Below are 111,080 nucleotides of genomic sequence, written 5' to 3'. Positions count from 1 at the left end.
AGGCCTGCGGAACGGTGCCGTCGTAGAGACCGTACAACCCACCCTTGCCGCCCTGCATGACAGGGTCCAGCGCCGCGAAAATACCCTGGGTGTAAGTGGAGAAGTCTTCCTCGGCTGCCTCGGCAGCCTTCCGCCACTGCGACTTCAGTGAAGCCCAGCTTCTGTCGGCGTCGGTGATCGGCACGAGCCGCATCTCGAGGTCCCCCCGCCGATTTACACACGGCCGGATGCAACCCTAGCTATATACCCTCAAGATTTTGATAACGCGGGAACTTGGCGCCAACGGCGTTTGCGCGCCAACGGACGTCTACAGAGCGCGTTCAGGCGCCAGCGGACTGTAGTCCGGCTGCAGCTGCGGCCACGATCGACGCCACGACCTGCTTCCAGGTCTTCGACGACTGCGGGCGATGAGACGAGGCTTTGAAGCGCATGGTCTTGTCCGGTTTGGCCGCACATATTGCTGCGCAGCCGAGCGTCCTCAGGGACGACACCCGGAAAATCGTGCCTTGCGCGGGGGAAGTCGATCCCCCGGCAAAAATAGCAATACCCGCGCTGCTCTCGTGCCGGACGGCGGTTGGCTTGTTCTCTGCCGGCAATGAACGGCAGTGAATTATTCTCGCTGCCTCAACCTATCGCGGGAGCTTGCTCCTGCACTGCCGCCGGCTCCTGGCAAACATCGACCCAGCTGGCCCCGGTCAGTTCGGCCATCCGTGCCGGGGACATCCGCACCGAACTGTTGATCGAGCCCGCCGCCGGCCACACCTCGGCGAATTCCTTCAGCGACACGTCGCAGTAGACTTGTAATGGCGTTGCTAGGCCGAACGGGCAGACGCCGCCGACCGGATGGCCGGTGAGGGCAACGACCTCGTCGGCCCCCAGCATGCGGGGCTTGCCGCCAAGTGCATCGCGTGCCTTCTTATTGTCGAGCCGCGCTGTACCCTTGGTCACCACCAGCACCACCCGGTCGCCGACCCGCACCGACAGCGTCTTGGCGATTTGGCCGGGTTCGACGCCCAATGCCTCGGCGGCGAGAAGGACCGTGGCCGAGCTTTTGTCGGTGACGGTGACGGATAATTCGGGGGCGTTGGCGGTGAGAAAGGCGCGGACGGACTCAAGGCTCATGATGCGGTCTCGGTGACATACCGCCACGCCCTCTCACATGTCGCCGACAAAGTGAAGTCAGATCCGTGCATTGGGGAACTGGGACGGCGCGGCCGCGCCATTCCCTCACGCCGGTTTTGACCTTATACGGGCTCTTGTCTGGCTGACCGTGCCGGGCGATGTTCTGGAGCCTACCTCTCGATGCTGCCGGCCTATGTGATCCATGCCAAGTCGTTGCCCGAGCGCACGGAGCATATCCAGCGCGAGCTCGACCGTGCGGGCATCAAGTTCGAGTGGGTGCTGGATTTCGATGCCGACGAGATCACCTCCGATGTCGATCGGGCTTATTTCGCCGAAGGCGCCGACCTCACGCTGCGACAAAAATCCTGCGCGCTGAAACATGTGGTCGCCATGCAGCGCATCCGCGAGCGCGGCCAGGATCTGGCGCTGATCTTCGAGGATGACGCATTGCTGGTGCCGGATTTCTGCGACCAGTTGAAGCGGGTGCTCGACGAAGCCGAAAAGTGGCCGCGGCCGCGAATTCTGCATCTTGGCGCTGCGACCAATTTTTACACCCCGGCGTCGGAGTTGCGCCCGGGCCAGATCGTCTATCCCGGCAATCGCGTGCGCAATATGGAAGCCTATGTGCTGGGCGCGCCGGAGGCTTCGGCGCGACTTGACTGGATCGCGCGGCATCCCATGCACGAGCCTATCGACATCGCCTTTAACACCGGCGATCCTGCCATGGGCATCCCGTTCCTGTGGCCGGAACCGCCGCTGGCCGAGCAAGGCTCGCTTAATGGCGTGTTCAAGAGCTCGCTTGATCGCAAAGGGCATGCGCAATTGCAGCTGCGCATACAGTTTGCCGTGCAGAAGTTTAGGCGGCGTTATTTGAAGCGGTGGCTGAAGCTGAAGTAGTTGGCGGCTTTCGGCCGGTCATTCCGGATGGAGCATTGCGTACCAACGCGCCGAGCAATCCCACTGCCAGACAGTACAGCATGCCCTGCGTCACCGCCGAGATGTGGCTGTTGAATAAAGAGCCAATCACGTTCTGCAACACGACGGCCTGGCCGAGGATGCTTGCATAATCGCGCGCGAGAAAAAGCCGTGCATGCGCGATCCACATGGCCCATAGCAGCAGCCCGCCGATCAGGCCGACCTGCAGCACGGTATGAAGCGTTTGATTGTGCGGATCTGGCGTGGCCTGGCCATAGGGCGACGGCTTCGTCGCCTCCATGCTCTGATACAGCGGCTTGATGCTCCCCGTGCCGTGACCGGCGATGGGCGAGGCCTTCACGAAGCCGACTGCCTTGCTCCAGAAATCCAGCCGCGATGCGGTCGAGATTGTTTCGCCGCCTGCGGTCTGGCCGCTATTGGCGTTGATGTCCGAGTTGATCTCTGCAATCCGGCGCTGCGCTTGTGGCGAGGTCAGCAGTGCGATGCCGATCACGATCATGGCTGCGACCGCGACCATGGCGGAGCGTCGCCAGCCGCCGGCGTGGATGACGAATAAACCGAGTAATGCGGCGGCCATGATTGCGCCGGTCTTCGACACATAGATCAGGAAAATGTCGGCAAAGAACAGAAGCGCGAGCACGATCATCGCGATGGCGCGGCGGGTGTCCTGGACCCAGATGCGCATCGCGCCGATCGCCAGAGCGAAGGCACAAAGTGCGAAGCAGCCGGATTGAACCGCGTTGTCCTTGAAGGGCACGCCGGGCGCCTTGAACCAGCCCCACGGTCCCGTGGGCCACAGGAACGCAGCCCATGACAGGGCGAGAAGACAAATACAGGCGGCAAGAAAGCCATAAGCGATTTGTAACGCTTGTTTCGGCGTAAATGCCGTTGCCATCACCAATGGAATCAACAGCAGCTTGGCGTAGGGACCAACCCATCTGATCGCGCCGCTGAGCGGCTGCATCGACCAGAGCACGCCGACCAGGATCAGTGCGAACAGCGCGACCGGCAGATAGGCCGCCGGCTTCCGCAACGCGGCGATGAAACGATCGCGGTCGAGTGTCAGCAGCGCGAGCACTGCAAAGATCGACACCGCGATAGCCTGACCGCTGGTTGAGAACGGCAGCGAGAAGCCGGTGGCAATGGCAGCGATCTGCCGGGCATCCGCAAGTTTGCGCGGCAGATCGTTGTTCGTCATATGCCCAGGAGTTTCCGTGCGTTGTTCTTCAGGACCTTCGGACGCACCTCGTCGCGAATGTCGAGCTTGGCGAAATCGGCCATCCAGCGATCCGGCATGATCACCGGCCAGTCGGAGCCGAACAGCATCTTATCCTGCAGGATCGAATTGATGTAGCGCACCAGGATCGGCGGGAAGTATTTCGGCGACCAGCCGGACAGGTCGATATACACGTTGGGCTTGTGGGTCGCGACCGACAGCGCCTCTTCCTGCCAGGGGAAGGAGGGATGCGCCAGAATGATCTTCATGTCGGGAAAGTCGACCGCAACGTCGTCCATATACATCGGGTTGGAATATTTCAGCCGCATCCCCATGCCGCCTGGCATGCCGGAGCCGACGCCTGTCTGGCCGGTGTGGAACAGCGCGATAGCGCCGCCTTCCTGGATCGCCTCATAGAGCGGATAGGCCATGCGGTCGTTGGCGTAGAAGCCCTGCATGGTCGGATGGAACTTGAAACCCTTCACACCGTATTCGGAGATCAGCTTGCGTGCCTCGCGCACGCCGAGCTTGCCCTTGTGCGGATCGATCGACGCGAACGGGATCAGCACGTCGGCGTTCTCTTTGGCGATCTCCAGCATCTCGTAGTTGTTATAGCGGCGGAAACCGGTCTCGCGCTCGGCGTCGACCGGGAAAATCACCGCGGCAATCTTCTTGTCGCGGTAATAGGCGGCTGTTTCCTGCACTGTCGGCGGATGCTTGTGCGGCGACTTGAAATACTCGGCCATGCGGGCCTGGAAATCATCATAGCCGTCGTCGGCGTGACAGCCGCATGGCTCTTCCGCATGGGTGTGGATGTCGATGGCGACAAGGTCGTCCGGATTGAGCAATTTCATGTCCCGCGTCTCCCGCACTTTCATCATTATCGTTGGCGGTTGCTCTAGCAAACCGGCCTGCTGAATGAAAGGCAGCGGAACGCTGCCGACCTAGCCGGTGGAGAAGGACTGTGTCCGGATATCCTGCGCGGTGCGGCGGAGCGGGATCAGGTATTTCTCCTTTGCCGTCGCCTCGTCCATTGTGCCCGAGATCGCATTCACGCTGATCGCCGCGACGACCCGGCCGCCGTGGTCGCGGACGGGGACAGCGATGCCGCAGATGGCTGGATCGAGTTCACCATCGACCCAGCCATAGCCTTTGGCTTCGACGCGTTCGAGCTCGCGTTCCAGCAGCACGGGATCGGTGATGGTGCGTGGGGTGATATGTTTGAATTCGGTGGTGGCGAGATAGTGCGCGCGCTGGTCCGGTGGGAGGGCCGCCAGCAGGACGCGGCCGAGCGACACCACGTGGGCGGGTAAGCGGCTGCCGACGGCGAGATTGGCCGAGAGAATGCGCTGCGCCGGCAATCGCAGCGCATAGACGATCTCGGTCTCGTCCAGCACGGCCAGCGAGCAGGATTCGCCGATTTCGTTGCGCAGGTCTTCCAAAGCGCGTTGCGCATAGCCCCAGTAAGGCAGTGCATTGAGGTAGGACAGGCCAAGCCCCAGCGCCCGCGGGCGTAGGCTGAAATAACGGCCATCGGCTTCGCAATATTTCATCACGATCAGCGTTGCCAGCATCCGGCGCGCCGTCGCGCGGCTGAGGCCCGCGATCGCGGCGACTTCCGAAAGCGTGTGCCGGCCCGGTGGGCGACCCAGCGCTTCGACGGCCGCAAAACCACGGGCGATTGCCCGAACGAAACCGTCACTGTCTTTGGCCATGCACTATCCTACCGGTTCGGACTTGTCAGTCCCGGGAAACCGCGCCTATAGTTGTTCGTAAGGCGGCCATAAAGTTCGCCTGGTGAACGTTAGTGGAGAAGGCGCTATGGCGCAAGCGGAAGTTTTTGAAACCGATTTCTGGAAGGACGCGAACCTGCGCAAGGTCTGGGACGAGATCGTCCCGGGCGAGCCACGCAAGACGCTGCCTTATGTCCTGACGAGGGAGGCGATCCAGCTTTATTGCCGCTCGGTCGGCGAGAACCACCCATTGTATTTCGACGAGGCTTACGCGAAGGCGTCGCCCTATGGCGGTCTGATCGCGCCGCCATCGATCCACATCCTGTTGATGTTCTCCTGCACGCCGGCCGACGACTGGATGCGCACACCTGGCACCGTCAATGCTGGCCAGTCCTGGAGCTACAACATCCCGGCACGGCCCGGAGACACCATCACCCTGCAGGCCCGCGCGCTCGACAAGTTCATCAAGCGCGAGCGACTGTTCGTGGTCCACGACAACGTGTTCTTCAACCAGCGCGGCGACGTCATCTGTTCTGGCCGCGGCCAGACCATCCGCCCGATGTGAGTGTGGCAAGGAGATCAATCATGACAACCAGCTTTGACAAACTCTCCACCGGCGACACCATCGACGGTCCGAGCTTCGCAGTGTCGCGCGAGTCGATCCGGCTCTTCTGCGACGGATCGCTCGACTACAATCCGCTGCATCTCGACGACAACTACATGAAGAACTCGTTCGGCAAGACCAATTTCGGCGGCATCATCATGCATGGCATGAATAATTTCGGGCTGATCACCCGCATGTTGACCGACTGGGCCTATCCCGCAGGTGCAATCCATCGCCGTCTCGAAACGCGCTGGGTCAAGCCGGTGAAGCCTGGCGACACGATCCAGCCGGTTGGCATCATCAAGGCCAAGCAGACCACCGAGAAGTCGCGCTGGGTGTTGATCGACGTGCTGGTGAAGAACCAGAACGACGAGAAGGTCGCTGTTGGCGAGGCGATGGTTGAATTTCCGCTGACTGCCTAGTGGCTCAATGCAACGGCGTGCGGCATAGTCCGCACGCCGTATAAAAACAGGCAAGGGATCGAAATGAAGAAGCTCACAAGGCTCGCCCTGTCGTGTCTGGCGATGACTGTTGTCATGTTGTCAGGCGCGCTGGCGCAGAATTTTCCAGTCAGTCAGATCAAGATCATCGTGCCGTTTCCAGCGGGGGGCACGACGGACATCCTCGCACGGTTTGTCGCGCAATATCTCGGCGAGAAGCTCGGCGTCACCACGATCGTCGAGAACCGGCCCGGCGCATCGGGCACGATCGGTTCGGAAGTTGTCGTGAAGTCGCCCGCCGATGGCAGCGTGTTGTTGGTCACGGCCACGCACCACGTGATCAATCCGAGTCTACGCAAGAGTCTGCCTTACGAGACACAGAAGGACTTCTCGCCGATCGCCCTGATCGCGACGGCGCCAAATGCGCTTGTTGTGACCAGGGACTTTCCGGCGAAGTCGGTCGCCGAGTTGATCGAGTTGGCGAAGAAGCAGCCCGGCAAGCTGTCCTTCGGATCGGCCGGCGTCGGCGGCGCCAATCATCTGTCGGGCGAATTGTTCAAGCAGATGGCTGGAATCAATATCGAACACATCCCTTACAAGGGCGCCGCGCCGGCGATGAACGACCTGATCGGCGGCCATATTCCGATCATGTTCGATACGTTGCCGACTGTTCTGCCTGCTGCCGAGGCGGGCAACATCCGTGTGCTCGCGGTCACCAGTCTCACCCGAGCGGCCTCGCTCCCCAATGCCCCGACCCTCGATGAGGTCGGCGTAAAGGGGTTCGAGGCGACCGCCTGGTTCGGCATGTATATGCCGCAGGCCAATGGCAGCCCGGCCTATACGAAGCTGGTCGCGGCCATGAAGGAGATCCTGGCGGCACCCGCGACCCGCGAGAAATTCGCCACCCAGGGCGTCGAGCCGGGCAAGCTGACGGGAGCTGAATTCACGGCTTTCGTCGATTCGGAGATCAAGAAGTGGGGCGCAGTGGTGAAAACCGCGAATGTTCCGCAAGAGTGATCCGCACGTGTTTGAAGGGTCCGGTGACTGTTCCCGGACCCTCAAGCCACCAAAATACCTGCAAATGTCGATCTGGTGGTCGTCAGATGCCCGGATCGGATTGACAGTCCGGCGCCCGATGGCTTAGAAACCGCGGGTCCCGGGCGACTTGGTCGCCAGCGGGTTCAAGCTCATTTTCGCTGATTTCGGCCTGCTGCGCACGGCCTTTGACGTCAGTATCGCAAGCTATCAGGATTGACCGATGAAAGTCCGTAACTCGTTGAAATCGCTGCGTGGTCGTCACCGCGACAACCGCCTGGTCCGCCGCAAGGGCCGCGTCTACGTGATCAACAAGACCCAGCGCCGTTTCAAGGCTCGCCAGGGTTGAGTTGCTGCGGCTGGCATTGTGCCGGCTGGCCTCACGACATCACAGGTGTTTGACGCGCTGCTGCTTTGCAGCGCGTTTTTTCGTGTCTAGACTTGCAGCATGGCATTGAGAATCCCGGCCGCAGGTTTTGGAATTCTGCTGAGCGCATTTCTGGGCGCAGCACCCGTCTATGCGCAGGTGCGAGATCCGCAGGTCGTGACCCCGGATGCGCCGAAGAAGATTCCCGAGCCACCCGCTAAACTGCCGAAGGTCAATGCCGACAAGACGCGCGGCCTCGATTTCCTGTTTGGTGCGCTGAAAGCGGCGCCGGACGAAGCCAGCGCCAAACACGTCGAAGGCCGGATCTGGGCCCTGTGGTCGCAGACCACGAGCGACACGACCGCGCTGCTGATGACCCGCGCCAAGACGGCGCTCGACGCCAAGCAGGTCGATCTGTCGCTGCAGTTGTTGAGCGCGGTGGTGAAGCTGCGCCCCGATTACGTCGAGGGCTGGAATCGGCGCGCGACGCTGTATTACCTGCAGAACGATTACACCCGGTCGCTGCAGGATATCGAGCAAGTGCTGATACGCGAACCCCGGCATTTCGGTGCTCTGGCAGGGCTCGGCATGATCATGCAAGAGCTGGGCGACGAAAAGCGTGCGCTTGATGCGTTCCGCAAGGCGCTTGCGGTCAATCCGCATCTCGAAAAGGTGCCGGAGCTGGTCAAGACCCTGACCGAAAAGGTCGAAGGCCGCGATATCTGAAATTCCTTGAAGGTCGGGGCGCTCGCGGGACATCGCGGGAACATCGCCCTGCTTTGATGCATCCCTGCTGCCCGCGATGGAAAAACAAGACATCGTCGCCGGGGAATCAAACTTCTGACACAGGAAACGGGCGAAAAGGGCGTTTTCCGAGCCACAGGAAGGGACACCTTTTGGCGCCGAAGTCATTTCCGCTATTCGCTTTGCTATGTGTGTTGATGGCCGCACCGATGGCTGCTGTGACCAGCCCTGCACTGGCGCAGAAAGCCGATGCGCCGCCGGCGCCTGCGGTTTCGACGCTGTCCCCCGATCAGGCCAAGGCTGCGCTCGACACATTGCAGGACGACGTCAAGCGCAAGGAGATGATCGATACGCTGCGCGCGATCGCCGCGGCGACACCCGCATCGCCGGAGAAGAAGCCTGCCATTCCGCTCGACGCCGACAGTCTTGGCGCGCAATTGCTGGTGACGATTTCCGATCAGCTCGGCGATATTACACGCGAGGTCTCGACAGCCGTGCAATCGGTCACGCGCTTTCCGGCCCTATGGTACTGGCTGCAGCGCAGCGCCAACGATCCCGCCACCTATCATCTCCTGTTCGACATCGCCTGGAAGCTTGTTGTCGTATTCGGCGGTGCGCTGGCAGCGGAATGGCTCATGGTCTGGCTGCTGCGCAAGCCGCAGGCAGTGCTCGAGGCGCGCATTCCTTTCGTCGCCCGTGCGCCGTCCTCGCTCATCGAACGTGCCGATCCACCGTCGTCCACGGCCGACTTCACCGAGGCGCCCGATCTCAACAAACGGCGGCGTAGCCTGACCCGGGCGTGGCAATCGCTGCTGCGGCTTCCCTATGTGGTCGGGCGTCTTCTCCTCGAATTGTTTCCGATTTTCGTCTTTACCGGCACAGTATCGCTGCTGCTCGGCACCCAGATCGGCGATGCCGGGATCACGCGCCTCGCGATCCTTGCGATCGTAAACAGCTATGTGGTGGCGCGCGCCATCATCTGCGCGATGCGCGCGTTGTTCGGGCCGCTCGCGCTGTTCAGGGTGAAGGAGGAGACCGCAGCCTATCTCGAAATCTGGACGCGTCGCATCGTCGGCGTCGGCGCCACCGGCATCGCAATCGCCAATGTCGCCCTGATGATGGGCCTCTATCGCTCGGCGCATTTTGCGCTGATCAAGCTCGTGATGCTGGTCGTGCATCTGTTTGTCGTCGTCATCGTCCTGCAGTGCCGGAAGCCCGTTGCCGATGCACTCCGCGCGCCGATCGGTGCTACGGGTTTCCTGAGCGCGATGCGCAATCGCCTCGCCAGTCTCTGGCATGTGCTGGCGATCGTCGTCGTGATGGCGGCTTGGACCATCTGGGCGCTCAATATCCAGAACGGTTATTCATTGCTGCTGCGATACATCGTCGGCACGGTCATTGTCGCGCTGGTGGCCAGGCTCGTCTCGATGATTGCGCTGAGCCTCATCGATCGCGGTTTCCGCATCAAACCGGAAATCCTGCAGCGCTTTCCGGGTCTTGAGACGCGTGCCAATCGTTATCTGCCACTGTTGCGCAAGGTCGTCGCAACGATCATCGCCGTGATCGGCCTCGTTGCCTTGCTGGAAGTGTGGGGCGTCAATGCCGTTGTCTGGTTCTATGGTGGCCAGATTGGCAGTCGGGTCGTCTCGGCTGTCATCACCGTCGGCATCGCTGCCATTGTCGCTGCGGTTGTGTGGGAAGGTAGCAATGCGCTGATGGAGCGGCAGCTTGCGGCGCTGACGCGCGATGCTCATTTCGCTCGCGCGGCGCGTCTGCGCACGTTCCAGCCGATGCTGCGCACGACATTACTCGGTGTAATCATCGCGGTGGTTGCGCTCACCGCGCTGAGCGAGATCGGTGTCAATGTTGCGCCGCTGCTCGCTGGTGCCGGCATCCTCGGCATTGCCATCGGCTTCGGTTCGCAGAAGCTGGTGCAGGACGTGATTACCGGCTTGTTTCTGCTGCTGGAAAGCACCGTGCAGGTTGGAGATAACGTTACGGTGTCGGGTCTCTCGGGCGTCGTCGAGAACGTCTCGATCCGTACCATCCGGCTACGTGCCGGCGATGGTTCGGTTCATATCATTCCCTTCAGCGCGGTGACCACCATCACCAATGCCAGCCGCGGTGCAGGCAACGCGGCCGTCAGCGTCAGCGTCGCTTACAAGGAAGATACCGACCGCGCTGGCCAATTGCTGAAGGACATCGTCGAGCAGATGCGCAATGAGGCAGCTTTCAAGCCGCTGATCCGCAGCGATCTCGAATTGTGGGGCGTCGACAAGGTCGATGGTTCGATGGCGACGATCGTCGGTCAAATCCGGTGTACCGATTCCGGCCGCTGGGCGGTGCAGCGCGAATTCAATCGCCGCATGAAAATCCGCTTCCAGGAAGAAGGTATCGAGATCGCGTCACCCGGACAGACCGTCCTGATGCAGTTGCCTCCGCCGACCACTGAAGCTGCAGAGGACAATGACGCAGATATCGAGCAGAGCAAGTCAGCGCAGCGCCGCGCCGGCTAGTCATTATCGCTGTCTTTCGACGATGCGGCAGCTCCGGATTAACCAAAGTTGCGACTACGTGGGGCGCAGTGGCACGAGTTCAAGACGCGCGCACGTTCCACCATTCCACAATGTCCGAAAGTGGAAGACAAAGACGATCCAGAATAGGTACGTCCGTCGATTTAGTGCAGAACGTTATTGCCGGGCCGGATAGCACCGAACTGGGGTGAAGCGGCATAGAGTTGCTGCAATTCCGCTTCCAGTTGCTCGTTGACCATCAGCAAAGCCTTGAGCGCGCCGCGCAAGTCGCCATTGCAGGTAGAAATGATTTCGTCGATCACAGCATCGGTTGGGCGGGCCGTCATGGAACTGTCTCCGGTTCAGATCATGGCGTCAGTCCGCCGCCTGATCGTGGCGATAACCGGGCGGGAACGAATGCGTTCCTGTGGATAGCGTGGACAGTCCTTGCAGGCCGCTCGTCGCGATCACCGTGGCAAAGCCGCCAAACGCCCCCCATATCCACAACATTGTTTCCCGCCACGGGCCTTTCCTCAGTGAGAAAATTTGTGATTGTGCTGCTCGCGCTTCTCGTCGTTCCCATCGTTGTGTCGGCAGCCAGATACTGGATGGGTGATCGCTCGGTAGATTGGCAGAGCGCGGATCGTTCCAGCGCCGGCCTGTTGCCACCGCCCGCCGCGCATCCCGAGGCGCTGGTACGCGTCTTTGCGGCGCGGACGGTGCGCTGGCGCGGTATTTTTGCGGTCCATAGCTGGATCGTATTCAAGGAAAAGGGCGCGTTGCGTTATACCCGCTACGATTATACGGCGTGGGGCGAGCCGATCCGCCTGAATGGTTTTGCCGCTGACGGCCGCTGGTTCGGCGATGTGCCGAGCGCCATCGCATCCGCCGATGGTGACGCGGCCACGGCGATGATCCCGAAGATTCAGGCGGCGATCGCTGGCTATTCCTGGCGCTCCTACGGCGACTATCGGGCCTGGCCGGGGCCGAACTCCAACACATTCGTCGCGGCCGTTCTGGCCGCCGTGCCGGAATTGCGGGTGGCATTGCCGCCCACCGCCATCGGCAAGGATTTTCCCTATGCCGGCAATGCCTTTGGCTGGACACCCTCCGGGACCGGCGTGCGCGCCACGCTGGGCGGCTATCTCGGTGTCACCGCAGGCTGGGTCGAAGGGGTCGAGCTCAATCTGCTCGGTGCCGTATTCGGCCTCGACATCCGCCGGCCCGCGATCAAACTGCCGGGCATTGGTCGTCTTGGCGTCAGTGCGTAAATGGCGCGCGGCGCGAAACCCTCAGGGTACCGTCGCGTAGCTGAACCGTGCACAAAATTCCCCGGATATCGGCGATGATATCAGTCACTGTGGTGGCCGTGCTATGCGTGCTGGCAGTGGCCACCCAGGTCGGCGTGCTGGTATTCGAGCGTAAATATCCGCCAACGGGTGAGCTTGTCGACGTCACGGATGGCCGTCTGCATGTGGTGCAGATCGGACCGCGCGATGCATCCGGCCCGCCGATTGTCTTCATCCACGGCGCCACGTCGAATATGGAAACCATGCGGCTGCCGCTCGGCAATATGCTGGCAGAAAAACACCGCGTTATCCTGATCGACCGTCCCGGCTTTGGCTGGAGCACGCGTGACGATTTGTCGAACTCTTCTCCGGCGATGCAGGCGAGGATGATCGACGAAGCGCTTGAAAAACTCGGCGTCGATCAGGCGATCGTTGTGGTGCATTCGCTTGCCGGCGCACTCGGCGCGCTGATGGCGCTAGACTATCCGCAGCGTTTCGCAGGACTGGTCATGCTGGCGGGTGTCACTCATCCCTGGCCCGGTGGCGTTGGCATCTATAACGAGGTCGTCACCACTCCGGTGATCGGCAAGCTGCTGGCCTATACGATTACGCTGCCGCTTGGCTATTTCCTGACGGATATGGGCGGACGCGCAGTGTTTGCGCCGCAGCCGATGCCGGAAGGCTATATCGCGCAGACCGCGACGCAACTTGTACTGCGGCCGCGCAACTTCCTCGCCAATGCCTGGGATCTGGTAACGTTGAAATCTGCCGTCATGGCGCAGGCATCGCGCTATGCCGATATCAAAGCTCCGACCGTCGTGATCGCAGGCTCTGCCGACACCATCGTATCGCCGGAGATTCATTCGCGTCATTTCGCGAAAACCGTGCCGGGCGCCAAACTAATCGTGCTGCCGAACGTTGGTCATATGGTGCAAAACGCTGCACCTGATCTTATCATGGGGGAGATCGAGGGCATGATCTCGGCCGCTGACACAAAACCGAAGGCCGCCTTGCGCTAACCTCCCGTTCGATCGACTTCAAACCAAATTGAGGAGAATTGCATGACCACGACTTTCGGTTCGGCCAAATGGCAGGGTGGCATCAAGGACGGCAAGGGATCGATTTCCACCAAGAGCGGCGCGCTCGCCGACTATCCCTACGGTTTCGCCAGCCGCTTCGAAGGCAAGCCGGGCTCCAATCCTGAAGAGCTGATCGGCGCCGCCCATGCCGCCTGCTTCACAATGGCGCTGTCTCTGATCCTTGGCGAAGCCGGTTTCAAGGCTGACAATATGGAGACGAAGGCCGACGTGACGCTGGAGAAGCAGGGTGATGGCTTCGCCATTACCAAAGTGCACCTCACGCTCTCGGCCTCTATTCCCGGCGCCGACAAGGCGAAGTTCGACGAACTCACCGCCATGGCAAAGGCCGGCTGCCCGGTGTCGAAGGTGCTGAACGCAGAAATCACGCTCGACGCGACACTGGTGTAGTTCTCAGGGTCTTGGCACCTGCCGCGCACTCCCTCGCCCCGCTCTTGCGGGGAGAGGTGGGGTGAGGGGCTCTTCGATCGGTGAGTGAAGTGCGTATGGTGGGCTTTGTGCGATGCCCCTCACCCGCCGCTAGACGCGGCGACCTCTCCCCGCAAAGCTGTTCAGTCCGGACAGATCGCTGACAGGTGTTCGGAGACATAGTTGACACATTCAGATTGGCTGGAGTCCTCCTTTTCAGGAGGTTTCCATGCCATGGCGCGAGGTGTCGGCAATGGATCAACGGCGGGAGTTTGCCCTTTTGGCAATGCAGGAGGGCGTCAATCGGCGAGAACTGTGTCGGCGGTTCGGGATCAGCCCGCAGACCGGCTACAAATGGCTGGCGCGGGTCGAGGCCGGCGATGCGGAACTGGCCGATCGGTCGCGGCGACCGCTTGTCAGCCCACGACGCAGCAATATGGCAATCGAGACGCTGGTGCTTGCGGTGCGCGATGCCCATCCGGCCTGGGGCGCGCGCAAGATTGCGTACTGCCTGCAGCGTGACGGGATGACACCGCCGGCGATCTCCACCGTGCATGAGATCCTGCACCGCAACGGCCGCATTATCCTGCCGCCGGGCGGCGCAACACAGCCGCTGCAGCGCTTCGAGAAGGAGGCGCCCAACCAGCTATGGCAGATGGATTTCAAAGGGCGCATGCCGCTGGCCAACAACGCAGCATGCCATCCGCTCACCGTAATCGACGACCACTCGCGCTATGCACTTTGCATCCAGGCCTGCGCAAACGAACAGAGTGCAACCGTGCAGCAGCGGCTGATACAGACTTTCCGGCGCTATGGTCTGCCGGACGCGTTCTTCGTCGACAACGGCTCGCCTTGGGGCGACAGCGGCGGCTCGCGCTGGACTGCCCTGCGGGTCTGGTTGCTCAAGCTTGGCGTCGACACGATCTATGCAAGGCCGTTCCACCCGCAAAGCCGCGGCAAGAACGAACGCTTCCACCGTTCCCTCAAGGCCGAAGTATTCGCGGCACGCCGGTTCCGCGACTTTGCCGAACTACAGCGCGCTTTCGATACATGGCGCACCGTCTACAATCTGCAACGCCCCCACGAAGCACTCGGCATGGACGTTCCCGCTACCCGTTACAAACCCAGCACGCGGCCGATGCCCGACAAAATCGTCGAGGTCGAATATGCCAGCAATGACATCGTGCGCCGCGTCTCAGTCAATCCGCGCATCGACTTCAAGGGCCGGCGATGGCGCGTACCAAAAGCCTTTCGCGGCGAACGGCTGGCAATCCGCCCCTTGGACAGCGACGGCCACTACGGGATTTTCTTCGGCAGCCGGAAAGTCGCAGAAATCGACTTGACTGGCACAAAAAGTGTCAGTGATGTCTCCGAACAGGTGTCAACCATGTCTCCCGACTGAACAAAAGCGCGGGGAGAGGTTAAGCAAGTGAACTACATATCCGCGTCGTTTGGCCCGACATAAGCGATGCGGACCATGTTGGTCGCACCTGGTGTGCCGAGCGGTACGCCAGCCACGATGATAATGCGCTGGCCGGCTTTGGCGAAGCCGTCACGGAAGGCGATGCGTCCGGCGCGATCGACCATGTCGTCGAGGTCCTTCGCATCCTCCGCCACCACACAGTGTACGCCCCACACGACCGACAGCTTGCGACCGGCGGCGAGGTTCGGCGTGATCGCTACCACTGGCGGTTTCGGCCGTTCACGAGCGACGCGGACGGCGGTGGATCCTGAGCTGGTCCAGCAAATGATCGCAGATAGATCCAGCGTTTCGGCGATCTGTCGTGCGGCGTCCGCAATGGCGTCACCGGCGGTCGGCTCGGGCTCGGGGCGCTGGGCCATCAGTACGGTGCGATAGGTCGGATCGCGCTCTACTTCCTCGCCGATGCGGTTCATCGTCGAGACGGCTTCGACCGGGAATTTGCCGGCGGCGGATTCGGCCGACAGCATAACGGCATCTGCGCCTTCATAGATGGCCGTCGCGACGTCGGAGACTTCGGCGCGGGTCGGTATCGGGCTCTGGATCATCGACTCCAGCATCTGCGTGGCGACGACGACGGGTTTGCCGGCGCGGCGCGCCATGCGCGTCATGCGCTTTTGTAGACTTGGTACCCGTTCCAGCGGCAGTTCGACGCCGAGATCGCCGCGCGCCACCATCAGCGCGTCGGACGCTTCCAGAATGGAATCGAGACGGTCGATCGCCTGCGGCTTCTCGATCTTCGACATGATGGATGCGCGGCCGCGCACCAGCCGCTTGGCTTCATGCACGTCCTCGGCGCGCTGCACGAAGGACAGGGCTATCCAGTCGATGCCGGTCTGGAGTGCGGCTTCCAGATCCAGGCGGTCCTTCGGCGTCATGGCCGACACCGGCAGGTCGGTATCGGGCAGGCTGACGCCCTTGCGGTCGGAGATGCGGCCGCCGACCACCACGCGCGTCACCGCGCGGTCGTTCGATGTCTCCTCGGCAATCAGCCGCAGCTTGCCGTCGTCGATCAGCAGCGCATGGCCCGGGCGAAGTGCAGCGAGAATTTCCGGATGTGGCAGGTGCACGCGGGTGGCGTCGCCGGGGGCAGGATCGGAATCCAGCACGAAGCTCTCGCCGTTCTTGAGCTGCACACCGCCTTCGGCAAAGGCGCCGACGCGCAGCTTCGGGCCCTGCAGATCGACCAGAATGCCGATCGGGCGGCCGTAGCTGCTCTCGACATTGCGGATGGTCTTCACCAGCTCGCGCATCTTGTCATGCGGCGTGTGGCTCATATTGATGCGGAACACGTCGGCACCAGCCTCGAACAGCTTGCGGATCATCGCGCTGTCCGAGGAGGCGGGGCCGAGCGTGGCCAGAATCTTGATGCGGCGTTGACGTCTCATTGTTTGCCTCCCGGCGGTACTGATGGCGGCAGGGTCGTTGACCCGCCCGGGGGCGCGCCACCTGGCGTGTTGGGCAGACCGGGGAAGCCCGCGCCGGGTGCGCCCGGAGGCGGTCCGGTCGGCCCCGGAATGCCCGGCAGCTTCGGCGGTTGTTCGTTGGTCTCGGTCAGTTGCACCGTCCAGGCGCGCTGTTCGCCGGTGTCGACCTCGAAGAAGCCGGTCCGGTCAAAGCCGCGTGCGAGGCAGTTTTCGGTGCCCTTGATGGTGAATTCCTTGTCGCGGGAGCACATGAAGGCCTGACCCGACCACTCACCACCCCGGTCGTAATCGAGTGCGTAGATATAATAATACCGCGCAACCAGGGTTCCGCGCAGCAAGGTTTCGCAGGCTCGCGATGAGACGTTCCACCAGCCCTCGGTGGTCCAGCCTTCGGCATCCTTGTAGCCCAGCGCGATCCCGACCCGGCTCGAGGTGTTGTTGCACAGCCGGAAATCAGCCGCCGCGGGGCTCGCCCACAGGCACGACAGGGCCAGCGCCAGCACCGGCAACAGGCCGGCGAGGGGGACGCGTCGAAAGGGGCGGGAATGGGAATCTCTTGCGGTCATGCGGCGAAGCTATCTCAATTCGTTGACGATTTCGCTTGACCCGGCGGGCCTGTCAACGGGCGCGGAACCAATTCTGTCCCGCCAGGCGGTTTGCGTTGTGATATGGCAAAATCTGTGACAGCGCCCATGTTACATGAAGACGACAGGCCGGTATCGGGTGCAACAGCGAGACCATTCATGGCGATTGACGACAAGATCCAGACCGAACTTGAGGCCGCCGCCTTTCGCCGGCTGGTTGACCATTTGCGCGGTCGCACCGATGTGCAGAATATCGACCTGATGAATCTGGCCGGCTTCTGTCGGAACTGCCTGTCAAACTGGCTGAAGGACGCTGCCGACGCCAAGGGCGTGGCGATGACCAAGGATGAGAGCCGCGAAGCGATTTACGGCATGCCTTACGAGACCTGGAAATCGCTGCATCAGGCCGAGGCCAAACCCGAACAAATTGAGGCCATGAAGAAAGTGCACAGCGGGCACTGACGATTTCTTGTCTTTTTGAGGCATGAAATCAAAGCTGTGGGGGCGCTGTGGATGACCGCGAAGGCGCCTTGACGCAAGGCGCCTTGGTCTTGAGTGTCATTTCCTTAAGATTAATGCGCGCATAACGCTGCGCACTAAACCCACCCCATATCCGCTTAAAGCAACATCAGTTCACCAGGAGTTTTCGATGGCCACCTCTGCTGCGTCCGTGCTGGACGATCAGGCGACACATTCTTTCGCCAAGGATCAGCTCAAGGCTATCGTCGAGCGTATCGAGCGCCTTGAAGAAGAAAAGAAGACGATCTCCGACGACATCAAGGACGTCTATGGCGAAGCCAAGGGCAACGGCTACGACGTGAAGGCGCTGCGCACCATCATCCGCATGCGCAAGCAGGACGCCAACGAGCGCGCCGAGCAGGAGACGATCCTCGAGACCTATCTGCAGGCCTTGGGAATGCTGTAAGGCGTCGAGCCGCGTTTCATCAACTGCCCCCCAAGCGGGAAGCAGTCATCAGTGGCGTTCCACGTCCATCGAGACTGCCGCGTGCCGGCTCACCTGCTTTCGCAGGTGGCGCCTGTTGCAGGTGGTACATGCATCATTAGCTCCGCGAACGTGCTCCATGCTTGCGCATGAGCGGCGCTCGCGCCTCGATACCATGGTGCCGTGGCCATCACGACGTTCGAGATGGCCATCCAGGCATTGTTGTGCCGCATTCACAGCGGATCGCGGATCAGCGGCGAGGTTGAACAGTGGATGCCGCCGCCGCCAAGTGCGACCTTGTCGTAGGGGACGACGCGCGTGGTAATGCCTGCTTCGGCGAATTTGTCCATGGTTCGCGGTGAAATCCCTTCGGGCGCGATCACGTGTCCAGGGCGCACGGCGAGACAATTGATGACCCAGTTCTGATCGTCCGGGCATACTTCGATCTGGCGGATCTTCAACTCCTTCAGCTTCTCCAGGAACCAGAACGGCAGCAGCGTCGGATTCAGGAACGCGGTGTCGCGGTCGATCATCACGAACATGCCGTCGATATGCAGACGGTAGCCGGTGAGATGAACGCGCAGGAGTTCGATGCCCTGCGCGCGCAGCACGTCCTCAAGTTGGCGCGCACCTTCCTCATCGACGCGGCTCGACAGTCCGACCACGGCGACCTTTGGCGTGATAAAGGCGAAGCTGCCGCCTTCGAGCAGCCCGGTCCCGGAGATTGTGCGCAGGATCGGCATGCCCAGATTGGCGAGGGTGCGGGTCACCGGCAATTCCTCGCCGCGGCGGATTGGAGGGCCGAGGCGCGTGACGATGGCGCCGCCATCGACGGCGATGACGCTGTCGCGCGTGTAGACGGTCTTCATCTTGCCCGGCGCGCACCTGTCGACATAGACGACCTCGACACCTTCGTCGCGCAGGGCGGCGGCGAGCGCGTCATGCTGTGCTTGCAGCGCGGTGAGATCGGGGACCGTATCGCCGCGCCAATACCAGCCCTGCGCCGGATCGCCAAACGCGCCGATGTCGGGAAGCCGCTTGGCGGGGTCGACGATATTCAACTCCGGACCCGGCCGATGCATCAGCACCATGCGTAGCCGGCCAACATCGTTATTGCAGCCCCAGCGGCGGCCCCACACGCCGACCTGCTGCGACTCCGCCTCGAAGGCTGGCTCGGCCTGCGATGCGAAGGTCTTGATGAGCATATTGTAGCGATATTCAGGTTCGGAGATGATCGACATGGATGGTCTCTTTGAAGCGGGATGTTGAAGAGGAGGGGCGTTGCGCGGCTGAATGCAGATGTCACGGTGCAGCGGTGGGAATGGTCCATTCTTCGCCGCGTACGGTGCTGACATATTCGGGCCAGCGGTAATGCACGGGTGGTGCAAATTCGCGCGGTAGCAGAGGTGCGACCCATCGCGAGCCGCCGATCCCGCCGCCGGTGCGTTCGCGAAATTCGGCCTGCGCCTTGTCTAGCGACACGCCATCGGTGAGTAGGTCGAGAATGGTGGTTGCTATCACCTTGCTGGCGGTGAGCCACATGGGATCGATGCAGACGGGCACGCCGCCCATCGCGTGGCGGGTCCAGTCGGGATAGCGATAGCCGGGGTCCGGCGCGCGCAGCGTCGGACGTCCCACATAGAGCCGTACGGTCGGCGCGTGCCACGTGTAGTCCACATAATCGTCGGCGGCGAGATTGGTCTGCCAGGATGGCAGTTGTTCGCGGAAGGCCTTCTCGCCATCCCATGGTGCGGTCAGATGCTGGATCTCCGGTGCGAACGGATCTTCCATCGGCGCCACGCCAAGACTCGTTTGAATCTCGCGGCCGAACGCGCGCGCTTCATCGCTCCATTGCGGTGCGCCGATCGCCTCGAAATTGCGCCAGGTCACCTCGGCCATGGCGTGATTGGGAAGGCCAGCCCTGGTGCGGGTAATCCAGCTCCCCGTGACCTTGCAGTGAGTCATTGCCGCACAATGTTCCGCGTTGCGATCGAGCACTTCGAAGACGCGCCGGCACATATCAAGGGTCGGCGCGCGCAACGAATACTGAATTTGACCAAGGCCGGGTGCGAGATTATCCGCGGCGGCCTGCCCGGCATGCAGGATGAACTCGTTCAGGCTCCAGCTGCCGTGATGCGGCAGCATCGCTTCCTTCATGTATTTGCTGGACGTGTACATCAGGCACACGGCATCGATTGCGCCGGGCGCGCGGGCTGCCGAATGGCTATGCGCCACGCCGGCGATGGCGCCTGCGTTCTGCCAGGTTTCTGGAGAATTGCATTCGAACGTGTAGATCCGGCTCCAATACGGTGCGCTGTGGGTATCCCAGAAACAACTATTGGCAAGGCGGGGAAATGAATGCGGATGAAAGCTGATCGCCGCGTCGAGATCGTCGTAATAGCCTTTCGCAGCATGGATCGGCTTGGAGCCGCACATCTTCTCCGCGGGCTCGCCGAAAAATTTCAGCCGCCCCTTGATGCCGCGCGTTTGCATCACGTGCTTGGCGGCCAGAAAGCCGGCGAAGGAGCCGAGGCCGAGCGCGGAATGCGGATCAGTGTGCCCGGCCGCATGACGGCTCACTCCCTCGCGCGGCTGGCGCCGCGGTACCGGCGCCTGCGATGTGCCAGGGATCGCATCATATTCGGCATAGCCGCCGATCGTCGGGCCGTCGCCGTTCGACCACTCCGCGACGAAGGCGGTGGGCATGTCGCCCGAGCCCGTCTCGACCGCGAAGCCTTCCGCCTTCAGTCGCTCGACGTACCATGCTGCCGATTTGTATTCGCGCCACGACGGTTCGTGGAAATTCCAGATCGTCATATGATCCTGCGACAGGCGCGCGGCATGGTCGTCGACCCAGTCGATCGCCAGCGTCTTGTCGGGTGTGAAATTCCTGTGCTCGGGCATGGTTGTTGTTTCCCCGTTATGGCGTGCGTCGTGCACGGATGACGATATCGATAACCAGCAGGACGACGGTGGTCAGCACCAGCACCGACGCCAGCGCGGCGATGGTCGGATCCAGGCTTTCGTTGATGCCGTCCCACATCCGCTGCGGCAGCGTGAAGACCTTGCGGCCGGCGACAAACAGCACGATGACCAATTCATCCCAGCTATGGATGAAGGCGAAGATCGCTCCGGAGATAATGCCGGGCAGGATGTTGGGAATGATCACCATGCGCAGCGTCTGGCTCATGCTGGCGCCAAGGCTTAGCGCCGCCTGTTCCAGCTTCGGATCGAAGCCCGCCAGCGCGGTCGAGACCGTGATCACCATGTAAGGGAGCCCGGTCACAGCGTGAGCGATGATCACGCCGACATAGGAATCGATCAGTTTGAGGTCGACCCAGAATTGATAGATGCCCAGCGCATACACGACCGTGGGCACGATGATCGGCACGAGCATCAGCGTGCGTACCGCGTTGCTGGCGCGGTTGCTGATTCGCCAACAACCGATGGCGCAGAGAGTACCGGCGACACCCGAAAGCAACGTCGAAGCCACCGCAATCATCAGGCTGTGCCCGATGCTTGCGAGCCACGCCGGACTGGTTAGCAGGCTGCGATAGTATTGCAGCGACAGGCCTTCGTGGGGCAACGACAGGTAGGGCCGGTCCGTTAGCGAGACGGCAAAGACAATGGTGACCGGCAGCACAAGAAAGCAGATCACTGCCCAGGCCATCGAGCGCGTCATGATCGAGATGTTGGAGGAGTCCGACGCTGACACGGCCTATACCGATCCAAATAGCTTGCGCAGATCGACAAGGCGGCCAAGTACCGCAAGCAATACGCCGATCACCACCAGCAGCGTCACCGCCAGCATGGTGCCGACACCCCAGCGCACCACCTCCATGATCTGCACCTTGATATATTCGGCGATCATCAACGTCTTGCCGCCGCCGAGCAGCGCCGGCGTGACGAAGAAGCCGAGCGAAAACATGAAGACGAGTAGGCCCGCGCCAATCACGCCCGGCATGGATAGCGGGAGGAACACCCGGCGGAACGCCATGCCACGGGTCGCGCCGAGGCCGCGGGCGGCGGAGATGCAACGCTGATCGATGTCGCGCATGTTGGAGTAGATCGGCAGGATGCCGAACGGCAGCATGTAGTGCACCATGCCGATGATCACGCCGGTCTCGTTCCAGATCAGGCTGAGCGGATGCTCGATCAGGCCACTCGCGATCAGGACGTTGTTGATCAGGCCTTCGCGGCGCAGCAGGATGAACCAGGCGAATGCGCGCACCAGCACCGAGATCCAGAGCGGCACGATCACGCCGAGAAACATCCAGCGCCTGGCCTGTTCGCCGGCATGCACCAGCGCATAAGCAACCAGATAGCTCAGCAGCAAGGTAATGAGCGTGGTCAGGATGCTGATCCGAGCTGTCGTCATCAGCATCTTCTGGATCGAGGCACTGGTCGCCAGAAGCGCAAAATTATCGAGCCCGGGAGCCGGTTCGGTGAGGCTGATCCAGAACACGCGGCCGATCGGGTAGAGATAGAACAGCAGCATCAGCAGCAACGCCGGAGCCATCAGCAGCCAGTAGCGCGCATCGCCGCGCAGCCGGCGCGCCAATAGCGGTCGCGGGGCGTCGGCGGTCTCCACCGCCGGGCCCTCGTCGATCGTTACAAAGCGCGACAGCAATGCTCGCATGGCTCAGGACGAGATGAAGTCGAGGAAGCTCTGGAACGTCTTCGAGTGGTTTTCGATGTACCACTCGGCGTTGATCTTGGCCTGCATCGCGACATTGTCCGGATCTGCCGGATTCTTGCTACGCAGGTCGGGTGGCACCAGACTCTGTGCTGCCGGGTTGGAGGGGCCGTTGCCCATGGCAGCGAGCAGCTTCACCTGCCCCTCTGGCTTCTGCATGGAAGCGATGGCACGAAAGGCTTCGGCTCCAGCCGGATTGCCCTTCGGAACCACCCAGAGGCCCGGCTGCAGCAATCCGTCCTTGAAGGTATAGGCGATCCGGCCCTTGGTTTCGGTCTGCAGCACGTTGGCACGGGTATGCCACAGCAGACCCATTACGCACTCACCATCCCGCATCAGGCTCTGGCTCTCGGCGCCGCTGTTCCAGTACAGCACCTCTTTCTTGATGGTGGCGAGTTTGGCAAAGGCGCGCTTGGTATCGAGCGGATAGAGCTTGTCCAGCGGCACGCCGTCGGCGATCAGGCACATTTCGAGCATCGCCTGCGACTCCTTGCGCATCATGCGGCGGCCCGGATATTTCTTCAGGTCAAAGAAGTCGGCGAGCGTCGGCGTCTCTTTGATCTTTGCGGTATCCCAGGCCATCACCGAGGAAAACATGTAGTTCACTACGCCATTCTCATAGGCGAATTCGGGTGGCACCTTGGACTTGTCGACGATGCTGTAGTCGATCTTTTCAAGCGCCTTGCGCGGATTGAGTTCAGCCAGTGTCGTGACGCCACCGTCGCAGACATCCCAGGTGACGTTACCTGACTGCACCATGGTGACGATTTTGCCGTTGAGCGCGCCGCTGCCATCGAGCACGATGCGGCCGCCCTCGGCGGCGAACGTTTGCACATAGGCCTCATCGAAGGCCTTCATGGCGATGCCGCCAAAATTCACCAGTACGACTTCCTTGCGCGCTTGAGCGCGCGCGTGGTGGGATGTCAGCACCGCCGGTGTGGCGATCAACGCGGCACCGGCCTTGAGCAACTGGCGGCGCGAGAGAGCGAAGGGCGTCTTATCGAGAGGCATTCTGCGTCTGGTCATGGGCCTGTCTCATTGGGTTGATGGGTTGCATGCGATCGGGAAAATCAGTTGTCTGCGACGAGCGTCCCGGCATCGGCATTCCATCCGATCGTCACCGGCTGGCCGGTTGCGGGCGAGCGCCACATCCCGGTCGGGATCACAACGTTGACGGCGCCGAATTCCGACGTATCGATCACGAGCCGGCATTGCGGGCCGAAATAATTCCATTCGGACAACGTGCCCTTGACGCTGTTGCCAGGTATGGGAGCGCCGTCCGAGATCGCGATTTTCTCGGGCCGCAATGCGACGATCACGTCCCGTCCCAGCGGCGGGTTCTCGCCACCTGCGGTCGCCTGAGTGAACCGCGTGCCGCGATGTGCGACCACGAAGCCGCCGGGCACATGCGTCTCGACCGTGCCGCGAAGGAAATTGCTCCGACCCAGAAAGTTGGCGACAAAGGTCGTCGCCGGCCGGTCATAGAGCTCGCTTGGCGAACCCTGCTGCACGATCTTGCCATCCCGCATCACTGCGATCCGATCGGACATCGATAGCGCTTCATCCTGGTCGTGTGTGACGTATATGAAGGTGAGACCGATCCGCTTGTGCAGACGCTTCAACTCATCCTGCATGTCGCCACGCAGATTCTTGTCGAGCGCGCTTAAAGGCTCGTCGAGCAGCAGCAGATGCGGCGTAAACACCATGGCGCGGGCGAGGGCCACGCGCTGCTGCTGTCCGCCTGACAGTTCGCGCGGATAGCGGCCGGCGCGCTGCGCAAGCTGCACCAGATCGAGCGCCTCATTGACCTTCGCCTTGATCTCGGCGCTTGGCCGCTTTCGCACCTGCAGCGGAAAAGCGACGTTGTCGAAGATGGTCATGTGGGGAAACAGAGCGTAGCCCTGAAACACCATGCCGAAATTGCGCTGTTCCGGCGGCAGGTGGACGATGCTGTGCCGATCCAATTGGATATCGCCGCGATCGGGCTGCACGAATCCGGCGATCGACATCAGAAGTGTGGTCTTGCCCGAGCCCGAGGGGCCCAGCAGCGTCAGGAATTCACCGCGCTTGACCGTGAGCGACACGTTGTCGAGTGCCGTGAAGTCGCCATAGCGCTTGGTGATGCCCTCAACGTTCAGGTCGTGACCGATGGGAGCAACAGTCATCGCGGGCGACGAGTTTGTGACCATGTCCAGTATGACATACGCTCCCCAGATCGAGCGCCTATCGATACAGTCGCGCTCACGGACCTTTTTGCTCACAAAAGTGTGGCCGACGGCGTTCGTGGCAACAATCGACTAAATTGCATGCCATGCGTAGTTTTTTTGAATGATAGCGTAGAAGCGAATTTATGAGGCAGTCGCTGCCCTCATAATATTCAAACGCTTGAATCGATCGCCTACTCGGCGGCATCTGATATGCTGGTCGGGGCGCCGTTCTGCAGCGTCTCCTTGAGCCAGCGGCGCAACACGACGAGGTCGGCATCGCCCCATCGCTTGGCGGTTGCGAGAAAATAGTAGCCGCCGAGTCTGACCGGGCGAGGACTGAGATCGATCAGCCTGCCGGATGCCAGATCATGTTCAACCAGGAGCGTATTGGCCAGCGCCACGCCTTGTCCCAGACGCGCCGCTTCGATGGTGAGATGCCCATGCCAGAGCCGCGGGCCGCGTAGCATCGGCAGATCCGTCACGCCGCAATATTCCAGCCACTGCTCCCAATAGAGAGTTGAGGCCTCATGGATCAGTGGCAGCCTCAGGAAATCCTCGGCGTCCTTTACATCGGGAAAACGGGCGAGGAATGCCGGACTTGCCACGGCGTGAACGAGTGGATGCGCGATCAATTCGGTTCGGACGTCAGGGTGGACTTCGAGGCCGTTGATGCAGATCACTTCGGCATCGGCCTCGCAGCGCAGCAGATCCGGGCGCGCCAGTGTCGGCTGCAGGATGATCTCACAATTGCCGAGACGGCTCTGCAATTGCGGCAGCCCGGCGAGCAGGCGCTGTTGGGCGATGCCTGGAATACACCACAGCGTCAGGCTGCGACGGAAGGCCGGGCGGATGTCGTCATTGGCCTGGCGCATGATGTCGAATGCGCGCCGGATCTGGGTGTGAAACGCGTCGCCCGCGGCTGTCAGCAGCAAACCACGGCCCCGCGGCTCGACCAGGATGACATCGAGATCGAGCTGCAGATTTCGCAGATGTCGAGAAACGACCGTCGGACTGACGGCAAGCTCCTCGCTGGCCGCCTTGACACTGCCCGTCCGCGCAAAGGCGTCAAAGGCTCTCAACGCGTTGAGGGGAGGAAGGCGCATCGAACAGCGATCTCTCGACAGGTTTGGCAGGAGGTTGCGCGACCAGCCAGTGCGGGCCACTTGGGCCACAACATCATAACGCGGCAGGCGTCCCGGCAAAGTGGAAACTGCGTGGACGACATGGAAGCGACACGGCAGCTGCCGCGCTCTGGAATCCGTATGACCGCGCGAAGAGCTTCACGCCAATCGAGTCGCAAGTGCTCTGCTAGGTTTCCGGACGTTAATGCGCACGACCATCCAGACGGACGTCAGCGCAACAGGCGCGTCGAGATCGTGGTGACGCCAACGTGTCTTTTCCTCGCGCAGCTCTACAGCGCGGGGAAAGGGCCAGCCAGTTTGAAGTTGAAATCCCTGCCGGGCCTCAGCGCAGCGACGCCGTGCGCATCACAAATGCTGTCGTCGCAAGCGAGGCCGTTGCCGAGCCGGTGAAGCGGTCGCAGACCAGACCGAGCTGCGGATCATCCGAGAAAGTCATCGCCACCACCGCCTGCGGCTTGACGAAGTGTGCGCGCAGGATGGTCATGTCGCCGTCGCCCATCACTGAGGCTGACATCGACGTGGTGGCGCTCGGCGCGAGGATCATTGCGCGCATCCAGACATGGTTGTCGGGAATGACTGCTGCGGTCAGGCGGGTCGCTACGGTGACGGTGCTGTTCTGGCCTTGAGCGCCCTTCGCGACGACGGTCGTGATGTTATTCACCGCCATCGGGTTCTTGGCCACGGAGGCCGGACGCATGCTGCGTGGGATCGGCGCGCTGGCGGCGACGACATTGGCGCGGTCAACCGGCGAGTTGGCCGGCGGCGCATAGGCCATGGCCTTGGCGAAGCTGGACTCGGTGGCGGCCGGCTGCGGATCGACCACATTAGCCAAGGCCTGGCGCGCGGTGATCGCGGCGACCTGCTGCGGCGTGGCCTGTTTCGGCGCCGGCATATCATCCCAGAAGCCGCGGGCATTGATAATATCGGCCGGCGTCTGCGGCCGGTTGTCGGCCTTGGCCGCGGGCGCCGGAATCGGTGCCTTCGGGCGCGGTACCGGAACGGTCTCGGTGTCAGCCGATGCGAGCTGATAGGTTGCCGCTGCGGCCGGCTTGGAGCGCGGCATCGGAACGGGGTCCGAAGACTTCGCCTCAGCCAGCTTCGTTTCAGCGAGCTTCGTTTCGGCCTGCTTCGTGTCGACCGGTTTCGCAGGCATCGCGGCGGCCATCATGCCGACAGGAGACGGCTTGGCGGGCGCGATCGCGGCTGCTGCGCTCTCGTCTTCGTCGTCATTCGACTTGCCACCACGGAACAGCGAGGCGAACAGGCCCGGCTTGCTCTTGGCAAAAGCTGCACTGTCGCCATCGCCGCGCTTCTCGATCTCAGCCATCGCCAGCTGATAGCCAGCCAATGGACGGCCGTCGGTGGGGAGATGCACGGTGCGGCCGTCGGGGAAGACGCGCGCCAGCTGGTCATGCGTCATGCGCGGCCAGTGACGGATGCTGCCGGTGTCGAGATGTACGAAAGGCGAGCCGGAAGTCGGATAGAAGCCGACGCCGCCGCGCTGCAGGCGCAAACCGGCAAAGCGGATCTTTTCCAACGCCACGCCGGGAATGAAGAAGTCCATCGCGTGGCCGAGCATATGCTGGCTGGCGCGAGCGACGCCGGACGAGCGGCGTCGGAGCATGGCGTTGGTGGCGGGGGAGCGATAGGCGGAGATAATCTGGATCGGCGCCTTGCCGTCGACGTCGCGGTAGACCTCCCAGAGGATGTCGAACAGGCGACGATCCATGTTGGTTTGGTCCTGGCTGCGCCAGTCGCGGAGGAAGTAGTTGATCTTCTTCATCGCGTCGTCGTCATAGCGGCCGTTGCGCTTGAACGTGACGGTGAGGTCTTCGCCTGAATGGGTGTGGTGGAACGAGAGGGTGCGGGTTTCGTCGAGAGCGGTGGCGTTATGGACGGAGCTGGCGCCTGCCATCAGAAGAACTGACGCGAGGCCGGCATGAAAGCCAGCGCGCGATGTTCGCAATCTCGTTTTGCGTGCGAAACCGCTCAGCACGTATGAACCCACCCAAGTCGACAACTCTCTCGCTACCCCATGCGGCGACAGAGAGTGAACGTACTCTTAAAACGGGAGGGTTAACCGAGATTTACAACCCATCCCCCCAAGCGGGCTTTTCAGCCAGCCATTAAACTTAACCCATTGAGTATGGCGAAAAATAGCCCGCTGCCGGGTTCCAGATGGACGATGGTTAATCTGGATAAAGGGCGAAACGTAAAAAGGGCTCCACCGGAAGGTGAAGCCCTTGATAGATCATTAGAATCTTGAGGGTCAACGTGCCTTTTAGCGGGTCACCGTACGGCGCGGCTTCTGGCCGGGTGCCACCGGTTGAGGTGCCGGGGCACCGCCGCCGAACAAGCGCTCGAAGAAGGACAGGCCGCCATTGCTGGCCATGCGCGAGCCGTTGTCGTTGAAAGCCACGCCTTGCGGGATATCCGCGCGCGGGCGCGAATAGCTAGGCTGGGCCCGGGCGACGACCTGTTCCAGATCCTTGTTCTTGCCGCCGCGGAGCAACTGCATCATCTGCGCGTCACGGCCGTAGATGTCCTTGCGCAGCTGCAGCTTGCCAGCGTCATCGACGAAGGCTGTCTGGTACGTGATGTTCACCGGGATCGGCGTCGGGAATTTCAGGTCGATCTCGCTGCGGCCATACATGCCGCGAACCTTCTCCGGCGTGTAGTGCTCGTTCGGCATCGTGATGTTCAGCAGCGTCGCGGCATACTGATCCGGATTCTGCACGCGCATGCAGCCGTGGCTGAAAGCGCGCTCGTCGCGGCCGAACAGGTTCTTGTCCGGTGTATCGTGCTGATAGACGAGGAACTTGTTCGGGAAGTTGAAGCGGATGCGGCCCAGCGCGTTGGCTTCACCGGGCGGCTGCGCAATGTGGATGCTGCCGTCGGAATTGCGCGTCAGCTTCAGGCCCATGCGGTCAAGCACCGTCGGGTCCTGCTGCAGAGCGGGCAGGTATTCGTTGTAGATGATCGAGGGCGGCACGTTCCAGGTCGGGTTGACCGTGATGTACTTCATCGTCTCGGTCATCAGCGGCGTGGCGTGATTGCCCGGCTTGCCGACGACGACGCGTGTGGTCCAGACCTGCGCGCCGTTCTGCATCACTTTCAGCGTATAGTCCGGGATGTTCAGCATCACATAGGCATTGCCGACTGCGGACGCGCCGAGCTGGCGTGGCAGCCAGCGCCAACGCTCCATGTTGACCAGCACCGTATCGATGTGGCGATCGCGCTTCGGCGAATTCATCGCGCGCACGGTCGCCTCGTCCAGTACGCCGGTGGCCTTCAGATCGTTGCTTGCCTGATACTTGCGAACGGCTTCGGCGACGGCAGCGTCGTATTTGGTCTCGGCCGGACTCTCGACATTGAGGCGCGCGCGCAGCAACGGCACGCGCGTGTCGTCCATCACGGTCGGGTTCGGATTTTTCTTCGTGGCCTTGGCGAAACGCAGAGCCGGGCCCTCGCCGACCGGCTGTACCGGCGTTGCGGTTTCGCCGCGCAGTTCAGCGAGCTTCTTCTTCAGCTCCTGATAGCCCTTGTGCGGCGGGTTGTAGGCGTCGAGGGCTGCCGAAGCGTTCTTCGCCGTCGAGATATTGGCGAGCACTTCCGCCGGATCGGTCGGATGCTCCGGATACATGATGTCGCCGGTCACCTGCGACCAGTGCATGCGGCCGCTCTGTGCCTGGCGGGCATAGTCGAGCATGCTGGCGGTGAGCTTCAGCTCCGCCTCGGCGAGCGCGTCGGGCGTATTGGCCGTGGTGAAATCCGGCACCGGATAGTCGGCGGCGTCGAGGCCGTCAGATGCGGCGTCCTTGAGGCGCGCAATGACGCCCTTGGCGGCAGGGGTCGTTGCGCCAGCCTGCGTCCAGATCGGCGCGAAGTCACGTGCGGTGTAGAACTTCTCGACCGCGGCGCGCTCGCCCTTGCGGTCGAAATAGCGCGTGGCCTTGGCGCCGAACATATCGCGCAGTTTCTCGGCGACGGGCTGATCGCTGGACGCAACGGTGGTCGCGGGCTTGGCTATGTCCTTGGCGACATCCTTCGGCGGCTCGGCTGCGGGCGCAGGAGGTGCCACAGCAGTCGCGGCCGGCGGTGTCGCAGCGGCGGGTCCGGTTACAGCCTCGCTCGGCTTCACATCCGCAGGCGCTTGCGCGGCCTCGGTTGCCTTTGGCGTATCGGTCGAGACCGAACCGATGGTCTTCTCGGACGCCTTGGTCGCATCGGGCACGGACGCCGTGGTGTCGGCCTTCAGAGCTTCGGCCTTGAAGTCGGCAGCGGTCGGCGGGGCAACATTGGCGGGTTCGGGGCGTGGCACCGCCGCATCGATGGCGAGTTCGGAGACACTGTCGCGGGGCGCTGCGCTCTGGGCAGCAGCTGCGGCGCCAGCGGAAACCGTCAGGAATGTCGCGGCCACGGCCATCAGCACGCGGTCGAATCCCGAGCGGCCCTTGGAATAGTCTCGCATTCTCGCACCTCGTTAGGTGAGCTGTTCCGGCATGGAACAGTTCTAGTCTGACATCATCAGCTTCGGTTGAAGCAGTCGCGCTGTTTTGCCTGCTCGCTCCGATTCAGAGCGCTTCCTGTGCAGACGATACACGCGCCCGGCACAAGCGCTAGCGCTTGTCGGACAAGTCACAACAAACTGACCTCAACCTCCCCGGTTTGCAACGCATACCGAGGTTTCACCGATGCTTTTGACTTTGTGTGTCACCAGACCGCAACGGTTCAAGTTCCATAGCGATCGCAACAACATGTTCAATCGCGTGGGAGGCGAGAAGTTCAGTTCGACGGTGCGGAATCCGCAATCGATGAATCTTTCTCCGCTGCCTCATCGAGCTTGCGGTAGAGCGTCGACCGGCCGATTTTGAGGCGCCGTGCCACTTCCGACATCTGGCCGCGATAGTGCGCAATGGCAAAGCGGATGATCTCGGATTCGAGCTCTTCCAGTGCCCTTACCTCGTTCTCCGCTGTCAGCATGGACAGGCTTCCGGCGGCGAGCGATATCGGGGCTGCGTCGATGCCCGGTACCATGGTCGGCGCCATCGTGTGGAAGACGGGGTCTACAATCAGCGGGGCGACCGCCGATGCCACGATCGATGGAGCGTACGCGGTCGTTTGCGGGAAGTCGGCCAGTCCGAGTTGATCGCCTTCGCTCATCACCACGGCGCGGTAGACGGCATTTTCCAGCTGCCGGATATTGCCCGGCCAGTCGAGCTGCGTGAGCATCGTCATGGCGTCGCCGGCGATGCTGGTAATCGGTTTGTTCTCCTCGGCGCAGAAGCGCGCCAGGAAATGCCGCAGCAGATACGGAATGTCCTCGCGGCGCGCCCGCAGCGGCGGCACCGTGAGCGGCAGCACATGCAGGCGATAGAACAGGTCTTCGCGGAATTGCCCGGCTTTGACGAGATCGAGCAGCTTGCGGTTGGTAGCCGAAATGATGCGGACGTCGACCTTGACCGGCTTGCGCCCGCCCACGGCCTCGACCGAACCTTCCTGAAGCGCGCGCAGCAACTTCACTTGTGCCGATAGCGGCAGCTCGCCGACTTCGTCGAGAAACAGCGTGCCGCCGTGAGCCTCGACAAACTTGCCAAGATGCCGGTCGGTAGCGCCGGTAAAGGCGCCCTTCTCGTGGCCGAACAGGATCGACTCCACGAGGTTGTCGGGAATGGCGCCGCAATTGACGGCCACGAACGGCTTGCTGCTGCGTTCGCCAGAGCCGTGGATGGCGCGTGCGATCAATTCCTTGCCGACGCCGGACTCGCCTTCGATCAGCACGGGAATCGTGGAGGTCGCCGCCTTGCGTGCGGTGCGCAGCACGGCGTCCATGCCGGCATTGCGTGTGACGATGTCGGCAAAAGTGAGCTTGCCTTCGCGGCTGTGCCTGATGCGCTGCAATTCGCCTTTCAACGCACTGGTATTGAGCGCATTGCGCAGGCTCACCTGCAGACGTTCGACGCCGACAGGTTTGACGACGAAATCATGCGCGCCGGCGCGCATGGCGGACACAACATTCTCGATACCGCCATGGGCGGTCTGGACGATGACCGGGATGCTGATGCCGCTATCGCGGATCTTGTCGAGCACGCCCATGCCGTCGAGGCCGGGCATCATCAGGTCGAGGACCAGAGCATCGATGACGGCCGCTTCGGGATCAATCAGCCGGGCCATGGCAGCGTCGCCGCTATCGACCGTAATGGCCTCATAGCCGCAGCGCTGCACCATGTTTTCGAGGAGGCGGCGCTGGACGGCGTCGTCATCTGCGATGAGGATTCGTTCGGCCATGGCAACTCCAGAGCGGGTATGTCCCGATTTGAGCCACCATGGCGATCAAAGCCTTAATGCTTTCATAACACCGGGGCGAGGTAAGCCGTCGCATAGGGCCAGACTTCGCGGGCACCGCGATAGATCATGTCACCCGCCACATAGAGAATGATGGCGAGGCCGACATAGGCGATCCAGCGGTGCTTCTGCAGCAGCTTGGCGATGAAGGAGGCGGCGAGACCCATCAGCGCGATCGACAGCACGAGGCCGAAGATCAGGATGCTCGGGTGTTCACGCGCAGCACCAGCGACCGCGAGGACGTTGTCCAGCGACATCGACACATCGGCGACGGTGATCTGCCAGATCGCCTGGCCGAGCGTCTTGCGCGGGCCGTTAGCCGTGCCATCGGCATTGAGCTGGTTCTCGAGCGCGTCGAGATCGTGCTCATGCCCTGCGCGCAATTCGCGCCACATCTTCCAGCACACCCACAGCAAGAGGATGCCGCCGGCCAGAAGCAGGCCGATGATCTGCAATAGTTGAACGGTAATGCTGGCGAAGCCGATACGCAGGATGGTGGCAGCGATGATGCCGATCAGGATGGCCTTGCCGCGCTGTTCCTTGGGAAGGCCGGCGGCCGCAAGGCCGATCACGATGGCGTTGTCGCCGGCGAGGACCAGATCGATCATCACGACCTGGAAAAGTGCAGTCATAGCTTCAGCGGTGAAGAAGTCTGTCATGTGGGCCACTCCGTATGAACGTCCAGTCCGACATCACAGTTCGGGTGAACTGCCAGAGGGGCCCGGGCCAGGACGTGCTTGTTAAAAGTCGTGCTTTGCAAAAACATGCGGGTTTGATCCCGCGGTTGATCCGATCCGTTACTCGGGTTGATCCGAGAGGGTGACGAGCCGAACCATCTGGTCGGGCTCGATGAGGATGGTGATGCCGACCCCGATGAAGGTCAGGACGCCAGCGACATCGAACCAGGTTGCGCGCCGCGCGAAGTTCCGCGGAATCAGCGCGCCACCGACCGTCAATGCTGCAAGTGCGAATAGCAGGGTGGCGACCATCGGCGCCAGCGCATCGAGCGAGACAAATGCGCGCAAGGCCAGTGCCGCGGTCAGCGCCAGCAAAAGGGTTGCGGCAAACAGCTCCTTGACCCGGTGAGGGGCAGGAGGCGCATAATTGCGGCCAATGCTGTTGCGATCCGTAAAGGCCATCGTTGTCCCGTCGGGTATCGTTTCATCCCGTCCGCAACGTTCTTGCAGCTCGATAGTCGTGCTACAGGAAGTCGTCAGATATTTAATTCATGCTGGATAGTTTCGTAATCATGAAACGTGGCGAAAATCAAGAGGATTTCGCTGGAGTGCAGCGCGGCAAAGCCTTGCCGGAAGCGCGGCAGTTGCGAAAACAGGCTGGGGATTGGCTAAAAGCGCGACGCGCGGAAGCCGGGTTGTCGCAGGTCGATCTCGCCGCAAAACTTGGTCTCAAATATTACACGTTCATCTCGCAGGTTGAGAACGGCTTCAGTCGGGTGCCCACCGAAACGATGGAAGCATGGGCCATTCAGCTCGGTCTGGAGCCGGCCGCCTTCGCAAAACATTTGCTGGTCTATTACGAGCCGGAATTGCACCGGCTGCTGTTTGGAGCACCCAAATGAACGTCATCGCATTTCAGCGCAAACCGCTGCAGGGCGCGTGGAGCGAGACCGAGCTCGCAACGCTTGCCGACACGATCAATCTCGGGCATCGCGGCCGCGAATGGGAGACTGGCATCACTGAAAACGGCGATGCGCAGCTCTATCTGCTGGGACCGCAGCCGGAGCAGGGCTGCGAATTGTGCGTATCGCGCGTGGGTGGCCAGTACATTCTCGAAGACGGCACCGGGCGCCTGTTGTTCGAGCATCGCAGCCTGCCGCTGGTGGCGGCGCATGCCCGCACTGCGCTGCGCGGGACGCGATGGTGGCTTGTCGCACGGATTGTCATGGTGTGGTGTACGATTCGCCATATGCTTCATGACGAGATCGAACCCTTGATGACCGAGGGCGAAGAACTGCTTGTCCATTTCGCTCCGCAGCTCGCTGCTTTCGTGTGACGGCTGCATCCAACCGAAAGTATTCATGACGAAATCTGCGACTGCCCGGACTGCCAAGCCTTCTCGAAAGACCGCTTCTCGCAAAACTGTTTCGCGCAAATCCGCTTCGGCCAAAAAAGCGGTGAGCAAGCTGGCGTCGAAATCATCGGCCAAATCGCCGGGGGGCAAGCTGCCGGAATGGAATCTTGCCGATCTCTACACGGCGATCGACGCGCCGGAGATTGCCGGGGATCTCGACAAGATTGACGCCGAATGCGCGGCATTCGAAGCCGATTACAAGGGCAAGCTCGCGGAAGAGACGGCCAAGCCCGGCGGTGGTGTGTGGCTCGCGGGCGCTGTTCGCCGTTATGAGGCGATTGACGATCTCGCCGGCCGGCTCGGCTCCTATGCCGGTCTCGTCCATGCCGGCGACAGCGTCGATCCTGCGATTTCGAAATTCTACGGCGACGTCTCCGAGCGCATCACCGCGGCGTCGGTGCATCTCCTCTTCTTCGGCCTCGAACTCAATCGTGTCGACGATGCCGTGATCGAGCAGGCGATGCAGACGCCCGAGCTTGGCCACTACCGGCCGTGGATCGAAGACAGCCGCAAGGACAAGCCCTATCAGCTCGAAGACCGCGTCGAGCAGCTGTTTCACGAAAAGTCCCAGACCGGTTATGGCGCCTTCAACCGCCTGTTTGATCAGACAATCGCGGGGCTTCGCTTCAAGCTCGGCGGCAAGGAGTTGGCGATCGAGCCAACGTTGACCATGCTGCAGGACCGCGCGCCGGCCAAGCGCAAGGCGGCCGGGCAAGCGCTGGCGAAAACCTTCAAGGCCAATGAGCGCACCTTTGCGCTGATCACCAACACGCTGGCCAAGGACAAGGAAATCTCCGACCGCTGGCGCGGTTTCCAGGACATTGCGGATTCCCGCCATCTCAACAATCGCGTCGAGCGCGAAGTGGTCGATGCACTGGTGTCGTCGGTGCGCGCGGCCTATCCGCGGCTGTCGCATCGCTACTATCAGTTGAAGGCGCGCTGGTTCGGCAAGAAGAAGCTCGCCCATTGGGACCGCAACGCGCCGCTGCCGTTTGCACCGACCGGCACGATTCCATGGTCGGACGCGCAGGACATGGTGCTATCAGCCTATGGCGCGTTTTCACCTGACATGGCCAATATCGCCAAGCGCTTCTTCACCGATCGCTGGATCGATGCGCCGGTGCGCCCGGGCAAGGCGCCCGGAGCGTTCTCGCATCCGACCACGCCGTCGGCGCATCCCTATGTGTTGATGAACTATCAGGGCAAGCCGCGCGACGTGATGACGCTCGCCCATGAACTCGGCCATGGCGTGCATCAGGTGCTTGCCGCCCGCAACGGTGCGCTGATGGCGCCGACGCCGTTGACGCTGGCCGAAACCGCCAGCGTGTTCGGCGAGATGCTGACCTTCAAACGGCTGCTGTCGCAGACCAAGAGCGCCAAGCAGCGTCAGGCGCTGCTGGCGGGAAAGGTCGAGGACATGATCAACACGGTGGTGCGGCAGATCGCGTTCTATTCATTCGAGCGCGCTGTTCACACCGAGCGGCGCCACGGCGAACTCACCGCGCAGCGGCTCGGTGAATTCTGGCTCAGCGTGCAGACCGAAAGCCTCGGGCCCGCGATCGAGATCAAGCCGGGTTACGAGAACTTCTGGATGTACATCCCGCACTTCATCCATTCGCCGTTCTACGTCTATGCCTATGCCTTCGGCGATTGCCTCGTGAATTCGCTCTACGCGGTTTACGAGAACGCCCAGGAAGGTTTTGCAGAGCGCTATCTCGCTATGCTCGCCGCCGGCGGCACCAAGCACTATTCCGAACTGCTGAAGCCCTTTGGTCTCGACGCCAAGGACCCGGCTTTCTGGGATGGCGGCCTCTCGGTCATCTCGGGGATGATCGATGAGCTGGAAGCGATGGGGTAGGCGTACGTAAAACATTTGTTGTACGTACGCGAGCTTTCTGTTATACATTCCGTACAACAGGGAGTTGGACCTATGAATGGAGCTGCCCGGAATCCCGAATTCGAGGCAACGGCGCTTCAAATTCGTAAAATTGGTAATTCGGTGGGAGTGATTTTGCCGAAGGAATTGCTCGCGCGCCTCAATTTGAAGGAGGGCGACAAATTCTATCCGGTTGAACAGCCAGACGGAAGCTTGCGGCTGTCTCCCTTCAATCCGAAGCATGCGCGGACGATGGAAATCGCCCGCAAGGTGATGCACGAATACAGGGATACATTCGCCGCGCTGGCCAAATGAACGCGACATTCGAGCCATTGTGGCTTGATGTCGATGAAGTAATCGACATGCACGCGGAACAGCTTGCTATGTTTGGTGGTCCCGAAGGTGTTCGGGACCACGGCCTCCTTGAGTCGGCAGTGCTACGGCCGATCAATCAATGGCATTACGGCGAGACTGATATGGCGGCGCTTGCTGCAGCTTACGGATACGGTCTCGCCAAAAATCATGCGTTCGTTGATGGCAACAAACGCATCGCCTTTCATGCGATGATGGTGTTCTTGCGCATGAATGATATCTCGTTCGCCCCAGATCCCGGCCAAGCTACAGAGATCATCCTTGCCCTTGCTGCCGGCGAAGTCAGCGAGCAATCGCTCACGCGCTGGATTCGGGACAACTGGCCGGCCTGATGCACTGCGGTATGTAAAGATTGCCGTGGTATGCCAGCAACCGTTGCTCTCCCTAATCAATTACGCTAATTCCGTGGCAACATACGAAATACGAGGCGGGAGACCCTGATGTCCGATCACAGCGAAGTCGCTTACACCACGGCCGATGGCAACGACTATCCGGCGCATGAGCAGACCTATGAGGGCTTTCTCATGCTGGTGAAGTGGGGCACCATCGGCGTCATCGCCATCGTAGCCCTGATGGGCATCTTCCTCACCTGATCTATCGCCGATTGCGCCGCCCGACACTGGTGGCGTCCTGTCCTATTTGCTCACGCGCGTGCCTTGCGCCGCCGGAGGCCCCATGAAGATTGCCGTTGCCAAGGAAATCGATCCGTCCGAACCGCGCGTGGCGATCTCGCCCGACACGGTGAAGAAGTTCAAGGCGCTCGGCGTCGATGTGGCGATTGAGCCTGGCGCCGGCATCAAGTCCGGCCTGCCGGATTCGGAATACACGGCCGTGGGCGCCACCATCAGCGCGGATGCGGTGAAGGACGCCGACATCGTCATCAAGGTGAAGCGTCCTGAGGTGTCCGAACTCGCCGGTTACAAGCGCGGTGCGCTAGTGATCGCGATCATGGACCCCTATGGCAACGACGCGGCGCTGAAGGCGATGGCCGATGCCGGCGTGTCGGCCTTCGCGATGGAGCTGATGCCGCGCATCACCCGCGCGCAGGTGATGGACGTGCTGTCGAGCCAGGCCAATCTCGCCGGCTACCGCGCCGTCATCGAGGCCGCCGAAAGCTTCGGCCGCGCTTTTCCGATGATGATGACAGCCGCCGGCACCATTCCGGCCGCCAAGGTATTCGTGATGGGCGTCGGCGTCGCCGGCCTGCAGGCGATCGCGACCGCGCGCCGCCTCGGCGCCGTGGTCACCGCGACGGATGTGCGTCCAGCCACCAAAGAGCAGGTCGAAAGCCTTGGCGCGAAATTCCTCGCCGTGGAAGACGACGAGTTCAAGAACGCGCAGACTGCTGGCGGCTACGCCAAGGAAATGTCCAAGGAATATCAGGCCAAGCAGGCCACGCTCACTGCCGAGCACATCAAGAAGCAGGACATCATCATCACCACCGCGCTGATCCCGGGCCGGCCTGCGCCGCGCCTGGTCACCGCCGAGATGGTGGCGTCCATGAAGCCCGGTTCGGTGCTGGTCGATCTCGCGGTTGAGCGCGGTGGCAATGTCGAAGGCGCCAAGCCCGGCGAAGTCGCTGACGTCAACGGCATCAAGATCGTTGGTTATACCAATGTCGCCGGCCGCGTCGCCGCCTCGGCGTCGAGCCTCTATGCGCGCAATCTGTTCTCGTTCATCGAAACGTTGGTCAACAAAGAGACCAAGGCGCTCGCGGTGAACTGGGACGACGAACTGGTCAAGGCAACGGCTTTGACCAAGGACGGCGCCGTCATTCATCCGAACTTTCAGCCGAAGACCGCTTAAGGAGCGCTGCCATGGATCATGCCTCGCTGGTCAGCCCGTTCGTCTTTCAGCTCTCGATCTTCGTGCTCGCCGTGTTCGTCGGCTATTTCGTGGTGTGGTCGGTGACGCCCGCGCTGCATACGCCGCTGATGTCGGTAACCAACGCGATCTCCTCGGTGATCGTGGTCGGCGCACTGCTCGCGGTCGGCGTCAATATGGTCGGCAGTGGCGGCGCCTTGGCGCGCGGCTTCGGCTTCGTCGCGCTGATCTTTGCATGCGTCAATATTTTCGGCGGCTTCCTGGTCACGCAGCGCATGCTTGCGATGTACCAGAAGAAAAAGAAGTAAGGGCAGCCCGATGAACGCCAATCTCGCCGCACTGCTCTATCTCGTCGCGGGCATCCTCTTCATCCTGTCGCTGCGCGGGCTGTCCAGCCCGGCGTCCAGCCGCCAGGGTAATTTCCTCGGTATGGCCGGCATGGTCATCGCCGTGGGCACCACGCTGGCCGCGCATCCGCCGGCCGATGGGCTCGGCTGGGTCCTGGTGATCCTCGGTATCGCCATCGGTGGCGGCATCGGCGCGGTCATCGCCAAGCGCGTGCCGATGACCTCGATGCCCGAACTGGTCGCGGCCTTCCACTCGCTGGTCGGCATGGCCGCTGTGCTGGTTGCCGCCGGCGCGTTCTATGCGCCGGAAGCCTTCGGCATTCTCGATCCGGTAACCAAGAAGATCGTCGGCGCCAGCCTCGTCGAAATGTCGCTCGGCGTCGCCATCGGTGCGCTGACCTTCACCGGCTCGGTGATCGCGTTCGCCAAGCTCTCCGGCCGCATGAGCGGCTCGCCGATCATCCTGCCGGCGCGTCACATCATCAATATCGCGCTTGCCCTGGCGCTGGTGTTCTTTATCTTCGGTCTGGTCCGTTCGGGCAGTGCGGTCGACTTCTGGCTCATCACCGTAATCGCGCTGGTGCTCGGCGCGCTGCTGATCATCCCGATCGGCGGCGCCGACATGCCGGTCGTGATCTCGATGCTGAACTCCTATTCCGGCTGGGCAGCCGCGGGCATCGGCTTCACGCTGGGCAATTCCGCGCTGATCATCACCGGTGCGCTGGTCGGCTCGTCCGGCGCGATCCTGTCCTACATCATGTGCCACGCGATGAACCGTTCCTTCATCTCGGTCATCCTCGGCGGCTTCGGCGGCGAGACCGCGGCGGCCGGTGGTGGCTCGGGCGAACAGAAGCCGGCCAAGCTCGGCTCGGCGGACGACGCGGCATTCATCATGAAGAACGCGCAGAAAGTCATCATCGTGCCCGGCTATGGCATGGCGGTGGCGCAGGCGCAGCATGCTTTGAGAGAGATGGCCGACACGCTGAAGAAGGAGGGCGTCGAGGTGAAATACGCCATTCATCCGGTGGCAGGCCGCATGCCCGGCCACATGAACGTGCTGCTGGCGGAAGCCAACGTGCCTTATGATGAGGTGTTCGAACTCGAGGACATCAATTCGGAATTCGCACAGGCTGACATCGCTTTCGTGATCGGCGCCAACGACGTCACCAATCCGGCAGCGGAAGATGACAAGACTTCGCCGATCTACGGCATGCCGGTGCTGCAGGTTTGGAAGGCCGGCACCGTGATGTTCATCAAGCGCTCGCTGGCGTCCGGCTATGCCGGCATCGACAACCCGCTGTTCTATCGCGACAACACCATGATGCTGCTCGGCGACGCGAAGAAGGTGACGGAGAACATCGTCAAGGCGATGTAAGTCCCACCCTGATGACCTTCATCAAAACGCCCGGCTACAAGCCGGGCGTTTTCCGTTTGGAACGTCAGCTCGCAGCATCCTCTTTCGGCAAGCGATACAGCGCGCACAGCTTGTTGCCGTCGGGGTCGCGCAGATAGGCCAGATAGAGCTTCACGCCACCTTCGCGGATGCCGGGCGGCTCTTCGCAGGTGGTGGCGCCATTGGCGATGCCGGCGGCGTGCCAGGCATCGGCTTCGTCCTGCGATTTGGCGAGAAAGCCGATGGTGCCGCCATTGGCAGCGCAAGCAGGCTCGCCATTGATCGGCTTCGACACCGAGAAAGTACCGGTCTTGGTCCGCCAGAAAACCCGGTGGCGATCGACGGCGCCGGGCGGGACGCCCAGCGTGCCGAGCAGCTTGTCATAAAACGACTTCGCGGCTTCGAGGTCGTTGGTGCCGATCATGACATGTGAAAACATCTCGCTTCCTCTCCCACTTTCTTGCAAACTCACCTTCAGGTGATACGCAACTATACGCATCATATGCAGTTTGGCGAGACGGCATGATCCCGCCGCGCAATCGGTTTTGTGGGTCTGCAATAGCGGCGTGTCGCTTGCTGCCGAACCCGTTTTCAATCAGGACACTTGCTTGATGTCAGCACATCCCATGCCCAGATCGTCCTGGATTTTCCCTACGTTGGCCGTTCTGCTTTTTATCGCGACGTCGATTCCTTCGCTCGGGATCGGATTCACGGAGACGACTGCTGGCATTGTGTTCGCGGTTGTTCTGCTGGTCATCCTGTTCGGCACGGTGTTCGCCGCCGTGCATCATGCCGAAGTCATCGCACACAAGATCGGCGAACCGTTCGGCACGCTGTTGCTGACATTGGCCGTGACCATTATCGAGGTGGCGCTGATCGCCTCCATCATGCTGGGTGACAAGGCCGTTCCGACGCTGGCGCGCGATACTGTCTTCGCGGTGGTGATGATCGTTTGCAACGGGTTGGTTGGCATCTGCATCCTTGTCGGAGGGTTGCGTTACCGAGAGCAGGATTTTCAGGTCACGGGCTCGAATATTTATCTCAGTGTGCTGATTGTGATGGCGACGATCACGCTGATCTTGCCGAATTACACCCTGACCACTCCGGGACCTTTCTATTCGAACGCACAGCTCGCTTTTGTCAGCGTCGCCACCATCATGCTCTATGCGGTGTTTCTCTACACACAGACCATCCGACATCAGGATTACTTCGTTGCAGACGGAAGTAGCGAAGGTGCCGCAGGCGGGCATGTTTCCAACCGTCTTCTGGCCGTCAGCGCCGTTTTGCTGCTGGTCTCGTTGTTGGCGGTGGTGCTGCTGGCGAAGAAATTCTCGCTGGTGGTGGATGCCGGCATTGAACGGATCGGCGCGCCGGAAGCCTTTGCCGGTATCCTCGTGGCGCTGCTGATCTTGCTGCCGGAAAGCGTCGCCGCCATTTCTGCCGCGCGTGGCAACGATCTGCAGAAGAGCATCAACCTCGCACTCGGTTCATCGCTCGCCACCATCGGACTGACGATACCTGCGGTTGCGGTGGCAGCCTATGCGTTGAACAAGGAACTGGTGCTCGGTCTCAGTGCGCAGAAGATGGTGCTGCTGGTGATGACGTTCGTGCTGAGCATGCTGACCTTTGGCACCGGGCGCACGAACATCCTGTTCGGGCTGGTCCATTTGGTGGTGTTTGCGGTATTCATCTTCATGGTGTTTGTGCCGTGACCACTTTGGAGAATGAGACAATGCTCGCTGCCCAGTCCGATGTTCAGCAGGACACGCCCGAAGTTCGCGTCACCGAATGGCGACTCGCGCCTGGCGCGGCGACTGGTCACCACACCCATGGGATGGACTATGTGATCGTTCCGATCACCACGAGTGTGATGACCATCGTTGCGCCGGACGGCACCCGTTCGCAAGCGCCGATCACGACCGGCAAATCCTATTTCCGCAAGGCAGGCGTCGAGCATGACGTTCTGAATGAAACCGACAAGGAAATCGTGTTTCTCGAGGTCGAGGTTAAGAAAGCTTAACCTTGTCTGCCTCCAGCGGCTGCCGGTTCATTGTGTTTAGCCTGCTGAGGACGACCTGAAACAATTCAATGCGACGGATTGGAACTTTGCCTTCGATCCGTCGCGATTGATCCCTGAATCAGCCTCAAATTCCCAGCATGAAGCAGCTTGGGGAAGAGGCCGGTCCATGCTGCACAAGTATCTCTCGAAGTTCACCATCGATATCTTGCCGTCGATTCTGGCGACGATCGTGGGTGCCTACATCGTCAATCACTACATCATCCCGAAGGCGAGCCCGGATCGGCCCGCTGCGGCTGTCGCATCGACGCCTGCCGAGCCGAAGCTTGACACCAAGGCAGCGACAGCCAAGCCCGCCGAGAATTCTGCCGACCTCGCCAATCTGCCCGAATCGGTCCCGACCAAGGCCGGCGACAAGCCGGTGGTCGAGAAGGCCAGCATCGAACAGCCCGAGGCGGCCACGACACCCGAGCCGCGCCGCCATCAGCCGGCATTGCGCGAGAAGGCAGCGGCCAAACCCGCGCCGGCTCCGGCCGCGCCTGCGCCAGTCCTTGCCACCGTGGGCACTGCGCCGGCGGCGAATGCCAGCGCGGATGAACGCCGCGACGCCAACGATCTCGCCCGTGCTGCCATCGAGCGCCTGAATCGCAGCGAGCCGCGACCCCAGGAAGCTGCCCGTGCGCCCGAGACTCCGCGTGCACCGGAGGCGCCGCGGGTGCAGGAAGCCGCGCGGACTGTTTCCCCTCCGTCGATGCAGCAGCTGCCGCCGCCGATCGTGGTGGCGACGCCAAGCGTCGAGAAGCTCGATCCTATGCCTTCGCCGCAGTCTGAGCGTTCCGAAGCGCGGCGCATGCGTCCGCCTGGCGAGATCCCGGCGCCGCAGCCGGTGGACCTGCAGGGGGATGCTGCTGGCACACCGCGATCTGAGCGCACCAACGTGGCCGAAGATGTGCTGTCTGCGGCAAAGTCGGTGTTCAATTCGGTGATCCCGCGCCCGTTCGAGCGGTAAGGGAAACGGTGGATTTTCCGCGCTCCGCTCTCACGCATGCAGGGCGACGTCGTATTGGTATCAGCCTGACCCCTGCCAGCTTTAGCTAGCCCGCGCGTCCACCCATGCGGGCGAGGCCGCTCCGCGCTGCATCGTCCTTCGGGCGCAGCGCGACAGCGCGGCTGTAGGAGTCTGCGGCCTTGGCCCTGTCGCCAAGCTTCTCATAGGTCGCGCCGCGGGTCAGCCAGACCTGGGCATTGCCCGGTGCCACCTGCGAAGCCTCGTCGAGATCCGCTGCGGCTTCCTGATGTTTCCCGAGGGCGAGATAGCATTGCGCGCGGCCGAGCAGGGGATCCGCCTGCTGCGGCGTCAGGCCGTTGGCTGACGTAAAATCCGCGATGGCAAATTCATATTTCTTCTCGGACTGATAGAGCAGCCCGCGTTGGTAGAAGGTCTGCGCACTGTGCGGATCGAGGTCGAGTGCCTGATTGAAGGCCAGCAGCGCGTCATCGGGTTTGCCGGATTGTGCGAGCGCCTGCGCGCGTGCAGCGTGGATCTGTGCATCCTGCGGATTGGTCTTGCCGGAATTCGCGGGCGGCGGGGGCGCCAGAGCCGTGGTCTTCGGTTCGTCCTTGTCAGACCCTGGTGTTAGTGACGACAGGTTGAACGAGCATCCGGTGCCGCACAGACCCGTAACGATAAGGGCAATCGCGGTAAGGCCGCGGGCGCCGAAGCGGGACGGGGACTCGCGGACGGGACATTCCATGCAGGGCCAATCTCACGCAGCGACCAATGACCTATTGGTAGCGCGACATCGGGCAAAATGCACCCGATCAAGACCAGCGCGCCAAAGAAGTAGTTCGCGCAAAAAAGCAACTGCGCAAAAAAATAACGCGGGCTTTGGCCCGCGTTATCAAACTCGGTGGATGAAGTGCGCTTAGCGCGCCGGACGCGGAGCGCCCGCGCCGCCAGCGCCAGGACGGCCGCCACGATCGGCGCCAGGACCCGCGCCGAACACCGGCTTCGGCTTCATCGGCAGCAGGCCTTCGCGCTGCAGCTTCTTGCGAGCCAGCTTGCGTGCGCGACGCACAGCCTCAGCCTTCTCGCGAGCCTTCTTCTCAGAGGGCTTCTCGTAGTGACCGCGGAGCTTCATCTCGCGGAAAATACCCTCGCGCTGCATCTTCTTCTTCAGCGCCTTGAGAGCCTGATCGACGTTATTATCGCGAACGAGAACCTGCACGCGGCATCCTCTTTTCAATTGATCGGATTTGAATTTCGGTAAAGTGAAGGGCCGACAAAGGCCATGCCCTTAACCTCAAGGGCGCCGATGTACCAGATGAAATGGCGAATGTCCACCTTGCGGCGCCGTCATTTTAACCTTCTGGGCCGGGAAAATAACGTATTTTTTCCGAATTTTCCCGGGTGGGGATAGGGCAGGTTCCCTGTCTCGACAGGTATTGGAGCACGGACGCATAATTCCCGCGGCGACTCAGCCGGGACGCCGATTACGACCGGAGAGCATCATGAATGGGAAAAAATACGCGGCCGAGCTGATCGGCACCTTTTGGCTCACATTTGCAGGCTGCGGCAGTGCCGTAATCGCGGCAGCATTTCCGCAGGTCGGTATCGGTCTCGTCGGCGTCTCGTTGGCCTTCGGCCTCGGCGTCGTGACCATGGCCTATGCCATCGGCCACGTTTCGGGCTGCCATCTCAATCCTGCGGTCACCGTGGGCCTTGCGGCAGGTGGACGTTTTCCCGCCGGCCAGATTCTCCCTTATGTGATTGCGCAGGTCGTCGGTGCGGTTGCAGGTGCGGCCGTGTTGTATGTCATCGCCAGCGGCGCTGCCGGTTTCGACCTTGCCAAGGGCTTTGCGTCGAACGGCTACGGCGATCATTCGCCCGGCAAATACAGCATGGTGGCGGGCTTCATCATGGAGGTGGTGATGACCATGATGTTCCTGTTCATCATCATGGGCTCCACGCATGGCAAGGCGCCTGCGGGCTTCGCGCCGCTGGCAATCGGGCTTGCGCTGGTGATGATCCACCTCGTCAGCATTCCAGTCACCAACACGTCGGTGAATCCGGCGCGCAGCACCGGGCCGGCATTGTTTGTCGGCGGCTGGGCACTGCAACAGTTGTGGCTGTTCTGGGTGGCACCGCTGGTTGGCGGTGTTCTCGGCGGCGCGATCTATCGCTGGCTGAGTGACGAGCCCGCTGGCGTAGTGGAAGGCAAGGCGGCCACCTGACGAATGAGGCGGTGAAGCCGGCATCGTTACGTCGCCGGCTTCACCTCAACCACGTGGCCCATCTTGCGGCCGGGCTTCGGTGCGCCCTTGCCATAGAGATGTACGGTGGCGCCGGGGACGGTGAGCCACTTGCCGTAGTCAAGAATGTCGTCGCCGATCAGGTTGATCATGGTGACCTGGCCGTGGCGGACGGGTTTGGCGAGCGGCCAGCCGGCGATGGCGCGGATGTGCTGTTCGAATTGCGACACTGAGGCGCCATCGAGCGTCCAGTGGCCGGAATTATGCACGCGCGGCGCAATTTCGTTCACGACAAGCGTCGCGCTGTCCTTACCGGGCACGACAAACAGTTCGACGGCAAAGACGCCGACATAGCCCAGCGCAGTGCCGATCTTCTCGGCGATCTCGCGTGCCTTCGCGGCAAGCGCGTCAGAGATGTGCGCGGGCGCATAGGAGAATTTCAGGATGTGATCGCGGTGCTCGTTTTCGGTGACGTCGAAACATTCGACGTGACCGTCGGCGCCGCGTGCAGCGATGACCGAAACCTCGCGTTCGAACGGCACGAAGGCTTCAAGGATCGCGGAATTGGTGCCGAGATCCTTCCAGACCTGATCGAGATCGTCACCCTCGCGGATGATTGCCTGGCCCTTGCCGTCATAACCGAAGCGACGCGTCTTGATGACAGCTGGCAGACCGATCTTCTTGACCGCTGCATGAAGCTCGCCAGCGTTCGTAACGCCTGCGTAACCGGCCGTGCCGATACCCAGTGACGTTACAAAATCCTTCTCGGCCAGACGATCCTGCGTGGTCTGCAGGATTGTCTGTGCGGGCAGAACCGGGCGCCGCGCGTCGAGGATCATCGCGGTGGCGGCCGGCACGTTCTCGAATTCGTAGGTGATGACGTCGCAATCACTGGCGAACAGTTCGAGCGCCTCGACATCCGCATATTCAGCGCATGTCGCGTTCTGCACGACATCGAAAGCCGGCGAATCCGGATCCGGTGAAAAAACCTGACAGCGAAGGCCGAGGCGCGCTGCGGACATCGCCAACATGCGACCGAGCTGGCCGCCACCGAGAATGCCGATCGTATCGCCCGGCTTGAGAACCTTCGTCACCACAGCGCTCACGCCGCACCTTCCGGCTTTTCAGCCACGGCATCGGTCTGCGCCTTGCGCCAGGCGGCGAGCTTTGTCGCCAGTGCTGTATCGTGCAGCGCCAGCACGCTCGCTGCGAGCAGTGCCGCATTGATCGCGCCGGGCTTGCCGATGGCCAGCGTGCCGACGGGCACGCCGCCCGGCATCTGTACGATCGAATAAAGCGAGTCGACGCCGGATAGCGCCTTGGATTCCACGGGCACGCCGAATACCGGGAGTTCCGTCAGCGCCGCGGCCATGCCGGGCAAATGCGCAGCGCCGCCGGCACCGGCGATGATGATCTGGAAGCCCGCCGCCTTGGCGCCCTTGGCGAATGCGACCAGCCGGTCCGGCGTACGGTGGGCCGAGACGATGCGCGCCTCATGGGATACGCCGAGCGCGGTCAGCGTTTCGGCGGCGTGGCGCATGGTTTCCCAGTCCGACTGGCTTCCCATAATAATGGCGACGGGCGCGGTCATTCCGTATTTTCTTTCGCGAATCCAGAAAGATAGGCTGGAAATACAATGTCGTCCCCTTGCGTGGCAAGGAGCGTGGCAAACATGATCTCGTCTTGGTGAAGACTGGCAAGCCTTGTAACAAATCCCATGCAAAAGAAAACCCGAACGCCTGCTGCAAAGTCGGTCAAACGTTCCATGAAGCCGGCAGTTCGGGGTTCCAAGGCGTTGGTGTCGCTGCCGAAAAGCCGCGCGTCGGCGGCAGCGCTCACGATTCGGCGGCTGGAAGCGCAACTCACACAGGCGGAGGCGAAGATTGCCGAATTGCGCGCTTCGGCGGAAACCGATTTCCTGCTCGACATTCTCAACCGTCGTGGATTTGCCCGCGAGCTGACCCGCGCCGTGGCGATCGACCAGCTCACTTTCGTCTTCCGCGACATCAACGTGTCGGCTGGCGCCTCTGCAGGCGTCGCACTGCTGAGTCCCGATGTCGAGGGCGAAGCCGCGTTGGTTCAGGCCGACAAGGCGATGTATGTGCGCAAGACCGCGCGACGTGCGAAAGTGTAGTTAGCCGATCGTCGGCGTTGGCGCCTTTACAATGCGCTGAGGTCGCTTGGCACTTCGCCAAAGGCGCGGATCACCTGGGCGTCGCCGAACTCGCCGATCATCGGATCGCCGGTGCGGCTGAAGGCCAATGCGCCGATTGAACCTGGCGCACGGGACAATAGTTCGGCGCGGCGGATGGCGCCGGATGCGCTCTGACATTCCTCGGCGGCACCGGCTGCCGGCGAACCAGAGTCGTCGTGCAGGAAGGGCAGTGCGACATAATAGGTGATATCGGCCATGGTGCCCTCACGAGTCGATTGATCTCGGCGCAAGGATGTTCTTATTTTGTTCTTATTGTCAAGTTTCATTGTCAAGTTTCGACAGCGCCTCGTTTGCAGTCGCCCCATTCCGCTCAGGCCGCAATAGCTGGCTTGCGCAGTGCGAGCGTCACGTCGGCCAGCGCGAGCGCCATGGCGATCAATTCGCGGAGCCCAGCAGTTTTCACCGCACCACAATGCGATGCTGGCCAGAATTAAGTCTGGCTGTCGTGCCTACGATGCCGCGCGAAAAGAGCGGCGGCCGTCGCGAAGCAAGGTTTTGACGACTGGCGAGTTCAACGCCCAGCCTGCTGCATTCACCGCGAGTTAAAGAAAGCCGATCCATCGATCATCGCGCGTTGAGTTCGCAGTCCTGGCCGTTCTTCAACCCACAGCCACAGCGTGACGCATTGTCTCAGGCAATAATATCCGGGGTGATCTGATCTTCGATGAAGGAGATCCGGTCTTTCAGCTGAAGCTTCCTCTTCTTCAACCGTTGCAGTCGCAAAAGATCGGGTGCCGGTGAATGTTGCAAGGCATCGATAGCGGCGTCGAGGTCGCGATGTTCCTGCTGCAATCGGGCGAGTTCTAACGGGAGTTCGCGATCTTCGTCGTCGTTCATGTTTCTAGCTGACTGGATTCGCAAGTCATTTGCGAGGAATTTCTAGGATGACTATCGCCGGTGCAGGCGCACCACGCAAGCCGTCCGGTTCCATGTTTTTGCGGCGCGATCAGGTCACGATTCGTTTCACACGATACCTGAAACTCAAAATACACTTTTCAATACCCATCGACAGATGTCCACTGTCATGTAGAATTCATCGTCCAACCGAACGTATCCTGAGGTTCAATCCTACCGAGGAGTTTTCGAATGGCACTACAGGCGCATCTCGTCGAACTGGAACGCAAGCACAAAGTTCTCGAAAGCGAATTGCACGAAGCGCTCGTGCACCTGTCTACCGACGATCTCCGCATCGTCGAACTCAAGCGTCGAAAACTGATGGTCAGGGACGAAATCCAGCGTCTCAAAAATGGGGCCAGCGAAACGGTGCACTGATCAACGGCTGCACTGATCAGCGAACGATAAATCACAACATCGACATCGCCGTCTACGTCACTGCTTTCGCGTAGGTGCGATGACGTCTTCCCCTCATCCCGCGATAGGTTTGCGACGAAGCTCCAGTATTCGGTTGGCCTGGATCGCTTCGCCTGCAACCTTTCGCGTTTAATGTCCCGCCATCTCAGCCACGTAGTCCGCGATGGCCAGCGATGATGTCAGCCCCGGTGACTCGATGCCGAACAGGTTGATAAGGCCCGGCACGCCATGGGTCTGGGCACCCTGGATCATGAAATCCTGCACCGCGACTGCGGGCGGCACGATCTTCGGCCGCATTCCTGAATAGCTTGGCATTAATGCGCCGTCCGGCAGACTTGGCCAGTAGCGCCTGATAGCCGGATAGAACCTCTCTCCGCGTGCCGGATCGACCGTGTAGTCGATGTGATCCACCCACTCGACGTCAGGGCCGAAACGCGCCTGGCCGGCCAGATCGAGCGTCAGATGCACCCCGAGGCCGCCCGGTTCCGGCACGGGATAGATCAGCCGCGAGAACGGTGCTTTCGCATTGCAGCTGAAATAACAGCCTTTCGCCAGATAAGCGGGCGGTATCAGGTCGAGCGGCATGCCGTCGAGCATGCGGGCGATCGCGGTTGCGGACAGGCCTGCTGAATTGATCAGCATGTCGCAGGCTAGTGTCATCGGAGCCTCGCCGCCGACATCCAGCTCGAAACCGTCGGCGGTGACCCGGCCACGTTCCAGCGGCGCGAGGAATGCGAAGGCCGCGCCGGCGGCTTCCGCTTCACCGCGCAGCGACAACATGTAGCTGTGGCTATCGACGATTCCGGTGGAGGGTGACAACAGCGCGGCTTCGCAAGCCAATGCCGGCTCCAGCGCCCGTGCCTCTGTCCCGGATAATTGCTCGAGATCAGCGACGCCATTGGCTTCGGCATGCGCTTTGATCGACGCCAGTTTGGCGATCTCCTCCGGACGTGTGGCGACGATCAGTTTCCCGGAGTTGCGATGTGGGATGCCGCGATCGCGGCAATAATCATAGAGCGCCTGTTTTCCAGCGACGCAGAGCCGTGCCATCAGGCTTCCGGCCGGATAATAGATGCCGGCATGGATGACCTCGCTGTTGCGCGACGAGGTCACGGTACCAATCGCGTCCGCGGCCTCCAGCACGATGACCTCGCGTCCCGCTTCCGCCAGTCGCCGGGCGATCGCAAGACCCACGACGCCGGCGCCCACCACCACGCATTCAACCTTGTCCATGTCGCGTCCGATAGTTTGCTGCGCCGGTCAGCTGCGGTTCGACCTTGCGCATGTGGCGCATTAGTAAAACATTAAGCATCACAGCTAATTACCACCAAATTTCGCCGCATTCTGCAGGTGCGACGATACGCATTTACCTGATCCACATACCTGTAACCAAACACTCACGCTGCGAATACGCGGGTGTGTAATGACTGGCAAGATCGGGCGATCAGACAGCAAGGCGGCAGTGTCCGTCATCGCAGTCGCATGCCTTCTCGGCAGCATTGCCGGAGCCCACGCAGAATCCCCGGCGGTTCATTATATCAGTGAACTCGACCCGCAAATGATCTGGCAGATCCTCATCGGTGGATTTGTCGCGCTGGCATTTCTCGCCGCCATTGTGCTGTGGGTCGCCTCGGCGCTGCGCAATGTGCGTCGCGAGCAGCATCGTCGCAATGCGTTTGTCGGTTCTGCCCTCAATCATCTCGGCCAAGGCATCGTGATGCTCGACGACCAGAAGCGGGTCGTGTTTTGCAACGATCGCTATCTTGAGATCTACGACCTGACGCGCGCCGACATCACCAAGGATATTACCGGTCCAGAATTGCGTGAGTTACGCCGCCAGCGTGGCAAGCTCGATCTGGCCACCCAGAGCTTCTACGAGCAGACTGTTTCCGCCGGCGAGTACATTGCCGAAATGCCCGGCGGGCAATCCGTTCACGTCAAGTTCAGCCGGCTTCCCAATGGCGGCGCCATTGGCATTCATGAGGACTGCACCGAGCAGCGTTTCCTGCAGCGGGAGCTTGCGACCACCAAGCAATTCCTCGAATCTGTCCTTGATCACGTCCCGATCTGCGTCGCGGCCAAGACCATTGACGATGGCCGCTATATCTTCGCCAACCGGGCTTTCGAGACCTTCTCTCGGCTCTCGCGCGATAAGATCGTCGGCAAGCGACCGGATCAGATATTCTCCGCACAGTCTGCGAAAGCGATTGCCGAAGCCGATGCCCTGGCAGTGGAAACGCGCAGTCAGTGTCGCAGCGAGTTCAATGTGGAGATTGGCTCAGACCTCCGCACGCTGGATAGCAATCGCGTGATTGCCTTTAACGAACGCAATGAGCCGGCATTTCTGATTGCGCTGTTCGAGGATGTGACCGACCGCAAGTCGCTGTCCAAGGAACTGGAGAACGCCAAGAAATTCCTTGAGACCGTGCTCGACAACATTCCTGTGTCGCTAATGGTGCAACAGATCAGCACCGGTCGTTATCTGTTCGCCAACCGCGGCGCAGAGGTCATTTTGGGTCGCAAGCGCGAAGACGCTATCGGTCTGACCGTTCCCGAAATGCTTCGCCCGGAAGAAGCGAAGCTGATCGTCAGCCGGGATCAGGCGGCGATCAGGGGCCGAACACCGATTGCGGAAGAGCATCCGATCAGCACGCGCGACGGATTGCGGCTGTTCCTGACCCGGCGGGTCACCGTGCTCGACGAAGCAGGCGAGCCGCAATATCTGATCAAGACCCACGAAGATGTCACCGACCGCCGCCAGACCGAGGCGCGGATGGCGCATATGGCCTATCACGACGGCCTGACCGATCTGCCGAACCGCCCGGCCTTTTTGCAGGCTCTGTCGCAGATGATCGATGCCTGCGGCGAAACCTCGGAGGAATTCGCCGTGCTGTCGATCGATCTCGACGGCCTGAAGGAGGTCAACGATGTCTTCGGTCACGCCATCGGTGACAAGCTGCTGATCGAAGTGTCGCGTCGTGTCGATGCAGCCGTGGGCGGCGGAGTTGTGGCGCGGCTCGGCGGTGACGAGTTCGGCGTGATCATCGACGGCGCGCAGCCCGCGGCCGGGCTGTTGATCGCAGAGCGGATCTCCGCGGCCCTTGCGGAGGAATTCCCGATCGAGGGCAAATCGGTGCGGACAGGCGTCACCACGGGCATCTCGCTGTTCCCGCGCGACGGCCATGACCCGGCCGCGTTGCTGGCGAATTCCGGCGCGGCGCTGTTCCGTGCCAAGTCGCAGTCGCGCGGTTCGATCAGCATCTTCGAGCCGCAAATGGACCAGCAACTGCGCGATCGCCGCGTGCTGCATCAGGACCTCTCGGCCGCGATCCGCAATGGCGAATTGTCGCTGCACTACCAGCCCCAGGCACGCGCCGGCCAGACCGTGGTCGATGCCGACATTACGGGCTTCGAGGCGTTGGCGCGGTGGATTCATCCGACGCGCGGTTTCGTGCCGCCCGGAGACTTCATTCCGCTGGCCGAAGAAAGTGGCCTGATCGTCGAGATGGGTGAGTGGATCCTGCGTCAGGCCTGCCTTGAGGCCGCCTCATGGCCGGTCCCGCTGCAGATCGCGGTCAACCTGTCGCCCGCGCAGTTCATGCATGGTGATCTCGTCGGCCTCGTGCATTCGATCCTGCTCGAAACCGGCCTGCAGCCCGGTCGCCTTGAGCTGGAAATCACGGAGGGTGTGCTGATCGAGGATTTCGATCGCGGCGTCGCGTTGCTGCGGCGGTTGAAGGCGCTCGGCGTGCGCATCTCAATGGACGACTTCGGCTCCGGCTATTCCTCGCTGACCTATCTGCAGGCATTCCCGTTCGACAAGATCAAGATCGACCGCGCTTTCGTGATCAATCTGGGGCTCAATCCGCAGTCCGCCGCCATCGTGCGCGCGGTCATCGGGCTGGGCCATGGCCTCGACGTCGCGATCGTTGCGGAAGGCGTCGAGACCCACGAGCAACTCTGCTTCCTCGCCAGCGAAGGCTGCGACGGCGTACAAGGCTACTTCATCGGGCGTCCTGCCCCGATTGCGCAATATGCTGCGCTGGTCGGACGGATTGCCGCCGCTGCGCCCGCCGCGCGCATGGTCGGTTGAGCGACAGGCCGTTGCGAAGTGCTGATGTTGTTGAGCCCGCGGCGTTCCGCGGCTAGCTTGCGGTTATGACGAATCTCACTGCGACAGTCGCGGATCCGGCGGCCAGCGATGCGCCGGTCATCGCCTATCCCACGCCCTTGCTGCGGATCGACGGCGTCACCAAAAAATTCGGCGCGCATAGCGCAGTGGACAATCTCTCTTTGGACATCAAGGCCGGTGAATTCTTCGCGCTGCTCGGCCCGAGCGGCTGTGGCAAGACCACGTTACTGCGCATGCTGGCAGGTTTCGAAGCGCCGGACACGGGCAAGATCGAGTTGAACGGCGAGGATATCGCCGCGGTCTTGCCGCATCAGCGGCCCGTCAACATGATGTTCCAGAACTACGCGCTGTTTCCGCATCTCAACGTGCGCGACAATATCGGTTTCGGTCTCAAGAGCGCTGGCCTGACGCGTCTCGGCATCGATACGCGGGTTGCCGAGATGGTGGCGCTGGTCAAGCTCCAGGGACTGGAGAAACGCCGGCCGGATCAATTATCGGGTGGCCAGAAACAACGCGTAGCGCTCGCCCGGGCGCTGGCGCGGCATCCGCAATTGTTGCTGCTCGATGAGCCGCTGGCAGCTCTCGACAAGAAACTGCGCGAGGAAACCCAGGTCGAATTGATGGCGCTGCAGCGTCAGCTCGGCACCACCTTCGTGATCGTTACCCACGATCAGGAGGAGGCGATGACCATGGCCGACCGCATCGGCGTCATGAATGATGGTCGCCTGCAACAGGTAGCGACACCGCGACAGCTTTATGAGGTGCCCGCATCGCGCTGGGTCGCGGAGTTCGTCGGCGACATCAACATCATCGAGGGCGGTATCACGCACCGTGATAGTCATCGCCTGACCATTGCAGGCCGCGATGTCGGAACCCTGTTTGCGATCGAGCCGCGACAACCTGTCGGCGACGCGGTCATCTGCGTTGCGATCCGACCGGAGAAGATCCGGTTGTCGCGTCGCGGGCCGGCGACGGACCTCGTCAATAGCGGCGCCATGAACAGCCTTGAGGGTGTCATTTCCGACGTCGGCTATCTCGGCGGTCGCTCGCTCTACAAAGTGAAGCTCGACCGTGGAGCCACATTGCGGGTCGCTCTCGCCAATACGGCGCGGCTCGATGTCGATGCCTATTCGATCGGCGAGCGCGTTGCGGCATGGTTTGCCCCCGATGATTGCGTGGTGCTGGTTCAATGAGCGCGCGCCGCATCTTCACGGCGCCGGCGCGGCTCGCTGCCATCCCGCCCTATGTCTGGATGATGCTGTTCTTTCTGGTGCCGTTCGGTTTCGTGCTGAAGATCAGCCTGTCGCAGACAGCGATTGCGCAGCCGCCTTATCTGCCGGTGTTTGGTCTGTCCGAAGGAATCGCCGGGCTAAAGGCCTCGTTTGCGGCGCTGTCGCTGGATAATTTCCGGCTGCTCGTTTCGGACAATCTCTATCTCGCATCCTATCTGCGCAGCGTCCTCGTCGCCGTCGTGTCGACCTTGATCTTGCTCGCGGTCGGTTATCCCATCGCCTATGGCATGGCGCGTTTGCCGCGACGCTGGCAGGGCATTGCGATGATGCTGGTGATCGTGCCGTTCTGGACCTCGTTCCTGATCCGCATCTATGCCTGGATCAACATCCTGCAGCATGACGGCTTGCTCAATAAGGTCCTTCTTGCGCTGCACGTCGTATCGACGCCAATCGTGTGGCTCTCCACCGACAGTGCGATGTATCTCGGCATCGTCTATTCCTATCTGCCTTTCATGATCCTGCCGCTCTATGCCACGCTGGCGAAGCAGGACCCGTCGCTGATCGAGGCCGCCGCCGATCTCGGCGTCTCGCGCATCGACGCCTTCTGGCTGGTAACAGTTCCCTTGTCTCTGCGCGGTGTCGGCGCCGGGGCATTGCTGTGCTTCATCCCGATCATGGGCGAATTTGTCATTCCTGATCTGCTCGCCGGTTCGAATTCGCTGATGATCGGCCAGACACTGTGGCTCGAATTCTTCACCAACAAGGATTGGCCGGTCGCCTCTGCCACCGCCATCGTGTTGCTCGGGCTGCTGTTGATCCCGTTACTGGTCTATGACCGGCTGCAGCGCCGGCAATTGGAGGCGCGCTGATGGCCGTGCATCCGCTCCGCCTGTCGCGCTTCAATGTCACGTCGCTGGTGCTCGGCCTGGCGTTTCTCTATCTGCCGATCGTCATTCTGGTCATCTATTCGTTCAACGCGTCTCGCCTCGTGACCGTGTGGGGCGGCTGGTCGACGCGCTGGTACACCGAATTCTTCAACGACCGTGCGATGCTCGATGCTGCCTGGATGAGCCTTCGCGTGGGGGTCGTGTCAGCAACGCTGGCAACGCTGCTCGGCACTTTGGCCGCGATAGCGTTGACGCGTGGTGCGGGGTTTCGCGGTCGCATGCTGATGTCCGGGATGCTCTACGCGCCGCTGGTGATGCCCGAGGTGATCACCGGCCTGTCACTGCTGCTGCTGTTCGTGGCGCTGGATGCCGGGCGCGGCTTTGTCACGGTGACCATCGCCCACACCACACTCACCATGTGCTTCGTCGCCGTCGTGGTGCAATCGCGCCTCGCGGGGATTGATCGCAGCCTCGAGGAAGCGGCGATGGATCTTGGCCGCGATCCGCTCCGCGCATTTATAGCCGTTACGTTGCCGCTGATCTGGCCGGCCATTGCCGCCGGCTGGATGCTGGCCTTCACGCTGTCGCTGGACGATCTCGTCATCGCGAGTTTTACGACCGGGCCGGGTTCGGCGACGCTACCGATCAGGATCTATTCGGAAGTGCGTCTTGGCGTGAAACCGGAGATCAACGCCATCTGCACGCTGATCGTCGGGTTCATCGCCGTCGTTATCGTGCTGGCATCGCTGGTGTCTAAACTGTCGAGCGCCCGGGGCGAAAGCGCCGCGCCGTTGTAAGGCAAAAAGTTAGTTCGCCTTTGGTGCTGCATCCGCAGGTGCTGCCGCCGCAGGTGCATCGGCGGGCTTATCCGGCTCTGCTACCGGCGCCTGTTTGGGCACGCCCGTAAAGCGCTCGATCACCGAGCGTACGGCGTCGCGGGTCTTGCGATCCTTCACTGCATCCAGCAAAGGCGCCGCACCCGGCGATCGGCGGATCAGGCTTTCTGGATCGGGAAAGATCAGCGGATCATCCCACGGGCCCTGGATCACGAAAGGCAGCTCGAAGCCGCCGGTGCCGTTGGTTGCCGGATTGAGACTGGCAATGCCCTTGAAATCATATTCACGTGAGGGCACCGACGCGGTACCGGTCAGCGTCAGTTTCGCAGCGGGACCATCGATCCGGATATCCTGCGCGGTGGCGATGCCGTCGTTGAATTTCACGGACATGTTGAGCGTGTTGAACGGCGTCGAACCCGAACGGAAATTGCCGGCGCCGGACAGCGGACGTCGCTCCAGCCTTTTCAATAGCTGTTCGACGTTGAAGCCGCTGATGGCGCCGTCATGACCGGTCAGCGTCGCGGTGCCGTCAAGCGATTGCGCGAGACCGAACGGCGATGAGCCCGAGGCCTCCAGCATCATGCTGAGATTGCCGCGTCCGGTGAGCTTGTTGACGCCGAACAGATCGCTGGCACAGGCCTGCAGATCGACATCGCTGAACTGGAACTGGGCCTTCACATCGGCCACGGCATCGGAATGGGCAACATTGAACGAACCACGGACGATGCCGCCATACATCTGTGCCTCACCCACCGACAGCGCCAGTGTACCGCCGCGCAGATTGGCGCCGAGCGCGGTGCGGCCGAGCACTGAGGAGCCGACGGTGACCTTGGCGGCCGACAGGCGCATATCGAGATCGGTGGTGGACAGCGCGTTTAAGTCGAACAGCTGCCGGTTCCAGTCACGCGCGCCGGAGGCCAGCAGCCGCACGGTGGACACATAGGGCGTGAAGTCGAGTGCACCGGCAGCCAGCGTCGCCTGCAGCGTCTGACGGCCTGTATTGCTATAAGTCATGACGCCTTCGGCACTGTTGCCGTCGAGCTCGACATTGACATTGGTCAGCGCGATCGACGGACCGACCAGGCTGGCGCGCGCCTTCAGGGCAAAGCGGCCGAAACCGCCGGAGCCGGGCGGTGCCTGACCGACCCAGCGCAGCGCATTGCGCAGCGACAGGCTGTCGGCAGTCAGCGTGCCTTCCATGACCAGACTGGCCTTGTTGGCGACGGTGCCGTCGAAGGCCAGCTTGATCGGCGCACCGGCGATGCGTGCCTTTACACCGGAGCGCTCGCCGGACAGTGCGGCAATGAAGTCGCTGACGCTGAGGCTGCCGTCGATGCGTTCGCCGCGCCAGTCGAACTGGCCGGTTGCAGCGAATGAGCGCGAGATCGATGGCCAGGCCAGTGAGAGGTCGATGTCGCCGAGACGCTCGGTGTTTTGCGGGTCCTGATAGTGCAGCACGCCGTCCTGGATGCGGATCTCGGAGAAGGATAGTGGCTGTTCAGCGCCCGGCCTCATGGTGCGGGCGATGGACTCGATGAATGGCGTCCAGTTGCTTTCGCCGGAGGCCTCACGGATCACGCGGATACGTGGCCGCAGCATCATCATGTCGGCGATCTCGAAGCGCTGCAGCAGCAGCGGCAACAACCGCAGATTGGCCGTCAACACGTCGACCGTCAAAGCGGGATCGATCGACCCGCCGCCTTTCAGGCCGACATCGTGAAACGAGACATAGCTGCCTGGAAAGACCGAGACATCCACCGCGCCGTTGACGACGAAATCCAGCCCGGTCACGGCGCGGATCTGGGCCTCCACGGCATGACGCAACGTATCGCGGTTAAGCAACCACGACATGGCAAACAGCCCGATCACTGCAACACCCAGGAGCGCCGCAATCGGCATCCCCAGGCGTCTTATTCCTTGGGCACTCGTCAATGAACTATCCGGGTTGGTTGGTGGTCACACATAGCGGGGCGGCATCCATGTGCGCCCACGTCCAAGGTCCTCAATTTGAAGGGTTTTCTTGACGCTTTCAAGGCCATAGCGGGGGTGATGGGGTCGCAGTCCCCCGCGATTGACCTGCCGCGGAGTTTCCGCCTAATAATCCACAACATAGCCGCCCGCGCCCGCTGGGTTCTCAGCGCATTCCTGCATCAGGTCGATTCCCATGAACAAGGTCTACCCCGACGCCAAATCGGCACTCGACGGCATTCTCAAGGACGGCATGATGATCATGTCCGGCGGCTTCGGCCTCTGCGGCATTGCCGAGGACCTGTCGGACGCATTGCGCGATTCCGGGGTCAAGGACCTCACCGTGGTGTCCAATAACGCCGGCGTCGACGGCATCGGCCTGTCTCGCCTGCTGGAAACCCGCCAGATCAAGAAGATGATCTCGTCCTATGTCGGCGAGAACAAGCTGTTCGCCCAGCAGTATCTGGCCGGCGAACTGGAACTCGAATTCTCCCCGCAGGGCACCTTGGCCGAGCGCATCCGCGCCGGCGGCGCCGGCATTCCCGGCTTTTACACCAAGACCGGCGTCGGCACGCTGATCTCGGAAGGCAAGCCGACCATGGAATTCAATGGCGAGACCTACATGCTCGAGCGTGGTCTGTTCGCTGATATTGCCATCGTGCACGCCTGGAAGGGCGATACCGCAGGCAACCTCGTCTATCGCAAGACCGCCCGCAACTTTAACCCGATGATGGCGACCGCCGCGAAGATCACCATTGCCGAAGTCGAGCATCTGGTGCCGGCCGGCGAGATAGACCCGGATCACATTCACACCCCCGGCATTTTTGTGAAGCGCATTGTCGAGGTCGGTACCGGCAAGAAGCGGATCGAAAAAGTTACCTCGCGTCAGCGTCCCGCGTAACCGCCAAAAGCAAAAACAGGAGAGAACGATGGCTTGGACCCGTGATCAAATGGCAGCGCGCGCGGCTAAGGAACTGCGCGACGGATATTACGTCAATCTCGGCATCGGTATTCCGACGCTGGTGTCGAACTACATTCCCGAAGGCGTGGACGTTCAGCTGCAGAGCGAGAACGGCATGCTCGGCATGGGCCCTTTCCCCTATGAGGGCGACGAAGATCCGGACCTCATCAATGCCGGCAAGCAGACCGTCACCGAACTGCCTGAGACCAGCTATTTCTCGTCGGCGGATTCGTTCGGCATGGTCCGTGGTGGCCATATTGATCTGTCGATCCTCGGCGCCATGCAGGTCGCCCAGAATGGCGATCTCGCCAACTGGATGATCCCAGGCAAGATGGTGAAAGGCATGGGCGGTGCGATGGACCTCGTCGCTGGCGTCAAGCGCGTCGTCGTCGTGATGGAGCACTCGGCCAAGGACGGCGCCAAGCTGCTGAAGAGCTGCAACCTGCCGCTGACCGGCGAGCGCGTCGTCGACATGGTCGTCACCGATCTGGCAGTGTTCACCATCGACAAGCATGGCAATGACGGCATGGCCCTGATCGAACTCGCCGATGGCGTGACGCTCGATGAGGTGAAGGCCAATACCGAAGCTGAATTCCGGGTCGCGCTGACCAACACCTGAACGATTGCGCATTCCGAACGTTGACATGATGCCCGGCCTCGTGCCGGGCATTCGTGTTAGTATCTGCCCTCTCATCTCTTTAGTTGAGCATGATCTTTCGGAAAACTGGTTTCCACTTTTCCGGGTCATGCTCTAGGAAGCCGACATGCGCGCCAGTCTCGAAGACCGTTTCTTCCTGCTTCTGATCGTCGTGGTCACGTTGGCCTTCGGCTGGATCATGAGCTCGTTCTACAGCGCGATCCTGTGGGGCGTGGTGATCGCGATCATGTTCGCACCGATGCACCGGCGCCTGGAGCGCCGGATGCCGAAGCATCCAAATTCGGCAGCTCTGCTCACCGTAGGTCTGATCGTGTTGATCGTGATCCTGCCGCTGACATTGGTTGGCGCATCGTTGGCGCAGGAAGCGGCCGTCGTCGTCGGTAAGATGAAGTCGGGTCAGTTCAACCTCGGCACGTTTCTGCAGCAGATACTCGATGCCGTCCCGCAATGGGCGAAGGGACTGCTGGATCGTTTCGGCGTTGCCAATCTCGGCGGCATGCAGGACAAGCTGACTGAGGGCCTCGTCAAAGGCAGTCAGTACTTTGCATCGCAGGCGCTGAACATCGGCCAGAGCACGTTCGACTTCATCATCAATCTCGGCATCATGCTCTATCTGCTGTTCTTCCTGTTCAAGGATGGCGAGGCGTTGTCGCAGCGTGTGAAGAATGCGATTCCGCTGCGGCCGGAGTTGCGTGACGATCTGATGGAGAAGTTCACGGTGGTGATCCGCGCCACTGTGAAGGGCGGCATTCTGGTCGCGCTGGCGCAGGGCGCGCTCGGCGGGCTGATCTTCTGGATCCTTGGCATCAATGCTGCGTTGCTGTGGGCCGTGCTGATGGCGTTCTTGTCGCTGTTGCCGGCGGTGGGTGCTGGCCTCGTCTGGATGCCGGTCGCGCTCTATCTGCTTGCGACGGGCTCGGTCGTTCAGGGTGTGATCCTGATCGCCTATGGATTTCTCGTCATCGGTCTGGTCGACAACATCCTGCGCCCGATGCTGGTCGGCAAGGACACCAAGCTGCCGGACTATCTGGTGCTGATCGCGACGCTCGGCGGCATCGATGCGCTGGGCCTCAATGGCTTCGTCGTCGGTCCGGTAATCGCTGCAATGTTTGTTGCGGGCTGGGCGATTTTCGCGCAGTCGCGAAAGGAAGTTACAGGCGACGCCGCTTAATCAGCGTTGATACTCAGACCGGCCCCTGCGGGACATCCGCAAACCGCGTCAGCCAGACCACCGGACCGATGCTCGCAGCGACGATCAGCAGTGCGGCGAGTGCGCCCTCTTCGAAGCTGCCCCGACTGGCATATTGATAGATCGATGTCGCCAGCGTTTCGACATTGAGCGGTCGCAGTAACAGCGTTGCCGGCAATTCCTTCAGGCAATCCACGAAGACCACGATGACGGCGCCGAACAATGCCGGACGCAATAGCGGCAGTTGAATCACGCGCAGCGTGGTGATTGCCGGTGCGCCGGCGGCGCGGGCGCTGTCGTCGTAATCGACGGGGATGTGCTCGAAGCCGGCCTTGATGAAACCGGTCGGTACCGCCAGGAACCGGATCACATAGGCGATCACCACGGCGGCGCCGGAGCCGACCATGACAAGCCCGGGCGATGCGAGACTGAGCCATCCGGCGAGCTTGCTGAATCCATTGTCGATGAACAGCACCGGCGTCAGCAGACCCAGCGCCAGCACCGTTCCGGGCAGCGCATAGCCGGTCTGGGCGACAGCGACCGACAGGTTGGTCAGCCGCGAAGTACGCCAGCGCTGAGCGACGATCACCACAAGCCCGAGAAGCAGTGCGGCTCCCGTGGCAATTGCGGCCAGCGCAATGGTGTGGCCGGCATCGCGCCACACCGTCGTTTCCATCGACAGTAGACCGCGGCGCAGGCTTTCACGCAGCAGATAGAGCAAGGGCACGGCGAAGCCGAGCAGGGCAGGGAGGAGACAGGCGGTGAAAGCAAGCCATCCGCGTACGCCTGTCAAAGGTGTGCGCGGTGCCAGTCGCGGATTCTCCGAAGAGAATTCCACGCTGCCTTCGCGGCGGCCGAAGCGCTCGATGGTGATCAGCACCCCGACGATGGCGAGCATGAACAATGACAGCTGCGCAGCACCTGCAAGGCTGCCGCGGTTGAGCCAGGTCGTGAAAACCGAGACGGTGAGCGTGCGAATGCCCAGATATTCACTGGCGCCGATGTCATTCAGCGTTTCCAGCGATACCAGTGCGAGGCCCACAGCGAGGGCGGGGCGCGCCATCGGTAGCGAGACACGGCGGAACGTCGTCCAGCGATCCGCACCGAGTATCTTCGCGGCTTCAGCAAAATCGGCGCTGCGATGCTGGAACATCGCGCGGGCCGAGAGATAGACGTAGGGATACAACACGATGCCGATCACGAAGATGGCGCCGGGCAACGAACGCAGGCTCGGCAGCCACCCGATCGCGCCGGGCAACGACATTGCCGTTGCCAATGCGCGATGGACGAGGCCCAGTGGCTCGAACAGGTCCACATAGACGTAAGCGGCGAGATAGGTCGGAATCGCCAGCGGCAGCGGCAAGAGCCAGAGCATGAGCGTGCGGCCGGGGAAATCGTGCGCCGAGACCAGCCATGCGGTGCCGGCACCGACCGCGAGCGTGACGATACCGACGCCGATCAGGAGGGCTGCAGTGTCGCGCAGCGCCTGCGGCAACACATAGGCGATCAGATGCTGCCAAAGCTCAGGCTCCGGCTGCAGCGCCAGTAAAGCGATGCTGATGACAGGCGCTGCCACAAGCAGCGCGGTGGCAACTGCGACGAGAATCGCGAGCGCTTCGGTGCGGGAAGGCCTCACGGGCGTGCATGCTCGCGTGAGCACTCTCCACATGTCATCCCCGCGAAGGCGGGGATCCAGACCCCAAGGAGAAGTAAGTCAGAAATTGCCGTAGCCACAGCGCCCTACCGAGAGTTCGGTGCGTATGGATCCCCGCCCTGTGTGTGCTGCGGGCACACAAGGCGGGGACAACATACTGATAGGCTGTGCATCATCGCAGCCTACGGAGCAATAGCCGGGCTCAATTATCAAACCCGACCTTGTCCACCAGCGTCGACGCGGCCTTGCGGTTCGCAGCAATCTTGGCGATGGGCATCGGATCAGCATTGAGCTTGCCATAGCCCGCGATCGTCGGATTGATCGTGATGCCGGCACGCACGGGATATTCGTAATTGGCGTCGGCATAGACCTGCTGTGCATGCTCGCCTGCGAGCCATTCGATCAGCTTCATGGCATTGGCCTTGTTCGGCGCATATTTGGCAAGCAGCACGCCGGACAGGTTCACATGGGTGCCGCCGCCTTCGAAAGTCGGCAAGATCACCTTGGTGGCTTCGGCCCATGGCTTCTTGTCGGGATCGGCATTCATCATCAGCGCCCAGTAATAGGTGTTGCCGATGCCGAGATCGCATTTACCGGCCGCAACATCTCGCGCGGTCTCGCGGTCGCCGCCCGAGGGCTTCTGCGCCAGATTGGCCTTGACGCCGCGCAGCCATTCTTCGGCCTTGGCCTCGCCGTGCTTGGCGACATAGGCGGCGAACAGGCCGTTATTGTAGATGTGCTGGCCGGAGCGAATGCAGATCTTGCCCTTCCACTTCGGATCGGCCAGTTCCTCATAGGTGATGGCGTCCTGCTTGACGCGGTCCTTCGACGCATAAACCACGCGGGCGCGCATGGAGATGCCGGCCCAGTGGCCGTCGGGGTCGCGATATTGCGCCGGCACGACCTTCTCGATCACCTCGGATTTCATCGGCTGCGTCACGCCCGCCTGCACGGCCTCGTCGATGCGGCCGATATCTACCGTCAGCAGCACGTCCGCCGGGCTGTTGGCGCCTTCGGCCTTCATGCGTTGCTCGAGGCCCGAGCTCGCCGAGATCACATTGACCTTCACGCCGGTGTCCTTGGTGAAGGCTTCGAAGATCGGCTGCACCAGCTTGGTCTCGCGATAGGTATAGACATTGACTTCTTCGGCCGCCTGCAGTGCGGATGAGCCAAGGGCGGCGAAGAGGACGGCGGTGGCAAGGGCGTGATGCTTCATCATGAAATGGCTCCGGCAAGGGGCATATCTGCAATGTCAGGTGGAATAGCGCAGTGGGCGTTCGAATGTCAGTGACTGAACGTCGCGTGACAAAAGATTAGATTGATTCCAGATTCGAAAGTGGGCCGCAGATAAGCAACAGCTTACCTGCGGCCCGAGATGAGAGATCTTAGAAGTTAGCCGTCACCGAAGCCCGGAACGCACGCGGCGAGCCCGGCGTGATGTTGTTGGCCGCATCGGCGGTGGCGTAGTAGCTGGTATCGAACAGGTTCTCGATGTTCAGCTGGGCACGCCACGTCTTGTCGAGCCGGAAGTAGATTGCGGCATCGACGCGGGTGAAGGCTTTCAGCTTCACTGTATCATCCGACGTAGCGAAGAAGTCGTCGTAATGGATGATACCGAGGCCGGCACCCCACATCTCATTGAACTGATATTTGTTCCACATGGTGAAGGTGTTGAACGGCACCAGGCCGACGCGGTTGCCCGCGACGATCGTGGCGGAGCTGGCATCGACGATGCGCGCGTCGGTGTAGGCGTAGCCGCCGGTGACCTGCCACTGATCGGTGACATAGCCGGTTAGGCTGAGCTCAGCACCCTTGGTGTTGGTCTTGCCAAGGGCGACGACCTGGCCGCCCACGATGAACCTCTGGTTCTCCCGGTCGAGGTCGTAGATTGCCGCGGAGGCCTGCAGCCGTGGGGTGATGTCCCACTTCACGCCGACTTCGTTATTGATGAACTTCTCCGGCACGGTGACGGCGAGCGATGGCGTCAGCGAGCTGAACTGGTCGCCAGCGCTTGGCAGATACGAAATGCTGTAGCTGCCATAGACCGAGACGTTGTCGACCGGCTTGATAATCACGCCGGCGCGTGGCGACACCAGGTTATCCACGCGGCTGTCTACGGTGCCGCCCGGATTGAGGTTCTGCGACGTGAGGTCGAAGCGATCGTAACGAACGCCGCCGATGAACTGCAGGTAACGGCTGACTTCGATCTGATCCTGAATATAGACCGATGCGATATCGAGCGTCGCATAGGAGTTGTTGTCGGAGGCGTTGTTGTGGATGAACGACCACGGGGCAAAGGTGGTCGGGCTGGACGCGAGAACGGGCAGGGTCGTGCCGCCGTTGATCTGGCCGGTGTTGCGGAGGCTGAACGTGTTCTGCCGTCCGAACTCGGTACCGAAGACGATGGTGTGCAGCACGGGGCCGGTATTGGTCTTGTAGGTCCAGTCGGTTTGATTGAAGAGGTTTTCGCGCTGAGCAAGGTTGTTGTAAGCCGAGATTGACGCGATACCGCCCGGTGTGACGAACGTCCCCGTGGTCGGGAAGACGTTCTGGTAGAATTTGTCGTAATTGGCATAGCGCGACGAATTTTTGACCGAGAGACCGTTGTTGAAATCGTGATCGATGACGGCGTTGGCAATGTGGACGTCCTGCTTCGAATAGCTCTGGTCCGGATTGCCGAAGAAGGTCGACGCATTGGTTGCGAATGGCACCGTCGGGCGTGCATTCGTGGGCGCCGGCACGGTGCCCTGTGCCGGGATGCCGCGATCCGCGGTGCGGTCGTCATGCAGATATTCGTAGCTGAGCTTGACCTTGGTATCCTCGCCGCGGATTGTCACGGTCGGATTGATGCCATAACGCTCCAGGTGACCGTAGTCACGATAGGTTCCGGAATTCTCATACATCGCGTTGATGCGCGCCGCGACGTTCTCGTTCACGGCGCCGCCGGTATCGATCGTCACGCGCTTGTTGTCGAACGAGCCGCCCTGAACCGTCACTTCGCGGATCGGAACGCCGTCGGCTTCCTTCTGCACGCGATTGATAACACCGCCGCCGCCGCCGCGACCGAAGATCATGGCATTCGGCCCCTTCAGGACCTCGATACGCTGGGTGTTGTAGAGATCGCGGAAATACTGCACGTCGTCGCGGATGCCGTCGATAAAGAAGTCGGCATTGGTGCGCTGCCCGCGGATGACGACGTCATCGCGATTGCCTTCGCCCTGATGCGGCACGACGCCCGGCACGTAGCGAACTGCTTCGCCAATGCTGCGGAAGTCCTGATCCCGGATGAATTCCTTCGTCAGCACCGTGACCGATTGCGGCACGTTGAGGAGCGCGGTGTTGGTTTTGGTGCCGCTCGAAATATTGCGGGTGATGTAGCCGACCTGGCCGGACTGTGCGTCCTGAGGGTTGACGCTGAGCGGCTGGCGAACCGGCTGCGGCGCAACGGGGCGGGTGCGGGCGACGCGGCCGGATGCGGCGCGCTGCGGCTGGGCACGGCGGACGCGCGGCGCGCTGGGAGCGTCGACCTGCACCGGCGGCAATGTCGATGCGCCGGAATTCGCATTCTGTGCAATTGCCGGCTCTGCGATGCAAAATCCCGCCGCGATGATGGCCGCCGCGCTCGTGGAAATCAGAAAAGCTTTGCGCGCCGCCGTGCCGCGCCCCCCGATAGAAGTCCTGGAAGTCATTACTACGCCCCTGAAATATTCTCCGCTCATGCAAATGCCGGCGGTCCTTGTGCTTCCTCGGAAACACTTGGACACATCTGCAATTCGGAGTATTAGGCGCGAATTAGATGGCGTTTAGAATAAATCGAACTTCGAGGGATATGCCCAAGGTGTGTGATCCGTGCACCAATGGGCGTCGAAATAATTTGTAATCGTTCTAAACGAGGGGCGGCGGCTAGCCTGCGCCAAACGATTGGTCACTGGACAAGCGCTGCGCGTAAGCGCCGCAGTCACCGACACTTGGGATAAGGGAATATCGGGATGCCTCCGATGTTGTCTGACTGACTGACCTTCCGAAGGTCCTGCAGGCACGAGATTGAATGATGCGCGTTCTACTGATCGAAGACGATGCCATGTTCGGCAAGGCGCTGGTGCGTGGCCTGAGCGAGAATGGCATGAGCGTCGACTGGGCGCGCAATGGCCGCGATGGCTTCGCCGCGATGGACCGGTCGGAATATGCGGTCGCTCTGATCGACATTGGCCTGCCCAAGATGTCCGGCCTGGACGTGCTCAAGGCGAAAAGAAAAGCAGGCATGACCACGCCGGCCCTTATCATCACCGCGCGGGATGGCGTGTCCGATATGGCGGCGGGCCTCGATCTCGGCGCAGACGATTACATCGTCAAGCCGTTTGAACTGCCGGTACTGCTCGCGCGAATCCGCGCAGTCACGCGCCGCGCCAATGGCCGCGTGGTATCGCTGATGACCTCCGCGGAGATCACGCTGGATCCATCGATGCAGGTGGCGACGTTCCGCGATATCAAACATCTGCTGTCGGTGCGCGAATTTGCAGTGCTGCAGGCTTTGATGGAACGCCCCGGGCAAATCCTGTCGCGTAGCCAGATCGAGAGCCGGATTTACGGCTGGGGCGAGGAAGTCCAGAGCAACGCGGTCGATGTGCTGATTCACGGGCTGCGCAAGAAATTTGACAAGGACATCGTCCGCAATGTCCGCGGTGCGGGCTGGATGGTCACCAAGGAGGGCGCATGACGTCGTTGCGAAAGACCGTGATGACTTACGTCACGGGACTGCTGATCTTGGTCGGCGTTGCTGCGGCCGTCACGTCCTATTATTTCGTCAAATACGAGGTGAACAGTTTCCAGGACAACGCTCTTCACGAGGTTGCGCTTACGGCGGGCATGGTGTTCCGGCATGATATCGAGCCGCGGATTGATGCCGAGCTGGAAGACCAGCTGGTGATCCAAATCTGGGATCAGGCAAAGCAGCCCATTCATCGTTCAGGCCCCTCGGTCGATATCCCGTTTCAGTCGGAACTCGGCTATGCCGACGTGACCGCGGGTGGAGAGCGTTGGCGCGTGTTCAGGTCGCGCGACGCGACGCATGCGATCCAGGTCGCGCAGCGCTGGAGTGCGCGCGAGGAAGTGGCCGCCTATGCGGCCGCGGGCGCTGCGGTGCCGCTAATCGCGGCCATCCCGATTGCGTGGCTGATGATCTGGTGGGCCGTGAAGCGCGTGTTGTCCGGGCTTGGAACACTATCGGCCGATATCGGACAGCGCAGCGCCGATGCGAAAGACGCGCTCAGTCTGACGGGCGTTCCGGTCGAAGTCGCTCCGCTTGTGACAGCCATGAACTCGCTGATCGAGCGACATCAGACCGCGCTGGAGACCCAGCGTCGCTTTGTGTCCGACGCGGCACATGAATTGCGGACTCCGCTCGCGGCGCTTCAGATCCAGATCGACAATCTGCGGGCACGGGAGCTCAATGGGCCTGAACGTGAGATTGCGCAGGATCTCCTCGATGGCATTCGCCGTGCTTCCTATTCGGTCAATCAATTGATGACCATGGTTCGCGCCGATGCGGGCATCGAAAGCGCAGCCGAAGTCGTCGATGCCGAGGCCTTCGTGCGGCTGGTAGTATCCGGCTTTGTCTCCATCGCGGAGGCCAAGGGCGTCTCACTCGCGATCGTACCGGGGACGCGTGATGAACTGAACGTCCGTGCCGCCGATCTCCGGCTGATCGTCTCGAACCTGCTCGACAATGCGGTGCGTTACACGCGTGCCGGCGGCGCGGTCAGCATCAAGGCTGTGCGCCGAGGCACGGATTTCGTCATCGAGGTGATCGACAGCGGATGCGGAATTCCGGAAACCGCCGTGCCGTATCTCTACGATCGCTTCTTCCGTGCGGCGCCGATGGATATCGATGGCACCGGACTCGGATTGGCGATTGCCCGGACGGCGGCGGATCGTAACGGCTTCAGCCTCGATATCGCAAACCGCGACGATGCTCAGGGCGTCAGGGCTGCCGTCTCGATCCCACTCGGAGAAGTGTCGAACGAAGTCAGGCAGTTCGAAGCTGCGTAATTACGCTACGCGTCGTCACCTGGGAAAGCGTCGGCAAGCGCACGCAATGCCTCGGGTTCGCGCAGCACGATGCGCTGACGGCTGCTTTCGATCAGCCCGCGCTGTTCCCAGGTGCTGAGGGTGCGGCTCACGGTGAAGACGGTGGCGCCGGTCATCTCAGCGATATCCTGACGACTCAACAGGAAATCGATCTCGATGCCTTGTGCTGTCTTGCGGCCTGATTGGTTCGCCAGTCGCAGCAGGGCGTGAGCAACGCGCTGCTCGACCTGCTGGGTCGACATCTCGACCACGCGCGTATGAGCCTCCTGCAACCGGCCACCGACGGTCTTGAGCGTATTGGCGGCGAGGGCGGGATAGTCGGCAACCAGCCGCGTCCAGATCGTGGTGGGCCACACCAGAACCACGCTGTCATCCACCGCCGTTGCGGTTGCCGGATAAGCCGTCAGTCCCATCGCCTGACCGATCCCGAAGATCTCGCCGGTCGCGACATAGCGCACGATCACCTGTTCGCCGGCGGGCGTCATCTTGGTCGCGCGGATATGGCCATGGAGCAGCAGATAGAACGAATGGACGTCCTCGCCCTGCTCGAAAATCACCTTGTTCTTCGCGACGCGGATCGAATGCGCCTCGCGCAGGATCGCCTCGCAGGCTGCGGTGCCGAGACTCTCGAACAGCGGCAGATGCGCGACCATGGAGCTGTCGACCGCCGACATGCGTTCTCCGTCAAATTCCCGTTCCGGCCACTTCTAGACCGTGATTGCGGGCGTCGATCAAGCGGAAGTTTGCGCTGGCGCAATGTCGAGGCCGGGCGGCAGGCCTAATTTGGCGCATCCGGCTGAAATGACCGGAGTTTACGGAGAAATACGATGCGCAAGGCTCTTATGCTTGCAACCGCCGCCGTCCTTTTCGCTCTGACAGGCGCCGCTGGCGCTGCGGAGGTCGAGGTCAAAATGCTCAACAAGGGCGCTGACGGGGCCGCCATGGTGTTCGAGCCCGCATTGGTCAATGTGCAGCCCGGCGATAGCGTGAAATTCGTGTCGACCGACAAGGCGCACAGCGTTGAGTCGGTCAAAGGCATGCTACCCGCCGATGCGACGCCCTTCGTTGGCAAGATGAGCCAGGACCTCGTGGTGACCTTCGACAAGCCCGGCGTCTACGGCGTGAAATGCGCGCCGCATTACGGCATGGGCATGGTGGGACTGGTGGTGGTCGGTACGCCAACCAACGCGGCCGAAGCCAAGGCGGTGACCCATCCCGGCAAGGCCAAGACAGTGTTCGCGACGTTATTCGAGAAAGTCGCTGCGAAGTAACACGCCCCAAACGCGAGAGTAACGATGACGCTTCTTCGTGTTCGCTCCATTGCCGATTGGCCGTTGCTCTCGGCCGGCTTCCGCCCTTTTTTCCTGCTCGGTGCGTGTTATGCCGGCTTGGGAATTCTGGTCTGGATGCCGGCCTTCCATGGCCGGCTGGCGCTGGCCACCGGTTTTTCGCCGCGCGACTGGCACATTCACGAGATGCTGTTCGGCTTCATGTCGGCGGTGGTCACCGGCTTTCTGTTCACGGCCATTCCGAACTGGACCGGGCGTCTGCCAATCCGCGGCTTGCCATTGCTCGGGTTGGTCGTCCTCTGGATCGCTGGGCGCGCTTGCGTGACATTTTCGGCCCATACCGGCTGGCTCGCAGCGATGCTGGTCGACGTCAGCTTCCTGACGCTGGTCGCCGCCGCTGCAACCCGCGAGATCGCGGCGGGCCGCAACTGGCGCAATCTGCCGGTGGTCGGCATCGTCGCATTCCTGCTGGCCGGTAACATCGCCTTTCATGTTGAAGCTCATCTTGCGGGCGCCGCAGACGTCAGCATCCGGATCGGCGTCGCGGTCGTGGTGTTGCTGATCTCGCTGATCGGCGGCCGGATCATTCCGAGCTTCACCCGCAACTGGCTGGTGCGTGAGAATCCCGGTCGGCTTCCAGTGCCGTTCGCGCGTTTCGATATGGTTGTCATTGCCGTCAGCGCCGCTGCGCTGGTGCTGTGGATCGCGCGACCCTTTGCCGAACTAACGGGAGCAGTTCTCGCGCTGGTTGGCTTGTTGCAGATCATGCGTCTCGCGCGCTGGGCCGGCAATCGGACTTGGCGCGAGGGCCTGCTGCTGATCCTGCATATTGGTTACGCTTTCGTGCCGCTGGGTTTCCTGCTGAATGCCGCAGCGGCAGCAGGATGGGTCGCGCCCAGCGCCGGCCTGCATGCATGGATGGCAGGTGCGGCCGGCGTGATGACGCTGGCTGTCATGAGCCGCGCAACACTGGGGCATACTGGCCAGGCACTGCACGCCTCACGCACGACGCTGATGATCTATGCTGCCGTCATCGTGGCGGCACTGGCGCGGATTGGCGCCGTGATCGCGCCGGCTTACAGTCCGCCGCTGCTCCATGTTGCAGCATTGACGTGGGTCGCGGCCTTTATCGGCTTCGCCGTCTCATTCGGTCCGCTGCTGATCGGCTATCGCAAGCCACGCCGTTCCGACGCGGCGATGGCGCTCAGTCGCTAAATCGGTGAAGGCCGCTCAGGCCTTCATCGCCGCATTCGAAAATGCCACCTCGATCAGCGTGCCCGAGCTCGGCGCGGTCTTGATCTGGAAGCGCGCGTTGTTGGCTTCGACGAGGGCCTTAGTCAGCGACAGGCTGACACCCGAGCTCTCCGAAGAATCAGCCGGCGTCGAACTACGGAATGGCTCCATCGCGGCGGCGAGTTCGTTGTCGTTGAGGCCGTGCCCGGTATCACGGACGCGCAGTACGATCTCACCGAAGTCCGACAATGCGGTGGAGACAATCACCTGACCGCCGGCATTGGCGAGATGGATCGAATTGCCGATCAGATTCAGCGTGATCTGTCGCAGCGCGCGGGCGTCGGCAACGACCGTGGGGAGCAGATGTGCCAGCGAGGTACGGATGATGATGCGGCCGCGATTGGCCTGCGGCTGCATCACCGCGACGCATTGCTCCACCATCTCGTTGAGGTTCTGCGTGGTGAAAGCGAGGTCGATTTTTCCGGTCTCGATGCGTGACAGATCGAGCAGATCGTTGACGATCGCGATGACCCGTTCACCCGAGGCGCGAATGTCTTTCATGTATTCGACATAGCGCTCGTTGCCGAGTGGGCCGAAGCGCTGGTCGACCATTACTTCCGCGAAGCCGATGATGGCATTCAGCGGTGTCCGGACCTCGTGGCTGATCCGCGCCAGCACATCCGCCTTGGCGGTTGCCGCACGATCGGCCTGGCGGCGCGCATTCAGCAGTTCGGCTTCGGTCTTCTTCGTCTGCGTCAGGTCGCGGAACACGGCAAAGAAGTTCGGTCCATCCGTGCGCGTGCGGCCGATGGTCATCGACAGCGACACGAGGCCGCCGGCGCGCACCTGGCCCAGGGCCTCACGGCCATGATCCATCGGGCTGGCCACGCCGGAATCCTTGACGCTTGCGAGATAGTCCTGCACCACGCGGCGGCTTTCTGCTGCGAAGAGGTCGGTCAGATTCCGCTGCGTCAGTAATTCGCCGCTATAGCCGAACAGTGCCTCGGCGCTGCGGTTGCAGGAATTGATGTTGCCTTCGGCGTCGAACATGATGACGCCTTCGGCCGTGGTATCGAGGATCGTGGCCAGATCTTCGGCATCGATATGGCCAGCGGGCAATGGCGCGTCCGCAACGGGCGCAGCGATCGTAACAGGGGCGGCGACAGGCTCTGCCTTGGGCGGAGCGAAAATCAGCGCATGTGCCGGTTTGTTGTCCCATGAAATCGTGTACAGGCGCGCTTCGGCGGGCACGGTGTTGCCGGACTGGTCACCGCCTGAAATCGTGACGGCGGTGCCGTCATCCGAGGTGCTGGCTGCAGAAGAGACATCAGCTCCGACATAGAGCGCATCGAGGCCACCCGCTTCTTCCAGCGCGTTCAGGCTCGGATAGTTCATCCGGGCGAGGAAGGCGGGATTGGCGAACAGCAGGCGATCGAGGCGATAGATCAGGACGCCGACCGGCATCAGGTCGAGCAGCACCTTGTCGCGCATCATCTCGCCGCGTGGTGCAGCCGGTGGCGTTGTCAGCCAGGCAGCCTGTGACGCCGCCTCAGCTGGCTGAGACGAGGTCTGGGCAGCCGTCGGTGCATCGTCCGTCTCGCTGTCCGCTTCGGGGGTGTTCGTGCTCGTGATCAGTCCCGTTTCCGACTCAAGCCGCGCCGACAATTGCCGCGCAAGCTCGTTGAAGGCGCTGTTCTCGACAGGCGTCAGTGCCGGCGATCTGGGATCGCCTGGTCGAAATGGCACGACGTTCTCGGGTGGTTGCACGGTGCTGTCCGGTGTGGTTGGCGGTGGTGTCTGTTCTGGTATCGGGGTGGTGGTGAGGGCAATCGGTTCATCGAGACTGTCGCCGACAGGGCCGGCCTGCGCGACATCGGCGGATAACGGTCGGGGCGGCGGATCGCCGATGTGATCATGTCGGCGTTGCTCGGCGAGCCGCGTCATTCCATCGAGATCACGGCAAACGCCGAAACCGCGATAGCCGGTGAAATTGCGCTCGCGATCGAACAGCGGCAGGCCAGAGAGTTCGACAGGCAGGCGGCCACCGCCATCCACCGGCCAGAGCAGCGTGATGCCACTCCATGTCTGCTGCGTGGCCATCGCCTTGACGACGTGGCTGTCGGGATCGAGGTTGAATTCGGCTGTGAGATCGTTCCACTTGTGGCCAAAGCTTGCCGCTGTGCGCGGGCCGATCAGGTGGATGAACTCGTCAGAGTTCAGTGTGAAGCGCTTCTCCGCATCGATCTGCCATACGAAACGGAGCGGCGTCGTGCGCGGCTCGATCTCTGGCAGCGCAACGGACGCAGGTTGGTCGGGAACGGCTTCGACGGCGGGCGACTGCGCATCAGTCTCAGTCGGTGCGTCGGCATGTGCGATGGTTTCGGCGATCACCTCTTCGAGATGTACGTCGCGATCGATCTCGGTTTTTTCCGGCTCGATCGGAGCGTCGATGTCGATGGCGTTTTCGCTCGGGTCTTTTGCCCCGGGGGCTTGGTCGAATTCGACGAAGAGGTCGCTCGGCTCTGCAAGGGCGCTCTGTGGTTCAACGCTGCCTTCCGGCTCTGCCGGAGCCTCGAGTTCTTCTTCACTCGGCGCCGGATGCACAGCGCCCGGCGCGATCAGCGCCACCAGTCCGACATCGGCGCCACTGCCCACGCGCTGCAGTACCATGCGGCCAAAGCCGATAGGCGTTTCGATGCGGCCGTCCTTTAGCGCGCCGTCGCGCGCATGATCGAGGCCGGCATCGGAGAGATTGCGAAAACCAAGCAGCGCCCGAGCCATTTCGTTGGCGCCGACGAACAGGCCGTCGCGTGCAAAGGCGGCGATTGGAGTGTCGATCCCCTCGACGAGATTTTGCAGCCGTTCGACCAGCGGCATGCCGCGGCCACCGAGCGGTTCCGCTGCGACAACGAGAATGCCGCTGCCGCCATCGGGAAATTCAAGTTGCGAACAGGCGCAGGTCATCAAGCTGCCCAGCGCCGCGCCGAAGCCGCGCAGGCGCTCCAGCCGCATTGCGCCACTGGCCGGCAACCGGGAGCCGAGCTGGGCTATCTGGCGGCGATGGGTATCGGCGGGCCCGAAAGTCCTGGCAAACAGGTCAGCTGCATTACGGGCGCCGAACAGTCGCGCGCCGACCGGATTGGCCCACAGCACACGGGTGCCGTCGCGCGACCACAGCCAGACCGGCTGGTTGCTGGTGGCGTGTACGGCCAGCCGTGCATCGCCAACGCCCCGCAACTGAAAATCCGCATTGTTCATCGGCACTTCATGACTGACTCGTTGGGCGCCCGTCCGGTATCCGCGTCACAGATTGCGGGCCAAACGATGACATCCTTAATAATTCGTTAGTATCGCCCGCGCGGACGCGCAGGTCCACGTCCCCCGCCCATTCCAGCAGGCCAAAGCAGCAATAACGTTAATCCGCTCCGAGGGTTCGGCATTCTGCCGAACGGAGGGGCTGGGCCATGCGTTGGCAGTTGCAAAACAAAAACAAAGGTCCACGATGGGATCGGACGAGGACGGGACGCCGCGTCACATCGGCGATGCCAAGCTCGGCTAGATTGCAGTGGGCGACACGGGAGACGGGGCCGTGGACGGCTTCGTCAATGCAAAATGGAGCGGGACATGACCGACCAATTCGAAATTCCGAAGGAAATGCGCGCAATGGCCGAAGCCAGCTTCGACCAGGCCAAGCAGGCATTCGAGAAGTTTCTGACCAGCGCCCAGAGCACGGCGTCGTCGATCGAAAATCGCGGTGAGACCGTGCGCGCCGGCGCCAAGGATGTCAGCACCAAGGCCATCGCCTATGCCGAGAAGAACGTCGCCGCGTCGCTGGATTATGCCCAGCAGTTGCTGCACGCCAAGGATCTCGGCGACGTCATGCGGCTCCACAGCGAATACGTGCAGTCGCAGATGAAGTCGCTGGCAGAGCAGGCCAGCGAAATGGGCCAGATCATGAGCCGCGCTGCCATGGACGCCGCCACGCCCAAGAGCTGACCGACCCCCGCGCTCTCCGCTATGCAATCAGCGATTGATATCTAGCGAGTTCCATGACGTGGGCGCGCATTCGATCCGGGTCTCATGCGATTCTGCGGTGCAATATTCTGTTGCGTCGCACAATTCCGACATGATATTGCGGTAAGCACAATGACGCATCGCCGATGGCGATGCCGCTCTGTTTCCCGCCAGCTGATGAAAGGCACCGGTGCCTTCCGCAGCCTCCACGGGTTTATTGATTTCACCCCCACCACGAAGGATGCACGCTATGGCCGAATCGACCGATCCGTTCTCATCTTCCGTTATCCCGTTCCAGGTGCCGGAGCAGGTCCGCGCATTCGCCGAAAAGGGCGTCTCGCAGGCGCGCGAGGGTTATGCCAAGTTCAAGGACGCTGCCGAGACCCATAACAGCACGGTTGAAGCTGTGTTCGGCACGGCCACCAAGGGCGCTGCCGAATATTCGGCCAAGCTGCTCGACATTGCCAAGACCAACACCAATGCGGGTTTCGACTTCGCCCAGTCGCTGATCGGCGTGAAGTCGCCGTCGCAGGCGATGGAGCTGTGGACCGCTTTTGCGCGCAGCCAGGTTGAAACCTTCACGGGTCAGACCAAACAGCTGGCCGAACTCGGCCAGAAGATCGCCACCGAGACCGCCGAACCGATCAAGACCGGCGCTTCGAAGCTGTTCCAGCCGGCCGCCTGAGCCGATCGCACCGCCAAATAATCGAAAGCCCGGGCCGCAAGCCCGGGCTTTTGTTTGCGCCAAAAATCATCATCGCGGCCTTGCCAAAGTGATGCGTTGCACCTAGTTTCCCGCCTGTTCAGGACCCCCTGATTTTGGGGCCGGTCAGGATGCAGTTGTAGCTCAGTTGGTTAGAGCGCCTGTTTGTGGAGCAGGAGGTCGGTGGTTCGAGACCACCCAACTGTACCATACAAATCAATCATTTAGCCGATTCGAGCGTGGCCGTTGCTTTGGGCTGCGGCAATGTCTGACCGCTTGGGTCGGGCCGGTAATGCCGGCGCGCCGGTCAGATCATTCAGCGTGCCCACGATCTGCTCGGGGTTGTAAGGTTTCCGCACAAACAGCCCGCCTTCGGGCAACTCGACGTCGTAAATGCCCGCGTGCTTCCGCTAGGCCGGTCGTGGAACTCGATTGCCATCGTTCCGTTGGCTTCCCAACGACAGGGAGGCAATCATGATCGACGCTGATATCAGCAATACCGCTATTGCGATGATGTGCGACATCGCGCGCGCCTCTGGGCCCGATCTCAATGCCGAAAAACGTGCCGTGCTTGACGGGCTGATTGCTCAAGGGCTTGTCGAGGTAATCGATCAAGCCAAGCCGGCAGCGGGGCCGAAATTTAGGATCACCTTGAAAGGGCAGCAGCTCCTTGACGAGCGCGGCGTTGGCGTCAACGAGGCCTGATGCGGGTTTCTGCGTTGCTGTTACTTGCCTTTGCAGAGGACGTCGCTGACCCCGCCGAGAACCGCCTTGGTCCAGATTGCATAGCCGGCATCATTCAGGTGAATGCCATCGGTTGTGTATTTCGCCGGCATGGACGGGATGGTGATAAGGCTCGCGCCAGCATCGCCGGCGATGGTTGGCAGCAACGCGTTGTAGTTGTCGATCGCCTGATCGTTGATGCGCGCGCTATCGGATTTGCCGGCTTCAACAGGTGTCACCGTCGCGATGGCCATTCGTGGAGCCGTGGATTTTAGCGTCGCGAGCAAAGCGAGATAGTTGGTCCTGTATGAGTCCGCGTTCACAGGGACCGCAGCATCGTTGAGTCCGAGGGAGACGACGACCATGGCGGCCTGCTTTCCGCCAAGTGCTTTTGTCAGCATGGCATCGAGACCGCTCGATGTCGTTGATCCGTCGATTCCGGCATTGACGATGGGCCGACCGCAGACGGCACGGGGGAAGGTTGCGCGTTTGACGATACTGTCGCCGAGGATGATGACGGGATCATCGACCTGTTTCAATGCTGCCCTGATCAGAAGTGGGCGCGGCGGCGTCGCGTCATTTCCTTTGGGCCATGCCGCCCAGCCGCACAACCCCACGAAGCCGATAATGCCAATACGGGTCCAGTTCATGATCGTGGACCGCCCGCGCAGGTTCGGAGTATCGCTTTTGTCTCACTGTTCATCCTGGACCGTCTCTCGCACGAGGTCGCGACGGGGCAACGGCGCCGCGATGTCCGGGAGAAACTACAGGGCCGGCGCGAAGGCAAGCCCGATCCCCGTCACGTCCACCTTGCCAAGCTGGCAATCGTCTCCGACACTCCCACGATAACGTGCAACCAGGGGGGGACTAATGTCGGTACGTCCAGGGATTTTGAGCGGGTCGCTTGCCATGTCACTCATGATCGGCGCGTCGTTCTTGGCGACGCCGTCGCAAGCCTATACCGACGATCAGCAACAGCTCTGCACCGGTGATGCCTTTCGGCTCTGCAGCGCGGCCATTCCCGATGTGGATCGCGTGACGGCCTGCATGATCCAGAAGCGGGCGCAATTGAGCCCGGGCTGCGCGCAATTCTTTCGGGCAACGCCGGTCAGCGCGCGCAAACCCACGGTCAAGTCGCGAAGGGCGAAAAAACCGACTCGTCCGAGCTGATCAGGCTTCGCTCTCACGTGAACGGATGTTTAGTCAGCGTGCAGAACGGCGTGATCTCGCCGAGTCGCTGCACCGTGACGCCATCGATCGTGGCAAAAAAGTGAACCCGTGACAAACTGACACGTTGGGTATCACGACACGAAACAACATCTCCAGACCACGAGGAGCGTCATTTTGAGCAGCGAAACCAATATCGACTACAAGGCCGAACTCAATCGGCATTTGGCCTGGTTCGAAACCAAACTTCCGCCCCGTCCGGCTCGATTTGTAGGTTGGTTGCGCAAGCCCTCATCGAAGCTCGTGCGATTCCCGCTTGGCATTTTGCTGATTATCGGCGGGATTTTCAGCATTCTTCCTGTGCTCGGCCTCTGGATGTTGCCGCTCGGACTCATCCTCATCGCGCAGGATATTCCGCCGCTGGAAAAACCGGTGGCGCAGTTTCTCGGTTGGCTTGAGCGAAAGTGGATCGAACGTCAGCGCGCGAAGGGCATTGCTATCGAAGGCCCGGACTCAACTCGTTCCAACGGCGCTGATAGCAAGATTTGAGCGTCTGACTTGATACCAGAGTGCGACAAAGTGGCGACAAGCGTACTACACCTGACTCATTTCGGGCCTGTTGCGCCGCACTGTGTGACTCAAAAACCAACATTCCAAACAAATCAGGCACATATCCTTGAATTACGCGTAAATATGACTTTAACGAATCAGCAGACTGATTCATTTTCGCCTCCTGGGGTCAATCTGGAGGCCAACATATGAACGTCATAGTTTTCGCATCGCGTAAAGGCGGCTCGGGGAAGAGTACCCTGGCTGCACATCTTGCTGCTCAAGTTCATAAATCAACGAAGCCTTGCTTGCTCATCGACGCGGATCCGCAGGGTTCGTTGACGCTGTGGCACAAGCTGCGGGGAACAAATGAACCGCCGCTGAAGATCGCAAATCGCAGCGTGACCGAAATGGTTGCTGCCGCGAAGCGTGACGGTTTTGAATGGGTGTTCATCGATACGCCGCCGAACACATCGGCTGTGGTCGACGATGCCATCAAGAACGCGACCATGGTGATCATTCCTGCGCGTCCCGGCGTGTTCGACGTCGATGCGGTGCAGGCGACGATCCAGTCCTGCCGTTCGGCCCGCAAGCCCTATGCGGTTGTCATCAACGGTGCGCCGGCACGCCGTGACGATTCCGAAAGCCGTATCGTGACGATCGCCCGCGAAGCGCTCGCCAAATTCAAGGCTCCGGTGTGGTCCGGTCAGATCACCAACCGTGCAGATCTCCTGCTCGCGCTTGGCAACGGCGAAGGCGCCCGCGAATATCAGGCAGAAGGTCGCGCAGCAAGCGAGATCGGCAAGCTGTGGGCGGCGATCGAACGTTCGATCAAGGCTATTCGCGGCAACGGATCGGCGACCGGCGCGATGCACAAGCAGGCGGCCTGATAGCCGTTCTGCTCTTTTGACCCCAGAAAAAGCGCGCGAGACTTTCGCGCGTTTTTTGTCGTTGGTATGACCGCGACGGTGGGGTGTTCACGCCTATGCTGAAATGGCGATATCTCCGGCGGGCGAGGTCACCCCTTGGGTGACTTCGCGGAAGTTGTCTATGTCAGCCGGACGGCCGAGCAGATAGCCCTGCGCCTCGTCGCATTTCTCGTCGCGCAGGAATGCGAATTCCGCTTCGGTTTCCACGCCTTCGGCGAGCACCGGCAGCCCAAGTCCGCGGCCGAGGCCGAGGACGGCGCGCACGATTGCTGCTGCCTGGCTGTTGGTGTTCACCGACCTGATGAACGATCCGTCGATCTTGATCTTGTCGAACGGGAATGCGCGCAGGTTCGACAGCGACGAGTAGCCGGTGCCGAAGTCATCCATGGCGATGTGAACGCCGAGCGCCTTGATCCGGCGAAGTGTCAACAGCGCGCGATCGAAGTCGCGGATCAGCGCAGTCTCGGTGATCTCCAGTTCGAGCCGATGCGGGGGCAGGCCGGTTTCCAGCAAGACCTCATGGACGGTTGCGACAAAGCTATCGTGGTGGATCTGAACCGCCGAGACATTGACCGCGATGGTCAGCGGATGCTTCCACGTCGCCGCTTCACGGCAGGCGGCGCGCAGCACCCATTCGCCGATGCCGAGAATGGCGCCGGTGTCTTCCGCAATCGGAATGAAGATGTCGGGGCGAATATTGCCGCGGACGGGATGGTTCCAGCGCAGCAGTGCCTCGAAGCCGATCACGCGGCCCGACTCCATGGTGCCCTGGGGCTGATAGACTACTTTCAGCTGATTGGCATCGATGGCGTTGCGCAGATCGTGTTCGAGCAGCCGGCGGTCGCGCACGGCTTCCCCCATTGCAGGTTCGAAGAAGCGCCAGGTCGCGCGGCCTTCGGATTTGGCGCGGTAGAGCGCGGTGTCGGCGCAAGCGAGCAGCGAGTCGCGATCACTGGAGTCGTCTGGGCAGAGTGCGATACCGACACTGGCGGTGACGCTGCCGAGTTCGAAGGTGGCATCCTTGCTCCGGAATGCTTCCAGTATCCTGTCGGCGAACTGACTCGCAGCTGCGGGCGAGGTCAGGTTCGGCAAGAGAATGGCGAACTCGTCGCCGCCAAGACGCGCCATCATCTCGCCTTCGCCAAGCAGGGCGGTGATGCGCGCCGTTACGCTCTTGAGGACCTTGTCGCCGGCGGCGTGGCCGAACAGGTCATTGACCTGCTTGAACTGATCGAGATCCAAAGCGAGTACGGCGAGCGGGCGGTCCTGGGATAGTGTCGCAATCTCCTGATCGATTCGATCATGAAACGTGCCGCGATTGGGCAGTCCGGTCAGGGAGTCGTAGTGGGCGAGATAGCGGATGTGCTGTTCGGCCTGTTTGCGTTCGCGGAGGTCACGTACGGCGATGACCTGATGTGGCTTCCCCGCAAAGTCGATTCCACGCAGGATCAATTCGACCGGAATCGTCTGGCCGTTGCGCTGCCGCAGGCTCGCTTCCACCGATTGGTCAGGCTGGCTCATGATCTGCGTCCCCGTATCTCCATCGGGGAAGCAGTCTTGCAGACGCCCGCCGATCAGCAATTCAGCGGACGATCCCGCCAGCGCGGCGAAGGACGTGTTGACCGTGACGATGGTGTCGCCGTCGCACACCAGCAGGCCTTCGACGGCAGCATTGGCGAGTCCGCGCATGCGGTCGGCCTCGAGATCAGAGCGGCGGTGATCACGGATATCCAGCACGATGCCGGCCAGCGCCAGGCCAATGATGGCGAAGCTGATCAATGAGACGCCAAGTGCGAGCCATCCGGCGGGGATGGTCAGCGGCGAGACGGCGATGGTCGGATCCGGGGTGATCGTGACGGCGCTCATCGCCGTGAAATGGTGACTGCAGATCGCGAGCGTCAGCAGCAGCGCGCCGCTGATCTTCCAGCGCAGGTTGGTGCCATGCACCCCTACCGGAAGCGCGATCGCACCGAGCACGGCTCCCAATACGATCGAGACGATGACGAGCGTCGTATCCCAGTCGATGCGCGCTTGAAGTTCGAAGGCGGCCATGCCGGTGTAATGCATCGCCGCGATGCCGCCCGCGACGACGGCGCCGCCGATCCAGAGGCCGGCACGAAAATTCGGGATCAACGACACGGCAAGGCCGGCGCCGGTCAGCAGCAGCGCGGCGATCAGCGAGACGACCGTAAGTACGATATTGTAGCCGCTCGGCATCCCCGGCGAGAACGCCAGCATCGCTACGAAATGCGTGGCCCAGATGCCGAAGCCCGTGGAGATCGCGGATACCGCGAGCCAGACGAGGCGCATCTGGCCTGTGGCGCTTCGCGCATGACGGAGCAAGTTGATAGCAGCGAGGGACGCGATCGCGCAGATGATGGCCGCGAGTCCGACAAGCCTGAAATCATGGGCATTGGCGATGCAGTTATAGATCGTAAGCATGTACAGGTACCGCGAGCGGGATTACCGCAATTGCGCGGGACGTTAGATATAAGTACGTAAAGACACGTAAATACCGGCGATCGGCGCTATTAGATCGCCCCGTGTGCTATCGCTGCGTATGCTTATCCAGTCGTAAATTTTGCGGATATTCACCGGCTCTTGATGACCTAAAGGTGTGGTCGCATTTCAGCGCCACCCTCGCCGGGCAAAAACCGTAACGACTGATCAACCGTCTTCCAACATCGTGCCCGCACGTCGCATTCGCGTCACCGGTCGACGCGGCTGACCACGTCCATCAACTCGGCAATCTTGCGGCGTTGATCGGCCTTGTCGCCTGACGAGATCGCGTGCTCAACGCAATGCGCGACATGGTCGCGCAGGATCTCTTCCTCGACGCGTCGCAACGCTGCGCGGGCCGCGGCGATCTGCGTAACCACATCGATGCAATAGCGGTCGGCCTCGACCATGCCGGCCAAGCCGCGGACCTGGCCTTCGATCCGTTTGAGGCGTTTTAAACAGGACGTCTTGATCTCGCTGCGCATGAGGTCCATATACCCCCATAGGGTATATGTTTCAAGAGGCGAGGTCACGGTGGCAGAGACAACTCACACGCATACGGGGCACGATGCCCATGCCGGTCACATGCATGGCGCATGCTGTTCGCATGGTCACCATCACGACGTGGATGCGCCGGCCAAAGTGCTCGATCCGGTCTGCGGCATGACCGTCGATCCCGCCACCGCCAAGAACCGTCTGATCTATCAGGGCCATGAGTATTTCTTCTGCAGCGCGCGCTGTCGCGAGCGGTTCAATGCGGATCCCGAGAGTTTTCTGAAGCCGAAGGAGCCCGCGCCGCCCGCGCCGGCCGGCACCATCTATACCTGCCCGATGCACCCGGAGATCCGTCAGGAAGGACCCGGGAGCTGTCCGATCTGCGGCATGGCGCTGGAGCCGGAGCAGGTCTCGCTCGACGACAAGCCCGATCCCGAACTGATCGACATGACCCGGCGCTTCTGGATCGCGCTGGCACTGACATTGCCCGTGTTCGTGCTGGAGATGGGCGCGCATCTCGGCCTGATGCAACTGGTATCGCAGACCACATCGAACTGGATCTCGTTGGTGCTGGCGACACCCGTGGTGCTGTGGGCCGGCGCACCGTTCTTCGAACGCGGATGGCGCTCGGTGGTAACGCGCAATCTCAACATGTTCACGCTGATCGCCATGGGCACCGGTGTGGCGTGGATCTACAGCGTCGTTGCGACCTTCGCACCCGGTCTGTTTCCCGACACGTTCCGTGACCATCACGGTGCAGTGGCGGTCTATTTCGAAGCCGCTGCGGTGATCACCGTGCTCGTACTGCTGGGACAAGTGCTCGAGCTGCGCGCGCGCAATCAGACATCAGGCGCGATCCGCGCGCTGCTCGGTCTTGCGCCGAAGACCGCGCGGCGCATTGGCAAGGACGGTGATGAGGACGTCGCCCTCGATGCCATCGCCATCGGCGATTTGTTGCGGGTGCGGCCGGGCGAGAAAATTCCGGTCGACGGCGTCGTTACCGAGGGGCGTTCGTCGGTGGATGAATCCATGGTGACCGGCGAGTCCATGCCGGTGAGCAAGGCCGAAGGCGCGCGCGTCATCGGCGGCACCGTCAACCAGAGCGGTGGCCTCGTGCTGCGGGCCGACAAGATCGGCCGCGATACGATGTTGTCGCGCATCGTCGATATGGTCGCGAAGGCACAGCGCTCGCGCGCGCCGATCCAGCGTCTCGCGGATCGTGTCGCCGGCTGGTTCGTGCCGGCCGTGTTGGCTGCAGCGGTGATTGCATTCATCGCCTGGGCGACATTCGGGCCGGAGCCGCGGTTCTCGTTTGCGCTTGTTGCTGCGGTCACCGTGCTGATCATCGCGTGCCCCTGTGCGCTCGGTCTCGCCACGCCCATGTCGATCATGGTCGGCGTCGGTCGCGGCGCCCATGCCGGCATTCTGGTGCGTGACGCGCAGGCGCTGGAGCGCCTGGAAAGCATCGACACCATTGTGATCGATAAGACCGGTACGCTGACGGAAGGCAAGCCGAAACTGGTGAGCATCACGCCGGCGGAAGGGTTCAACGAAAGCGAGATTCTGCAACTTGCTGCAAGTATCGAACGTTCCAGCGAACACCCGCTGGCGCAGGCCATCGTCAATGAAGCAAAGCAACGCAATGTGGTGCTGAGCGATGCCAGTGACTTCGCCTCGCCGTCCGGCAAAGGCGCGTCGGGTGTGGTCAATGGCAAGCGCGTTGCGCTCGGCAATGCGATGCTGATGGACGAATTGAAAGTGGATACGACGCGCTCCGACGGCGTCGCCGAGCTGGCGCGGCAGAACGGTGCGACTGCCATCTTCGTTGCCATCGATGGCAGCGTCGCCGGCGTGATGGCGATTGCCGATCCCGTAAAGCCATCGGCGCAGGACGCCTTGAAGAAGCTGCGCGCCGACGGCCTGCGGATCGTCATGCTCACCGGCGACAATGCGACGACGGCAAAGGCCGTGGCAAAGACACTGGGTATCGATGAGGTCGAGGCGGGTGTGTTGCCGGAGCGCAAGAGTGACGTGGTCACACGTCTGCGCGGCGAAGGCCGCCGGGTCGCCATGGTTGGCGATGGCGTCAACGATGCACCTGCGCTGGCTGCTGCGGATGTCGGCATCGCCATGGGGACCGGCACCGATGTGGCGATCGAGAGTGCTGGCGTGACGTTGCTGACCGGCGACCTGATAGGACTCGTGCGGGCACGCGCACTATCAAAGGCCGTGATGAGCAATATCCGTCAGAATCTGATTTTCGCCTTCATCTACAACGCGGCCGGCGTGCCGATTGCGGCCGGTGTGCTGTATCCGATCTTCGGCATCCTGCTGTCGCCGATGCTCGGCGCTGCAGCGATGGCGCTGTCCTCGGTGAGCGTGATCGGGAATGCGCTCCGGCTGGCGAAAGTGAAGCTGGACTGACAGTTCGCGTGCGCAAAAAAAAGCCGGACTCAAACGAGTCCGGCTCTGAGGTATTGGCCTCGAGAGGCCGACACAATCACCTTCCAAGAGGGATTACTGAGACCTCGCACCACTGGAGGAGGGGGACAAATGCGCAGCGCAAAATCTCAGCGTCTGAGAAGTATGATCCCTGAAGGTGGCATGCAGCAACGCATCACTTGGCATGTCTGACATGCTGGGAAGCGTGGGCATATCTGCCCTGAAATATTGCGGGTTAGGACGGCCAGCGCTGCGCCTTGCTGACGATGAAGTCGCGGAACACCTGCACACGGGCGACCGTCTTCAACTCTTCGGGATAGACAAAATAAGTGTCGAGTTGAATCGAGTCCGACTCGCTGAAGAGCTGAACCAGACGATCGTTTTCTTCGACCAGGTAGTCCGGCAATGCTGCAATGCCCAAGCCCTGCTGGCAGGCGCGCATCAGGCCCAGAATATTGTTGACCTTGAAGTAGGGTTCGCGCGGGCCGGAGCCGTTGCGCCCGGCATCGATCAGCCAGCTGCGGTTTTGCAGGTGCGGGGACACCTGGGCGTCGCTGAGCATGATGATGCGGTGCCCGTCGAGTTCGTCGAGGGTGCGCGGGGTGCCGAAATGCTTGATATATTCCGGCGAGCAATAAGCGTGGAATCCCATGGCGAACAGCTTGCGCTGGATCAGGTCCGGCTGGGTCGGCTTGCGGGTGCGGATGGCCACATCGGCTTCGCGCATCGACAGGTCGAGTTCCTCGTCGGTGACGATCAGCGAAATGCGGATTTCCGGATAGAGCGCGGTGAACTCGCCAAGGCGCGGGATCAGCCAGTTGATGCCGACGCCCGGGGTTGTGGTCACCTTGAGGTCGCCGCTAGGCCGCTCGCGGCTGTCGGTCAGCTTTGCGCGGGCCGCCTGGAGCTGCATGAACACGTCATGGGCGGTGCGGAACAGCAGGTCGCCCTGTTCGGTGAGGATCAGGCCGCGGGCGTGGCGGTGGAACAGCGAGACCGCCAGCTCCTGCTCGAGCGCGCTCACCTGTCGTGAGACTGCCGATTGCGACAGGCCCAGTTGCTCGCCTGCATGCGTGAAGCTCCCCGCTTCCGCCGCCGCGTGAAACACCTTCAGCTTGTCCCAGTCCATATCTGTAAATCCGTCGCGGGTTCGTTTGATCATCATTCGGCCGCTGCGCGGTCATGAGCATGCGCGGCAAGATAGCGTTCGGCTTCGAGGGCGGCCATGCAGCCCATGCCGGCGGCGGTGACCGCCTGCCGATAGGTTTCATCCGCCACGTCGCCGGCGGCGAACACGCCGGGCATCGAGGTTGCGGTGGAATTCGGAGCCACTTCGACATAGCCCGAGGGCTTCAGCTTGATCTGGCCCTTGATGAGTTCGGTCGCGGGCGCGTGGCCGATGGCAATGAAGACGCCGTCGGCTGGCACCTGGGTGACGGCGCCGGTCTTGACGTTCTTCAGGCGCACATGGGTAACCTTGGCCGGGCCTTCGGTGCCGCAGATCTCGTCGAGCGCCGAGTCCCAGACCACCTTGATCTTCGGGTGCTTGAACAATCGCTCCTGGAGGATGCGTTCGGCGCGGAAATGGTCGCGGCGATGCACGATGGTGACCTGCGAGGCGAAATTGGTCAGGAACAAAGCTTCCTCGACGGCCGTGTTGCCGCCGCCGACCACGATCACTTCCTTGTTGCGATAGAAGAATCCGTCGCAGGTGGCACAGGCGGATACGCCGCCGCCCTGGAATTTCTCTTCCGACGGGATGCCGAGCCAGCGCGCCTGTGCGCCGGTGGCGAGAATGACGGTTTCGGCGAGATAGACATCGCCGCTGTCGCAGGTCAGGCGGAACGGACGCTGGCTCAGATTCATGTCACTGACCAGATCGGTGACGATCTTGGTGCCGACATGATGCGCCTGCTTCTCCATCTGCTCCATCAGCCAGGGACCCTGAATGACGTCGGCGAAGCCCGGATAGTTTTCGACATCCGTGGTGATGGTGAGCTGGCCGCCGGGCTGGATCCCCTGGATCAGGACGGGCTCGAGCATCGCGCGTGCGGCGTAGATAGCGGCAGTGTAGCCAGCCGGGCCTGAGCCGATGATGACGACTTTGGCATGGATGGGGGCGGCCATGGTCGAGTCCCTTTCTGAAGGGAAATTGGTCATTGCTGAGGCGAAATGTGCCGGCGAACACGTCGCTGCGGCGTCGAAAGTCTTGTCTGCTAGTGTAGAATATCTGGCGAGCCATGCAAGAATTGCAATTCGTCCCGGCAATTTTTCCCCCGGAGACGCTTAATTTCTGCGATGCACGCGCAATAAAATTGCGCAAGTTGCGGCTCCTGCGCTAAGAGAGTTCAAACGGTTTGTTTGAATACCAGCCAGGATCCGCGCCGCGTGCCGAAAAGCCTAGACGACATCGACCTCAAAATTCTCAGCGAAATCCAGGCCGACGGCCGAATCACCAATGTGGAACTCGCCAAGCGCGTCGGCATCTCGCCGCCGCCCTGCCTGCGCCGGGTTCGGACCCTGGAAGAGGCTGGCTATATCCAGGGCTACCGCGGGTTGCTGGATCCCCGATTGCTCGGTTTCGACGTTACCGTGTTTGCCTCGGTCCACCTGTCGAGTCAGGCCGATGCCGATCTCAAGGCGTTCGAGGATTTCGTCCGCAAGGAGCCTTTGGTGCGGGAGTGCTGGATGCTATCGGGCGAGATCGATTTCATCCTGAAATGCGTGGCGCCCGACATGGCGACCTTCCAGGATTTCGTCGGCCATCTCACGGCCGCACCGCATGTCCGCAACGTCCGCACGTCCTTGGTCTTGCAGAACTCGAAATACGCTGCCGCGGTGCCGCTCGAGCTGAGGGCCGCGGATTAGCAGCGAGTGTTAAAGCAAAGGGCGCCCACCTTGCGGTGAGCGCCCTTTTTTATTGCCGTGATGTCGAGCTTAGCTCTTCTTGCGCAGTATCGCGTCGAGGCTGATCGGGCCTCCGCCTGACGTCGCAAGATAGAGGCAGGAGAAGCAGAACAGGATGGCAGCGGTGCCGCCGTTCAGCAGCGGCAGGAAAACCGGATCCGCGCCTTTAAACATGTGGCCGAGGAAGTAAGCGAAGGCCATTTCACCGGCGAGGATGAACGCAACTGGGCGCGTGAACAGGCCGAGCAGCAGCAGCGCACCGCCGACGAGTTCAAGCGTTGCCGCGACCTGGATCAACGGCGGGATATTCGCGAAATAAGGCAGAACCGGAAATTTGAAGATCTTGGCGATGCCATACTGCAGCAGCAGCAGGCCGGTGATGAAGCGGAAAAGGCTTAGTGCAGCAGGCTGAAATTTAGCGAAGGCTTGGTCCATGTCATTAGTCCCCCTGTGATGACCATCGTTTCTAGCATTACTGCAATGCAAAATGCTGGTCACTCTCGTGTGAAAACACGTGAGCTGTGGAAGTATTCCAGAAGTTTTCGTGAGTAGCGATGGCTGGATACCGCCATCAGGGGATAATAAAAAAGCCGCGCATCATGCGCGGCTTTCTTGTTTTCGCGTTGAGCGCTGTCGATCAGCGCCACTCGACCTTGGTGATCTCATAGGCCTTGGCCCCGCCGGGAGCGACGACTTCGACCGATGCGCCTTTGCTCTTGCCGATCAGCGCACGCGCCAGTGGCGAGGTAATCGAGATGCGACCTTTCTTGGCATCAGCCTCGGGCTCGCCGACGATCTGCCAGACCGCCTTCTTCTCGGTGTCCTCATCGATCAGCGTCACGGTCGCGCCGAACTTGATGGTATCGCCGGACAGCTTCGAGATATCGATGATATCGGCGCGGGCGAGCTTGTCCTCGATATCGCTGATGCGGCCTTCATTATGCGACTGCTCTTCCTTGGCGGCATGATACTCGGCATTTTCCGAGAGGTCGCCATGGGAGCGCGCTTCGGCGATCTGCTCGATGATCCGCGGACGGTGCACCGACTGACGTTCCTTCAGCTCGACCTCCAGCGCAGCGTAGCCACCTGCTGTCATCGGGACCTTCTCAACCATTCTCTTCGTCCTCTAACGTCATGCGGAACGCGGCGGCGCGCGCATGAAACCATTCGTTCTGCAAGATGTCGGCTTGGCTGCGCTTGCAGCCAGTTCAGACGCCGGCTTCGAGTGCCGAAACAAAACAAAGACGCGACCGGTGAGTTCCGGTCGTGCCTTGCCTAGCTGATCTCGTCGGACCTGCAGTCCGCCCGAATTCAGGCTTCGGAAAAGTAACTCTGCAATGTGCGGACCTCAAGGTCCCCGCCCAGATAGGCCCGGACGCCCTGTGCAGCCGCCACGGCACCCGAAAGAGTGGTGTAATACGGTACTTTATGCAAGAGGGCAGCCCGCCGCAGCGAGCGGCTGTCGGCCAGGGCCTGCGGCCCGTCGGTGGTGTTCAGAACCAGCTGAATCTCGCCATTGGTGATGGCATCGACGATGTGCGGCCGGCCTTCCAGCACCTTGTTGATCTTCTCGGCCGGGACGCCGTTGTCGACCAGGAAGCGCTGGGTCCCTGACGTCGCGAGCACCTTGAAGCCGTTCGACGAGAGCAGCTTCACGGCATCGAGAATGCGCGTCTTGTCGCTTTCGCGCACGGACACGAACACAGTGCCACTGCGCGGCACGCGGGTGCCGCCGCCGAGCTGGCTCTTGGCGAAGGCGATTTCGAACGAGCGATCGATGCCCATCACTTCGCCGGTGGAGCGCATCTCCGGGCCGAGCACCGTATCGACGCCGGGGAAGCGCGCGAACGGGAAGACCGATTCCTTGACGCCGACATGGTCGAGCTTGCGCTTCTTCAGATTGAAGTCGGCGAGCTTCTCGCCGGCCATGATACGCGCGGCGATCTTGGCCACCGGCATGCCCATCACCTTGGCAACGAAAGGCACGGTGCGCGACGCGCGCGGATTGACTTCGAGCACGTAGATGTCGCGATCCTTGACCGCGAACTGCACGTTCATCAGTCCGACCACGTCGAGGCCGAGCGCCATGTCGCGGGTCTGGCGTTCGAGTTCGGCGATCATGTCGTCGTCGAGCGAATGCGGCGGCAGCGAGCAGGCCGAGTCGCCGGAGTGAATGCCAGCTTCCTCGATATGCTCCATGATGCCGACGATGAAGGTATCCTTGCCATCGCACAGGCAGTCGACGTCGACTTCGATGGCATCCGACAGATAGCGATCGAACAGCAGCGGATTGGTGCCGAGCACCGTATTGATCTGGCCGGTCTTGTCGTTCGGATAGCGCGCCTTGACGTCGCCGGGCACCAGCTCCGGCAGCGTGCCAAGCAGGTAATCGCCGAGCTGGCTTTCCTCGCGGATGATCTGCATCGCGCGGCCGCCGAGCACATAGGACGGACGCACCACCAGCGGCAGGCCGAGATCGGCTGCGACAAGGCGGGCCTGTTCGACCGAATAGGCGATTCCGTTCTTCGGCTGCTTGAGCTTGAGCTTGTCGAGGATGCGCTTGAAGCGATCGCGATCTTCGGCAAGATCGATGGCATCCGGCGAGGTACCGAGGATCGGCACGTCGGCGGCTTCCAGCGCGCGCGCGAGCTTCAGCGGGGTCTGGCCGCCGAACTGCACGATCACGCCGTGCAGCGTGCCGTTCTGACGTTCGGTGTCGATGATCTCAAGCACGTCTTCGGCAGTCAGTGGTTCGAAATACAAGCGATCCGCAGTGTCGTAGTCGGTCGACACGGTTTCCGGATTACAGTTGACCATGATGGTCTCGTAGCCGGCGTCAGCGAGCGCGAAGCAGGCGTGGCAGCAGCAATAGTCGAACTCGATGCCCTGGCCGATACGGTTCGGGCCGCCGCCAAGAATGATGACCTTGTTCTTGTCCGACGGCTGACTCTCGTCAGCGAAGGCACCTGCGAAGGACGACTCATAGGTCGAATACATGTAAGCGGTCGGCGAGGCGAATTCAGCGGCGCAGGTGTCGATGCGTTTGAAGACCGGACGCACATCGAGCGAACGGCGCAGTGCCTTGACGTCGGCCTCGGTCTTGCCGGCGAGCACGGCGAGGCGCGCGTCGGAGAAGCCCATGGCCTTCAGCGTACGCATGCCGAAGGCGTTGGCGGGCAGGCCATTGGCCTTCACCTTGGCTTCCATCTCGACGATGCCACGCATCTCGGCGAGGAACCACGGATCGATCTTGCAGGAGTTGAAGATCTCCTCATCGGTCCAGCCCAGACGCATGGCCTGGCCAACCTGCAACAGACGGTCCGGCGTCGGCGTGCCGAGTGCAGCGCGGATGGCGTTCTTGTCGTCGCCGCGGCCGAGATCCTCGATCTCGATTTCGTCGAGGCCGGTCAGGCCGGTTTCAAGTCCGCGCAGCGCCTTCTGCAGTGACTCCTGGAATGTGCGGCCGATGGCCATCACTTCCCCGACCGACTTCATCGAGGTGGTCAGCGTGCGCGATGCGCCCGGGAATTTCTCGAAGGCGAAACGGGGAATCTTGGTGACGACATAATCGATCGTCGGCTCGAACGACGCAGGCGTTGCGCCGCCGGTGATGTCGTTGGCGATTTCATCGAGCGTGTAACCGACGGCAAGCTTTGCCGCGACCTTGGCGATCGGGAAGCCGGTGGCCTTCGACGCCAGCGCCGAGGAGCGCGACACGCGCGGATTCATTTCGATCACGACCATGCGGCCGTCGGCAGGATTGACGCCGAACTGCACGTTGGAGCCGCCGGTCTCGACGCCGATCTCGCGCAGCACCGCCAGCGAGGCGTCGCGCATGATCTGATATTCTTTATCGGTCAACGTCAGCGCCGGCGCGACGGTGATGGAGTCGCCGGTATGCACGCCCATTGGATCGAGATTCTCGATCGAGCAGATGATGATGCAGTTGTCCTTCTTGTCGCGGACGACTTCCATCTCGTACTCTTTCCAGCCGAGCACTGACTCTTCGATCAGCACTTCGTTGGTCGGAGACGCGTCGAGGCCGCGCTCGATGATGTCGAGGAATTCTTCGCGGTTATAGGCAATGCCGCCGCCGGTGCCGCCCATGGTGAAGGACGGGCGGATGATCGCGGGCAAACCAATTTCGGACAGGGCCATCAGCGCCTGGCCGAGAGCATGTTCCTGATAGCGCTTGCGGCGGTCGCTTTCATGCAACACCCACTGCCGCTCGTGCTCGGCCAGCGCGTCGCCCGTCAGCTTGGCTTTTTCGGCCTGATGCTGCTCGCGATACTGCTTCTTCAGCGCGGATGCGTTGGCGAGCCGCGACTTCGGCGTCTCCAGGCCAATCTTCGTCATCGCCTCGCGGAACAGCTGGCGGTCTTCGGCCTTGTCGATCGCTTCGGCGGTGGCGCCGATCATCTCGACGTCGAACTTCTCCAGCGTGCCCTGCTGGCGCAGCGACAGCGCGCAATTCAGCGCGGTCTGGCCGCCCATGGTCGGCAGCAGCGCAAAACCCTTGGTGCGGTCACCGCGCTCTTTTTCGATGATCTTGGCGACGATCTCGGGCGTGATCGGCTCGATATAGGTCGCGTCCGCCAGCTCCGGGTCCGTCATGATCGTGGCCGGATTGGAATTGACCAAAACGATCCGGTAGCCCTCTTCCTTGAGCGTCTTGACGGCTTGCGTGCCCGAATAGTCGAACTCGCAGGCCTGGCCGATCACGATAGGACCGGCGCCGATGATCAGGATGGTGGATATGTCGGTGCGTTTTGGCATTTAAACTCGCGGTGGTGACAAATCGGCACAAAAAAAGGGCGCGCATACGCGCGTCCCTCGGGCCCGGGCGCCAAACCAGCCATTGACCCCTCAGGGAGCCATAGGCCGATCCTCGCGCGCGGCTGTCTTTAGACCACTATAACGGGGCGGGGAAGGCTTTTGAAGGTGCCATCAACCGGCAATTTGGGCCGGTTTCGGGCGCTTCAGAAGGTGTCCGGCGAGGACGAGCGCAAGGGCTGCCGCCTCGGCGCAGCCGCCGATCCAGCCGAGGTGGTTGGAGCTCAATGTCGACAGCACCACGCCGCCCAGCGCGCTGCCGCCGGCAAAGCCGATATACATGGCCGAGGCGTTCAGCGAGAGCGCGATGACCGAGGCTTCCGGCGTGATGCGCACGAGATGTGCGACCTGTCCGGGATAGAACATCCAGCCGGCAATGCCCTGGGTAAAAATGAAGACCAGAAACAGCACACCCGCAGTGGCGGGCGGTGCGAATGTCAGGGCCGCCGATTGCAGCGTCAGTGACAGCATCATGCCGATCAGGCCCAGCGTTGAGGTCCGGAGCGGTCCGATACGGTCGGACATCGCGCCGCCCAGGGTGTTTCCGATGGCCGCGGCGACGCCAAAGACCAGCAGTGCCAGGCTGATTCCGTTGGCGTCAAAGCCAAGTCGGTGCAGCGGCACAGCCAGATAGGTGAATGAGGTAAAGCCCCCGAGGCCCCACATGCAGGTCACGGCAAGGGTTTTCAGCACTTCGGGATGGCGCGCGACGGCAAGCCTCTGACCGAGTGTGGCAGCAGTGCGTGGCAAACCGCGGGGCAGTCCCAGCAGCAGCCCGGCCAATGCGACGGCGCCGAGCGCTGCGACCATCACGAATGTCGACCGCCAGCCGAAATGACTGCCGACCCAGGTTCCGAGCGGCACGCCCAGAACCGTCGCCACCGTCAGGCCGGAGATCACCAGCGACGCGGCGCGGCCACGGCGTTCCGGTGCAGCGATCGCGATTGCGACGGCCATGGCGGTCGGCATGCACAGTCCGGCGCCGACAGCCATCAGCATGCGCGATAGCAGGAGAATGCCGAATGTGGTCGCAACGGCCGCCAAAAGATTTCCGACGATGAAGCAGACCAGCGCCAGCGAGACGACGGTGCGGCGGTCAAAATTGCTGAACAGCACAGCCAGGATCGGCGAGCCGATGGCATAGGTGATGGCGTAAACGGTGACCAATTGTCCCGTGGCTGCCAACGTGACATTCAGGTCCGCTGCCATGATTGGAAGAAGACCAGCAATTACAAATGCTTCGGTCCCAATCGCAAATGCCGCCAGGGCCAGCCAGAAGACGCTCATCGCCAAATCCTTAGTTCAATCTTCGTTGAACTATTGATGCGGCAATGCAAAATGTCAAATGGTTCAAGAAATATTGAACATTGCGGCAGCCGGCCGGAATCAGTATTGAGGAGTCATGAGCCGCATTCTCCCGCATCCCACGCGCGAACAGATCGAATTGCCTGGCGTGATGGATTGCCTGAGCGATCCGATTCGGCTGGCGATCGTCTACAATCTGGCCAAACGCGAGAAAGAGGTCGGAGAATTGCGCTGCGGCGATTTTTACGGCCTCAGCGGCAAGTCCAATCTCGCCTATCATTTTGCGAAACTGCGCGAGGCCGGCCTGATGGAAACGCGCGCGGTGGGGACGGCGAGGTTGATGAAACTGCGCCGCGAAGATCTCGAGAGCAGGTTTCCGGGTTTGCTGGATGCGGTGCTCGCATCGGCCGAGCGCGATGCCGAGCGCCTGCAGCTTCCGGTGCTGGAATTCACCGAAGCCTGACAGCGCCGACCCACTGGTAAATGTCTGAAAGGTTGGAGGCCCAGCCTGGACTTGAACCAGGATAAAGAGCGATGCATCGCCCCCGCGTAGACATTTCCGCCACCGGGCCGAGCACAATGTTACCGATCACGGGGTGGCGATCCACCTCAAGTTTTGTAAACCGTCTGTTAACCTTAATCGTCCGTTTGCCCCAGCCGATGCCTCAGAATGCGTGGTGGGCGACGAAGGTCATGCGCGAGGAATTGTGGCCGATATTGACCGGCGCCCGCGAGGCCCGGAAACCGGCCGCGGTCAGCTTGGCCAGCATCTCCGCCTCGCTGTAGCGCTGCAGGCCGACCTTGGTGCGCAGCTGGCGGTAGTCCGAGAGAGCCGTGCGAACAAGCCCAATGAACGCATCCCACAGAAAACCGTGCTCGCGGGCGAGCTTCAGCAGCGCCATGACATCGGTCGCCATGCCGACATCGGGCTGCAGGATGTCGCCGACCACGAGCTTGCCGCCAGGCGCCAGCAACCGCTTGATGATCGCAAAGGCATCGTCGAGTTCGGGACCGGTCATGTACTGAGCCACCGAATTCATGACAGCCAGGTCGATCGACTGCGCCGTCATGTTGCGCAACTCTTCGAGCGACCGGACCCGGATTTTGGTGTTGGGCGCGAAGCGGGCGACCAGCCGGCCGCGAACGCCAGGCGCGGGCTCTGCCAGGATCAGCTTGCTGCAGGCATTGGCCACTTTGGCGGCCGAGAGTGCTTCGCCGCAGGCATAGTCGAGCACGACGGCATCCTGAGAGGCGATGTAGCCAATGATGTCGCGGGCGATGACCTCGAAATGCACGTCACGATGCAGCTTGCTCGCATAAATCGTATGCGTGGAATCGTAATAATCGATCCAATCTTCCATCGTCTGCCCGGCCCGATTGTTGTTCCCGTGTCGGGAACCCCTATATTTGTGATGCGTTGAAACGGTCTAGAGCGTTTTCAGGCGCGTGGGAAACCGCCTTTCCTTCAAGAACCGCAGTTTTCGGAAATTTGCAGTGCTTTCCGTCAAGACCACTCCGATTTTTCCTGAAATCTTCCGCCCTGACGACAACCCTCCAGCCATCAAATCATCCGACACGGGAAGGTAAGTAACGTGAGCACCAAGACATCGAAAATCGCTGCCGAAATGAATACCCCGACTGACCTCTCAGCCGACGCCGTGGAGAAGGTGGCCAAGGCGCTGAACGGGTTGCTCGCCGACGCTTTCGCGCTTTACCTGAAGACCAAGAATTTTCACTGGCATCTCAGCGGCCGCCATTTTCGCGACTATCACCTGATGCTCGACGAGCAGTCCGACCAGATTTTTGCGACGACTGACCCATTGGCAGAGCGCGTGCGCAAGATCGGCGGTCGCACGCTGCGTTCGATCGGCGAAGTCGCCAAGCTGCAGACCATCAAGGACAATGACGAGGCGTATGTGCCGCCGGTGGAGATGCTGCGCGAACTGATGAACGACAACAAGAAGATGGCAGCGGCGATGCGCAAGGCCCACGAGGTTTGCGATGACGCCAAGGACATCGCCAGCGCCAGCCTGCTGGAAAACTACATCGACGACACCGAGCGCCGCACCTGGTTTCTGTTCGAGGCGTCGCAGCAGGAAGGCGGCAACGAGGCGTAAGCTTCGTTCCCGATTGAATATGTCAAAGCGCCCGCTTCACAGCGGGCGTTTTCATGTGGAGATGCCGTTGTTCAGCACCAGCGCTGGGCCACGGCTATTCAGGCTGAATACCGAGCTCCTGAATCGTCTTGCCTGTGGCGACGAGCTCGGCGTCGAAAAAGCGCTTCGCGCCCGCGGGCGTCACCACGTCACCGGAGGCGACGTCGAAGCCGAGGACAGGCGCGCGCTCCTGCACATCCGGCGATTTCAGTGCCTGCGCAATCTCGGCACTGAGTTTGTCGACGATCTCGGCAGGTGTCCCGGTCGGGGCCATCATCATGAACCAGCCTTGCAGATCCGCGCCCTTCAGCGTCTCGGCAATTGCGGGCACATCCGGCAATGAATCGACGCGCTTGTTGCCGGCAATGGCGAGTGCCCGCAGCGTACCGGCTTTGATGAAGGACTCAGCCACCGATGCGGACTGGATCGTCACCTGGGTGCGTCCGGTCAGGCTGTCCTGGATCGCGTTGGTGATGGTGTTGTAGGGGACCAGTACGAAACTCGTGCCTGCCTGCTTGTTGATGGTTTGTGCGATCAGGCCGGAAATGTTGCGCGCGCCGTCGACCGCCATGCTCAGGGAACCGGGGGCAGCTTTTTCAAGCACGATCAATTCCGCCAGCGTCTTTGCTTTCACTTCGGGATTGACGAGCAGCACGTGGTTGCTCCGCGCCACCATCGCCACCGGCACAAAATCCTTCACGGGATCGTAGGGCAGTTTCTTGAACGTATAGGGATTGGTGACCAGCGCCGCCGACGTCGCGAACAGGAAGGTGTAGCCGTCGGGCGCGGCGCGCGCGACCGTCTGTGCGCCGACGAGATTCGCGGCGCCCGGGCGGTTCTCAACGATGAATTGTTGTCCGAGCGCGCGGGACAGTTTTTCGGCGACGATGCGGCACAGCACATCCGGGCTGTTGCCCGCCGCCTGCGGCACCACGATCGTCACCGGCTTTTGCGGCCATGATTGCGCATAGGCGGGCAGCGAGAGGCAAAGAATGCTGCCGGTCAACAAGATACGACGGGACAATGTGAGCATGGACTTCCTCCTGAAATGGATGGCCTGCGATTTCTGATCGCTTGTTGAGGCGCGCTTTTTCGAACGAGCGAGTCTTTGTCGTGAGAAACAGCCCGCGGCGCTGGTGGCGCGGGCTGCCGCTTGCGTCAGGCTTCGTCGGCCACGCCGTTGCGCAGCACGCCGAGCCTATCGATCTCGACTTCGACGATATCGCCCGGCTTCAGCCAAAGTGGAGGCGTACGCTTGGCGCCCACGCCGCCCGGCGTGCCGGTGGCGATCACGTCACCCGGCTCAAGGCGGGTAAAGGACGAGCAGTATTCAATCTGACGCGGGATATCGAAGATCATCTGATCGATGGTGGCGTCCTGCACGACCTGGCCATTGACGCGGGTCTGCAGCCGCAGCGGCGCAACATCGCCGAGTTCATCCGGCGTCATCATCCAGGGACCGAAGCCGCCGGTCTCCGGAAAATTCTTGCCGGGCGTGAACTGATGGGTGTGACGCTGGAAATCGCGCACGCTGCCTTCGTTGTAGCAGGCATAGCCGGCGATATGGCTCCATGCATCTGCCTGCGAAATGTATCGTCCGGGCTTGCCGATGATGATGGCGAGTTCGCCTTCGAAGTCGAGGTGGGTCGAGACCTTCGGCCGGATGATATTGGTGAGATGGCCGGTCTGGCTGTTGGCGAAGCGGCCAAACACCGTGGGATTGTCGACCTCGGCGCGTCCGGTTTCCTTGCGGTGCATCTCGTAGTTCAGGCCGATGCAGAGAATCTTGTCCGGATTCGGAATCACCGGCAACCAGGTGATGTCAGCGGTCGGTATGCGCTTGGCCTTGCCGGCTGCATCACGCACCACGGACAGCGCGTCGGCTGCGATGACGGATTTAAGGTCGGGGAAGCGATCGCCAAGCAGTGCGCCCACATCGAGCGCATCATTGCCCTCGATCACGCCCCAGGTGGGTTTTCCGCCGATCTGAAAACTTGCCAATTTCATCGTGATGTCCTCGCTCTGGAAGCTGCGTGTCCGTGGGAAATGTTGGTGTGGTGACGCTGTGCGGCCGGCCTGATCATCGGAGCCGCTCCGCAAGATCGGTGAGCAGCGCGTCGAGCGCGCTCGTCTCGCTGGCGACGCCGAAGACGTAGTGGTCGGGCCGCACGATTGCGGCGCGACAGTCGTGACGGTCGAACCATGCGGCGAGAACGCCGTCCTCTTCAGTAAGTACGTCATCGGCGGCGGGGCCGATACGAATTGGCCTGATGTCCAGCCGAGTCATGATCGCTTGCAGATCGGGACCGAGCTCCAGTTCGTTGCGCATATCAAGCACAAGCCGCCATCCGGTGCCGGCGACGCTATCGAGACGGCGCCGTCCTTCTGCGGTCCTGATCCATGGCTGTGGGAACAGCGTGCCGTGCGCCGGGTGGAGGGGAAATGCCAGCAGTCCCGTCTGCAATGGCGGCACGATTTCTTGACGGGTTATGGTGCGGGGTTGGCCGCCACCCTCCGCAAGAATGCGCTCGTCGCGTGCTGCTGCGGCGTCGGGATCGCGTTCGCAGATCACATGACCGATGGCTTTGATGCGGGAAGTGAGCTGGCGCACATGCTCGCCGCGCTCCTCGCCGTAGCTGTCGAGCAATTTTGCATTGGATTGCCCGCGGAGTACGCGGTCGAGCTTCCAGATCAGATTGCCGACATCGCGGATGCCCTGGCACATGCCCTGGCCGATGAATGGCGGCTGCTGGTGCGCGGCATCGCCGGCGAGGACGATGCGGCCGCATCGCCATTCCTGCGCGACGAGCGCATGAAACCGGTAGCTTGCAGCACGCCACAGCATGGCATCATCACGCGTGATCCAGCGCGAAAGCAGGCGCCAGACCTGCGCGGCCGTTTCCATCTCGCGCGGATCTTCGCCGGGCAGCAGCATGATCTCGAAGCGGCGATGATTGCCCGGGCCGATGATGAAGGTCGTGGGCCGCGACGGATCGCAGAATTGCGCCGCGGTCTGCGGCAGCTTGCTGAGGGAGGCGTCGTTGACCTGCAAGTCGACCACCAGCCAGGGCTCGTCGAAGACGAGATCCTCGAAGGCAATACCGAGTTGCTGTCGCACTCCGCTGGAGGCGCCGTCGCAGGCAATCACATAGTCGGCGGTGACGTCACGCGTTGCGCCGCGACCGTCGCGCAGATGCAGCGTCACACGATCCGCAGCCTGTTCGAAGCCGAGCAGTTCGGTGCCCAGCTCGACCTCGACGCTGTCATAGGCCGCGGCATGTTCGCGCAAGGCAGCTTCGACCGGCGGCTGCGTGAACACCATGCTGGGCGTGTAACCGAGCGGATAGGGCTCCGCGACCATGTCGATGCGGCGGATCAACTGCCCTTTGGCGCCGAAATGCTGGGAGGCGGGGAACGGAGCAACGTAAGGCAGCACGCGCTCTGCCGCGCCGAGATTGTCGAGCAGACGCAGGATCTCATGATCGATCGCGATCGCACGCGGCTTGTCATAGACCTCTAGCTGACGGTCGATGGCCAGCGTGCGGATGCCCCGGTCGCCAAGGAGGCTGGCCGCGATGGCGCCTGACGGACCATGGCCGACCACGACGACCCGAAAATCATTCCGTGTCTGCTCGGATGAAACCGTCACGCGGCACTCCCGTCGGCGTAGCCAATGGCGGTCTGTGCTGCCTTGACGTGATCGGCTTTCGGTGGGGCGATACCCCAATGATCGGTGCGGCCGGGTGGCCAGGCCCATTCCGACGGCCCGCGCACCACATAGCTGTCATCGACCTGCAGAACCTCGGCGGTGTATTCGATCACGGTCCCGACCGGATCGATGAAATAGGCAAACACATTGTCGCCGGGGCCGTGGCGGCCGACGCCCCAGGCAATGGGAAACCCGGCATCGATCATGCGACCCGAGCCGCGCATCACCGCTTCGAGATCCGGCATCAGGAAGGCGACGTGGTTGAGCCCGTTCACGGCAGCGTCGGCGATGACGATGGCGTGGTGGTCGCTGTTGCAGCGAACGAAGGCCATGATCGTCGAGCGGTCGGTGAGACGAAAGCCGAGCGCCTGTTCGTAGAACGCGGCGAGATCATCGACAGCGGTGCTGTTGATGTTGACATGCGCGAGACGCGTCGGCCGGTTGGCCGATGACGGAGCTTCGGCATGTTGCAGGTCGCCATGAACGAAGCGAAGCACGCCGTCACCGGGCGCGCCAATGCTCATGATCGTTCCGCCATCGGGCCCCGGATTCGGAGCCGGGCCTGAGAGCAGCGTGGCCCCGTGTTTCACGGATGCTGCGGCGATCGTTTCGAATTCCGCATCCGAATGCAGCCGGAACGTGATGGCCCTCAGCGCGGGGCGATCGCCCTGCTGCAAGGCGACGACATGGTGATCGGTGCCGCTGGCCCGCAAGTAAGTGACGCCTTCGTGGCGCGTCACGAGGTCGAGTCCCCACACAGATGTGTAGAACTGCTCGGATCGCTGCAGGTCGGGCGTGTCGAGATCGACACTGCGCAGGGCTGTGATCGGGAAATGGGTCATTGCGAAGCCTGCTCGTCAAGGCCGAGGAAACGTCTTGCATTGACATGAAGGACGAGATTGCGCGTCGCCTCGTCGCCGATCGCTGATGCGGCGCGCGTTGCCGGCGTGCGATCGTGAAATGCGAACGGGTAGTCTGTGCCGAGCATGATCTGCGTCGCGCCGAACTTGGCGATCAGATGCAGCAGCGTCGGGTCGTCATAGACCAGCGCGTCGTAATAGAGCCGGCGTGCCTGCAAGATCGGCGATTCCTGGATGCTCTCCTGCAGCACAGGAAATACCTGATATCCCTCCTGAAGCCGCGGCAGCAGCGAGGCGAGCGTGCCGCCGCCGTGGCTGAACGCCATGCGCAGGCGCGGGTGGCGCAGCAAGAGGTTCGAGGTGATGACGGATGCGGCAGCGAGGCCGACATCGGTCGGATAGGCCAGCACCTGCTGCAATTGCGCCGGGCCGACAAGGCGATCCATGCCGCAAGGCCGCAGAGCATGGACGAACACCGCCATGTCGAGCTTCTCGACCTCGGCGAAGAATCCATCGAAGTCGGGAGACCCGATCGGCTTGCCGTTGATGTTGCTGCCGATCTCGATGCCCGCAAAGCCGAGTTCGTGCTTCAGCCGATGCAGCTCGGCAATGGCGCGGTCGATGTCCTGCAGCGGTACCGCGCCGAGGGCGACGAGGCGGCCACCGGAATGCGCGATCATCTCGGCCATCTGGTCGTTGATGTAGCGCAGCAGGTCACCGGCCGGTTCGGGCTCCATCCAATAGGACAGCAGCTCCGGCATCGGCGAAATGGCCTGCACGCCGAGTCCCATCTCCGCCATATCCGCGACGCGCTTGGCGACATCCCAGCAGCGATCCGACACCGTGCGATAGATGCGGCCGGCCATCATCACATGCTTGTGGCAGGGTTTGGCATCCGCCATCGACGGCCAGTCGGCCGGCACCGCCGCGCCCAGGTAGGACGGGAAGGAGGCGGGCACGACATGCGCGTGGATATCGATCCCGCAAGTGCATCGGGAGATGGCGCTCATGGCTGTGACTGGTCCATGCGCGGCTGGACGGCTGCGAAAACTGCCGATGCCTCAGGCGCTTGCGGAGCCTTGCCAAACATTGTCGCGCCTCCCGGCCAGTCATCTCTCAGGACCTTGGGGAACTAATATCTATAGAAATCTTATCGTACAACAGAAATTTATAGATTTTTATGAAATCAGAAAAAGTGTATAGAAATCGAAGCCGACAGGCAGATGATTCCGGGATTGAAGCACGTGGACACAACATCACTGGAATTGGCTTCGCCGCCGTCCTCGACCCAGGCCAGCACGGTCTATGACCGGTTGCGGGAGGACCTGCTGTCCGGGCGGCTCGAGCCGAGCCGGAAACTCCAGATGCGTTTCCTGACCGAGCTGTATCAGACCGGTCAGACGCCGCTCCGCGAGGCGCTCAACCGGCTGACCGCCGATGGCCTGGTGGAGTGCCGCGAGCAGCGCGGATTCTATGTCGCGGATATCAGCCGCAGCGAGCTGGCCGAACTGACCAAGACCCGGTGCTGGGTCGAGAGTCTGGCGCTGCGGGAATCCATGGCGGCCTCGACGCCGCAATGGGAGGAGCAGCTTCTGCTCGCGCAACATCGCCTCGGGCGAACCCCGCGCTCGCTCAATGCCGAACACTTCGAAGACAATCCGGAATGGGAGCGGCTGCACCGCGTCTATCACCGCACCTTGATCGGGAATTGCGGTTCGCAGTCCCTGATCGCGTTCTGCGGACAACTCGCCGACCAGCTCTACCGCTATCGGCGTCTGTCGATCCGCAAGGCCTTCCCGTCACGCCATGTGACGGACGAGCATCAGGCGATCATGACTGCAGTTTTGAGCGGCGATGCGGACCACGCCGTGGATCTGCTCACCGCGCATTACAGGCAGACCGCTGAAGTCATTCTCCAGGACAAGCAGATCTTTTCTGAACTGCATGAGGGCGAAGACGCGGCATCGTAGCGGGCACGGACGCAGGCCGAGCAAGCACCTCTGCGGGCATGAAAAAGGCCTCGCGACGCATGCAAGGCCTTGGAAACATGTCTGCAAGATTTGGTAGGCAGAAAATTTGGTAGCGAGGAGTGGACTCGAACCACCGACCCCAGGATTATGATTCCCGTGCTCTAACCAACTGAGCTACCCCGCCACGGCATCCGGAGGGGACAAATTGTCCCCCGGCGAATGCGCGGCATATAAGAAGTCGAGGGACTCGATGTCAAGCAAAGTAGCGCCTGAAATCGGTGCCTGAATAGATGTTCCCGCAACCCGGCCGCCGATTTGGAGATCGGGCAGCTATCGCCGCCCGATCAGGCACTTATGGCCACGTCTAGCCGCCGTCGAAGGCCTTTTTCAGGGCGGCCAGATCGAGCTTGACCATGCCCATCATGGCCGTCATGGCACGCTTGGCGCCCTCGCCATTCTCGCTGGCAAGCATTTCAGTAAAGCCGTTCGGCACGATCTGCCAGGGCACGCCCCAGCGGTCGTTGATCCAGCCGCAGGCATTTGCCTTGCCGCCATTTGTCAAAATGGCGTCCCACACACGATCGACTTCGGCCTGGTCTTCGCAATGGATGGTGAAGGACACGGCCGTGCTGAATGTGGCGGGGCTGCCGCCATTGAGGCCAATGAAGCTTTGGCCGGCCAGCGTGAAGCCGACCACCAGCACGTTGCCTGCTTTGCCGCCGGGATAATCGATCGGGGCGCGCTGCACGCGATCGATGGAGGAATTGGGCACCAGCGAGCAGTAGAACCTGGCGGCTTCCTCGGCCTCGGTCTCGTACCAGATGCAGGGTGAGATCTTTGACATCGCTGCTCTCCCTCTCTCGATCAGGCCTGAGCCATCGCAGATTGCGCGGCGGCCATGTCCATCCACATCACTTCCCAGATGTGACCGTCGGGATCCTCGTAGCTGCGGCCATACATGAAGCCGAAATCCTGCGTGGGTGTTGGATCGGCGCTGCCGCCCGCACCCACGGCCTTCTTCACGAGACCATCGACTTCGTCGCGGCTGTCGGCGGAGACGCAGATCAGCACTTCGCTCGATGTCTTCGCGTCGACGATCTTCTTCGAGGTGAACTGGCGATATTTGTCGTGCGTCAGCAGCATCGCGTGAATGGTGTCGGAGAACACCATGCAGGCGGCGGTGTCGTCGGAGAATTGCGGGTTTTTGGTCGCGCCGACCGCTTCATAGAAGGCGACCGCGCGGGGCAGGTCGGTGACGGGCAGGTTGACGAAGATCATTTTGCTCATCGGATGAACTCCAGTGGGTATGCGTTGTGAGTGTTCTCTTGGCGATTGTCCCGCAAAGGACGGTTGGCCCGGCCGCGATCCGACATCGGCTCCAAAATTCTTTCGATATTTTTGCCGGCGGAATTTTTCTCCCCTGCGATCAATATTCTAGCCCGGCGATCTCCGCGTGCAGACGGAATGTCGCATGGCTCATCCTGATTGCGAATTGCGGCGGCGGTGAAATCATCGTTGATTGCCAAAGACGCAAGACGCGTTCGCAGTCGGGTCCGAAACATGTCCTTTTCCTGGGTTTGTTCCGGGCTAGACTGAACGACAATAAAAATACAGCCGGTCCGGGCATCACCCCCGGAATCGCAGAGGGAGAAACACATGTTGCAACGCAATCGCCTTGCTATGTCCGCTGCTGTCGCGCTCGCCGCGGCCGCCACCATGTTCGGCGGTGCAGTCCAGGCGCAGGACTATCCGACCAAGCCGATCACACTGATCGTGCCATGGCCCGCTGGTGGCTCCACCGACATCTCGATGCGCGCGATTGCAGACGCCGCGTCGAAACATCTCGGCCAGCCCATCGCCATCGACAACAAGGGCGGCGGCGGCGGCACTGTCGGTCCCGCGACCATGGCGGCGGCTGCGAAGCCGGATGGCTACACCATCTCGCAGATTCCGATCACCGTGTTCCGGCTGCCGCTGATGCAGGAAGTCTCGTGGAATCCGGACAAGGATTTCAGCTACATCATCCATCTCACTGGCTACACCTTCGGCATCACCACCAATGCGGAATCGCAGTTCAAGACCTGGAAGGACGTGGTCGATTTCGCCAAGGCCAATCCCGGCAAGGTGACTTACGCGACGCCGGGCACCGGCACCTCGCTACATGTCGGCATGGAGCAGATCGCGGCACTGGCCGGAATCAAGCTCACGCAGGTGCCGTTCAAGGGCGGTGCTGAAACCAACGCCGCGGTGCTCGGCAATCACACCATGCTGCAGGCGGATTCCACCGGCTGGCGGCCGCTGGTCGATGCCGGCAAGCTGCGTCTGTTGATGGTGTGGACCGACAAGCGGTCGCCGAATTTCCCGGACGCGCCGACGCTGAAGGAAAGCGGCTATCCGATGGTCTATGACTCGCCGTTCGGCATCGCCGGCCCGAAGGGCATGGATCCGAAGATCGTCGCCAAGCTGCACGACGCCTTCAAGAAAGCCATCGAGGATCCCGCCGTCATCGCGACGCTGGCGAAATACGACATGGTGCCGAACTACAAGAACACCGAGGACTACAAGAAATTCGTTGTCGAGGTCACCAATTCAGAGCGCAAGGTGATCGAGGGAATCGGGTTGGGCAAGAAGTAGCCTCACACACAGGTGTCGTCCCCGCGAAGGCGGGGACCCATAACCTCTGACGTTTGTAGTCGAAGCAAGTCCTCTCCTTACTGCCGCAACATATCGATGGTGTGTATGGGTCCCCGCCTTCGCGGGGACGACATCGGAGCTAATCGGGGCGCTGCAGATACGAGGCACCTACCAAAGGCACTCCATGTCCTCCTCCACCCGTCCGCCATTCCGGCTCAACAATTCAGAACTCTGGACCGGCGTGCTCGGCATTGCGCTTGGCGTGTTCGTCATTCGCTCCGGCCTCAAGCTGAAGCTCGGCACCATCAACGATCCCGGCTCCGGCTTCATGCTGTTCTATATTGGCCTGCTGATGTGCGCTTTCGCGCTCACCATCGTTCTCGCTTCGGTAACCGAAGGCGGACCGACCTTCGGCTCGCGATGGGAAGGCGCGAGCTGGGGCAAGCCGGGCGCGATCATCGTCATCCTCTCGGCCTATGCTTTCGCGCTCGAGCCACTGGGCTTCCTGATCTCGACCATCCCGCTGATGCTGGTGTTGTTGCGCGTCATCGATCCCGTGCGTTGGACGCTGGCGATCCCACTCGCGGTGCTGGCGCCTGTTGGTGTGTGGTGGGTGCTGAAACGCGGCCTGCTGATCCAATTGCCTTCGGGCATGTTTGAAATCGGCTGACGGGAAACACGGATCATGGATGTTCTCGTCAATGTCATGCACGGCTTCGGTGTCGCGCTGCAGCCCGTCAATATTCTCTACTGCTTCATCGGCGTCTTCATCGGCACCCTGGTCGGCGTGCTGCCGGGCATCGGGCCGATCTCGGCGATGTCGTTGCTGCTGCCGGTGACGCTGTCCGGCACGCCGGAATCCGGCATCATCATGATGGCCGGCATCTATTACGGCTCGATGTATGGCGGCTCGACCACGTCGATTCTGGTCAACATTCCCGGTGAGGCCGCCTCCGTCGTCACCTGTATCGACGGCCACCAGATGGCGAAGCAGGGCCGTGCCGGTCCGGCGCTCGGCATTTCCGCGCTCGGCTCCTTCATCGCCGGCACTTTTGCGCTGGTGATGCTGATGCTGGTGGCGCCGTCACTCGCCTCGGTCGCCATTGCGTTCGGTCCCGCCGAATATGCCAGCCTGATGGTGCTCGGCCTCGTGGTGCTGACCTTCCTGACACAAGGCTCGATGGCCAAGGCGTTGCTGATGGCCTGTATCGGCATCGTGCTTGGCCTCATCGGCCTCGACAGCATCACCGCGCAGCCGCGGCTGACTTTCGGCCGGATCGAACTGATCGACGGCATCGGTCTCGTGCCCGTGGTGATGGGTCTGTTCGGGCTCGGCGAGGTGCTGCTCAACACCGAGCAGGTCATCAAGCGCGACATCATCAATGCCAAGATCACGCAGCTCCTGCCCAACAAGGAAGACTGGAAGGCCAGCGCCGGGCCGATCGGACGCGGCACGATTTTAGGCTTCTTCCTCGGGATCCTCCCCGGCGGCGGCGCTGTGGTCGCGTCCTTCGCGTCCTATGCACTGGAGAAACGGCTGTCGAAACATCCGGAGCGCTTCGGTCATGGCGCGATCGAAGGCGTTGCCGGACCTGAGGCAGCGAACAACGCGGCCGCCGGCGGTGCGTTCATTCCGCTGATGACCCTCGGCATCCCACCGAATGTGGTGATGGCGCTGCTGCTCGGCGCCTTCGTCATTCACGGGTTGCAACCCGGCCCGTTGTTGATCACGCAGAACCCCGGCCTGTTCTGGGGCATCGTTGCCAGCATGTATATCGGCAACCTCATGCTGCTGGTGCTGAACCTGCCGCTGATCGGCATGTGGGTGAAGCTGCTGAAGTTGCCTTATAATGTACTGTTCCCGCTGATCATCCTGTTCACGATCATCGGCGTCTATTGCAGCAGCAACAATGTGTTCGACGTCTATGTGATGATCGGCTTCGGCGTGATCGGCTACTTCATGCGCAAGTTCGGCTACGAGCCTGCGCCGCTGGTGCTGGCCTTCGTGCTGGGCCCGCTGCTGGAGAACAATCTGCGGAAGTCATTGATCCTGTCGCAGGGCAATCTCATGACCTTCATCGAGCGCCCGATCTCGGCAGCGTGTCTTGCGCTGGCAGTGGTGCTTCTGATCGCGCCGCTGCTGCCTGCACTGCGCAAGAAGCGCGAGATGGTCGCGCTCGACGAGGGCGCGTAGCCGGGAGGCATTTGTCATGGACACCGAACTGGCCAGGACATTCCTTGCTGTTGTGAGCGCCGGGAATTTCGTGACCGCGGCGGAGAAGCTGCATGTCACGCAGTCCACGGTCAGCGCGCGGATCCAGACGCTGGAGCAGTTGCTGCGCGTGACGCTGTTCGTCCGCAACAAGGCCGGCGCGACGCTGACACCCGCCGGCCGCCAGTTTCAGAAACACGCGTCCACGCTGGTGCGAACGGTGGAACATGCGCGGCAGGATGTCGGCATTGCGAAAGGCTTCAGCGGTACGCTGACCGTCGGCGGTCGCATCGGGTTGTGGGAGGAGCATCTGCTCCACTGGCTGCCGCTGATGCGCGCGAAACATCCGGATATCGCGATCCGCGCCGAGAGCGCTCTCGAAGCCGAATTGATGCAGGGCCTCGTGGAAGGCCGTATCGATATCGGCGTGATGTATACGCCGCAGAGCCGGCCTGGCCTCAAGGTCGAGCAGTTGTTCGATGAGCAGCTCATTCTGGTCTCGACCAGCACGCACAGCGCGCCGGAGCCGCAGTCGGGTTACGTCTATATCGACTGGGGCCCGGAATTCTACGCACGCCACATGGCGCTGTTTCCGGATTTCGCCGGGCCATCGCTCACCGCCAATATCGGTTGGCTCGGGCTGCAGCATGTGCTGGAGAATGGCGGCTCCGGATATTTCCCGCGCCGCATCGTTGCACCCCAGCTGAAGGCTGGGCGGCTGCATGCCGTCGCCGATGCGCCGGAATTTTCGATGCCAGCCTATGTCGTCTATCCCGGCGATCGCGAAGATGCGATCATCGCCGAAGCCGTCGCACTCATGCATCGCCTCGCGCATGACGCGGCCAACAAAAAGCCCGCGCCTGCAGGGCAGGCGAGGGCGCCGAAACGTCCGGCAAGGCGGACGTGATGCGGGGGGCAGGCGCGGCTAGGTGCCGGACGGATATCCCGATGTCGCAACGATGGCCGCGATCTGATCGGCGCTATGCCGGGAGCGCTTGGTGGCTGTCAGGCGTGCGATGATCGCCGCTGCAAAGGCGAACAGCGCGAGAGCGACCGATACGTCGGGGTGGATGATCGTTTTCATGGTCGGCTCCTGCATGATCGAGGGGCGGCATAGCTCCTCGGGTTCCTTCAACCCTAGAACTGCCATGAATTTTGACAAACGAATATTATTGACGCTTGCAATCGACATTATCGATTTTAAATCGACCCGAGCCGATTGATGTCGCAATCGTCGGAAGGACGGCGTCCTGCACTTTGCGGAATGCAAAGATTCCGAGGCAGACACCCGCGGCCACTGCAGCAAGGATGTGACGATGCGTGTGCGGCCATCAGCGCCGCGCATGAGTGAGCTTGCGTGTGGGGAAACAGGATATCGCGATGTGCGATGAGACAGAGCGGGCGGTCGACGTGATCGCAAGCGTGTTCGTTGCATTGGGACAAGGCCGCCGCGCCGAACGCATGCGATGGGATGCAATTGATTCAATGCGAGGACGAACAACGCGCGCTCGACAAATATCAGCCGCAGATTCGTCCGATTAAAGATTCACGCTCCGGCGAAATGAGTGGGGGCTGCATCATGGCGTTTGTCGGACCTGAATTTCCCATCAATTCCACCACCGCCAATGACCAGGCGGGCGCAACCCAAACGCTGTTGTCCGACGGACGTATTCTTGTCACATGGACTGCGACGGACGCCAGCGGTCATCAGCCGCATATAATTCAGGGCCACTATTTGTCGGCGGACGGTACGCCTCAAGGTCCCGATTTTCAGATCACGATCGATCGGAGCGGAGATCCGGGAGCGCCTTCCGTCACCGCGCTTTCCGACGGCCGCGCCTTTGTCGCATGGCAGTCCTATATCGCCGCCGACAATGTCACCGAAGTTCGCGGCACCCTCATCGATGCGGAGGGGCATCCCGTTGCCGATATGGTGGTCAATTCATCGACGGCAATTTCGCCGCAGATGCCTTCCGTCACGACGCTTGCCGATGGCCAGATCTTGCTGACTTATGTGTCCGCGGATGGCGGGGATCCGAAATATCTTGGCGATATCCGCGGGAGGATCCTCCACGACGACGGCACCGTCGCTGTCGACGACTTCACCGTGAATACGACCACCTGGGGTACGCAATATGATCCGAAGGTGACGGCGCTGCCCGACGGGCGGGCGTTCGTCACATGGAGGTCGTACGATCCGGACGAGGGGCGCTACAACGTCTCCGGCCAGTTCGTGAACCCCGATGGCAGCGCGAGCGGGCCGGACTTTCGCATCCTGGCGGGAGCCCAGTTCAATCAGAGCGACGCGTCCGCCGCGGTTCTCGCGGATGGACGCATTCTCGTGGCCTGGACCGCGCAGGAACCGGATGGTGACAGCAACATTCATGCGCGCCTGCTGAACCCGGACGGATCCGTGGTTGTGTCCGATAATATCGTCAATGCGAATTTTGACGGCGGTCAGGATGCCCCGTCGATCGCCGCGCTACCGGATGGTCGCGCCGTCATCATCTGGCACGCCGCCGATCCCGTCACCGGCGCCAGTGATCTCTATGGTCGCCTGCTGATTCCGGGTGCTTTCCCGATCGGCAACGATTTCCTCGTTAACTCGACAGGTGGCCTGGCGGAAACCGGACCTCATCTCCTGACATTGTCCGATGGGCGTATTCTCGCGACCTGGACGTCGTTTGAGCAAGGACCGATTGCAGACGATATCCATGGTCGCATCATGTCGTTCAACACGATCACGAATGGTACGCCGGGCGATGACGTGCTCCCCGGCACCGCGGATAACGATATCATTCACGGCAGCGATGGTCGCGACACAATACATGGTGCGGCTGGAAACGACGTTTTGCATGGCGATGGCGGCAACGACTTTCTCTACGGCGATGCCGGAAATGATTTTCTGTTCGGCGGCGATGGCGACGACCGCATGTGGGGCGGTGACGGCAATGACATTTTCGTCGGTGGCAAGGGCGCCGATGCTTTTGCCGGCGCGTCCGGCATCGATACCGTACGCTACGAGACATCGCCATCTGGTGTTCACATCGATCTCACACTTGGCACGGGCAGTGGGGGCGATGCTGCCGGCGACAGTTTCAGCTCGATCGAGAGGGTGATCGGCAGCCGATTTGACGACATGCTGATCGGTGACGGTGCCGCCAACACGTTATCAGGCGGCAGCGGCAAGGACGTTCTGGACGGTCGCGACGGCAATGACGTGCTGGACGGCGGCGAAGGCAACGATGCCCTGACCGGCGGCGCGGGCAATGACATCCTGCACGGCGGTGCCGGTAACGATCAGCTTTGGGGCAACGTGGGTGACGATATCCTCGCCGGCGGCGCAGGTGCCGATATGCTTGCTGGCGGCGCCGGCAACGATACGGCGGATTACAGCACGTCCATTGCCCAGGTGAATATCAATCTGGCGACAGGTGTCATTCAATGGGGAGATGCTGAGGGCGACAAACTCAGTTCGATCGAAAACCTGATCGGAAGCGGGACCATGGACCTGCTGACGGGTGACGCAGGCGACAATCGCATTTCCGGTGGCGGCGGGAACGATCTGATCGATGGCGGCGGCGGAAACGATAGTCTTGATGGCGGCAGCGGCAACGATACGCTCACAGGCGGGCTCGGCGCCGACATCTTGACCGGCGGAGCTGGCGCGGACAGTTTTGTATTCAAAGCTGTGCAGGATAGTCTGCCCGGAGCTGCCGATCAGATCACCGACTTTTCGTCGAACGCGGCAGACACGGCCGACTGGATTGATCTGTCGGCAATCGATGCCAACAGCAAGGCCGCCGGTGATCAAGCGTTTG

At 61.6% G+C, this 111,080-nt stretch carries 109 protein-coding genes and 2 tRNA genes (2 of these 111 cut by a window edge); 56 read left to right on the top strand and 55 right to left on the bottom strand.

The window, feature by feature from the left end; all coding sequences use genetic code 11:
• A protein-coding gene (locus AB8B20_RS15420; protein ID WP_089265862.1) for a hypothetical protein crosses the window boundary here: on the bottom strand, positions 1-193 show its 5' end (the start). It extends 329 nt beyond the left edge of the window; the window shows 193 of its 522 coding nt (coding positions 1-193); the start codon lies at positions 191-193; its stop codon lies off the left edge, out of view.
• A 431-nt stretch (positions 194-624) separates the two neighbouring features.
• A complete protein-coding gene (locus AB8B20_RS15415; protein ID WP_439074772.1) occupies positions 625-1,122 on the bottom strand; it encodes a YbaK/EbsC family protein in 498 nt (165 codons plus the stop codon).
• A 180-nt stretch (positions 1,123-1,302) separates the two neighbouring features.
• Between AB8B20_RS15415 and AB8B20_RS15410 the strand changes: the two genes are divergently transcribed.
• A complete protein-coding gene (locus AB8B20_RS15410; protein WP_089265863.1) occupies positions 1,303-2,019 on the top strand; it encodes a glycosyltransferase family 25 protein in 717 nt (238 codons plus the stop codon).
• Here AB8B20_RS15410 and AB8B20_RS15405 read toward each other — a convergent pair.
• The 3 genes from AB8B20_RS15405 to AB8B20_RS15395 all read right to left on the bottom strand — a co-directional run bounded on the left by AB8B20_RS15405 (position 1,979) and on the right by AB8B20_RS15395 (position 4,989).
• Positions 1,979-3,256 (bottom strand): O-antigen ligase family protein, encoded by a 1,278-nt coding sequence (locus AB8B20_RS15405; RefSeq protein ID WP_439074773.1) that lies wholly within the window; start codon positions 3,254-3,256, stop codon positions 1,979-1,981. The two genes, AB8B20_RS15410 and AB8B20_RS15405, sit on opposite strands and share 41 nt — an antisense overlap.
• The gene (locus AB8B20_RS15400; protein WP_089265865.1) at positions 3,253-4,128 is read right to left on the bottom strand and encodes an amidohydrolase family protein; all 876 of its coding nucleotides are present in this window, start codon (positions 4,126-4,128) and stop codon (positions 3,253-3,255) included. Before AB8B20_RS15400 ends, AB8B20_RS15405 begins: the two co-directional genes overlap by 4 nt.
• Before the next feature lie 90 nt (positions 4,129-4,218).
• Positions 4,219-4,989 carry an IclR family transcriptional regulator domain-containing protein gene (locus AB8B20_RS15395; protein WP_089265866.1) on the bottom strand — a complete coding sequence of 257 codons (771 nt, stop codon included), beginning with the start codon at positions 4,987-4,989 and terminating at the stop codon, positions 4,219-4,221.
• A gap of 106 nt (positions 4,990-5,095) precedes the next feature.
• Between AB8B20_RS15395 and AB8B20_RS15390 the strand changes: the two genes are divergently transcribed.
• From AB8B20_RS15390 to AB8B20_RS15365, 6 genes are all read left to right on the top strand, one after another.
• Positions 5,096-5,572: a MaoC family dehydratase gene (locus AB8B20_RS15390; protein WP_093757153.1), complete on the top strand. Its 477-nt coding sequence runs from the start codon at positions 5,096-5,098 to the stop codon at positions 5,570-5,572.
• A 20-nt stretch (positions 5,573-5,592) separates the two neighbouring features.
• Entirely contained in the window at positions 5,593-6,033 is a 441-nt protein-coding gene (locus AB8B20_RS15385) for a MaoC family dehydratase (protein ID WP_068728848.1), read from the top strand.
• A 63-nt stretch (positions 6,034-6,096) separates the two neighbouring features.
• Positions 6,097-7,068 (top strand): Bug family tripartite tricarboxylate transporter substrate binding protein, encoded by a 972-nt coding sequence (locus AB8B20_RS15380; protein WP_439074774.1) that lies wholly within the window; start codon positions 6,097-6,099, stop codon positions 7,066-7,068.
• Between the two features lie 241 nt (positions 7,069-7,309).
• A complete protein-coding gene (gene ykgO, locus AB8B20_RS15375) occupies positions 7,310-7,435 on the top strand; it encodes a type B 50S ribosomal protein L36 (protein WP_055038661.1) in 126 nt (41 codons plus the stop codon).
• A gap of 99 nt (positions 7,436-7,534) precedes the next feature.
• Entirely contained in the window at positions 7,535-8,179 is a 645-nt protein-coding gene (locus AB8B20_RS15370; protein ID WP_439074775.1) for a tetratricopeptide repeat protein, read from the top strand.
• A 227-nt stretch (positions 8,180-8,406) separates the two neighbouring features.
• Positions 8,407-10,713: a mechanosensitive ion channel domain-containing protein gene (locus AB8B20_RS15365; protein WP_439074776.1), complete on the top strand. Its 2,307-nt coding sequence runs from the start codon at positions 8,407-8,409 to the stop codon at positions 10,711-10,713.
• Positions 10,714-10,874: 161 nt separating this feature from the next.
• Here AB8B20_RS15365 and AB8B20_RS15360 read toward each other — a convergent pair whose 3' ends face one another.
• Positions 10,875-11,057 (bottom strand): hypothetical protein, encoded by a 183-nt coding sequence (locus tag AB8B20_RS15360; RefSeq protein ID WP_068728843.1) that lies wholly within the window; start codon positions 11,055-11,057, stop codon positions 10,875-10,877.
• A gap of 201 nt (positions 11,058-11,258) precedes the next feature.
• On the opposite strand from AB8B20_RS15360, the gene AB8B20_RS15355 reads away from it, so the two are divergent.
• The 4 genes from AB8B20_RS15355 (at position 11,259) to AB8B20_RS15340 (ending at position 14,906) form a co-directional block, all read left to right on the top strand.
• On the top strand, positions 11,259-11,981 hold the full coding sequence (locus tag AB8B20_RS15355; RefSeq protein WP_439074777.1) for a DUF3750 domain-containing protein: 723 nt from the start codon (positions 11,259-11,261) through the stop codon (positions 11,979-11,981).
• Positions 11,982-12,055: 74 nt separating this feature from the next.
• On the top strand, positions 12,056-13,018 hold the full coding sequence (locus AB8B20_RS15350) for an alpha/beta fold hydrolase (RefSeq protein ID WP_439074778.1): 963 nt from the start codon (positions 12,056-12,058) through the stop codon (positions 13,016-13,018).
• Between the two features lie 42 nt (positions 13,019-13,060).
• The gene (locus tag AB8B20_RS15345) at positions 13,061-13,486 is read left to right on the top strand and encodes an OsmC family protein (protein WP_120287142.1); all 426 of its coding nucleotides are present in this window, start codon (positions 13,061-13,063) and stop codon (positions 13,484-13,486) included.
• Positions 13,487-13,733: 247 nt separating this feature from the next.
• On the top strand, positions 13,734-14,906 hold the full coding sequence (locus AB8B20_RS15340; protein ID WP_439072339.1) for an IS481 family transposase: 1,173 nt from the start codon (positions 13,734-13,736) through the stop codon (positions 14,904-14,906).
• A gap of 32 nt (positions 14,907-14,938) precedes the next feature.
• Here the strand turns inward: AB8B20_RS15340 and pyk are convergent, their stop codons facing one another.
• Both pyk and AB8B20_RS15330 read right to left on the bottom strand, forming a co-directional pair.
• Positions 14,939-16,372 carry a pyruvate kinase gene (gene pyk / locus AB8B20_RS15335; RefSeq protein WP_439074779.1) on the bottom strand — a complete coding sequence of 478 codons (1,434 nt, stop codon included), beginning with the start codon at positions 16,370-16,372 and terminating at the stop codon, positions 14,939-14,941.
• Positions 16,369-16,977: a DUF1036 domain-containing protein gene (locus AB8B20_RS15330; RefSeq protein WP_093757145.1), complete on the bottom strand. Its 609-nt coding sequence runs from the start codon at positions 16,975-16,977 to the stop codon at positions 16,369-16,371. The genes pyk and AB8B20_RS15330 overlap by 4 nt, the downstream gene beginning before the upstream one ends.
• Before the next feature lie 177 nt (positions 16,978-17,154).
• Here AB8B20_RS15330 and AB8B20_RS15325 point away from each other — a divergent pair, with 177 nt between their 5' ends.
• The gene (locus AB8B20_RS15325) at positions 17,155-17,457 is read left to right on the top strand and encodes a DUF1244 domain-containing protein (RefSeq protein ID WP_089265876.1); all 303 of its coding nucleotides are present in this window, start codon (positions 17,155-17,157) and stop codon (positions 17,455-17,457) included.
• Between the two features lie 187 nt (positions 17,458-17,644).
• Positions 17,645-17,920 carry a DUF2312 domain-containing protein gene (locus AB8B20_RS15320; RefSeq protein WP_068728829.1) on the top strand — a complete coding sequence of 92 codons (276 nt, stop codon included), beginning with the start codon at positions 17,645-17,647 and terminating at the stop codon, positions 17,918-17,920.
• Positions 17,921-18,171: 251 nt separating this feature from the next.
• Here the strand turns inward: AB8B20_RS15320 and AB8B20_RS15315 are convergent, their stop codons facing one another.
• The 12 genes from AB8B20_RS15315 to AB8B20_RS15260 all read right to left on the bottom strand — a co-directional run bounded on the left by AB8B20_RS15315 (position 18,172) and on the right by AB8B20_RS15260 (position 33,467).
• Positions 18,172-19,179 carry a dimethylarginine dimethylaminohydrolase family protein gene (locus AB8B20_RS15315; RefSeq protein WP_439074780.1) on the bottom strand — a complete coding sequence of 336 codons (1,008 nt, stop codon included), beginning with the start codon at positions 19,177-19,179 and terminating at the stop codon, positions 18,172-18,174.
• 61 nt (positions 19,180-19,240) lie between these two features.
• On the bottom strand, positions 19,241-20,842 hold the full coding sequence (locus AB8B20_RS15310) for an amidohydrolase (protein ID WP_439074781.1): 1,602 nt from the start codon (positions 20,840-20,842) through the stop codon (positions 19,241-19,243).
• A 16-nt stretch (positions 20,843-20,858) separates the two neighbouring features.
• Positions 20,859-21,653 carry an ABC transporter permease gene (locus AB8B20_RS15305; RefSeq protein WP_439074782.1) on the bottom strand — a complete coding sequence of 265 codons (795 nt, stop codon included), beginning with the start codon at positions 21,651-21,653 and terminating at the stop codon, positions 20,859-20,861.
• Between the two features lie 3 nt (positions 21,654-21,656).
• Complete coding sequence (locus tag AB8B20_RS15300; protein WP_116663210.1) at positions 21,657-22,577, bottom strand: ABC transporter permease; 921 nt, start codon at positions 22,575-22,577, stop codon at positions 21,657-21,659.
• A 3-nt stretch (positions 22,578-22,580) separates the two neighbouring features.
• A complete protein-coding gene (locus AB8B20_RS15295; protein ID WP_439074783.1) occupies positions 22,581-23,660 on the bottom strand; it encodes an ABC transporter substrate-binding protein in 1,080 nt (359 codons plus the stop codon).
• A 44-nt stretch (positions 23,661-23,704) separates the two neighbouring features.
• Complete coding sequence (locus tag AB8B20_RS15290; protein WP_439074784.1) at positions 23,705-24,799, bottom strand: ABC transporter ATP-binding protein; 1,095 nt, start codon at positions 24,797-24,799, stop codon at positions 23,705-23,707.
• Between the two features lie 233 nt (positions 24,800-25,032).
• Positions 25,033-25,944, bottom strand: coding sequence for a LysR family transcriptional regulator (locus AB8B20_RS15285; RefSeq protein ID WP_093757137.1), 912 nt, complete (start codon positions 25,942-25,944; stop codon positions 25,033-25,035).
• A 361-nt stretch (positions 25,945-26,305) separates the two neighbouring features.
• Complete coding sequence (locus tag AB8B20_RS15280) at positions 26,306-27,979, bottom strand: DUF882 domain-containing protein (protein WP_439074785.1); 1,674 nt, start codon at positions 27,977-27,979, stop codon at positions 26,306-26,308.
• Between the two features lie 285 nt (positions 27,980-28,264).
• Complete coding sequence (locus AB8B20_RS15275) at positions 28,265-30,454, bottom strand: L,D-transpeptidase family protein (RefSeq protein ID WP_439074786.1); 2,190 nt, start codon at positions 30,452-30,454, stop codon at positions 28,265-28,267.
• Positions 30,455-30,768: 314 nt separating this feature from the next.
• On the bottom strand, positions 30,769-32,271 hold the full coding sequence (locus tag AB8B20_RS15270; RefSeq protein ID WP_439074787.1) for a sigma-54-dependent transcriptional regulator: 1,503 nt from the start codon (positions 32,269-32,271) through the stop codon (positions 30,769-30,771).
• 62 nt (positions 32,272-32,333) lie between these two features.
• Positions 32,334-32,987, bottom strand: a complete 654-nt coding sequence (locus AB8B20_RS15265) for a TerC family protein (protein ID WP_231079233.1) — start codon at positions 32,985-32,987, stop codon at positions 32,334-32,336.
• 138 nt (positions 32,988-33,125) lie between these two features.
• The gene (locus AB8B20_RS15260) at positions 33,126-33,467 is read right to left on the bottom strand and encodes a hypothetical protein (protein WP_439074788.1); all 342 of its coding nucleotides are present in this window, start codon (positions 33,465-33,467) and stop codon (positions 33,126-33,128) included.
• Between the two features lie 89 nt (positions 33,468-33,556).
• On the opposite strand from AB8B20_RS15260, the gene AB8B20_RS15255 reads away from it, so the two are divergent.
• The 9 genes from AB8B20_RS15255 (at position 33,557) to AB8B20_RS15215 (ending at position 40,213) form a co-directional block, all read left to right on the top strand.
• Complete coding sequence (locus AB8B20_RS15255) at positions 33,557-33,907, top strand: helix-turn-helix domain-containing protein (protein ID WP_439074789.1); 351 nt, start codon at positions 33,557-33,559, stop codon at positions 33,905-33,907.
• Positions 33,904-34,341 (top strand): hypothetical protein, encoded by a 438-nt coding sequence (locus AB8B20_RS15250; protein WP_439074790.1) that lies wholly within the window; start codon positions 33,904-33,906, stop codon positions 34,339-34,341. The genes AB8B20_RS15255 and AB8B20_RS15250 overlap by 4 nt, the downstream gene beginning before the upstream one ends.
• Positions 34,342-34,366: 25 nt before the next feature.
• Positions 34,367-36,277, top strand: a complete 1,911-nt coding sequence (locus AB8B20_RS15245; RefSeq protein ID WP_439074791.1) for a M3 family oligoendopeptidase — start codon at positions 34,367-34,369, stop codon at positions 36,275-36,277.
• Between the two features lie 72 nt (positions 36,278-36,349).
• On the top strand, positions 36,350-36,610 hold the full coding sequence (locus AB8B20_RS15240; RefSeq protein ID WP_120287136.1) for an AbrB/MazE/SpoVT family DNA-binding domain-containing protein: 261 nt from the start codon (positions 36,350-36,352) through the stop codon (positions 36,608-36,610).
• The gene (locus AB8B20_RS15235) at positions 36,607-36,999 is read left to right on the top strand and encodes a type II toxin-antitoxin system death-on-curing family toxin (RefSeq protein WP_175367820.1); all 393 of its coding nucleotides are present in this window, start codon (positions 36,607-36,609) and stop codon (positions 36,997-36,999) included. The genes AB8B20_RS15240 and AB8B20_RS15235 overlap by 4 nt, the downstream gene beginning before the upstream one ends.
• Positions 37,000-37,107: 108 nt before the next feature.
• The gene (locus AB8B20_RS15230) at positions 37,108-37,260 is read left to right on the top strand and encodes an aa3-type cytochrome c oxidase subunit IV (RefSeq protein WP_089265886.1); all 153 of its coding nucleotides are present in this window, start codon (positions 37,108-37,110) and stop codon (positions 37,258-37,260) included.
• 82 nt (positions 37,261-37,342) lie between these two features.
• A complete protein-coding gene (locus AB8B20_RS15225; RefSeq protein ID WP_184512014.1) occupies positions 37,343-38,473 on the top strand; it encodes a Re/Si-specific NAD(P)(+) transhydrogenase subunit alpha in 1,131 nt (376 codons plus the stop codon).
• An 11-nt stretch (positions 38,474-38,484) separates the two neighbouring features.
• Complete coding sequence (locus tag AB8B20_RS15220; RefSeq protein ID WP_089265888.1) at positions 38,485-38,799, top strand: proton-translocating transhydrogenase family protein; 315 nt, start codon at positions 38,485-38,487, stop codon at positions 38,797-38,799.
• Between the two features lie 10 nt (positions 38,800-38,809).
• On the top strand, positions 38,810-40,213 hold the full coding sequence (locus tag AB8B20_RS15215) for an NAD(P)(+) transhydrogenase (Re/Si-specific) subunit beta (RefSeq protein WP_089265889.1): 1,404 nt from the start codon (positions 38,810-38,812) through the stop codon (positions 40,211-40,213).
• Positions 40,214-40,277: 64 nt separating this feature from the next.
• On the opposite strand, the gene AB8B20_RS15210 is transcribed toward AB8B20_RS15215, so the two are convergent.
• Positions 40,278-40,670, bottom strand: coding sequence for a VOC family protein (locus AB8B20_RS15210; RefSeq protein WP_120287133.1), 393 nt, complete (start codon positions 40,668-40,670; stop codon positions 40,278-40,280).
• A gap of 172 nt (positions 40,671-40,842) precedes the next feature.
• Between AB8B20_RS15210 and AB8B20_RS15205 the strand changes: the two genes are divergently transcribed.
• From AB8B20_RS15205 to AB8B20_RS15195, 3 genes are all read left to right on the top strand, one after another.
• Positions 40,843-41,943, top strand: coding sequence for a calcium:proton antiporter (locus tag AB8B20_RS15205; RefSeq protein WP_089266242.1), 1,101 nt, complete (start codon positions 40,843-40,845; stop codon positions 41,941-41,943).
• A gap of 20 nt (positions 41,944-41,963) precedes the next feature.
• On the top strand, positions 41,964-42,251 hold the full coding sequence (locus AB8B20_RS15200) for a cupin domain-containing protein (protein WP_068730343.1): 288 nt from the start codon (positions 41,964-41,966) through the stop codon (positions 42,249-42,251).
• A 166-nt stretch (positions 42,252-42,417) separates the two neighbouring features.
• Positions 42,418-43,257 carry a hypothetical protein gene (locus tag AB8B20_RS15195; protein WP_439074792.1) on the top strand — a complete coding sequence of 280 codons (840 nt, stop codon included), beginning with the start codon at positions 42,418-42,420 and terminating at the stop codon, positions 43,255-43,257.
• An 85-nt stretch (positions 43,258-43,342) separates the two neighbouring features.
• Here AB8B20_RS15195 and AB8B20_RS15190 read toward each other — a convergent pair whose 3' ends face one another.
• Positions 43,343-44,002 (bottom strand): tetratricopeptide repeat protein, encoded by a 660-nt coding sequence (locus tag AB8B20_RS15190; protein ID WP_244558428.1) that lies wholly within the window; start codon positions 44,000-44,002, stop codon positions 43,343-43,345.
• A gap of 171 nt (positions 44,003-44,173) precedes the next feature.
• Positions 44,174-44,476 carry a 30S ribosomal protein S21 gene (rpsU, locus tag AB8B20_RS15185; protein ID WP_089265892.1) on the bottom strand — a complete coding sequence of 101 codons (303 nt, stop codon included), beginning with the start codon at positions 44,474-44,476 and terminating at the stop codon, positions 44,174-44,176.
• A gap of 283 nt (positions 44,477-44,759) precedes the next feature.
• Between rpsU and aqpZ the strand changes: the two genes are divergently transcribed.
• A complete protein-coding gene (gene aqpZ / locus AB8B20_RS15180; RefSeq protein WP_439074793.1) occupies positions 44,760-45,482 on the top strand; it encodes an aquaporin Z in 723 nt (240 codons plus the stop codon).
• Positions 45,483-45,508: 26 nt separating this feature from the next.
• On the opposite strand, the gene AB8B20_RS15175 is transcribed toward aqpZ, so the two are convergent.
• The 3 genes from AB8B20_RS15175 to AB8B20_RS15165 are packed head-to-tail and all read right to left on the bottom strand — an operon-like array spanning position 45,509 to position 47,267.
• Complete coding sequence (locus AB8B20_RS15175) at positions 45,509-46,594, bottom strand: 5-(carboxyamino)imidazole ribonucleotide synthase (RefSeq protein ID WP_439074794.1); 1,086 nt, start codon at positions 46,592-46,594, stop codon at positions 45,509-45,511.
• Between the two features lie 8 nt (positions 46,595-46,602).
• Complete coding sequence (gene purE, locus AB8B20_RS15170; protein WP_068728790.1) at positions 46,603-47,091, bottom strand: 5-(carboxyamino)imidazole ribonucleotide mutase; 489 nt, start codon at positions 47,089-47,091, stop codon at positions 46,603-46,605.
• Positions 47,088-47,267 (bottom strand): hypothetical protein, encoded by a 180-nt coding sequence (locus tag AB8B20_RS15165; protein ID WP_170849526.1) that lies wholly within the window; start codon positions 47,265-47,267, stop codon positions 47,088-47,090. Before AB8B20_RS15165 ends, purE begins: the two co-directional genes overlap by 4 nt.
• Between AB8B20_RS15165 and AB8B20_RS15160 the strand changes: the two genes are divergently transcribed.
• Positions 47,266-47,634: a hypothetical protein gene (locus AB8B20_RS15160; RefSeq protein ID WP_439074795.1), complete on the top strand. Its 369-nt coding sequence runs from the start codon at positions 47,266-47,268 to the stop codon at positions 47,632-47,634. The two genes, AB8B20_RS15165 and AB8B20_RS15160, sit on opposite strands and share 2 nt — an antisense overlap.
• Before the next feature lie 26 nt (positions 47,635-47,660).
• Here the strand turns inward: AB8B20_RS15160 and AB8B20_RS15155 are convergent, their stop codons facing one another.
• Together AB8B20_RS15155 and AB8B20_RS15150 are read right to left on the bottom strand one after the other, a co-directional pair.
• Positions 47,661-47,912 (bottom strand): hypothetical protein, encoded by a 252-nt coding sequence (locus AB8B20_RS15155; RefSeq protein WP_068728784.1) that lies wholly within the window; start codon positions 47,910-47,912, stop codon positions 47,661-47,663.
• 433 nt (positions 47,913-48,345) lie between these two features.
• Complete coding sequence (locus AB8B20_RS15150; RefSeq protein ID WP_068728782.1) at positions 48,346-48,552, bottom strand: YdcH family protein; 207 nt, start codon at positions 48,550-48,552, stop codon at positions 48,346-48,348.
• A 249-nt stretch (positions 48,553-48,801) separates the two neighbouring features.
• Between AB8B20_RS15150 and AB8B20_RS15145 the strand changes: the two genes are divergently transcribed.
• On the top strand, positions 48,802-48,987 hold the full coding sequence (locus tag AB8B20_RS15145; RefSeq protein ID WP_068728781.1) for a YdcH family protein: 186 nt from the start codon (positions 48,802-48,804) through the stop codon (positions 48,985-48,987).
• Between the two features lie 168 nt (positions 48,988-49,155).
• Here the strand turns inward: AB8B20_RS15145 and AB8B20_RS15140 are convergent, their stop codons facing one another.
• Positions 49,156-50,259 (bottom strand): NAD(P)/FAD-dependent oxidoreductase, encoded by a 1,104-nt coding sequence (locus AB8B20_RS15140; protein ID WP_439065026.1) that lies wholly within the window; start codon positions 50,257-50,259, stop codon positions 49,156-49,158.
• A 190-nt stretch (positions 50,260-50,449) separates the two neighbouring features.
• On the opposite strand from AB8B20_RS15140, the gene AB8B20_RS15135 reads away from it, so the two are divergent.
• The 4 genes from AB8B20_RS15135 (at position 50,450) to AB8B20_RS15120 (ending at position 56,074) form a co-directional block, all read left to right on the top strand.
• Positions 50,450-53,119, top strand: coding sequence for a sensor domain-containing protein (locus AB8B20_RS15135; protein WP_120287129.1), 2,670 nt, complete (start codon positions 50,450-50,452; stop codon positions 53,117-53,119).
• A gap of 65 nt (positions 53,120-53,184) precedes the next feature.
• Complete coding sequence (locus tag AB8B20_RS15130) at positions 53,185-54,351, top strand: ABC transporter ATP-binding protein (protein ID WP_439074796.1); 1,167 nt, start codon at positions 53,185-53,187, stop codon at positions 54,349-54,351.
• Complete coding sequence (locus AB8B20_RS15125; RefSeq protein WP_089265900.1) at positions 54,348-55,259, top strand: ABC transporter permease; 912 nt, start codon at positions 54,348-54,350, stop codon at positions 55,257-55,259. Before AB8B20_RS15130 ends, AB8B20_RS15125 begins: the two co-directional genes overlap by 4 nt.
• Positions 55,259-56,074 carry an ABC transporter permease gene (locus AB8B20_RS15120; protein WP_175367826.1) on the top strand — a complete coding sequence of 272 codons (816 nt, stop codon included), beginning with the start codon at positions 55,259-55,261 and terminating at the stop codon, positions 56,072-56,074. The genes AB8B20_RS15125 and AB8B20_RS15120 overlap by 1 nt, the downstream gene beginning before the upstream one ends.
• Positions 56,075-56,083: 9 nt before the next feature.
• Here the strand turns inward: AB8B20_RS15120 and AB8B20_RS15115 are convergent, their stop codons facing one another.
• Positions 56,084-58,012 carry an AsmA family protein gene (locus AB8B20_RS15115; protein ID WP_439074797.1) on the bottom strand — a complete coding sequence of 643 codons (1,929 nt, stop codon included), beginning with the start codon at positions 58,010-58,012 and terminating at the stop codon, positions 56,084-56,086.
• Positions 58,013-58,277: 265 nt separating this feature from the next.
• Here AB8B20_RS15115 and AB8B20_RS15110 point away from each other — a divergent pair, with 265 nt between their 5' ends.
• From AB8B20_RS15110 to AB8B20_RS15100, 3 genes are all read left to right on the top strand, one after another.
• Entirely contained in the window at positions 58,278-58,982 is a 705-nt protein-coding gene (locus tag AB8B20_RS15110; RefSeq protein ID WP_068728766.1) for a CoA transferase subunit A, read from the top strand.
• 28 nt (positions 58,983-59,010) lie between these two features.
• Entirely contained in the window at positions 59,011-59,661 is a 651-nt protein-coding gene (locus AB8B20_RS15105) for a 3-oxoacid CoA-transferase subunit B (protein ID WP_068728764.1), read from the top strand.
• Positions 59,662-59,806: 145 nt separating this feature from the next.
• Positions 59,807-60,871 (top strand): AI-2E family transporter, encoded by a 1,065-nt coding sequence (locus AB8B20_RS15100; RefSeq protein ID WP_439074798.1) that lies wholly within the window; start codon positions 59,807-59,809, stop codon positions 60,869-60,871.
• 13 nt (positions 60,872-60,884) lie between these two features.
• On the opposite strand, the gene AB8B20_RS15095 is transcribed toward AB8B20_RS15100, so the two are convergent.
• The 3 genes from AB8B20_RS15095 to AB8B20_RS15085 form a co-directional block, all read right to left on the bottom strand.
• Positions 60,885-62,558, bottom strand: coding sequence for an ABC transporter permease (locus AB8B20_RS15095; RefSeq protein WP_439074799.1), 1,674 nt, complete (start codon positions 62,556-62,558; stop codon positions 60,885-60,887).
• A 187-nt stretch (positions 62,559-62,745) separates the two neighbouring features.
• Complete coding sequence (locus tag AB8B20_RS15090) at positions 62,746-63,759, bottom strand: Fe(3+) ABC transporter substrate-binding protein (protein ID WP_439075057.1); 1,014 nt, start codon at positions 63,757-63,759, stop codon at positions 62,746-62,748.
• Positions 63,760-63,928: 169 nt separating this feature from the next.
• A complete protein-coding gene (locus tag AB8B20_RS15085; protein WP_439074800.1) occupies positions 63,929-66,232 on the bottom strand; it encodes a TonB-dependent receptor in 2,304 nt (767 codons plus the stop codon).
• A gap of 362 nt (positions 66,233-66,594) precedes the next feature.
• Between AB8B20_RS15085 and AB8B20_RS15080 the strand changes: the two genes are divergently transcribed.
• Both AB8B20_RS15080 and AB8B20_RS15075 read left to right on the top strand, forming a co-directional pair.
• Entirely contained in the window at positions 66,595-67,260 is a 666-nt protein-coding gene (locus tag AB8B20_RS15080) for a response regulator transcription factor (RefSeq protein WP_439075059.1), read from the top strand.
• The gene (locus AB8B20_RS15075) at positions 67,257-68,591 is read left to right on the top strand and encodes an ATP-binding protein (RefSeq protein WP_439074801.1); all 1,335 of its coding nucleotides are present in this window, start codon (positions 67,257-67,259) and stop codon (positions 68,589-68,591) included. Before AB8B20_RS15080 ends, AB8B20_RS15075 begins: the two co-directional genes overlap by 4 nt.
• Positions 68,592-68,596: 5 nt before the next feature.
• Here the strand turns inward: AB8B20_RS15075 and AB8B20_RS15070 are convergent, their stop codons facing one another.
• Positions 68,597-69,304 (bottom strand): Crp/Fnr family transcriptional regulator, encoded by a 708-nt coding sequence (locus tag AB8B20_RS15070; RefSeq protein WP_439074802.1) that lies wholly within the window; start codon positions 69,302-69,304, stop codon positions 68,597-68,599.
• A gap of 153 nt (positions 69,305-69,457) precedes the next feature.
• Between AB8B20_RS15070 and AB8B20_RS15065 the strand changes: the two genes are divergently transcribed.
• Both AB8B20_RS15065 and AB8B20_RS15060 read left to right on the top strand, forming a co-directional pair.
• Positions 69,458-69,901 (top strand): pseudoazurin, encoded by a 444-nt coding sequence (locus tag AB8B20_RS15065; protein ID WP_439074803.1) that lies wholly within the window; start codon positions 69,458-69,460, stop codon positions 69,899-69,901.
• Between the two features lie 24 nt (positions 69,902-69,925).
• Positions 69,926-71,134 (top strand): NnrS family protein, encoded by a 1,209-nt coding sequence (locus AB8B20_RS15060; RefSeq protein ID WP_439074804.1) that lies wholly within the window; start codon positions 69,926-69,928, stop codon positions 71,132-71,134.
• Positions 71,135-71,149: 15 nt separating this feature from the next.
• On the opposite strand, the gene AB8B20_RS15055 is transcribed toward AB8B20_RS15060, so the two are convergent.
• Complete coding sequence (locus AB8B20_RS15055) at positions 71,150-74,410, bottom strand: PAS domain-containing protein (protein WP_439074805.1); 3,261 nt, start codon at positions 74,408-74,410, stop codon at positions 71,150-71,152.
• A gap of 366 nt (positions 74,411-74,776) precedes the next feature.
• Between AB8B20_RS15055 and AB8B20_RS15050 the strand changes: the two genes are divergently transcribed.
• The 4 genes from AB8B20_RS15050 to AB8B20_RS15035 all read left to right on the top strand — a co-directional run bounded on the left by AB8B20_RS15050 (position 74,777) and on the right by AB8B20_RS15035 (position 76,574).
• Entirely contained in the window at positions 74,777-75,148 is a 372-nt protein-coding gene (locus AB8B20_RS15050; protein WP_439074806.1) for a phasin, read from the top strand.
• A gap of 268 nt (positions 75,149-75,416) precedes the next feature.
• Positions 75,417-75,851: a phasin gene (locus tag AB8B20_RS15045; protein WP_068728746.1), complete on the top strand. Its 435-nt coding sequence runs from the start codon at positions 75,417-75,419 to the stop codon at positions 75,849-75,851.
• 151 nt (positions 75,852-76,002) lie between these two features.
• Positions 76,003-76,079: transfer RNA gene (locus AB8B20_RS15040), tRNA-His, on the top strand.
• A gap of 264 nt (positions 76,080-76,343) precedes the next feature.
• Complete coding sequence (locus tag AB8B20_RS15035) at positions 76,344-76,574, top strand: hypothetical protein (RefSeq protein ID WP_089266247.1); 231 nt, start codon at positions 76,344-76,346, stop codon at positions 76,572-76,574.
• A gap of 20 nt (positions 76,575-76,594) precedes the next feature.
• Here AB8B20_RS15035 and AB8B20_RS15030 read toward each other — a convergent pair whose 3' ends face one another.
• On the bottom strand, positions 76,595-77,242 hold the full coding sequence (locus AB8B20_RS15030; RefSeq protein ID WP_439074807.1) for an SGNH/GDSL hydrolase family protein: 648 nt from the start codon (positions 77,240-77,242) through the stop codon (positions 76,595-76,597).
• A 268-nt stretch (positions 77,243-77,510) separates the two neighbouring features.
• On the opposite strand from AB8B20_RS15030, the gene AB8B20_RS15025 reads away from it, so the two are divergent.
• From AB8B20_RS15025 to AB8B20_RS15015, 3 genes are all read left to right on the top strand, one after another.
• On the top strand, positions 77,511-77,762 hold the full coding sequence (locus AB8B20_RS15025; RefSeq protein ID WP_089266248.1) for a hypothetical protein: 252 nt from the start codon (positions 77,511-77,513) through the stop codon (positions 77,760-77,762).
• A 174-nt stretch (positions 77,763-77,936) separates the two neighbouring features.
• Positions 77,937-78,308, top strand: a complete 372-nt coding sequence (locus AB8B20_RS15020; protein WP_231079282.1) for a hypothetical protein — start codon at positions 77,937-77,939, stop codon at positions 78,306-78,308.
• Positions 78,309-78,517: 209 nt separating this feature from the next.
• Complete coding sequence (locus AB8B20_RS15015; protein ID WP_068728738.1) at positions 78,518-79,198, top strand: ParA family protein; 681 nt, start codon at positions 78,518-78,520, stop codon at positions 79,196-79,198.
• Positions 79,199-79,291: 93 nt separating this feature from the next.
• Here AB8B20_RS15015 and AB8B20_RS15010 read toward each other — a convergent pair whose 3' ends face one another.
• Both AB8B20_RS15010 and AB8B20_RS15005 read right to left on the bottom strand, forming a co-directional pair.
• Positions 79,292-81,679, bottom strand: coding sequence for an EAL domain-containing protein (locus AB8B20_RS15010; RefSeq protein ID WP_439074808.1), 2,388 nt, complete (start codon positions 81,677-81,679; stop codon positions 79,292-79,294).
• A 266-nt stretch (positions 81,680-81,945) separates the two neighbouring features.
• A complete protein-coding gene (locus AB8B20_RS15005; protein WP_089266249.1) occupies positions 81,946-82,221 on the bottom strand; it encodes a metal-sensitive transcriptional regulator in 276 nt (91 codons plus the stop codon).
• Positions 82,222-82,321: 100 nt separating this feature from the next.
• On the opposite strand from AB8B20_RS15005, the gene AB8B20_RS15000 reads away from it, so the two are divergent.
• The gene (locus AB8B20_RS15000; RefSeq protein ID WP_439075060.1) at positions 82,322-84,655 is read left to right on the top strand and encodes a heavy metal translocating P-type ATPase; all 2,334 of its coding nucleotides are present in this window, start codon (positions 82,322-82,324) and stop codon (positions 84,653-84,655) included.
• Between the two features lie 253 nt (positions 84,656-84,908).
• Here AB8B20_RS15000 and AB8B20_RS14995 read toward each other — a convergent pair whose 3' ends face one another.
• Positions 84,909-85,802 carry a LysR family transcriptional regulator gene (locus tag AB8B20_RS14995; RefSeq protein WP_089266250.1) on the bottom strand — a complete coding sequence of 298 codons (894 nt, stop codon included), beginning with the start codon at positions 85,800-85,802 and terminating at the stop codon, positions 84,909-84,911.
• Between the two features lie 32 nt (positions 85,803-85,834).
• Positions 85,835-86,800, bottom strand: coding sequence for a thioredoxin-disulfide reductase (gene trxB, locus AB8B20_RS14990; RefSeq protein ID WP_439074809.1), 966 nt, complete (start codon positions 86,798-86,800; stop codon positions 85,835-85,837).
• A gap of 261 nt (positions 86,801-87,061) precedes the next feature.
• Between trxB and AB8B20_RS14985 the strand changes: the two genes are divergently transcribed.
• Positions 87,062-87,541, top strand: coding sequence for an Lrp/AsnC family transcriptional regulator (locus AB8B20_RS14985; RefSeq protein ID WP_068730339.1), 480 nt, complete (start codon positions 87,062-87,064; stop codon positions 87,539-87,541).
• A 69-nt stretch (positions 87,542-87,610) separates the two neighbouring features.
• Here AB8B20_RS14985 and AB8B20_RS14980 read toward each other — a convergent pair whose 3' ends face one another.
• The 4 genes from AB8B20_RS14980 to AB8B20_RS14965 form a co-directional block, all read right to left on the bottom strand.
• A complete protein-coding gene (locus AB8B20_RS14980; protein WP_093757105.1) occupies positions 87,611-88,015 on the bottom strand; it encodes a DoxX family protein in 405 nt (134 codons plus the stop codon).
• Positions 88,016-88,217: 202 nt separating this feature from the next.
• Positions 88,218-88,694, bottom strand: a complete 477-nt coding sequence (greA, locus tag AB8B20_RS14975) for a transcription elongation factor GreA (protein ID WP_068728727.1) — start codon at positions 88,692-88,694, stop codon at positions 88,218-88,220.
• A gap of 197 nt (positions 88,695-88,891) precedes the next feature.
• A complete protein-coding gene (gene carB / locus AB8B20_RS14970) occupies positions 88,892-92,356 on the bottom strand; it encodes a carbamoyl-phosphate synthase large subunit (RefSeq protein ID WP_439074810.1) in 3,465 nt (1,154 codons plus the stop codon).
• A 171-nt stretch (positions 92,357-92,527) separates the two neighbouring features.
• Complete coding sequence (locus tag AB8B20_RS14965) at positions 92,528-93,700, bottom strand: MFS transporter (RefSeq protein WP_093757103.1); 1,173 nt, start codon at positions 93,698-93,700, stop codon at positions 92,528-92,530.
• Positions 93,701-93,815: 115 nt separating this feature from the next.
• Here AB8B20_RS14965 and AB8B20_RS14960 point away from each other — a divergent pair, with 115 nt between their 5' ends.
• Positions 93,816-94,181: an ArsR/SmtB family transcription factor gene (locus AB8B20_RS14960; RefSeq protein ID WP_089265920.1), complete on the top strand. Its 366-nt coding sequence runs from the start codon at positions 93,816-93,818 to the stop codon at positions 94,179-94,181.
• A 202-nt stretch (positions 94,182-94,383) separates the two neighbouring features.
• Here the strand turns inward: AB8B20_RS14960 and AB8B20_RS14955 are convergent, their stop codons facing one another.
• The gene (locus AB8B20_RS14955) at positions 94,384-95,079 is read right to left on the bottom strand and encodes a class I SAM-dependent methyltransferase (RefSeq protein ID WP_093757101.1); all 696 of its coding nucleotides are present in this window, start codon (positions 95,077-95,079) and stop codon (positions 94,384-94,386) included.
• A 264-nt stretch (positions 95,080-95,343) separates the two neighbouring features.
• Between AB8B20_RS14955 and AB8B20_RS14950 the strand changes: the two genes are divergently transcribed.
• Complete coding sequence (locus tag AB8B20_RS14950; protein WP_089266251.1) at positions 95,344-95,835, top strand: Dps family protein; 492 nt, start codon at positions 95,344-95,346, stop codon at positions 95,833-95,835.
• Between the two features lie 94 nt (positions 95,836-95,929).
• On the opposite strand, the gene AB8B20_RS14945 is transcribed toward AB8B20_RS14950, so the two are convergent.
• The 5 genes from AB8B20_RS14945 to AB8B20_RS14925 form a co-directional block, all read right to left on the bottom strand.
• On the bottom strand, positions 95,930-96,907 hold the full coding sequence (locus tag AB8B20_RS14945) for a Bug family tripartite tricarboxylate transporter substrate binding protein (protein WP_439074811.1): 978 nt from the start codon (positions 96,905-96,907) through the stop codon (positions 95,930-95,932).
• Between the two features lie 125 nt (positions 96,908-97,032).
• A complete protein-coding gene (locus AB8B20_RS14940; protein ID WP_439074812.1) occupies positions 97,033-97,881 on the bottom strand; it encodes a fumarylacetoacetate hydrolase family protein in 849 nt (282 codons plus the stop codon).
• 73 nt (positions 97,882-97,954) lie between these two features.
• Complete coding sequence (gene mhpA, locus AB8B20_RS14935) at positions 97,955-99,523, bottom strand: bifunctional 3-(3-hydroxy-phenyl)propionate/3-hydroxycinnamic acid hydroxylase MhpA (RefSeq protein ID WP_439074813.1); 1,569 nt, start codon at positions 99,521-99,523, stop codon at positions 97,955-97,957.
• Positions 99,520-100,425, bottom strand: coding sequence for a VOC family protein (locus tag AB8B20_RS14930; RefSeq protein ID WP_439074814.1), 906 nt, complete (start codon positions 100,423-100,425; stop codon positions 99,520-99,522). Before AB8B20_RS14930 ends, mhpA begins: the two co-directional genes overlap by 4 nt.
• The gene (locus AB8B20_RS14925) at positions 100,422-101,453 is read right to left on the bottom strand and encodes an amidohydrolase family protein (RefSeq protein WP_439074815.1); all 1,032 of its coding nucleotides are present in this window, start codon (positions 101,451-101,453) and stop codon (positions 100,422-100,424) included. Before AB8B20_RS14925 ends, AB8B20_RS14930 begins: the two co-directional genes overlap by 4 nt.
• Before the next feature lie 234 nt (positions 101,454-101,687).
• Between AB8B20_RS14925 and AB8B20_RS14920 the strand changes: the two genes are divergently transcribed.
• The gene (locus tag AB8B20_RS14920) at positions 101,688-102,413 is read left to right on the top strand and encodes a GntR family transcriptional regulator (RefSeq protein WP_374725611.1); all 726 of its coding nucleotides are present in this window, start codon (positions 101,688-101,690) and stop codon (positions 102,411-102,413) included.
• 107 nt (positions 102,414-102,520) lie between these two features.
• Here AB8B20_RS14920 and AB8B20_RS14915 read toward each other — a convergent pair.
• The 4 genes from AB8B20_RS14915 to AB8B20_RS14900 all read right to left on the bottom strand — a co-directional run bounded on the left by AB8B20_RS14915 (position 102,521) and on the right by AB8B20_RS14900 (position 103,975).
• Positions 102,521-102,597: transfer RNA gene (locus AB8B20_RS14915), tRNA-Met, on the bottom strand.
• A gap of 180 nt (positions 102,598-102,777) precedes the next feature.
• Complete coding sequence (locus tag AB8B20_RS14910) at positions 102,778-103,257, bottom strand: VOC family protein (protein WP_089265928.1); 480 nt, start codon at positions 103,255-103,257, stop codon at positions 102,778-102,780.
• 20 nt (positions 103,258-103,277) lie between these two features.
• Positions 103,278-103,700, bottom strand: coding sequence for a VOC family protein (locus tag AB8B20_RS14905; protein WP_093757095.1), 423 nt, complete (start codon positions 103,698-103,700; stop codon positions 103,278-103,280).
• On the bottom strand, positions 103,697-103,975 hold the full coding sequence (locus AB8B20_RS14900; protein ID WP_147421568.1) for a hypothetical protein: 279 nt from the start codon (positions 103,973-103,975) through the stop codon (positions 103,697-103,699). Before AB8B20_RS14900 ends, AB8B20_RS14905 begins: the two co-directional genes overlap by 4 nt.
• 118 nt (positions 103,976-104,093) lie before the next feature.
• Between AB8B20_RS14900 and AB8B20_RS14895 the strand changes: the two genes are divergently transcribed.
• The 4 genes from AB8B20_RS14895 (at position 104,094) to AB8B20_RS14880 (ending at position 108,166) form a co-directional block, all read left to right on the top strand.
• Positions 104,094-105,047 carry a tripartite tricarboxylate transporter substrate binding protein gene (locus AB8B20_RS14895; protein ID WP_439075061.1) on the top strand — a complete coding sequence of 318 codons (954 nt, stop codon included), beginning with the start codon at positions 104,094-104,096 and terminating at the stop codon, positions 105,045-105,047.
• Between the two features lie 184 nt (positions 105,048-105,231).
• Entirely contained in the window at positions 105,232-105,717 is a 486-nt protein-coding gene (locus tag AB8B20_RS14890) for a tripartite tricarboxylate transporter TctB family protein (RefSeq protein ID WP_439074816.1), read from the top strand.
• A 15-nt stretch (positions 105,718-105,732) separates the two neighbouring features.
• Positions 105,733-107,241 (top strand): tripartite tricarboxylate transporter permease, encoded by a 1,509-nt coding sequence (locus tag AB8B20_RS14885; RefSeq protein ID WP_089265931.1) that lies wholly within the window; start codon positions 105,733-105,735, stop codon positions 107,239-107,241.
• A gap of 16 nt (positions 107,242-107,257) precedes the next feature.
• The gene (locus AB8B20_RS14880; protein ID WP_439074817.1) at positions 107,258-108,166 is read left to right on the top strand and encodes a LysR family transcriptional regulator; all 909 of its coding nucleotides are present in this window, start codon (positions 107,258-107,260) and stop codon (positions 108,164-108,166) included.
• Between the two features lie 18 nt (positions 108,167-108,184).
• Here the strand turns inward: AB8B20_RS14880 and AB8B20_RS14875 are convergent, their stop codons facing one another.
• Entirely contained in the window at positions 108,185-108,343 is a 159-nt protein-coding gene (locus tag AB8B20_RS14875; RefSeq protein ID WP_170849580.1) for a hypothetical protein, read from the bottom strand.
• Between the two features lie 495 nt (positions 108,344-108,838).
• Between AB8B20_RS14875 and AB8B20_RS14870 the strand changes: the two genes are divergently transcribed.
• A protein-coding gene (locus tag AB8B20_RS14870) for a calcium-binding protein (RefSeq protein ID WP_439074818.1) crosses the window boundary here: on the top strand, positions 108,839-111,080 show its 5' portion. It continues 152 nt past the right edge of the window; the window shows 2,242 of its 2,394 coding nt (coding positions 1-2,242); the start codon lies at positions 108,839-108,841; its stop codon lies beyond the right edge, outside the window.

Source organism: Tardiphaga sp. 866_E4_N1_4, assembly GCF_052076075.1.
Taxonomy (GTDB): domain Bacteria; phylum Pseudomonadota; class Alphaproteobacteria; order Rhizobiales; family Xanthobacteraceae; genus Tardiphaga; species Tardiphaga robiniae.
The sequence above is the reverse complement of the archived record's forward strand: the minus strand, read 5'-3'. Positions and strand labels throughout refer to the sequence as shown.

Excerpts from the sequence above, each read along its gene's own strand:
- AB8B20_RS15095 (WP_439074799.1), bottom strand. The coding sequence starts at position 62,558 with ATGTGGAGAGTGCTCACGCGAGCATGCACGCCCGTGAGGCCTTCCCGC.
- AB8B20_RS15380 (WP_439074774.1), top strand. The coding sequence starts at position 6,097 with ATGAAGAAGCTCACAAGGCTCGCCCTGTCGTGTCTGGCGATGACTGTT.
- AB8B20_RS14980 (WP_093757105.1), bottom strand. The coding sequence starts at position 88,015 with ATGGACCAAGCCTTCGCTAAATTTCAGCCTGCTGCACTAAGCCTTTTC.
- AB8B20_RS15260 (WP_439074788.1), bottom strand. The coding sequence starts at position 33,467 with ATGGCCTTTACGGATCGCAACAGCATTGGCCGCAATTATGCGCCTCCT.
- AB8B20_RS15110 (WP_068728766.1), top strand. The coding sequence starts at position 58,278 with ATGAACAAGGTCTACCCCGACGCCAAATCGGCACTCGACGGCATTCTC.
- AB8B20_RS14950 (WP_089266251.1), top strand. The coding sequence starts at position 95,344 with ATGAATACCCCGACTGACCTCTCAGCCGACGCCGTGGAGAAGGTGGCC.
- AB8B20_RS15230 (WP_089265886.1), top strand. The coding sequence starts at position 37,108 with ATGTCCGATCACAGCGAAGTCGCTTACACCACGGCCGATGGCAACGAC.
- AB8B20_RS15410 (WP_089265863.1), top strand. The coding sequence starts at position 1,303 with ATGCTGCCGGCCTATGTGATCCATGCCAAGTCGTTGCCCGAGCGCACG.
- AB8B20_RS15080 (WP_439075059.1), top strand. The coding sequence starts at position 66,595 with ATGCGCGTTCTACTGATCGAAGACGATGCCATGTTCGGCAAGGCGCTG.
- ykgO (WP_055038661.1), top strand. The coding sequence starts at position 7,310 with ATGAAAGTCCGTAACTCGTTGAAATCGCTGCGTGGTCGTCACCGCGAC.
- AB8B20_RS15315 (WP_439074780.1), bottom strand. The coding sequence starts at position 19,179 with ATGTCGATCATCTCCGAACCTGAATATCGCTACAATATGCTCATCAAG.
- AB8B20_RS15340 (WP_439072339.1), top strand. The coding sequence starts at position 13,734 with ATGCCATGGCGCGAGGTGTCGGCAATGGATCAACGGCGGGAGTTTGCC.
- AB8B20_RS15415 (WP_439074772.1), bottom strand. The coding sequence starts at position 1,122 with ATGAGCCTTGAGTCCGTCCGCGCCTTTCTCACCGCCAACGCCCCCGAA.
- pyk (WP_439074779.1), bottom strand. The coding sequence starts at position 16,372 with ATGAGACGTCAACGCCGCATCAAGATTCTGGCCACGCTCGGCCCCGCC.
- AB8B20_RS15160 (WP_439074795.1), top strand. The coding sequence starts at position 47,266 with ATGAAGCCGGCAGTTCGGGGTTCCAAGGCGTTGGTGTCGCTGCCGAAA.
- AB8B20_RS15205 (WP_089266242.1), top strand. The coding sequence starts at position 40,843 with ATGTCAGCACATCCCATGCCCAGATCGTCCTGGATTTTCCCTACGTTG.
- AB8B20_RS15015 (WP_068728738.1), top strand. The coding sequence starts at position 78,518 with ATGAACGTCATAGTTTTCGCATCGCGTAAAGGCGGCTCGGGGAAGAGT.
- AB8B20_RS14965 (WP_093757103.1), bottom strand. The coding sequence starts at position 93,700 with ATGAGCGTCTTCTGGCTGGCCCTGGCGGCATTTGCGATTGGGACCGAA.
- AB8B20_RS14905 (WP_093757095.1), bottom strand. The coding sequence starts at position 103,700 with ATGAGCAAAATGATCTTCGTCAACCTGCCCGTCACCGACCTGCCCCGC.
- AB8B20_RS15245 (WP_439074791.1), top strand. The coding sequence starts at position 34,367 with ATGACGAAATCTGCGACTGCCCGGACTGCCAAGCCTTCTCGAAAGACC.
- AB8B20_RS15210 (WP_120287133.1), bottom strand. The coding sequence starts at position 40,670 with ATGTTTTCACATGTCATGATCGGCACCAACGACCTCGAAGCCGCGAAG.
- AB8B20_RS15010 (WP_439074808.1), bottom strand. The coding sequence starts at position 81,679 with ATGCTTACGATCTATAACTGCATCGCCAATGCCCATGATTTCAGGCTT.
- AB8B20_RS15145 (WP_068728781.1), top strand. The coding sequence starts at position 48,802 with ATGGCACTACAGGCGCATCTCGTCGAACTGGAACGCAAGCACAAAGTT.
- AB8B20_RS15005 (WP_089266249.1), bottom strand. The coding sequence starts at position 82,221 with ATGCGCAGCGAGATCAAGACGTCCTGTTTAAAACGCCTCAAACGGATC.
- AB8B20_RS14960 (WP_089265920.1), top strand. The coding sequence starts at position 93,816 with ATGAGCCGCATTCTCCCGCATCCCACGCGCGAACAGATCGAATTGCCT.
- AB8B20_RS15310 (WP_439074781.1), bottom strand. The coding sequence starts at position 20,842 with ATGCCCGAGCACAGGAATTTCACACCCGACAAGACGCTGGCGATCGAC.
- AB8B20_RS15165 (WP_170849526.1), bottom strand. The coding sequence starts at position 47,267 with ATGGAACGTTTGACCGACTTTGCAGCAGGCGTTCGGGTTTTCTTTTGC.
- AB8B20_RS15150 (WP_068728782.1), bottom strand. The coding sequence starts at position 48,552 with ATGAACGACGACGAAGATCGCGAACTCCCGTTAGAACTCGCCCGATTG.
- AB8B20_RS15290 (WP_439074784.1), bottom strand. The coding sequence starts at position 24,799 with ATGACTGTTGCTCCCATCGGTCACGACCTGAACGTTGAGGGCATCACC.
- AB8B20_RS15235 (WP_175367820.1), top strand. The coding sequence starts at position 36,607 with ATGAACGCGACATTCGAGCCATTGTGGCTTGATGTCGATGAAGTAATC.
- AB8B20_RS15030 (WP_439074807.1), bottom strand. The coding sequence starts at position 77,242 with ATGAACTGGACCCGTATTGGCATTATCGGCTTCGTGGGGTTGTGCGGC.
- AB8B20_RS15045 (WP_068728746.1), top strand. The coding sequence starts at position 75,417 with ATGGCCGAATCGACCGATCCGTTCTCATCTTCCGTTATCCCGTTCCAG.
- AB8B20_RS15275 (WP_439074786.1), bottom strand. The coding sequence starts at position 30,454 with ATGCGAGACTATTCCAAGGGCCGCTCGGGATTCGACCGCGTGCTGATG.
- AB8B20_RS14875 (WP_170849580.1), bottom strand. The coding sequence starts at position 108,343 with ATGAAAACGATCATCCACCCCGACGTATCGGTCGCTCTCGCGCTGTTC.
- AB8B20_RS15050 (WP_439074806.1), top strand. The coding sequence starts at position 74,777 with ATGACCGACCAATTCGAAATTCCGAAGGAAATGCGCGCAATGGCCGAA.
- carB (WP_439074810.1), bottom strand. The coding sequence starts at position 92,356 with ATGCCAAAACGCACCGACATATCCACCATCCTGATCATCGGCGCCGGT.
- AB8B20_RS15055 (WP_439074805.1), bottom strand. The coding sequence starts at position 74,410 with ATGAACAATGCGGATTTTCAGTTGCGGGGCGTTGGCGATGCACGGCTG.
- AB8B20_RS14900 (WP_147421568.1), bottom strand. The coding sequence starts at position 103,975 with ATGTTTCGGACCCGACTGCGAACGCGTCTTGCGTCTTTGGCAATCAAC.
- AB8B20_RS15225 (WP_184512014.1), top strand. The coding sequence starts at position 37,343 with ATGAAGATTGCCGTTGCCAAGGAAATCGATCCGTCCGAACCGCGCGTG.
- AB8B20_RS15000 (WP_439075060.1), top strand. The coding sequence starts at position 82,322 with ATGCATGGCGCATGCTGTTCGCATGGTCACCATCACGACGTGGATGCG.
- AB8B20_RS15385 (WP_068728848.1), top strand. The coding sequence starts at position 5,593 with ATGACAACCAGCTTTGACAAACTCTCCACCGGCGACACCATCGACGGT.
- AB8B20_RS15125 (WP_089265900.1), top strand. The coding sequence starts at position 54,348 with ATGAGCGCGCGCCGCATCTTCACGGCGCCGGCGCGGCTCGCTGCCATC.
- AB8B20_RS15065 (WP_439074803.1), top strand. The coding sequence starts at position 69,458 with ATGCGCAAGGCTCTTATGCTTGCAACCGCCGCCGTCCTTTTCGCTCTG.
- greA (WP_068728727.1), bottom strand. The coding sequence starts at position 88,694 with ATGGTTGAGAAGGTCCCGATGACAGCAGGTGGCTACGCTGCGCTGGAG.
- AB8B20_RS15200 (WP_068730343.1), top strand. The coding sequence starts at position 41,964 with ATGCTCGCTGCCCAGTCCGATGTTCAGCAGGACACGCCCGAAGTTCGC.
- AB8B20_RS15035 (WP_089266247.1), top strand. The coding sequence starts at position 76,344 with ATGATCGACGCTGATATCAGCAATACCGCTATTGCGATGATGTGCGAC.
- AB8B20_RS15085 (WP_439074800.1), bottom strand. The coding sequence starts at position 66,232 with ATGACTTCCAGGACTTCTATCGGGGGGCGCGGCACGGCGGCGCGCAAA.
- AB8B20_RS15360 (WP_068728843.1), bottom strand. The coding sequence starts at position 11,057 with ATGACGGCCCGCCCAACCGATGCTGTGATCGACGAAATCATTTCTACC.
- AB8B20_RS15190 (WP_244558428.1), bottom strand. The coding sequence starts at position 44,002 with ATGGAATGTCCCGTCCGCGAGTCCCCGTCCCGCTTCGGCGCCCGCGGC.
- AB8B20_RS15075 (WP_439074801.1), top strand. The coding sequence starts at position 67,257 with ATGACGTCGTTGCGAAAGACCGTGATGACTTACGTCACGGGACTGCTG.
- AB8B20_RS14995 (WP_089266250.1), bottom strand. The coding sequence starts at position 85,802 with ATGGACTGGGACAAGCTGAAGGTGTTTCACGCGGCGGCGGAAGCGGGG.
- AB8B20_RS15265 (WP_231079233.1), bottom strand. The coding sequence starts at position 32,987 with ATGACAGACTTCTTCACCGCTGAAGCTATGACTGCACTTTTCCAGGTC.
- AB8B20_RS15295 (WP_439074783.1), bottom strand. The coding sequence starts at position 23,660 with ATGACCAGACGCAGAATGCCTCTCGATAAGACGCCCTTCGCTCTCTCG.
- AB8B20_RS15345 (WP_120287142.1), top strand. The coding sequence starts at position 13,061 with ATGACCACGACTTTCGGTTCGGCCAAATGGCAGGGTGGCATCAAGGAC.
- AB8B20_RS15060 (WP_439074804.1), top strand. The coding sequence starts at position 69,926 with ATGACGCTTCTTCGTGTTCGCTCCATTGCCGATTGGCCGTTGCTCTCG.
- AB8B20_RS14945 (WP_439074811.1), bottom strand. The coding sequence starts at position 96,907 with ATGCTCACATTGTCCCGTCGTATCTTGTTGACCGGCAGCATTCTTTGC.
- AB8B20_RS14940 (WP_439074812.1), bottom strand. The coding sequence starts at position 97,881 with ATGAAATTGGCAAGTTTTCAGATCGGCGGAAAACCCACCTGGGGCGTG.
- AB8B20_RS14895 (WP_439075061.1), top strand. The coding sequence starts at position 104,094 with ATGTCCGCTGCTGTCGCGCTCGCCGCGGCCGCCACCATGTTCGGCGGT.
- aqpZ (WP_439074793.1), top strand. The coding sequence starts at position 44,760 with ATGAATGGGAAAAAATACGCGGCCGAGCTGATCGGCACCTTTTGGCTC.
- AB8B20_RS15120 (WP_175367826.1), top strand. The coding sequence starts at position 55,259 with ATGGCCGTGCATCCGCTCCGCCTGTCGCGCTTCAATGTCACGTCGCTG.
- AB8B20_RS15400 (WP_089265865.1), bottom strand. The coding sequence starts at position 4,128 with ATGAAATTGCTCAATCCGGACGACCTTGTCGCCATCGACATCCACACC.
- AB8B20_RS15220 (WP_089265888.1), top strand. The coding sequence starts at position 38,485 with ATGGATCATGCCTCGCTGGTCAGCCCGTTCGTCTTTCAGCTCTCGATC.
- AB8B20_RS15395 (WP_089265866.1), bottom strand. The coding sequence starts at position 4,989 with ATGGCCAAAGACAGTGACGGTTTCGTTCGGGCAATCGCCCGTGGTTTT.
- trxB (WP_439074809.1), bottom strand. The coding sequence starts at position 86,800 with ATGGCCGCCCCCATCCATGCCAAAGTCGTCATCATCGGCTCAGGCCCG.
- AB8B20_RS15250 (WP_439074790.1), top strand. The coding sequence starts at position 33,904 with ATGAACGTCATCGCATTTCAGCGCAAACCGCTGCAGGGCGCGTGGAGC.
- AB8B20_RS15350 (WP_439074778.1), top strand. The coding sequence starts at position 12,056 with ATGATATCAGTCACTGTGGTGGCCGTGCTATGCGTGCTGGCAGTGGCC.
- AB8B20_RS14880 (WP_439074817.1), top strand. The coding sequence starts at position 107,258 with ATGGACACCGAACTGGCCAGGACATTCCTTGCTGTTGTGAGCGCCGGG.
- AB8B20_RS15100 (WP_439074798.1), top strand. The coding sequence starts at position 59,807 with ATGCGCGCCAGTCTCGAAGACCGTTTCTTCCTGCTTCTGATCGTCGTG.
- AB8B20_RS15155 (WP_068728784.1), bottom strand. The coding sequence starts at position 47,912 with ATGGCCGATATCACCTATTATGTCGCACTGCCCTTCCTGCACGACGAC.
- AB8B20_RS15370 (WP_439074775.1), top strand. The coding sequence starts at position 7,535 with ATGGCATTGAGAATCCCGGCCGCAGGTTTTGGAATTCTGCTGAGCGCA.
- AB8B20_RS15115 (WP_439074797.1), bottom strand. The coding sequence starts at position 58,012 with ATGCCGATTGCGGCGCTCCTGGGTGTTGCAGTGATCGGGCTGTTTGCC.
- AB8B20_RS15195 (WP_439074792.1), top strand. The coding sequence starts at position 42,418 with ATGCTGCACAAGTATCTCTCGAAGTTCACCATCGATATCTTGCCGTCG.
- AB8B20_RS14955 (WP_093757101.1), bottom strand. The coding sequence starts at position 95,079 with ATGGAAGATTGGATCGATTATTACGATTCCACGCATACGATTTATGCG.
- AB8B20_RS15330 (WP_093757145.1), bottom strand. The coding sequence starts at position 16,977 with ATGACCGCAAGAGATTCCCATTCCCGCCCCTTTCGACGCGTCCCCCTC.
- AB8B20_RS15130 (WP_439074796.1), top strand. The coding sequence starts at position 53,185 with ATGACGAATCTCACTGCGACAGTCGCGGATCCGGCGGCCAGCGATGCG.
- AB8B20_RS15270 (WP_439074787.1), bottom strand. The coding sequence starts at position 32,271 with ATGGCCGAACGAATCCTCATCGCAGATGACGACGCCGTCCAGCGCCGC.
- AB8B20_RS15105 (WP_068728764.1), top strand. The coding sequence starts at position 59,011 with ATGGCTTGGACCCGTGATCAAATGGCAGCGCGCGCGGCTAAGGAACTG.
- AB8B20_RS15135 (WP_120287129.1), top strand. The coding sequence starts at position 50,450 with ATGACTGGCAAGATCGGGCGATCAGACAGCAAGGCGGCAGTGTCCGTC.
- AB8B20_RS15025 (WP_089266248.1), top strand. The coding sequence starts at position 77,511 with ATGATCGGCGCGTCGTTCTTGGCGACGCCGTCGCAAGCCTATACCGAC.
- AB8B20_RS15285 (WP_093757137.1), bottom strand. The coding sequence starts at position 25,944 with ATGCGCCTTCCTCCCCTCAACGCGTTGAGAGCCTTTGACGCCTTTGCG.
- AB8B20_RS15390 (WP_093757153.1), top strand. The coding sequence starts at position 5,096 with ATGGCGCAAGCGGAAGTTTTTGAAACCGATTTCTGGAAGGACGCGAAC.
- AB8B20_RS15320 (WP_068728829.1), top strand. The coding sequence starts at position 17,645 with ATGGCCACCTCTGCTGCGTCCGTGCTGGACGATCAGGCGACACATTCT.
- purE (WP_068728790.1), bottom strand. The coding sequence starts at position 47,091 with ATGACCGCGCCCGTCGCCATTATTATGGGAAGCCAGTCGGACTGGGAA.
- AB8B20_RS15215 (WP_089265889.1), top strand. The coding sequence starts at position 38,810 with ATGAACGCCAATCTCGCCGCACTGCTCTATCTCGTCGCGGGCATCCTC.
- AB8B20_RS15140 (WP_439065026.1), bottom strand. The coding sequence starts at position 50,259 with ATGGACAAGGTTGAATGCGTGGTGGTGGGCGCCGGCGTCGTGGGTCTT.
- AB8B20_RS15255 (WP_439074789.1), top strand. The coding sequence starts at position 33,557 with ATGCTGGATAGTTTCGTAATCATGAAACGTGGCGAAAATCAAGAGGAT.
- AB8B20_RS14925 (WP_439074815.1), bottom strand. The coding sequence starts at position 101,453 with ATGAGCGCCATCTCCCGATGCACTTGCGGGATCGATATCCACGCGCAT.
- AB8B20_RS15300 (WP_116663210.1), bottom strand. The coding sequence starts at position 22,577 with ATGCGAGCATTGCTGTCGCGCTTTGTAACGATCGACGAGGGCCCGGCG.
- AB8B20_RS15325 (WP_089265876.1), top strand. The coding sequence starts at position 17,155 with ATGGCGATTGACGACAAGATCCAGACCGAACTTGAGGCCGCCGCCTTT.
- AB8B20_RS14890 (WP_439074816.1), top strand. The coding sequence starts at position 105,232 with ATGTCCTCCTCCACCCGTCCGCCATTCCGGCTCAACAATTCAGAACTC.
- AB8B20_RS14885 (WP_089265931.1), top strand. The coding sequence starts at position 105,733 with ATGGATGTTCTCGTCAATGTCATGCACGGCTTCGGTGTCGCGCTGCAG.
- AB8B20_RS15365 (WP_439074776.1), top strand. The coding sequence starts at position 8,407 with ATGGCTGCTGTGACCAGCCCTGCACTGGCGCAGAAAGCCGATGCGCCG.
- AB8B20_RS15405 (WP_439074773.1), bottom strand. The coding sequence starts at position 3,256 with ATGACGAACAACGATCTGCCGCGCAAACTTGCGGATGCCCGGCAGATC.
- AB8B20_RS15240 (WP_120287136.1), top strand. The coding sequence starts at position 36,350 with ATGAATGGAGCTGCCCGGAATCCCGAATTCGAGGCAACGGCGCTTCAA.
- AB8B20_RS15090 (WP_439075057.1), bottom strand. The coding sequence starts at position 63,759 with ATGAAGCATCACGCCCTTGCCACCGCCGTCCTCTTCGCCGCCCTTGGC.
- AB8B20_RS14930 (WP_439074814.1), bottom strand. The coding sequence starts at position 100,425 with ATGACCCATTTCCCGATCACAGCCCTGCGCAGTGTCGATCTCGACACG.
- AB8B20_RS14910 (WP_089265928.1), bottom strand. The coding sequence starts at position 103,257 with ATGTCAAAGATCTCACCCTGCATCTGGTACGAGACCGAGGCCGAGGAA.
- AB8B20_RS15070 (WP_439074802.1), bottom strand. The coding sequence starts at position 69,304 with ATGTCGGCGGTCGACAGCTCCATGGTCGCGCATCTGCCGCTGTTCGAG.